The organism is Roseibium marinum, from assembly GCF_002906165.1.
Lineage (GTDB): Bacteria > Pseudomonadota > Alphaproteobacteria > Rhizobiales > Stappiaceae > Roseibium > Roseibium marinum.
In genome coordinates, this window is sequence record NZ_PPCN01000019.1 from 1 (window position 1) to 83,543 (window position 83,543).

General features: G+C 59.8%; 74 protein-coding genes and 3 pseudogenes. 36 read left to right on the forward strand and 41 right to left on the reverse strand.

Annotated elements, in window-relative coordinates; translation table 11 throughout:
- Positions 1 to 382: 382 nt before the first annotated feature.
- Together CLV41_RS25855 and CLV41_RS25860 are read right to left on the reverse strand one after the other, a co-directional pair.
- Entirely contained in the window at positions 383 to 1,495 is a 1,113-nt protein-coding gene (locus tag CLV41_RS25855; protein WP_103225389.1) for a hypothetical protein, read from the reverse strand.
- Between the two features lie 11 nt (positions 1,496 to 1,506).
- Complete coding sequence (locus tag CLV41_RS25860) at positions 1,507 to 3,096, reverse strand: hypothetical protein (protein ID WP_103225390.1); 1,590 nt, start codon at positions 3,094 to 3,096, stop codon at positions 1,507 to 1,509.
- Positions 3,097 to 3,459: 363 nt separating this feature from the next.
- On the opposite strand from CLV41_RS25860, the gene CLV41_RS25865 reads away from it, so the two are divergent.
- On the forward strand, positions 3,460 to 3,666 hold the full coding sequence (locus CLV41_RS25865) for a hypothetical protein (protein ID WP_103225391.1): 207 nt from the start codon (positions 3,460 to 3,462) through the stop codon (positions 3,664 to 3,666).
- A gap of 82 nt (positions 3,667 to 3,748) precedes the next feature.
- On the forward strand, positions 3,749 to 5,503 hold the full coding sequence (locus tag CLV41_RS25870) for a peroxidase family protein (RefSeq protein WP_170107323.1): 1,755 nt from the start codon (positions 3,749 to 3,751) through the stop codon (positions 5,501 to 5,503).
- A gap of 166 nt (positions 5,504 to 5,669) precedes the next feature.
- Here CLV41_RS25870 and CLV41_RS25875 read toward each other — a convergent pair.
- Positions 5,670 to 6,565 (reverse strand): annotated as a pseudogene (locus tag CLV41_RS25875) (IS3 family transposase); the annotation flags it as partial.
- On the opposite strand from CLV41_RS25875, the gene CLV41_RS27890 reads away from it, so the two are divergent.
- Both CLV41_RS27890 and CLV41_RS25880 read left to right on the forward strand, forming a co-directional pair.
- Positions 6,543 to 6,788 carry a hypothetical protein gene (locus CLV41_RS27890; protein ID WP_170107322.1) on the forward strand — a complete coding sequence of 82 codons (246 nt, stop codon included), beginning with the start codon at positions 6,543 to 6,545 and terminating at the stop codon, positions 6,786 to 6,788. The pseudogene CLV41_RS25875 and the gene CLV41_RS27890 overlap by 23 nt on opposite strands.
- A 278-nt stretch (positions 6,789 to 7,066) precedes the next feature.
- Positions 7,067 to 7,756 carry an N-acetylmuramoyl-L-alanine amidase gene (locus tag CLV41_RS25880; RefSeq protein WP_103225393.1) on the forward strand — a complete coding sequence of 230 codons (690 nt, stop codon included), beginning with the start codon at positions 7,067 to 7,069 and terminating at the stop codon, positions 7,754 to 7,756.
- A 231-nt stretch (positions 7,757 to 7,987) separates the two neighbouring features.
- On the opposite strand, the gene CLV41_RS25885 is transcribed toward CLV41_RS25880, so the two are convergent.
- Positions 7,988 to 8,626 (reverse strand): TIGR02594 family protein, encoded by a 639-nt coding sequence (locus CLV41_RS25885; RefSeq protein ID WP_103225394.1) that lies wholly within the window; start codon positions 8,624 to 8,626, stop codon positions 7,988 to 7,990.
- Between the two features lie 226 nt (positions 8,627 to 8,852).
- Between CLV41_RS25885 and CLV41_RS25890 the strand changes: the two genes are divergently transcribed.
- Entirely contained in the window at positions 8,853 to 10,196 is a 1,344-nt protein-coding gene (locus tag CLV41_RS25890; RefSeq protein WP_170107324.1) for a YcaO-like family protein, read from the forward strand.
- A gap of 66 nt (positions 10,197 to 10,262) precedes the next feature.
- On the forward strand, positions 10,263 to 12,311 hold the full coding sequence (locus tag CLV41_RS25895) for a BTAD domain-containing putative transcriptional regulator (protein ID WP_103225396.1): 2,049 nt from the start codon (positions 10,263 to 10,265) through the stop codon (positions 12,309 to 12,311).
- A 9-nt stretch (positions 12,312 to 12,320) separates the two neighbouring features.
- On the opposite strand, the gene CLV41_RS25900 is transcribed toward CLV41_RS25895, so the two are convergent.
- The 4 genes from CLV41_RS25900 to CLV41_RS28315 all read right to left on the reverse strand — a co-directional run bounded on the left by CLV41_RS25900 (position 12,321) and on the right by CLV41_RS28315 (position 17,800).
- Positions 12,321 to 12,722: a hypothetical protein gene (locus CLV41_RS25900; RefSeq protein ID WP_146048644.1), complete on the reverse strand. Its 402-nt coding sequence runs from the start codon at positions 12,720 to 12,722 to the stop codon at positions 12,321 to 12,323.
- Positions 12,723 to 12,846: 124 nt separating this feature from the next.
- Positions 12,847 to 14,661 (reverse strand): hypothetical protein, encoded by a 1,815-nt coding sequence (locus CLV41_RS25905; protein ID WP_103225398.1) that lies wholly within the window; start codon positions 14,659 to 14,661, stop codon positions 12,847 to 12,849.
- A gap of 1,155 nt (positions 14,662 to 15,816) precedes the next feature.
- Positions 15,817 to 17,616 carry an NAD(P)/FAD-dependent oxidoreductase gene (locus tag CLV41_RS25910; RefSeq protein WP_103225399.1) on the reverse strand — a complete coding sequence of 600 codons (1,800 nt, stop codon included), beginning with the start codon at positions 17,614 to 17,616 and terminating at the stop codon, positions 15,817 to 15,819.
- 49 nt (positions 17,617 to 17,665) lie between these two features.
- Positions 17,666 to 17,800, reverse strand: a complete 135-nt coding sequence (locus CLV41_RS28315) for a hypothetical protein (protein ID WP_268952707.1) — start codon at positions 17,798 to 17,800, stop codon at positions 17,666 to 17,668.
- 426 nt (positions 17,801 to 18,226) lie between these two features.
- Between CLV41_RS28315 and CLV41_RS25915 the strand changes: the two are divergent.
- The 4 genes and pseudogenes from CLV41_RS25915 to CLV41_RS28420 form a co-directional block, all read left to right on the forward strand.
- A pseudogene (locus tag CLV41_RS25915) lies at positions 18,227 to 18,946 on the forward strand (IS3 family transposase); the annotation flags it as partial.
- Positions 18,947 to 19,149: 203 nt separating this feature from the next.
- A complete protein-coding gene (locus tag CLV41_RS25920; protein WP_103225400.1) occupies positions 19,150 to 20,097 on the forward strand; it encodes a hypothetical protein in 948 nt (315 codons plus the stop codon).
- 13 nt (positions 20,098 to 20,110) lie between these two features.
- Entirely contained in the window at positions 20,111 to 20,692 is a 582-nt protein-coding gene (locus CLV41_RS25925) for a hypothetical protein (protein ID WP_103225401.1), read from the forward strand.
- 11 nt (positions 20,693 to 20,703) lie between these two features.
- Positions 20,704 to 21,108: a DUF6636 domain-containing protein gene (locus tag CLV41_RS28420; protein ID WP_408014295.1), complete on the forward strand. Its 405-nt coding sequence runs from the start codon at positions 20,704 to 20,706 to the stop codon at positions 21,106 to 21,108.
- A gap of 521 nt (positions 21,109 to 21,629) precedes the next feature.
- Here the strand turns inward: CLV41_RS28420 and CLV41_RS25930 are convergent.
- Genes CLV41_RS25930 through CLV41_RS25945 form a run of 4 tightly spaced genes read right to left on the reverse strand, consistent with a single transcriptional unit; the run spans position 21,630 to position 25,673 of the window.
- Positions 21,630 to 23,123, reverse strand: a complete 1,494-nt coding sequence (locus CLV41_RS25930) for a tripartite tricarboxylate transporter permease (RefSeq protein WP_103225402.1) — start codon at positions 23,121 to 23,123, stop codon at positions 21,630 to 21,632.
- A gap of 16 nt (positions 23,124 to 23,139) precedes the next feature.
- Positions 23,140 to 23,598 (reverse strand): tripartite tricarboxylate transporter TctB family protein, encoded by a 459-nt coding sequence (locus CLV41_RS25935; protein ID WP_103225403.1) that lies wholly within the window; start codon positions 23,596 to 23,598, stop codon positions 23,140 to 23,142.
- A gap of 12 nt (positions 23,599 to 23,610) precedes the next feature.
- The gene (locus tag CLV41_RS25940) at positions 23,611 to 24,699 is read right to left on the reverse strand and encodes an enolase C-terminal domain-like protein (protein WP_146048645.1); all 1,089 of its coding nucleotides are present in this window, start codon (positions 24,697 to 24,699) and stop codon (positions 23,611 to 23,613) included.
- Between the two features lie 5 nt (positions 24,700 to 24,704).
- The gene (locus tag CLV41_RS25945) at positions 24,705 to 25,673 is read right to left on the reverse strand and encodes a tripartite tricarboxylate transporter substrate binding protein (protein ID WP_170107325.1); all 969 of its coding nucleotides are present in this window, start codon (positions 25,671 to 25,673) and stop codon (positions 24,705 to 24,707) included.
- Positions 25,674 to 25,875: 202 nt separating this feature from the next.
- Between CLV41_RS25945 and CLV41_RS25950 the strand changes: the two genes are divergently transcribed.
- The 9 genes from CLV41_RS25950 (at position 25,876) to CLV41_RS25990 (ending at position 36,489) form a co-directional block, all read left to right on the forward strand.
- On the forward strand, positions 25,876 to 26,820 hold the full coding sequence (locus CLV41_RS25950; protein ID WP_103225406.1) for a hydroxymethylglutaryl-CoA lyase: 945 nt from the start codon (positions 25,876 to 25,878) through the stop codon (positions 26,818 to 26,820).
- A 1-nt stretch (position 26,821) separates the two neighbouring features.
- A complete protein-coding gene (locus CLV41_RS25955) occupies positions 26,822 to 27,559 on the forward strand; it encodes an enoyl-CoA hydratase/isomerase family protein (protein WP_103225407.1) in 738 nt (245 codons plus the stop codon).
- On the forward strand, positions 27,556 to 28,746 hold the full coding sequence (locus tag CLV41_RS25960) for a CaiB/BaiF CoA transferase family protein (protein ID WP_103225408.1): 1,191 nt from the start codon (positions 27,556 to 27,558) through the stop codon (positions 28,744 to 28,746). The genes CLV41_RS25955 and CLV41_RS25960 overlap by 4 nt, the downstream gene beginning before the upstream one ends.
- Complete coding sequence (locus CLV41_RS25965; protein WP_103225409.1) at positions 28,743 to 29,522, forward strand: enoyl-CoA hydratase/isomerase family protein; 780 nt, start codon at positions 28,743 to 28,745, stop codon at positions 29,520 to 29,522. The genes CLV41_RS25960 and CLV41_RS25965 overlap by 4 nt, the downstream gene beginning before the upstream one ends.
- On the forward strand, positions 29,519 to 31,138 hold the full coding sequence (locus CLV41_RS25970; RefSeq protein ID WP_103225410.1) for an AMP-binding protein: 1,620 nt from the start codon (positions 29,519 to 29,521) through the stop codon (positions 31,136 to 31,138). The genes CLV41_RS25965 and CLV41_RS25970 overlap by 4 nt, the downstream gene beginning before the upstream one ends.
- The gene (locus CLV41_RS25975) at positions 31,135 to 32,097 is read left to right on the forward strand and encodes an NAD(P)H-dependent flavin oxidoreductase (RefSeq protein WP_103225411.1); all 963 of its coding nucleotides are present in this window, start codon (positions 31,135 to 31,137) and stop codon (positions 32,095 to 32,097) included. Before CLV41_RS25970 ends, CLV41_RS25975 begins: the two co-directional genes overlap by 4 nt.
- A gap of 69 nt (positions 32,098 to 32,166) precedes the next feature.
- Complete coding sequence (locus CLV41_RS25980; RefSeq protein WP_170107326.1) at positions 32,167 to 33,306, forward strand: TAXI family TRAP transporter solute-binding subunit; 1,140 nt, start codon at positions 32,167 to 32,169, stop codon at positions 33,304 to 33,306.
- Between the two features lie 160 nt (positions 33,307 to 33,466).
- Positions 33,467 to 35,410 (forward strand): TRAP transporter permease, encoded by a 1,944-nt coding sequence (locus CLV41_RS25985; RefSeq protein WP_103225413.1) that lies wholly within the window; start codon positions 33,467 to 33,469, stop codon positions 35,408 to 35,410.
- Positions 35,407 to 36,489 (forward strand): mandelate racemase/muconate lactonizing enzyme family protein, encoded by a 1,083-nt coding sequence (locus CLV41_RS25990; RefSeq protein ID WP_103225414.1) that lies wholly within the window; start codon positions 35,407 to 35,409, stop codon positions 36,487 to 36,489. Before CLV41_RS25985 ends, CLV41_RS25990 begins: the two co-directional genes overlap by 4 nt.
- A gap of 2 nt (positions 36,490 to 36,491) precedes the next feature.
- On the opposite strand, the gene CLV41_RS25995 is transcribed toward CLV41_RS25990, so the two are convergent.
- Positions 36,492 to 37,037 carry a MarR family winged helix-turn-helix transcriptional regulator gene (locus tag CLV41_RS25995; protein ID WP_103225415.1) on the reverse strand — a complete coding sequence of 182 codons (546 nt, stop codon included), beginning with the start codon at positions 37,035 to 37,037 and terminating at the stop codon, positions 36,492 to 36,494.
- Positions 37,038 to 37,460: 423 nt separating this feature from the next.
- Between CLV41_RS25995 and CLV41_RS26000 the strand changes: the two genes are divergently transcribed.
- The 10 genes from CLV41_RS26000 to CLV41_RS26045 all read left to right on the forward strand — a co-directional run bounded on the left by CLV41_RS26000 (position 37,461) and on the right by CLV41_RS26045 (position 48,944).
- Positions 37,461 to 38,240: a GntR family transcriptional regulator gene (locus CLV41_RS26000; RefSeq protein WP_103225416.1), complete on the forward strand. Its 780-nt coding sequence runs from the start codon at positions 37,461 to 37,463 to the stop codon at positions 38,238 to 38,240.
- A gap of 56 nt (positions 38,241 to 38,296) precedes the next feature.
- On the forward strand, positions 38,297 to 38,983 hold the full coding sequence (locus CLV41_RS28355) for an N-acetylmannosamine-6-phosphate 2-epimerase (RefSeq protein ID WP_103225417.1): 687 nt from the start codon (positions 38,297 to 38,299) through the stop codon (positions 38,981 to 38,983).
- Positions 38,983 to 39,837, forward strand: coding sequence for an ROK family protein (locus CLV41_RS28360; RefSeq protein ID WP_328590058.1), 855 nt, complete (start codon positions 38,983 to 38,985; stop codon positions 39,835 to 39,837). Before CLV41_RS28355 ends, CLV41_RS28360 begins: the two co-directional genes overlap by 1 nt.
- Positions 39,834 to 41,135, forward strand: a complete 1,302-nt coding sequence (locus CLV41_RS26015) for an ABC transporter substrate-binding protein (protein ID WP_408014296.1) — start codon at positions 39,834 to 39,836, stop codon at positions 41,133 to 41,135. Before CLV41_RS28360 ends, CLV41_RS26015 begins: the two co-directional genes overlap by 4 nt.
- A 52-nt stretch (positions 41,136 to 41,187) precedes the next feature.
- The gene (locus tag CLV41_RS26020; RefSeq protein ID WP_103225419.1) at positions 41,188 to 42,051 is read left to right on the forward strand and encodes a carbohydrate ABC transporter permease; all 864 of its coding nucleotides are present in this window, start codon (positions 41,188 to 41,190) and stop codon (positions 42,049 to 42,051) included.
- On the forward strand, positions 42,048 to 42,875 hold the full coding sequence (locus tag CLV41_RS26025; RefSeq protein WP_103225420.1) for a carbohydrate ABC transporter permease: 828 nt from the start codon (positions 42,048 to 42,050) through the stop codon (positions 42,873 to 42,875). The genes CLV41_RS26020 and CLV41_RS26025 overlap by 4 nt, the downstream gene beginning before the upstream one ends.
- A 3-nt stretch (positions 42,876 to 42,878) precedes the next feature.
- Positions 42,879 to 43,952: an ABC transporter ATP-binding protein gene (locus CLV41_RS26030; protein ID WP_103225421.1), complete on the forward strand. Its 1,074-nt coding sequence runs from the start codon at positions 42,879 to 42,881 to the stop codon at positions 43,950 to 43,952.
- A 31-nt stretch (positions 43,953 to 43,983) separates the two neighbouring features.
- Positions 43,984 to 44,766, forward strand: a complete 783-nt coding sequence (gene nagB / locus CLV41_RS26035) for a glucosamine-6-phosphate deaminase (protein WP_103225422.1) — start codon at positions 43,984 to 43,986, stop codon at positions 44,764 to 44,766.
- A 306-nt stretch (positions 44,767 to 45,072) separates the two neighbouring features.
- Positions 45,073 to 47,838, forward strand: coding sequence for a beta-1,3-glucanase family protein (locus CLV41_RS26040; protein WP_103225423.1), 2,766 nt, complete (start codon positions 45,073 to 45,075; stop codon positions 47,836 to 47,838).
- Positions 47,839 to 48,056: 218 nt separating this feature from the next.
- Positions 48,057 to 48,944, forward strand: coding sequence for an alpha/beta hydrolase family protein (locus tag CLV41_RS26045; RefSeq protein ID WP_170107327.1), 888 nt, complete (start codon positions 48,057 to 48,059; stop codon positions 48,942 to 48,944).
- A gap of 9 nt (positions 48,945 to 48,953) precedes the next feature.
- Here CLV41_RS26045 and CLV41_RS26050 read toward each other — a convergent pair whose 3' ends face one another.
- From CLV41_RS26050 to bglB, 7 genes are all read right to left on the reverse strand, one after another.
- Complete coding sequence (locus CLV41_RS26050) at positions 48,954 to 50,051, reverse strand: ABC transporter ATP-binding protein (RefSeq protein ID WP_103225425.1); 1,098 nt, start codon at positions 50,049 to 50,051, stop codon at positions 48,954 to 48,956.
- Between the two features lie 8 nt (positions 50,052 to 50,059).
- Positions 50,060 to 51,112, reverse strand: a complete 1,053-nt coding sequence (locus CLV41_RS26055) for a carbohydrate ABC transporter permease (protein WP_103225426.1) — start codon at positions 51,110 to 51,112, stop codon at positions 50,060 to 50,062.
- Positions 51,112 to 52,131: a carbohydrate ABC transporter permease gene (locus CLV41_RS26060; RefSeq protein ID WP_408014297.1), complete on the reverse strand. Its 1,020-nt coding sequence runs from the start codon at positions 52,129 to 52,131 to the stop codon at positions 51,112 to 51,114. Before CLV41_RS26060 ends, CLV41_RS26055 begins: the two co-directional genes overlap by 1 nt.
- Positions 52,128 to 53,396 (reverse strand): ABC transporter substrate-binding protein, encoded by a 1,269-nt coding sequence (locus tag CLV41_RS26065; RefSeq protein WP_103225427.1) that lies wholly within the window; start codon positions 53,394 to 53,396, stop codon positions 52,128 to 52,130. Before CLV41_RS26065 ends, CLV41_RS26060 begins: the two co-directional genes overlap by 4 nt.
- Before the next feature lie 182 nt (positions 53,397 to 53,578).
- Entirely contained in the window at positions 53,579 to 56,086 is a 2,508-nt protein-coding gene (locus CLV41_RS26070; RefSeq protein ID WP_235867261.1) for a hypothetical protein, read from the reverse strand.
- Positions 56,083 to 56,916, reverse strand: a complete 834-nt coding sequence (gene kduI / locus CLV41_RS26075; RefSeq protein WP_103225428.1) for a 5-dehydro-4-deoxy-D-glucuronate isomerase — start codon at positions 56,914 to 56,916, stop codon at positions 56,083 to 56,085. Before kduI ends, CLV41_RS26070 begins: the two co-directional genes overlap by 4 nt.
- Positions 56,913 to 58,013, reverse strand: a complete 1,101-nt coding sequence (gene bglB, locus CLV41_RS26080) for a beta-galactosidase BglB (protein ID WP_103225429.1) — start codon at positions 58,011 to 58,013, stop codon at positions 56,913 to 56,915. Before bglB ends, kduI begins: the two co-directional genes overlap by 4 nt.
- A 101-nt stretch (positions 58,014 to 58,114) precedes the next feature.
- On the opposite strand from bglB, the gene CLV41_RS26085 reads away from it, so the two are divergent.
- Positions 58,115 to 59,179, forward strand: coding sequence for a LacI family DNA-binding transcriptional regulator (locus tag CLV41_RS26085; RefSeq protein ID WP_103225430.1), 1,065 nt, complete (start codon positions 58,115 to 58,117; stop codon positions 59,177 to 59,179).
- Between the two features lie 182 nt (positions 59,180 to 59,361).
- Here CLV41_RS26085 and CLV41_RS26090 read toward each other — a convergent pair whose 3' ends face one another.
- The 3 genes from CLV41_RS26090 to CLV41_RS27895 form a co-directional block, all read right to left on the reverse strand.
- Positions 59,362 to 61,329 carry a TRAP transporter permease gene (locus tag CLV41_RS26090; protein WP_103225431.1) on the reverse strand — a complete coding sequence of 656 codons (1,968 nt, stop codon included), beginning with the start codon at positions 61,327 to 61,329 and terminating at the stop codon, positions 59,362 to 59,364.
- Between the two features lie 107 nt (positions 61,330 to 61,436).
- The gene (locus tag CLV41_RS26095; RefSeq protein ID WP_170107328.1) at positions 61,437 to 62,642 is read right to left on the reverse strand and encodes a TAXI family TRAP transporter solute-binding subunit; all 1,206 of its coding nucleotides are present in this window, start codon (positions 62,640 to 62,642) and stop codon (positions 61,437 to 61,439) included.
- An 83-nt stretch (positions 62,643 to 62,725) separates the two neighbouring features.
- A complete protein-coding gene (locus tag CLV41_RS27895; RefSeq protein WP_208987737.1) occupies positions 62,726 to 62,884 on the reverse strand; it encodes a hypothetical protein in 159 nt (52 codons plus the stop codon).
- A 677-nt stretch (positions 62,885 to 63,561) separates the two neighbouring features.
- Between CLV41_RS27895 and CLV41_RS26100 the strand changes: the two genes are divergently transcribed.
- Positions 63,562 to 64,446: a LysR family transcriptional regulator gene (locus CLV41_RS26100; protein WP_103225433.1), complete on the forward strand. Its 885-nt coding sequence runs from the start codon at positions 63,562 to 63,564 to the stop codon at positions 64,444 to 64,446.
- 145 nt (positions 64,447 to 64,591) lie between these two features.
- Here the strand turns inward: CLV41_RS26100 and CLV41_RS26105 are convergent, their stop codons facing one another.
- From CLV41_RS26105 to CLV41_RS26115, 3 genes are read right to left on the reverse strand one after another with little or no spacing between them, the layout of a single operon-like run.
- Positions 64,592 to 65,023 carry a Rieske (2Fe-2S) protein gene (locus CLV41_RS26105; protein ID WP_103225434.1) on the reverse strand — a complete coding sequence of 144 codons (432 nt, stop codon included), beginning with the start codon at positions 65,021 to 65,023 and terminating at the stop codon, positions 64,592 to 64,594.
- Positions 65,020 to 66,117: an amidohydrolase family protein gene (locus CLV41_RS26110; RefSeq protein ID WP_103225435.1), complete on the reverse strand. Its 1,098-nt coding sequence runs from the start codon at positions 66,115 to 66,117 to the stop codon at positions 65,020 to 65,022. Before CLV41_RS26110 ends, CLV41_RS26105 begins: the two co-directional genes overlap by 4 nt.
- The gene (locus CLV41_RS26115; RefSeq protein WP_103225449.1) at positions 66,114 to 67,190 is read right to left on the reverse strand and encodes an amidohydrolase family protein; all 1,077 of its coding nucleotides are present in this window, start codon (positions 67,188 to 67,190) and stop codon (positions 66,114 to 66,116) included. The genes CLV41_RS26110 and CLV41_RS26115 overlap by 4 nt, the downstream gene beginning before the upstream one ends.
- A 409-nt stretch (positions 67,191 to 67,599) precedes the next feature.
- On the opposite strand from CLV41_RS26115, the gene CLV41_RS26120 reads away from it, so the two are divergent.
- Positions 67,600 to 68,076 carry a GFA family protein gene (locus CLV41_RS26120; protein WP_208987738.1) on the forward strand — a complete coding sequence of 159 codons (477 nt, stop codon included), beginning with the start codon at positions 67,600 to 67,602 and terminating at the stop codon, positions 68,074 to 68,076.
- A gap of 50 nt (positions 68,077 to 68,126) precedes the next feature.
- On the opposite strand, the gene CLV41_RS26125 is transcribed toward CLV41_RS26120, so the two are convergent.
- The 8 genes from CLV41_RS26125 to CLV41_RS26160 form a co-directional block, all read right to left on the reverse strand.
- Positions 68,127 to 68,930: an ABC transporter permease gene (locus tag CLV41_RS26125; RefSeq protein WP_103225436.1), complete on the reverse strand. Its 804-nt coding sequence runs from the start codon at positions 68,928 to 68,930 to the stop codon at positions 68,127 to 68,129.
- Positions 68,927 to 69,661 (reverse strand): ABC transporter ATP-binding protein, encoded by a 735-nt coding sequence (locus CLV41_RS26130; protein ID WP_103225437.1) that lies wholly within the window; start codon positions 69,659 to 69,661, stop codon positions 68,927 to 68,929. Before CLV41_RS26130 ends, CLV41_RS26125 begins: the two co-directional genes overlap by 4 nt.
- Before the next feature lie 27 nt (positions 69,662 to 69,688).
- Positions 69,689 to 70,120, reverse strand: a complete 432-nt coding sequence (locus CLV41_RS26135) for a hypothetical protein (protein ID WP_103225438.1) — start codon at positions 70,118 to 70,120, stop codon at positions 69,689 to 69,691.
- Positions 70,117 to 70,749 carry an ABC transporter ATP-binding protein gene (locus CLV41_RS26140; RefSeq protein ID WP_103225439.1) on the reverse strand — a complete coding sequence of 211 codons (633 nt, stop codon included), beginning with the start codon at positions 70,747 to 70,749 and terminating at the stop codon, positions 70,117 to 70,119. The genes CLV41_RS26135 and CLV41_RS26140 overlap by 4 nt, the downstream gene beginning before the upstream one ends.
- Complete coding sequence (locus CLV41_RS26145; protein WP_103225451.1) at positions 70,746 to 71,459, reverse strand: ABC transporter permease; 714 nt, start codon at positions 71,457 to 71,459, stop codon at positions 70,746 to 70,748. Before CLV41_RS26145 ends, CLV41_RS26140 begins: the two co-directional genes overlap by 4 nt.
- 39 nt (positions 71,460 to 71,498) lie before the next feature.
- Entirely contained in the window at positions 71,499 to 72,509 is a 1,011-nt protein-coding gene (locus tag CLV41_RS26150; RefSeq protein WP_103225452.1) for an ABC transporter substrate-binding protein, read from the reverse strand.
- Positions 72,510 to 72,580: 71 nt separating this feature from the next.
- Positions 72,581 to 73,600, reverse strand: a complete 1,020-nt coding sequence (locus CLV41_RS26155; RefSeq protein ID WP_103225440.1) for a YVTN family beta-propeller repeat protein — start codon at positions 73,598 to 73,600, stop codon at positions 72,581 to 72,583.
- 10 nt (positions 73,601 to 73,610) lie between these two features.
- The gene (locus CLV41_RS26160; protein WP_103225453.1) at positions 73,611 to 74,792 is read right to left on the reverse strand and encodes an ABC transporter substrate-binding protein; all 1,182 of its coding nucleotides are present in this window, start codon (positions 74,790 to 74,792) and stop codon (positions 73,611 to 73,613) included.
- A 137-nt stretch (positions 74,793 to 74,929) separates the two neighbouring features.
- On the opposite strand from CLV41_RS26160, the gene CLV41_RS26165 reads away from it, so the two are divergent.
- From CLV41_RS26165 to CLV41_RS26180, 4 genes are read left to right on the forward strand one after another with little or no spacing between them, the layout of a single operon-like run.
- Positions 74,930 to 75,430: a DUF3280 domain-containing protein gene (locus CLV41_RS26165; protein ID WP_103225441.1), complete on the forward strand. Its 501-nt coding sequence runs from the start codon at positions 74,930 to 74,932 to the stop codon at positions 75,428 to 75,430.
- A 7-nt stretch (positions 75,431 to 75,437) separates the two neighbouring features.
- Positions 75,438 to 75,980 carry an SRPBCC family protein gene (locus tag CLV41_RS26170; RefSeq protein ID WP_103225454.1) on the forward strand — a complete coding sequence of 181 codons (543 nt, stop codon included), beginning with the start codon at positions 75,438 to 75,440 and terminating at the stop codon, positions 75,978 to 75,980.
- On the forward strand, positions 75,949 to 76,974 hold the full coding sequence (locus CLV41_RS26175; RefSeq protein WP_103225442.1) for a hypothetical protein: 1,026 nt from the start codon (positions 75,949 to 75,951) through the stop codon (positions 76,972 to 76,974). The genes CLV41_RS26170 and CLV41_RS26175 overlap by 32 nt, the downstream gene beginning before the upstream one ends.
- Positions 76,947 to 77,792, forward strand: a complete 846-nt coding sequence (locus tag CLV41_RS26180) for a quinoprotein dehydrogenase-associated SoxYZ-like carrier (RefSeq protein ID WP_103225443.1) — start codon at positions 76,947 to 76,949, stop codon at positions 77,790 to 77,792. The genes CLV41_RS26175 and CLV41_RS26180 overlap by 28 nt, the downstream gene beginning before the upstream one ends.
- Positions 77,793 to 77,972: 180 nt before the next feature.
- Here CLV41_RS26180 and CLV41_RS26185 read toward each other — a convergent pair whose 3' ends face one another.
- From CLV41_RS26185 to CLV41_RS26215, 7 genes and pseudogenes are all read right to left on the reverse strand, one after another.
- A complete protein-coding gene (locus CLV41_RS26185; protein WP_103225455.1) occupies positions 77,973 to 78,491 on the reverse strand; it encodes a PQQ-dependent catabolism-associated CXXCW motif protein in 519 nt (172 codons plus the stop codon).
- Positions 78,492 to 78,562: 71 nt separating this feature from the next.
- Entirely contained in the window at positions 78,563 to 79,345 is a 783-nt protein-coding gene (locus CLV41_RS26190) for a substrate-binding domain-containing protein (RefSeq protein ID WP_103225456.1), read from the reverse strand.
- 133 nt (positions 79,346 to 79,478) lie between these two features.
- A complete protein-coding gene (locus CLV41_RS26195) occupies positions 79,479 to 79,967 on the reverse strand; it encodes a c-type cytochrome, methanol metabolism-related (RefSeq protein WP_235867263.1) in 489 nt (162 codons plus the stop codon).
- 185 nt (positions 79,968 to 80,152) lie between these two features.
- Entirely contained in the window at positions 80,153 to 81,952 is a 1,800-nt protein-coding gene (gene xoxF5, locus CLV41_RS26200; protein WP_103225444.1) for a lanthanide-dependent methanol dehydrogenase XoxF5, read from the reverse strand.
- 138 nt (positions 81,953 to 82,090) lie between these two features.
- Positions 82,091 to 82,480: a c-type cytochrome gene (locus tag CLV41_RS26205; protein WP_170107331.1), complete on the reverse strand. Its 390-nt coding sequence runs from the start codon at positions 82,478 to 82,480 to the stop codon at positions 82,091 to 82,093.
- A gap of 26 nt (positions 82,481 to 82,506) precedes the next feature.
- Positions 82,507 to 83,373: an S-formylglutathione hydrolase gene (fghA, locus tag CLV41_RS26210; protein ID WP_103225445.1), complete on the reverse strand. Its 867-nt coding sequence runs from the start codon at positions 83,371 to 83,373 to the stop codon at positions 82,507 to 82,509.
- A gap of 11 nt (positions 83,374 to 83,384) precedes the next feature.
- Positions 83,385 to 83,543: pseudogene (locus tag CLV41_RS26215) on the reverse strand (S-(hydroxymethyl)glutathione dehydrogenase); the annotation flags it as partial.

Genomic DNA, 83,543 nt, shown 5'->3' on the forward strand with positions numbered 1-83,543 from the left:
CGCCAGTTCCGACACCGTGCGCTCACCCTTCAAGGCCTCCAGCGCAACGCGAGCCTTGAAGCCCGCATCATGGTTCCTGCGTTTCGACATAGTCCAATCTCCTCGTTCATGGAGACCAGCAGACGTCAAATCGTAGCTTCCGTCACTGTCCGATTTTCGGGGAGGTGCTCAATATGGGAGCGATGAAGCTACTTGAGTAACGATCCCCTAATAAAGGCAGATGCCACACCACGGGCGTCGGCGCTTATGGAAAGCCTTCGGGATCTAGGTTATTCGCTGCCGACAGCACTAGCGGACGTAATCGACAATGCTATTACGGCGGGCGCATCCCCAGTTCAAATTCTCGCAAATACCATAGCCAAAGATCCATAAATTGCTGATACTAATAACTAAAGTTAATCTTGACCATGAACTGTTCCTGCCTGCTTTGTGGCAGTTCATGTTTGCGGCCGCTTACGAATTCGACGCCTAGCGATGTTGTCTGGGTTTCGTTCAGGAATAGAGCTGCAGCAGCTGAATAGTGGTTGGTGGTCTCGCCATGCAGGGCGTCCCAGAACTGCAGAGTTTCAGCCGACAGACGAAAACCATTCGGCAATGCCTTTACCTTGTCCTCGTAGACAGCGCCGAGCCGACCTCCAAGCCAAACATAGCCACTGTCTTCGATGGAACTGGAGTTAACAGCGTTGGGAAACGCAAATGCATCCAGAATACCGTTCACCTGAAAAAAGAACTTCCGATTGCTATCCTTCGGTTTGAGGTATGAATTCAGGTATGCGGTCGCGTGGACGGGTGTTACACGCAGTTCGGCGCCGATTGCATGGGTGTCGAAGTTCAGATCCGGCTGATAGTAGCCTGCCAGGTCCCAGATCGTCTGGTCGAAAATGCCTCTTGTCCATGCTTCGGCCTCGACCCCGAAACGGGCAAAACCTTCATGGTTCTGCGTTGAATTCAAGGTGCCGTCGACTTCCGCGAAGACCGCCAGGGCTGCGTCGTCGAGGACATCCTGCATTGTCCGTTGTGCTGGTGGCGTGGCCACTCTCCCAGGCTCGATCAAGACGTATCCAAGGACGCCTTTCAAAGTTCCACTGGAACCACCGTTTTCAAAATCCTCTGTATAGCTGATCGAAGCGCCACCCGACTTCTCCCTGTTTTCAGGACAATCAAGAAACGCAATATTTCTCAGGCTGTCCCGGAGGAACACCCTTTGACTCAGGTCGCACTTAACCGCGTCCGGAAAAAGGGCAGCCTTCACGTCTTCGGTCGGAATCTGGTCCGGATTCCCGCGTTCGCGCTCCAGCTTGTTGAGCGCAAAGAAAACTGAGGCCACGCGATCTTCTGTCCCATAAGGACCAAGATCGTTTCTAAGATTCACCCTTTCCTGGCGTGACAATTTCCCATCGTTATTCTCATCGTAGTCGTCCAGCTCAAATGTCTTCGCGTGTGCGTACGTTGAGACGAACGAGGCAAGCAGGAGAAGTCTTACTTGTTTCAACATGACCAGCTCTCCTATGCGACCACATTAAAACCAAGAGCATCGTAGATCCTGCCAACAGAAACTGCTGCCTGACCGAAGACCTGATCATTTCGAAAATCCTGGCTTTCTGCGATTATCCCGTCCTGTTGGAATTCATGATGGTTACGCACTGCGGCGGCGATAAACCCCCTGGCTGCTATCGGTGCCATGTAGTCCTTGAACTCATGATCTGGCTCGACACCAGTGAAGACTTCGCTTCGCGCTATCAGAGCCCGCTTCAATCGGGGCCAGATATACTGCGTGACTGACACCGTGGTGCCAGGCACGGCCCGTTCCGGGCGAACCCCGACGGCTCCCGGAGTAGCCAGTTGAAAGCCGGCTGAAAAGGGTGCATCTCGCATAGGAAATTGGGGCAGTGCTCGGCTCCGCCACCAGTCGCGCGGCGGGTCAAACGGACCCCAGGGCCCGCGCGGCGGCCACGGAAACGGACCGTGTGGTGGAACCGGCCAGGGGTGCGGCCAGGGTGTCGGACCGCCAGTCGGGCCATCTGGCCAGTCTGGCGGAAGAGACAATTCTCCACGCAGGCCGGACCTGCCACGTGCCGTCGTCGCAAATCTACCCACCTGGACTTCCGAAAGACCAAGCAAATCATCAAGCGTCGCAAGCCGAATGTTAAGACGCTCGGTCACAGAGGTCATGTTGCAGGCGATGGCATGTTCCGCCGAAGGGTTAGGATTAATCTCGCCGGCAAAATGGAGGCCGACAGCGCTTTTACCATCCGATCCGGTCCACACGCTCCCGCTATCCCCGCCACTTGAAAGTTCGAGATTGTCCGGATTACCGGGCTTTTCGGCAACGATCTTGAAACCTCTGATGTTCCTGGGCTCTTCGACTCCCGGACGGACTTCATACAGAATCCGGTAAATCCCTTCCCCGTCGACACGCCCCTTGGTGACACCAGTTGTCCGCCCTGATTTTTGGACAGTTTCCCCCAGGCGGGAATCGCGGACTTCTTCCGGCAGATGATTGATTGCAAACTGGAGTGGGAGCCATGGACGGTCCCCGGTCAACTCTGCGATTGCCGCATCGCCATCCAGACCGAGGATTGAATCTGTCAGACGGGCAACAATGTTCTCCGGGGTCGGCGAAAGGTCATTGGCACCCGGCTGCAATATCGGATCTCCCGCACGTGCGGAAGCGCCTGCCAGCACATGCCAGTTCGAGAGAATTGCCGGCTGGCTGCTTGGTTCGTGAATTACGATCGTTCCGAGCGTTCCCGTACCACTGTCCGGTCGGCCGCATGAAATTCCGCCGACAAGTGTGGGTAGCCAGGCCCGGTGCTCGGTGGCCTGGGTAGATCTTGATGCCCTGTATGGACCCTGGATGACGTCGAGAGGAACGCCGTCTATGTCGCTGGGAAAAACTTCGGTCGCCTCGAGTTCGACCACCGGTATCTTTTCTTCAACATGAATCCGGACACAAAGCTCCTTCGTCGGTTCGTCACCATTCCAGCGGTACCCAACGTCAAACCCGGTGACGTTCTTGCGACGGGAAAACTTTTTCATGGCCAGTTCCATGGCCGCATCAAGCTCTTTTCGGGAAAATTTTTTATTCTCAGACATTGTTCAAACTCCATTTTCTCAAAAAATTCATTGAGGAGAGGCGGGAAACCCCGTCTGTGAAGAACAAGTCCCAGTTGTGATGTGAATCGACCGTGATTCAGAAAATTACGGTATCTGTCGCAATCAGGCTCCCAAGCGACATTGCGATAGCTACTCTCGGAAGTTTTAGGGGGGAGCGGTCAGATAGCTGAACCAGTTCCTGCCCCAGAACTTCCCAGGTATTTTGGAATTAATACCTTGAACAATAAGGAGTTTCTGGCGCAAAGGCTTTTGTTCCACGCGTCGAACCCAATAGATTCACGAACGAATTACGCCTAAGGAAGCAGTTTCCTCCCGTAGCAACACGAAAACGGGAGATTACTTATGGCAGCAATGCAAACCGGCGCACCAACGCAAAAGGTAATTGCTTCAACTGTAGCCGCCGCCTTCACAACCGTCTTGATCGGACTCTTGGACAACTGGATTCCGAGCCTGAACGCCAGCCAATTTAGCAGTGAAGTCGTTGTTATTGTTACTTTTTTTGTCGGCTACATGATGCCCCCATCCATGTCCGACCAAGTCGCGACATAGACGCTTTCAAACTTGGTCGCGAGAGGCAGTCGATACGTCGCTCGCGACAAGTATCCCGACGGCACAATTTATGGAGATTCAAATGCTGTTTATCAAAGGACACGGCTATCAGGTGGTCGCTGATGGCGAAAACGAATGTGGAAATGCGTACTACTCTCAGGCAGCCGCCTGCGGTTTTTGCGGGAACGAAGACTATCCCAGCTGGGAGGACGCAGACTTCAGCAGTTTCGGCTACTTCTTTCCCGGAGCACCACCGGCAAACGCTGACGATACGACGACCGGCGCCTTGGCCCTGCTCGCAGATGCAATGATCGATCAAGCGCCCGCAGTTGACGACAACTCCAACATACCTGCTGTTTTCACCTATATCGGGCAATTCATTGATCACGATATCACGGCCAACACGGACCGGAACACATCCTTTTCGAACATCGATATAAAGACCATCACACCGCTAAACCGTGCAGATATCATCGCAAATATCGCCAACTTGCGAACCGGCCGTCTTGATCTCGACAGTCTGTACGGCGGCGCGGCTGTCCAGGGCGCGTTCGCAAAAAAGTTTACGATTAGCGGATTATTACGGCACCCGGTGTTCAAAGCGAAGCTTCGCATTGGCAAAGACACGACGATCCCCGGTCAGGTTCAGACACCGCCAGATGATCCGGCACGGGATTTGTTGAGGCTCGGCCGCATCTTGCAGGACGGTACTTTGTCGGAAGACGATATTCTGGCGTTGCCGAAAGACCTTCGAGAGCAGTTCACTGACGGAGACGGTAAAGTTAATCCCCGCAGAGCAGTGATTGGCGATGATCGAAACGATGAAAACCTCGCTGTCGCGCAAGTTCATCTCGCCATGGCGCGTTTCCACAACGTGGTCATCGACCATTCCAATTCCATCGGCGGCCCTGGTGGGGACACCAGCGAAGAGGCATTCGAATTCGCCCGCCAACAGGTTCGCTGGCAATATCAATGGCTGATCTTGAATGATTATCTGCCGCGTGTTTGCGATCCGGATGTCGTCGCAAACACAATTCGGGACGGCGCGCCGGTATATTCCGAATTTTTCAAGGCAAACGGCGGAGACACAAACCGCCTTCCGATGCCGCTTGAATTTTCCGTTGCCGGTTTTCGCTTTGGTCATACAATGGCTCGGGCGGATTACGACTGGAACCGCTTCTTCGGCCGGAATGGCGACATCCTTCCCCGCGCCACGTTCCAACAACTCTTTCAGTTCACTGGAAACGGCGACATGCGCGGTGCGCCGACCCTTCCGTCGAACTGGCCTGCGGACTGGTCGCGAATGGCAGACGACAATCCTCCGTTCCCCGATCGTTTCACCCGCAAAATCGACACCCGTTTGTCGCCACCCTTGCTGAACATGGCCAACGCTCCCAATGGCATCCATGCCCGCCTGAAACATCTGGCGGAACGCAATCTGCGACGCGGATTGCTTTTGAACATACCGTCAGCGCAGGCTTGCCTCGATGGTTTCCGAAACGCCGGTGTCGATTTGCCAGCGCTGTCCCGAAACGATTTGGAAGCCGGACCGGGCGGTGCTGTCCTGACTGACACCAATCTGATCGATCAGGTGCCGCTCTGGTACTATGTGCTGCGTGAAGCCGAAGTCCAGCGCGATGGCAAATCCCTCGGCAGCCTCGGCAGCCGTATTGTATCAGAGACCTTAATCGGTCTGGCCGTGTGTGATCCTGCAAGCTACTGGAACACGAAAGGAACAGGGCCCGATAACCGCTGGCATCCCCAGGACAATGTCCGCCCCAAGAATGAAGTGATCAACTCTTTCGCGAAATTGCTCAAGGCGAGCGGCGTTCTTTGATCTGCCATGTCGCCAAGTGTTGGCGCGTGCCTCCCTGCGCCAACACTTCTTCTTTTTTGTTGATGACCCGAGACCCGATTTCCCTCTACTTCTACGCGGAGTCCGTTGGTTGATTGAAGTGCTACCCAACGTGCCCTCGAGGTGGGCTAGAGTTTTCCGGATCAAATCAGGAACACAGGCTGGCTGCGTGTTCTGATTTCATCAGATCCAACGGCACCTTGTTGCCGATGGCACCATGAGGTCTGTGATCGTTGTAGTCCTTGCGCCAATCCTCCAACTTTTTGGCAGCATCCGCAAGGCTGAGGAACCAGTGTGCATTCAGGCACTCCGCCCTGAACCGCCCGTTGAAGGCCTCGATGAAGGCGTTGTCCGTCGGTTTCCCCGGGCGAGAAAAGTCCAGCGTCACGCCGCGCTGGTAGGCCCATAGATCGAGATCCCTGGAGATGAACTCGGAGCCATGATCAACCCGGATCGTCTTCGGATACCCGATCCGGAGGCAGATAGTTTCCAGGGTTCTCACCACATCCTCGCCCCGATAACTGAACCGCGGATCAAGCGCCGGCACATAGCGGGAGAACGTGTCGATCATTGTCAGAACGCGTATCTTCCGACCGGTTGCGAGCTGATCATGCACGAAGTCCATGGCCCAGACATCATTCGGTTCAACAGCTTCCTGCCGGTCTTCCCGGAGCTTTGCCTTCACCCTGCGCTTGGGATGTTTGTTCCTCAGTTTCAAGCCTAACTCATTGTAGATCCTCCGTGTTTTCTTCATGTTGATGAACCAGCCTTCCCGAAGCAACAAAACATGCACGCGTCGGTATCCGAACCGGACGTGCGTCTGGCAAATCTCCCTGATACGCTGTTCCAAAGCGGCCTGGCCGGATCGACGGGATTTGTAGCGATAGGTTGTCGGATCAAACCGGATCACCGCGCACGCACGGCGAATGCACACCGACCAGTCCGACCGCATCTCGTCGACCAGCGTTCTCTTCCGGGCAGGCCTCAGAGCTTTCGTTTGACGATGTCCTGAAGCATCTCCTTGTCGAGAGACAGGTCCGCGACGGCCGAGGAACGGGCGCTCGGTCCGAGGATCATCAATGGTAAGAGCGTCGTCCAGGATGACGACAACTGGCAATGGACCGTCTCGACGCCACATCTGCGGCGGCACCTTCGTGTCACCGAGCCTGTAGGCATCGGGTGCGCGAAGCCGAATCTCTACGGCGTCTACACGAGCGTCCTGGCCTTCCGCGACTGGATGGACAAGACCGTCAAGCCGAAGCTTTGAGCACGCAACCCCGCCACAAGGCCTGTCTTTTCTCCTCCCGCATCAACTGCAGGGGCATTTCTTCGTTTGGGGGATGAGCCGGGCGGCATCTGGCTCAACGCAAAACCGATTCACGCGGGACTCACACAGGGCGCTGTCTACTTGGGACAGATCACAAGAGGGCGTTGCATCCGGACCCGGTGGTCGTTCCGCAAGATCCGGATGACATCGCGGCTTTTGATTAAACAGGGTTGTAAGAGACCTTGGTGCATTGCCTGCAGCAAAAGGGAGTGAGGCAAATGGCAGATCCAAAGACATATCTGTTCGACCTACCCGGCGCCAAACGTCCGTCCAAGGCTACCATAAGGGAAGAATGGTACCCCGGTGTGAAGGACTATTGGGACCGGTCGACGAGCAGCCGGATTTTCGACGCGATCCTCGGGGTCAGAGCAGTGATCATCCACGCAACCGCAGGGCACAACTCGTCCGGCGCGATGTCGGTCATGCGCGACGGCAGGGCAAGCTGGCACTGGCTGGTGGCAGACGAAGACGAGGATGCTCACGGAAGCCACGTGTGGGCCTGCGCGCCCGAAGCGCGGGCCGCCTGGCATGTGCGCAATGCTGTCTCCGATCCGCGCGTCAACGGTGGCGCCAAAAGGGTCAACCACTGGAGCCTGGGCATCGAGATCGTCAATTCCCAGAAGCAGAGCCCGCTGGATCCGTTTTCGGACTGGCAGGTTGCGGAGACGGCACGGATTGTCCGCTATTGCTGGGCAAAGTATCCAAATCTTTCCCAGGTTGTCTCCCATGCCCTGCTCGACCCGTCACGGCGATCGGATCCGGGAACGCATTTCCCTTGGGACAGTTTCAAGGCCCTCGTCCTCGACGGGCCTGCGGAAAAGTCGGTCGAGGAGCTCTTTCCGGGCGTTGCAGCGCTGAGCGAGTTGCCGTCGAGCCGCGGTATTGAGCTGTGCTGCACGGTGACCTGACGCGATGGTCCCGGGCGACGGGACTGTTGCCTTTGAAACCTCGTTACCATGCGAGGAGCGTCGTTGAGGCGGGGAAGGGGAAATTATTGTACCCAAAGATAATTCGGGCTGACAACAGCCTCCCAGAAAGCAGAGACAAAAACTATTCCAGACTTTGTACTTTCCCCGCCTTGACCCCCGGCCTTGTGCCGGGGACTTTCTTTGACACAGTCCGCAGATGTGGTGGAACAGTCAGCAAATCCTCCGGACACTCAGCAGATGATAGGTCGAGCCGTCCTTGGGAAAGCCCCAGATGCCGATCGCGTTCAACTGGCTCGCACCCAGCACGCTGAGGAACGCGCCTTCGTCAGTCCAGAGAAAACCGACATGTCCCTTCCAGGCGAAATCCTTGCGCGCGAACACGGCGATATCGCCGCGCGCGGGAGACGCCGTCTCCTTGCCCCAGCGATACCAAGAACGGGCGGCCCTGTTGCCGGTTCCGGTAAGACCTGTCTTGCCGAGGCACCAGTTGACAAAGGACGAGCACCACGGAATGTCGTCCGGCGAAACGCCAGCGGCCGCCTGGTGAAATTTTTCGAGTTCGGGGTTGGCTATGCCAGGGCCCGAATAGGTCTGAATTCCTCTTTCAAGTTCTTCCACAGCCCAATCGATTGGAGTTGCCGGTCTCGCTTTCGGTGTCACGGCGGACACAGGCTCGTCGCGCGCAAAAACATTTACGGGCATGCCGGGTTCAAAGAGGTCGTATTCTTCAAGATGCGGGTTGACCGCGCTGAATTCCTGAGCGGAAAGCCCGAGGCGGCGAGCGAGTTCGAACCGGTTGATGCTTTCCGAGATGATGTGCGGTTCCGTTCTGGTAACGGCATGTGTCATTTTCAGGCCTCAGTGTTTTTCCAGGTGGTTCAACGGTGCAAAGCGGTAAATCTTATGAGCGGCCAGTTGCATGTGTTCCACGCGGAGCCGGATCCCGGTCTCATATGGGCTGTTTTGCCGGTTCAACGGAAAACCCCGTGAAGGTCATTGGCCTATGGAAGGTGTGAAGCCTGCGTGAATCGCCGATTTCAAGGGAAAAATTCGACGGGATTGAAGGGAGATGACCATGTTGAAGGACCTGCTGCAGAGATCCGCCGCACTTATGGAAGGACAACCGGACAGTGGCGATGCGGGAAGTGAAGACGCGAGACGGTTTCTGGATGCGCTCGGCTACCTGCCGGGTCCCGATAGCCGGAAGCCCGATCCCGAGGAGGACGCGAACCGGCGTGCGCTGATGGCGCTGGCCTGCCGTTGCGACGACCTGTTCACCCTGGACATGCCGCATGCCTCCGGGGCCAGTTTTTTCGGAGCCAAATTCAGTCCGGCCGCCTTTGGCATATCCGGATTCGGTTCAGCGCCGGCAAGTGCCGGCGGACGCGGTGTGTCGCTGAGGGAAGCGTTCGAGAGCTGCCTCGGAGAGGCAGCGGAATATCTGTCCTTCATCGAAAGAAAAGACGACCCGCTCACAATCCTGTCCTCTGCGCAGCCTCCTTCCGTCACGCCTGGAATACCCGAAGACTGGCTTCGAGGTGGTCTGGGCGTCGAACCCGAGGAGAGCCTGGGCCTATACGATCTTGTCGGTGTCCGCTCCCTTTATACCGGTGAGCCCGTCACGCTGCCGCTGGAGCTCGTTCTGAGGCGGCCCGCTCACAAACGGAACGGTGAACGGGCGGCGCACAGCAACGGTGTCGCGTCCGGGGTCACAACATCGGACGCAGTGAGGTCGGGACTTCTGGAACTGATTGAACGGGATGCGATGGTCCTGTGGTGGTATGGCGGCCAGACGCCCCGAACGATCACCAACGGCGCGGCTTGGGGCGAGGAATTCCTGAGCTTCATAACCTGCTGCCGTCCGGCAAGCAGCCGGAACTGCTGGTTTCTGGAATTGACCACGGACATTCAGGTTCCGGTTTTTGCCGCACTCTCCAGCCGGGTCGATGGAAGCCAGGTCGTCGCCGGCTTCGCCGCCGATCAGGACAGTCGCCGTGCGGCGAAGCGGGCCTTTTTGGAGATGTGCCAGATGGAACTTGCGCAGCAGATCTCGGCGGACAAACCATCCTACCTTCCAGACGACCGGTTGTCCGATCAGGATCGGATCTGGATCGAACGTGAAAAACAGTTGTCGCTCGACAATTTTCCGCGCCTGAAAAGAGCAGCGTCGGTCGAGACCCTATCTGCCGTGGCGCGGGGTGGTGAGGCGACCGGTCCCGTTGAAGCAGTTGCGCAGATCGGACTGGAGGCGTTCTGGGTCGACCTGACCAGGCCCGAGGTTGACATCGCTACTGTCAGGACCCTCGTGCCTGGACTGCAGGCAACGGACGCGAGCTGGGTTTCAACTCGGCTTTCGGAGGTCGCGCGCACCAACTGCATTGATCTCGACACGGAGACAGGGCCGGTCGCCCCGTTTTAATTGACTGCACCCAGAAATATAATAGTTTAATAAAATACCAACTATAACGGGTGTGGATCAGGAGTAGTGCTTAATCCAGCTATCGGCCTCAACGGCTCACATATTACTATTAATATCATTGATGGATTTTCGCTTCAGGGCGCGAAGAACACGGGCTATTCTGTCCGAAACCGGAAATCCTGCGGACTTCTTTCTTATCTGGCGCTCAACAGGAACCACCGGGAAACGCGTGAACGGCTGGTCGGACTCCTGTGGAGCGATCGGCCGGAGAAACAGGCCCGCGCCTCGCTCAGGCAAAGCCTCAAGCAGCTGCGCCAGTTCTTCGAGGAATTGCATTATGAAGGCTTCGACACCGGGCATGTGAATGTCACGCTTGATCCACATACCGTGTCAACGGATCTCAGCCGGGTCGTCGACCTGCTTGGCAGAAACGTTGTCAGCGAGCCGTTGCTGCAACTGTCCAACCTTCCGGAGCGCATTCTTTACGGCTTTGAGACGCTCGATCAATCCTTTGCCGCCTGGTTGCATGTCGTCCGGCAGAACTGGAATACGGTTATCGTGACTGAGTTGCGGCGGATCATCGGCGACGTGCATCTGCCGGGAGAAACCGTTCAAGCGGCGGCGGAAGCGTTGCTGCGCATTGACCCGACACATGAGGAAGCCCATCGCAGCACGATCCGCTTTCACGCAAACAACGGCAATACAGCGGCCGCACTCAAGCAGTACAACGAACTCTGGGACATTCTCGACCGCGACTACGACATGGAGCCCGAGCTCGAGACCCAGACCCTGATCGCCGACATCAAGGCCGGCACCTTCACCCCCGCGGCCGTGCTTTCACCGGTTGTTACGACGACAGTGCAAGGCAGTACCGCATCGGAGCCGGCGGTGGCCACGGAAGCCTGGTACCCAACCATCCGGGTGTTTCCATTCCTTGCCGGCGGGATCGACCCTCACGACGCCATGGCAGGTCTCGTGGAGGGGTTCCGGCAGGATCTCATCGCCAGCATGGTGCGCTTCAGGGACTGGATCGTTCTGGACCATGCCCAGCAGGTGCCCGACGAGACCGGCAATGACTGGACGCTGTCCGACCGGAACAAGGGCTACAGCATATCCGGAACCCATTATCAGGACGGCGACGATGTCCATCTGCTGATGACCCTGAAGAACCTGCAGACGAACCGCTATGTCTGGAGCGAGCGCCTGCGCCTGTCACACGACAACTGGTTCGCAGCGCAGCGCGAGTTCATCAAGCGGATGTCGGCCAGCATGAGCATCTATCTCACCGCGCAGCATCTGTCGCAGCAGATCGCGAGCCACGCCCTTCCCAAGGACGCCTACCGGCCCTGGCTGTCGGCCTATCGGATGATCTGGTCGTGGGACCCGCAGAAGCGGGCGGAAGCGGAGGAAATCTTCAAGGGGATTATCGAACGTTTCCCCGATTTTGCCCCGGCCTATAGCGGGCTGGCGTCTATCTGCAACACCGAGCAGGTCATCTATCCCGGTTTCTCGGCCTCGCCGGAGCGTCTCAAGACGGCCAACCATCTTTCGCGGACCGCCGTCGCCCTGGATCCCCTGGACGTGCGCAGCCATATCGCACTGGCATGGTCGAACGGCATGATCGGTCAGCACGATCAGGCGGCGAACCACCATCGACTTGTCTACGATCTCAATCCGAACAACCCGACGACCCTGTTCTCCTGTGCCTGCGGGCTGGCGATGTGCGGGGATCTAGACGCGGCGCGGGACATCGCAGGACAGGCCATGTCGCTGATTTCGTCTGTCAATCCGGTGCAATGGGCCTATCTGACATCGACCCGGTTCGTCTGCGGCGATTATCGCGGCTGTGTGAAGGCGGCCGATAGTTGCGGCGAGGCGCTGCCGATGGTGCCCGGCTTCAAGGCCGCGGCCCTGGGTCTGATCGGCGCGGAAGCCGAAGCGGTTGACGCGGGCGAGCGCTATTTTACCTTCATCCGCGACCGCTGGCAGGGCGAAGCACCCTGCACGCGGGAAAGCGCGGCCCAATGGTTTCTCCAGCACTGCCCGGTGAAAAACAACGCCACCCGCGCCAGGATGCGGGAAGGCCTCGCCAAAGCCGGCCTCCCCACCTCCTGAGACTGCCGCCTACATGCAAAGGTCGATGCAGTAGTCGGCGAGCCGGGCCTTCTGAACCTTTTTGCGCTTCGGATTGTCGATGTCTGGATCGAGCGGCCCTTTGTAGGCGAGGTCGTATTGCGACGGAAATACATATTCTTTCTTTTGCAGATCGATCGCCGTATTGGCATCGTCGAGCATTTTTTTCGTCGGCAGCGTGATGTTCATCTTGCCGTCGATGAGTTCGTGAAAAACAAGTTCGGGTTTGCCGAAATCATCGGGGACGATCGGGCCAATCCCCCTATCATTCAGGATTTCAATGAACCTGTCCCAGTTTAGCGGCCTCGTACCGGGTTTGCGCACCCACTCGTCAACTACTTCTCCGAACAGTTCGTAATTGTTGACTCTAAAAAATGGTTGTTCTGCAGACATTTTGCAATTCCTTTCCGCTTGAGTAAATGTGTTTCGATGGGGTTTGCACTCAGCGCAAAATCGATATCAGCGCAGTAAAATGTTCTATTTTATTCTATGTCGCTTGGCAGAATCGATACTGAAATCAGTGACTACGACGACGCGCAACGAATGCACCGGTTTGGGAATGGAGATACTGTCTCAATAGCAAGATTTCGGCAAAATATTTGTCGAAATCTACCAATCTCAAGTTTGAATGCTCAGCCTCCGAAACAACATCGCGCTGGAGGCGGATCTTGTCCTCAAGTTCCTTTTCCGTATTGCTCAAGGCTGCGATTTGAACAAAGTTGGCCGGATTTGCTGCAAGCAATGTGTCCAGCACGCAAGTCCGAAATTTGAGAAAGTAGTTCACCAGTGCGGTGGAGAGCCGGGAGGTGTCGCTGCCTTCTTCTTTGTTCGGTTCCCGCACATGCACAAACCTGTCGAGCGGAGGTGGCCAGGAAAAAGCTTCCATTCCTTGACCGATCGTTTCGTCGGCAGACGAATGATGACATCCGGCACAGGTAAGCGCTTGAGCGCGCTTCAGCAAATGCGTTTCGTTCATTGTTGGGACTGATCCCGTGAAAGCGATAGCACGCTGCCAAGTGGTGTAGAATTCACCTCGTCTACGCTTAAAGAGTTCATCCATCGGATCCGGTTCCGAGGAATCTTGAAAAGTGAGAAAGTCACGGTCCACTTCGATGGTCCCGAGCGCGTTCACCAGATATGTATCCTTAAACCGACCTGATGGTTGCTTGCGAAAGTCCCTGCATTGCAAAAGGTCATCAGAAACCGACTTGATGGTTGGGCTTTGCAGGTCCGATGCCAATTTTTTGAAGAGATGATCTTTGAATTTTGCACCTAAGGTATTCGGTCCGCGGTCGTTTCTGAATAGCGCCTTGAGTGGGCTGTCTTTCGTCGGAGCAGGCTGGAAACGCATCATTCCCGAAGGATCTTCGTAAACGAGCCATTCTCGAAGTTGCCAGACCAGTGTCTTGGTGCCATCCAAGAGCTCCGTTGTCCGGAAATTGCCGCGGATCTGCCCGAGCGGTGTTCCAGAATGTCCGGCGAGATGATCTGCTCGCATGGCCCGGCTGAAATTACCGGTCGCGGTCGCGTGCATTGTATCATAGAAGAACCTGTTGAGGGTCTCAGCAATCTCCGTCTTTTTCTCTTCTGCCATCGGCGCAGACTGTGCCGCTCGGAAATCTGCCCATTGCCGGGCAAGGATTTGGCACGCAGCAACACGCTCCTGTTTCGTATCCTTTATCTCGGATCCAAAAGGGAATTGCGGCCTGGTCTCAAAGATCAGGAAGAATCGTTTGACGAGCCCTTTTTTGGAATTGCGTCCGTCCGGGTGCTCCGAAACTGGCTTGTCGAAAGAATAGACGATCCGGAACTCGCCGCAATCCTTGAAGTTTTTCGGCGCAAGATCGGGCCGAAAGAACACTGCCGAAAGCCTGAGGGCGTAAGGACTGCCACCGTTGTCGGAACTCCGACTGTCGAGAAGGTCTTGCGGCTGAAGAGTGGCCAGCGGCAGACTTGCCTGCATGCCGGGAAAGTTTGTCGCGCCGAAGCTCATCAGCAGCGATTGCAGGAATTGCTCGGCGTCCGCATCCGTGACGTCCTCGACCGGCCGGTCGCCTCTGAGGATGTGTTTGAGCGTGCTCTTGAACGTGAGACCTGACTGCTTGAGGATCGCCTTGTCGACGATCACCAGTGCTGGGTCCTGCTCGGCCAGTGCCTTCCCAGTTTCTGTGACACTCCAAAGACCAAGAACAAGAGCCGCAGTCGTCACGGTGTGCGTGAAAACGTTTCTTGAAAAATACCTCATCATCCCCCCTGTGCGAAACGAGGTCATCGTCGTGAATGACGTGTGAATCATGCGTGATTCTGCATAGATCTCGCGCTGTGAGGTCATCGTTTTGCCGGGGTCGTGTGAGGGAACACAGGCAGCCACCCTTGTTCGGCCCATCGCGTCTTGGTGTTGAAACCACGGTTCACTTCGCTGACCGAGCGTCCCGACATCGCAACAGTGCAGGCTCACATGCCCAAGAAAGGGATAAATCCTGCGACGTTGAGGCTTCCCACCTTGGCAAGGGGCTCAATAAGCCAAACATCCGAAAAACAGCAGAAATCCGCCATTCATGCCAAGGTGGGAACTCGTTGTGAAAAACGTGTTTCAGTTCCCACCTTGAACTTGCGCAATGTTCAACGTCAAAGGCGAAAAAGTTGCTACCACGGATACTAGGTCGATGTGTGCAAATTTGCCCAAAACAGCAGAATTCTGCCGATTTTTTCAAGGTAGCAACTCGTTACGGAATTCTCTTTGAGTTGCTACCTTAAACTTGCGCAGTCTTTGTTTTCATTGCGCTTTTTCAAATGGCATAATTCAACATCCCGCCGATAACGGTATTTTTCGCCAAGTGAAGTTGCGCGCCCGTTTTCACCTGACCCTGCCAGGAACAGCAGAAAATCGCCAAAAACCGCTTGATCCCACTTAATCCCGGAAACGCCGTTTCTGCCAAGTGAACTTGCGCGTTACAGGTGTAAGTTGTAGCGCGCAAGTTCGTTTGGCAAATCGCGCAACTTTACTTGGCATCCATTTTTTTGCGAATGGAGCTTTTTCGTCATTTGAATTCGCCTTGTTTAATCCTCTTTCATTGGACGTTTAAATATAAAGTTTTGAGAGAGGTCGGGCCGGGGTTTTCTCCGGTAGGTTTTAGTGAAGCAACCGCTTTGCGCCCCCATCTTGGACGCTTGAATTGCGCGTAAAATTTCCCGTAAGCAGTCGTTCGTCGTGACTCGTTCGATCATCCGAGAAGGCGGGAAGCGGACTATTTTAGCATCTCGCGCGCAGGTCTGGCTCTTCCTGCGCGTGAAATCAAAGAAGCACGTGGCAATGTGCGGCCGACCTCATACTGCAATGCGATATTGCGGAATCGAATGATCAATCATTCGACGAGATACTCGATGGCACCAAAGCTCCGTCGCAACGAATGGTCGGGCACGCTGGTTCACCGAAGGCAGTGAAGGTGCGTGCCCGACCTCAAAAGACAGGCCTCAAAACGATTTGTCAGCTCAGGTGGTGGACCTCCTGCAACCCGTAGACAGGTGTCGGGATACCCTCCATCCGCGCCTTGATCTGCAGCGACAGGAACTGCGAGTAGTGGCGCGACTGGTGCAGGTTGCCACCGTGCATCCAGAGGTTCGGCACCTGCGTCGGCTTCCACATGTTGCGCTGTTCGCCTTCCCAGGGCCCCGGATCCTTGGTGGTATCTGAGCCGAGGCCCCAGCATTTGCCAAGGGTATCGGCCGTCTCCTGACCCATCAGGTCCGCCACCCAGCCGTTCATCGAGTTATAGCCGGTGGCGTAGACGATGAGATCGGCGCCGAGATGACTGCCGTCGTCAAGAGTGACCCCGGTCTCGTCGAGCGATACGACTTGGCCACGCTTGAGCTTGATCTCGCCGTCGATGATGAGCTGGCTCGCGCCCACGTCGATGTAATAGCCCGAGCCACGGCGCAGGTATTTCATGAACAGGCCGGACTTGTCATCCCCCCAGTCGAGCCAGAAGCCAGCCTTTTTCAACCCCTCGTAGAACGCAGCATCGCGTTCCTTCATCTGCGCATAGGCCGGGATCTGGAACTCGTGCAGGATCCGATAGGGCAGCGAGGCGAAAATCAGATCGGCCTTTTCTGTCGTCACACCGTTGCGGACCGCTTCCTCGGAGTAAAGTGCACCGAGGCCGATCTCCATCAACGTGTCCGACCGCACGATGTGTGTGGAAGACCGCTGCACCATGGTCACGTCCGCGTCGTGTTCCCAAAGCGCAGCGCAGATGTCATGTGCAGAGTTGTTGGAGCCGATGACGACCACCTTTTTGCCGGTCCACCTGTCCGGGCCTTCGTGTTCCGACGAATGCTGCTGTGCGCCCTTGAACCTGTCCATGCCGGGGAAGGCAGGCATCCGCTTCTTGCCGGACATGCCGGTCGCCATGACAAGTTGCTTGGGACGCAACACGACCTCTTCGCCGTCGCGATCCACCACGACAGTCCATTCCCCCGTCTTCTCGTCAAAGCTGGCGGACTTGGCAGTTGTGCGGCACCAGTAGTTCAGCTCCATCACCTTGGTGTACATTTCCAGCCAGTCACCGATCTTGTCCTTGGGGGCAAATACCGGCCAGTTCTCGGGGAACTTCATGTAAGGCAAATGGTCGTACCAGACCGGGTCGTGCAGGCAGAGCGACTTGTAGCGCTTGCGCCAACTGTCGCCGGGCCGGTCGTTGCGCTCGACGATGATTGTCGGCACGCCGAGTTGGCGCAAGCGGGCGCCGAGCGCGATGCCGCCCTGACCGCCGCCAATGATCACACAGTAAGGCTGGGTTTTATAGCCAAGCTCGGCAGCCTCGCGTTCACGTTCTTCCTTCCAGGTTTCGCGGTTCTTCCCGGCTCCGTGCCTAGCGCCGAGCGGGCGCATGAAGCCCGCCGGCTCCTCATGCCCCTTCAACTCGACCATCGTGGTCAGCAGGGTCCAGATCTTGCCGTCCTTCAGTCGCATAAGACCATGGCCCCGCGCCATTTCGGTCTCGAACTGGATCCAGGCGGTGGTGACGCCATCGTCCTCGGTGGGGATCTCGCCCTCGGCCAGTTGCCAGTTGCTGGGCTTGGTCGTGGCCAGCTGGTGCTTCAGCATGTCCTCGACCTGGTCCTTGCCCTCGACCGTCTTGACATTCCAGGTGAACGTCACAAGGTCGCGCCAATAGCAATCGTCCAGGAACATATCCCGCGCTTTGGCAATGTCATTTTGAGTCAGCGCGGCGCCGAAACCGTCCAAAAAAGCCTGTGTCCAGCCGGCAACAGTCGTATTGAGCATGTGCTCCTCCCTTTTCGTTTTTGGTGTTGGTCCTCCGGCATCACGATTATCAAGGGGAAGCGCCGGCAGGTAACGGCATCTGGTCCTGACACAGGGCAAATGTGGATGCCCCTCGCGCGGACGTTGCGCGTGCAACGGCGCGCAGCACACGGTCGATTTCGTCGACATGTTCGAGATCAAGCATCGCGTCCTCCCAACGGTTGCCCGCAGTCAGGATAGCGCGTTGACCGGATCAGCGCCATGCCCGCATAAAGGTGGTCGGCCATAACCAAAAACCGAACTGTCCCCTCCCTGCCCCATTCAAGACATTTGTAAAAGAGCTGTATTCGACCATTCTCCTCCCAATACGTCGCACGTGCATTGATCTGCAATTCGCGCTAATTGCCGGAAATCCAGACTGTTGGCAGATAGGCTTGGCAGGCACGGCCTCCAACATCGACTTGGCAAACTCGGCACAAAAACGTCTCGACAACGGTAAAGCAGTTCAGGGTTTACGGCTTTCCAGTTCACGGCCAAAGGAGGTGTCCAATAGTTTTATTCCAAGTCATCGAGCCACCCCTCGCTCTTTGCCTGTTCCACGATTTCCCATCTGTGCTGACGGAACACGGCCGCCTGGCTGAAAGAGAGCGGCAAGGTCTATGGATATCGCAAGCTTCATGACGATCTGCTCGATCAGGGGGAGACGTGCAGCCTGAACCGTGTCGCACGTCTTGCCAGTCTGGCCGGGCTCAAGGCTGAGATCGGATACAAGCGGCGGCCCGGCGGTTATGGCGGCCGACCGTCATTGGTCATCGACAACACATTGGGCCGACAGTTCGATGTGGATGCCCTCGACAGGGTCTGGGTAACAGACATCACCTACATCAGGACACTGGAAGGCTTTGCCTATCTGGCCGTCGTGATCGACCTCTTTTCTCGCCGCGTCGTCGGCTGGTCGATGCAGAGCCGTCAAACCACGGATGTCGTATTGCAGGCCCTGCTCATGGCCGTATGGCAGCGGAAACCGAAACACAAGGTTCTGGTCCACTCGGACCAGGGCTCCCGGTTCACAAGCATGGACCGGGCTTCGTTCCTCAAGGCTCACAACCTCGAACATTCCATGAGCCGGCGCGGGAACTGCCACGACAACGCTGTTGCCGAAAGCTTCTTCAACCTGTTGAAGCGCGAGCGAATACGGCGCCGGGCCTACAAGACCCACGTCGAAGCCAGGCAGGATGTGTTCGACTACATCGAGATGTTCTACAATCCAAAGCGGAAGCACGCCAGGAACGGGATGCTATCACCCGTCGGGTTCGAACGGCGGCAGAAAATGAACTCCGAAGGCGTCTAGTAAACGCGGGGCTATTCATTCCGCAAAGATAGCTTGGAACCGAACGTGTGATACAGAGCACATACAGCGCCTTCTGCCGACGGCTATGAATTTCAAAATCACCCACGCGCACTTCTAAGGGAAATTGGATTTTTTGCTTTCCGTTGTCAGAACAACCGGCAACATCGACATCATTTTTTTAAGAATGACTTCCTGGAGAGAATATGAAGATTTCAAAAGCGCTTATCCCGTTGACCTTGTTTTGCGCCAGCTTTCACATTCCCGCGAATGCGCAAATGATAGATGCCAAAAAACCGGTTTCAGGTGATCCGCTGATCGACCACCGGATCGATAACTGCGAAGGCACGAAAGGCTTCGGCTGGTTGAAGTATGACCCATCCGGAAAAGTTCAGTTAAGCGATCTATGTCTGAATGAGGAAACCGGAACGGTTGTCGCCGCCGAAACCCTGACTGATCTCGAGCTGACGGCAAAAAGTAGAAATGGCCGCAAATTCGAGGATCTCGCCTCCGGCGCGAGTGAGTATCAAAGGGATCGGATTGAAATAACCGGAGACCAGAATGCACCGGGCTGTACTCAGGACAACGTGGAAAGTTTGCAATTCTGGGTAAACAATTCCTCGGTAAAACAGGTGCAGGGTGAAAGAACGGCATGGATCCACGGGTATACCGTTCCAGCGACAAGCGCCAAACCAATGAAGCCGACAGCTAAACTCGTGTTCGGGTTACGGAACATCACTCAAACGGATACCGGTTCGAATACATTCCCGAACGGACTTATCAAGAACGGAGACGGGGACATTTATGGCGACGCGTCTTTTTCTGACACCGATGGTTCCGTTTCCCTGACTGAGGGCGGCGGATACAACTACGGAGAAGTTGGTGGCGAACTGTCCGTCATATTCCCGGGCAACGGTGAGTTCACAATGAGTGGTTCCTTTGTTGTCAAAAACCAGCGGCTGAAAGGTCACGAAGCCAATGAGATGATCCAGATCTCTGGCGACATTGTTTATTTTCGTGGACATGTTCTGGGATCCAGCGGCGAACAACTTCTCGGGTATGGCATCGTGAAGGGTAAACTTCTGGATGCCAGCGGAAGAGTTCACAGCTACCGATCAACCGCTTACGTCATCAGTTGCATGTCATTCGAGTGAATTGGAGGGTTTGGTGCTGTTTCTACGCGTGACTCTGATTGTTTCAATCTCAATACCCGTTCTCATCGGGACCGTTTTTAATGCTCGAGCGGACGCCGGGATTACCGATCTTTGGCAGCGGTATTTGAAGAACTGCGGCAGCCTCATGATCAGCAAGGAGGCCATGTTTGCGGATTTTCCGATCAAGGAAGCGGGACATGTGCTCGGTGTTTCCGAAGCCGGGACAAGGCTGGCGTATGGCTGGGCTTCCTCGGATTACAGTGAATCCGGAGCAGTGGAGGTTTCCTTTGGCCCTGATGTGATGTCTGTCAGTTGCACTGTTGGCATAAGCCCCAGCCAAGCCAATATCGATCCTGTCTCGGAGGCGGTAAAGCTGAAAGAACACATTGCGACCAATGAGCGCCTTTCTTTTGACGGCGGCCAAATGCTACATTTGTCGGATAACCCCCAAATGGTACAGAACTTTACTGGCGGCGGGGTGGCGCTGTCTTTCAATGTTTATGGCGCTTTCGAGGATCCCCAAATTATCTCTATCGTAGACATTAAAAAAACCTACGTGACGATTTTCAATATGTATGTAACCAAGATCGATTGAGGAGTTGATTTTTGAGAAACATTCTTCTGGCGCTTTGCCTGCTTATTCCAACCTCCGTCAAGGCGGACGGGTTGGGTTTCATGACACCCTCAAAAAACATCTACTGCAACGGAGGGGTTACTGGCGGCGGTCATTTGTATTGCACGATCATCAATCGCGGCGGCCCTATACCTCTTCCGAAACCGGCTTCGTGTAACGGATATTGGGGGCATGAGTTTTACATTGAAGCGTCTGGCAACGTGAAAATGATTTGCAGCCAACGACTCGAATCCGTGGACTACACGGACATCGCTCACTACGGAGTGTCCGGTGAATTCGGCAGCGTGAACTGTCGTTCAGAAAGAACCGGGTTCACATGTTCCAACGCCGACGGCCACGGGTTCTTTTTGTCCCGCCGGAAACAGCTCGTGTTTTAATGCTCGGTTTTGGGAAGGCTCTTAATATGTTGAAAGCGATTTACACCGCCTCTGTGATATTTGCATTTTCGGAGTAGTTCTCAAGTGGCGCAGACGCATGGTTTCTCATGGCAAGAGTGATCCATCAAGCTGCCCTCAATGACTTGAAAGATCAATGAGTTGGGTCGACGAGGTAGCCTGCCGAACAAGTCCTCTGGCAGAGGTCTAGGATTTCGCAAGCGATCCGATCGTTATGCACAGCGGCGTTTTTCCCAGCCCATTTTACTCCAACCGACTCCCTGTAGGCCGGGCGTCCTCAGCCTCTGGAAGTTATTCAATGAAATCAAATCGATCCGCCCTTACCCTACGGATGATCGCAGCTTATTGCGAGAACGCCTGCAGCCATTCTTTTCGTCGCAGGAAGTCGAAAGATTTCGGCCCGCAGATCATCTCCCCGCGGCCGCGCCGGCGCTGTTAATGCCTGCACGTTCCAGGACCCGCCCTCCCCGATTCAGAGCAGGTGAAGCGCCGTCACACTTGGCTCATGCCGCCTGCTTTGCTTTCGCCTTGCGGTGCGACAGCACACCCCAGACAAGCATGATCGCCGCCAGACCCAGAACAACCGCGCTGACCGGCCTTTCGACGAATGTCGCAAGGTCGCCGCGCGACAGGAGCAGCGCCCGGCGGAAGTGTTCTTCCATCATCGGCCCCAGAACAAATCCGAGGAGCAGCGGGGCCGCCGGAAAATTCAGCCAGCGCATCAGGATCCCGAGAACTCCGAACCCCGCCACCAGCCAGATGTCGAAGGTGTTGTTGTGCAGGCTCAGCGTGCCGATGGCGATGAACATCAGGATCGCCGGGTAGAGAAACCGGTTCGGTACGAGAAGCAGCCGGACCCACAGGCCGATCATCGGAATATTGAGGATGAGGAGGATCAGGTTGCCTATCCAGAAACTCATGATCAGGCCCCAGAAAAGCTCCGGCTGATCGGACAGGAGCTTCGGCCCGGGAGCGATGCCGTGAATGGTGAGAGCCCCCAGCATCAGCGCCATGGCGGCGCTGCCCGGGATGCCCAGTGTCAGCGTGGGGACGAAAGCGGTCTGATCGGCGGCGTTGTTGGCCGATTCCGGCGCGGTGATGCCCTCGATGGCGCCCTTGCCGAAGCGCTCCGGCGTGGTCGAAATGCGTTTTTCCAGCGCGTAGGCGAAGAACGATGCCACAGAAGGGCCTGTTCCGGGAAGCGCGCCGAAAAATGAACCGACCGCGCTGCCGCGCAGCATCGGCAGCAGTGAGCGGAGGACTTCCTCCCTGGACAGTTTCATCGACCACAGGGAGACGCTCTTGCGGTCGAAACGCCGGGCGGCGCCGGTCTGTGCGTTGCTCACCACTTCGGCAATGCCGAACATGCCCATCGCCAACGGAATGAGCCCGATGCCGTTCGACATTTCGAGGATGTTGAAGGTCAGCCGCTCGTCTCCGGTGTAAAGATCGATCCCCACCGTTCCGAAAACAATGCCGAGCACAACCATGGCCAGCGCCTTTGCGACAGGTCCGTCGCTCACAGCGCTGGCGGCCACCAGCCCGAGGATCATGAGCGAGAAATATTCCGCCGAGCCGAAACCGAGAGCGTAGGCAGCGATTGTCGGCGCAAAGATCATGAGCAGCAGGATGCCGACCATGCCGCCGAAAAAGGACGCGACGGAGGTCATGAAGAGAGCGGCCGCCCCCCGTCCCTGGAGCGCCATCGGATGACCGTCGAGGCAGGAGACGGCCGAGGAGGTCGTTCCGGGAATATTGACCAGGATCGCGGCCGTCGACCCACCGTAGCCGGTTCCGTACCAGATCCCGGCGAGCATGATGATCGAAGTCGCCGGGTCGAGGTGATAGGTCAGCGGCAGCAGCATGGAAATGGCTGTCAGCGGCCCTATGCCGGGGATCACGCCCACCAGCGTTCCAAGGAAGACGCCGACGAAGCAGTAGCCCAGGGTCATCGGCGTCAGGGCGGTTTCCAGCCCGAGGAGAATATTGTTCAGCATATTTGTCTCCAGCCGCCTACCAGGGCCATGCCAGCATCTTGAGGCCCAGTGAAAGACCGAGGCCGAAGATGAGCCAGGCAAGCGCGCACAGAACCACCGTCACGATGAGAAGCTCGCCGAGGGAGGGCCGTTGCGGACCGGCCAGACTCGCGAGCACCACCATGGCCGCAATTGCGGGAAAGAGGCCGAAGGACTCGCATAGGAGCGCGAAGGCGGCGACAGCCAGCAGGACAAAGATCGACGCACGCACTGGCGGCAGCGATACCCGGCCGGGCCTGATGCCGCGCAGGAAGGCAGGCAGCAGGATTGCGAGGCTGAGCCCCGCGAGGGAAAGACCCGCCAGCATCGGGTAGAGCCCGGTGCCCATCCGGCGCAGGCTGCCGAGGTCGTAGCTGAGGTAACAATGTGTCGCGAGAGCGATTCCCGCAACGAACAGCAAAGCACCGCCGATAATATCCTTGCGTGCCTCATCCATGGTTCTTTTCCTTCATGTCGCCTTTGCATCGGCTGCGAACTCGAGATGCTGCGCGGCGATGGAATCAAGAGTTTCTCTGTCGAGCCGCTCCGCAATCCGGCCCGACACCGGTTCAACGGTGCCGTCCCGGATGGCCGGGAGCGGAGCAACCTGAGCGGAAAGCCCGCGGTGAAAATCAATTTCGTGCGGGTGGGCAAGTCCTTCGGGAAGGCTCTGTGCGAAAGCGATCTGGGCGGCGGCTCCAAGGGCACTTTCCGAATAGGTTCCGTCGCAGACACGGCCGCCGTTCGCGGCGACCGCCGTGGCCACCTCCCTGGCTTCGCTCACACCGATGCGGTTCGGCTTGGCGGAGGCATGCAGCAGACCGCGATCCGCGAAAGCCCGAACCCACCTGGCCCCGTCCATCGCCTTGTCGACCAGTACAGGGACATCGAAGGAAGCGCAGGCCGCCCCGGTCACCGCGTCCGGAAGCAGCGGAACGGGGTCTTCCAGGAAACTCAGGGTCATTTCCCGCGCCAGCGCGAAAAGCGCGGGAAGATCCTCAAGCGAGTACGAGCTGTTGGCATCTCCGGACAGTTCCGTTTCCGTGCCGAGTTCGCGGCGAAGTGCCGCCAGCACGGCTGCATCCTGCGATATTCCCTGTCCAAGCTTCACCTTGAAGGCGTTGATACCGGTTTCCTCGCGAACCTTGAGGGCGGCCTCGGCTGCGGCGTCCGGTGCCATTCGGGTCAGCACGGAGGCAACGCGTATCGGGCCGCCTTTCGGCGCGGGCGCACCGAGGTCATGCCATGCGTTGTCGCAAAGTGCCTTCAAGGCCGTCATTCCGCGAATGCCCGACAGTCTGGGCATCAGCGGCTCGCCGGCCTCCAGCCCAACCAGGAGCGGCCAGGCCAGTTGCCGGAAAGCGTTGATCATCAGGTCCTGCGTAAAGCCGTTCCAGGCCGGCCGGCAGGTGATTTCGGCAGCTCCGCAGCGTCCCTCGTCATCCTGCAGCAGCAGGATCACATATGGCACGCTGGCTTCCGCCCCGCCCGCCGTCCATTCCACGGCATTGCGGAGCGGAAGCCGGAGCTTCCAGAGTTCGGCTCGCACGAGTGGCACAGGCGCTACTGCGACGTTTCCACAGCGGCATCGACCAACGCTTTCCAGTGGCCGATGTTCGCGTCGAGATAACTCTTGATGGCCGCGCCGTCCGCGAAAACCGGGGCAATGCCCAAGCCGTTGAGGGTGTCCCGGTAACGCTCGCGGGAGACGGCTTCCCTGATCGCGGCTTCCAGCGTCTGGACGATATCGTCGGGCGTATCCTTGTGAACGGTGATGACGGAAGGCGTTGCAACGGTCACCATGTCGATGCCGAGCTCCTTGACCGTTTTCACATCCGGCAGAAGATCGTCCCCCTGGTCGGAGGCGAAGGCGAGAACGCGGATCTCGTCCTCGAAGCCGAGGACATTGGAGGTCGACAGCAGGGCGAAATCGATATGCCCGCCCAGCAGGGCGGCTGTCGTCTTCGAACTCCCCTTGTAAGGCACGTCGAGCGCTTCGGTACCTGTTGCGGCGAGCAGCGAGGAACCGTTGACGAAATGGAAGCCACCCCGGCCGGTATGTCCCCAGGCGATTGCTCCCGGGTCGGCTTTCATCGCCTCAACGAGATCATCCAGCGTTTGATAGGGACTGTCGGCCTTCACCGCGATCGCGGACTGGATCAGAGCCATCTGCGCCACAAACCGAAGGTCGTTCAGCGCATCGACGGTCTGTTCCTTCATGAGGCCGCCAAGCATGAGAGTGCCCAGGGACTGATGACCAAGCGTATATCCGTCGGGCTTGCCCGTGACCAGCGCCTTGGCGGCGACATATCCCCCCGCGCCGGTCTTTTGTACCGGCACCACGGATTGCCCGAGAATATCTTCCAGTTCCACCGCAAGGGTCCGGGCAACCTGGTCGTTGCCGCCTCCGGCGGAGAAGGGGATCAGTATCTCGATGTCATGGTCGGGATAGCCCTCGGCCATGACCCCGTTCGCGGTCATGACAAGACCCATGACCCCTCCGAAAATTCCCAGAACCGACCGTCTGTTCATCTTAATCCTCCCAGATTTGACGAGTTCATAGTTATGAAGATCACTGAATTTGTTGATATTTTCAACGAATTTTTCCGGCGAGATGAGGAGAATCTCAGCGATCCTCATATAACCTATTGGAATTTATGCGGGTTTTCATACGTTATTTTTTGTTGCATAGATGTTTTAGATCGTTCATAAACACAACAAATGGGAGGAACCAGTGACGAAAGACATCGTCATATGCGAGTGCTTTGCTCGCGACGGTCTGCAGCATGAAACGCAGATACCGTCCACGGCAGACAAGTTTCGGCTTCTGGAAATGTTTGCCGACGCGGGCTTTCACAGGATCGAGGCGACCAGCTATTCGCATCCCCGCCATGTGCCGGGTTTCGCCGATGCGTCGGAATTGCTGCGGCGCTTGCCTCGCCGGCCGGGTGTCCGCTACAAGGCGACCTGCCCGAACCCCCGCGCCGTCGAGCGGGCGCTCGCGGACCTGGAAGCCGGGCACGGTGCGGAGGAGTTGAGCCTCCTGGTCTCGGCGACCGAAACCCATACACAGCGAAATCTGAAAACCGGGCGGGAAGAGCAGTGGCGCCGCGTCGAGGAAATGGCGCGGATGGCGCAGGGGCGTTTCCGCCTTGTCGGCGTCATCTCTATGGCGCTCGGCTGTCCGTTCGAGGGTGAGGTCGATCCCGGGCGCGTGGTGGCGGATGCCGCCCGATTTGCCGATCTCGGCGCGGAGCTGGTCACGATCGGAGACACAATCGGCAGCGGATCCCCCTCAACGGTCAAGGCGCTGTTCCGCAGGCTGCTCGAGGAGGTTCCCCGGATCGCGCCGGTCGCGCATTTCCATGATACGCGCGGCACGGGCATCGCCAATTGCATCGCCGCGCTCGAGGCGGGTGCGACCTATTTCGACAGTGCCATGGGCGGCGTCGGTGGTCATCCTGCACGGATCACCTATGGCTCGGGGGATACGGGCAACGTGGCGAGCGAAGACCTCGTGACCCTTTTCGAGGCCGAAGGGCTGACGCACGGCATCGACCTGGACGCGATGATGCGCGCCTCCGAAGCCTGCGAAACCGCATTGGGGCGCACGCTCCTGTCCCGCGTGGCGCGGACAGGGCTCTGGCGCGACCCCGAACTGAACAAGGAGACTATCTGACGTGACCGAAGGCAAGCTGGTCATCACCGAGGATCGCGGCGCGGTCCGCATCGTAACGATGAACCGTCCCGACAAGCTCAATGCGCTCAACACCGCACTGACACAGCAATTGCTGGATGCTCTGCTAGCTGCGGATGCAGCCGCAAGCGTGCGCGCGGTGGTGCTCGCCGGCGCCGGGCGCGGTTTCTGCGCCGGCGCGGACCTGTCGGAATTCAAGGAGCTCACGCCGTCTCAGGCAGGCGCCGTTGAAGCTCGCGCCGACCTCACCTGCCGCCTGCAGCTGGCAGCGCAGAAAATGTCCAAGCCGGTCGTTTCGGCGGTTCAGGGGGCTGCGGTCGGCGGCGGCGCGGGACTCGCGATCGGCTGTGACATGGTAGTGGCGTCCACATCCATGAAGTTCGGCTATCCGGAACTCAAGCATTCGATCGTACCGGCGCTGGTCATGACGGGTCTCGTCAGGGCACTCGGGCGCAAACAGGCCTTCGAAATGATTTCGCTCGGTCAGCTCATCGGCGCGGAAAAGGCCTTGTCGCTCGGCCTCGTCAACCGGGTCGTCGAAGGCGACCCGTTGCCCGCGGCGCTCCAGATCGCCGAGGTGTGGGCCCTGGCGGAGCCGCGCGCCATGCGGGCCGCCAAGAGCCTCATGTACCGGGTGGAGGAACTGCCCACCGAAGCCGCCATGATGGCGGGCCGCGACGTCAATGCGCTCATGCGATCCTTCCGGGAGCCCAAGGCATGAGACCTCTCGACGGCATCAGGGTCGTGGATTTTTCCCGGGTTCTCGCGGGGCCGATGGCGACGCAGATCCTGGCGGAATCCGGCGCCGAGGTCACCAAGATCGAACGCCCGGGCACGGGGGACGAAAGCCGCATCTTCGAACCTGTCTTCGAGGGCGGCATGAGCGCCTATTACTCGGCCTTCAACCGATCGAAGCGGTCGATCGTAGTGGACATGAAAACGGATGACGGCCGCCAACTGGCCTTCGATCTGGCCGCGCAGGCCGATGTGCTGGTGGAAAATTTCCTGCCCGGAGCCATGGACCGGCTGGGACTTGGCTACGAGGCCCTGGCGGAAGCCAATCCGGGCTTGATCTATGTCTCCAATACCGGCTTCGGCCAATCCGGGCCCTACAGGGACCGCAAGGGCTACGACACGATTTTCCAGGCGCTCTCCGGCGTGATCGACCTGACCGGTCACCCGGACGGTCCACCGGCCAAGGTCGGGGTCCCTTTCGCCGACCTGACCTCCGGGCTGTGGATCGTCATTGCGGCGTTGACCGGGCTGATGGGACGCGTATCTTCCGGCAAGGGCTGTCATGTCGATCTTGCCATGATGGACGTGCAGGTGAGCCTTCTGTCTCTTCCCGCGGCCAGGCATTTTGCCCTCGGCGAAATCCCGGCACGGACCGGAACCGAACATCCGGGACGGGTTCCCTCCGCCGCCTACCGGTGCAAGGGAGGGGCGTGGCTCTTCATTTCCGCATCCGACCAGCATTGGCCGGTCCTGTGCGACGTTCTCGGCCTGACGGAGATGGCGAAGGACGAAAGCCTGCGGAAAAACCTCGACCGCGTGACCCGGCGCGACGAAGTCACCGCCGCGCTTTCCTCCGCCGCGGCCTTGCGGGAGCGGGCGGAACTTGCTGAATCCCTCCGGGCGGCGGGTGTCCCCGCCGGTGAAGTCAACACCGTGCCGGAGATCCTCAACGACGAACATATCCGCGCCCGTGGCATGGTCGGCAGTTTCGACGACGCCGATCGCGGCGCCACGCCGGGACTGCGGACGCCGGCGCGTTTCTCCGGATATGAACCCCACCGTTTCGAAGCGCCCCCGAAGCTGGGCGCGGACACAAGATCCATCCTTGCCGATGAGCTTGGGCTCACCGCCGAGCAGATTTCCGCCCTCTACGAGAAAGGCATCGTGGCATGACCCAGAACGGAACCGTCCGGCTCGAGGTGAAGGGCCGCCGCGCCGATGTGGTCCTGGCCCGCCCTGACGCCAGGAACGCCCTGAACCTGCCGATGTGCGAAGATCTCGTGGAAGCGTTTGCGCTCATTGCGGCCAATTCCGAAATCGATCTGGCGGTCCTGCGCGCCGAAGGACCAGTCTTCTCGGCCGGAGCGGACATGAAGGAACGCAATGGCCGGGACGAGGCCTGGGTCATGATGCGCCGCCGCGCGGCCTTCCGTGCCTATGAAACCGTCGGCGCCTGTTCCATACCCGTGATCGCGCAGGTGCACGGGCCACTGGTCGGGTCCGGCGGGGAAATCGCGATGAGCTGTGATTTCATCATCGCCTCGACCGCCGCAACCTTCCGCTTCCCGGAACCGCAATGGGGTACCGTGGGAGCGACCCAGCGGCTGCAACGCGTGGTCGGCGTCGCACGGGCAAAGGAACTGCTCTACACGGGCCGGGTCATGGATGCCGAGGAAGCCCACCGCATCGGTCTTGTCACCAGGCTCACCGCACCGGAGGCTCTGGTGCAAACGGTCGACGAGACCGCGGACTGCATCCTGAAAGCGCCGCCGCTCGCCCAGAAGCTGACCAAGCAATGCATCGATCAGGGGTCGCGAACGGACCTTGCCTCCGGCATCGCGATCGAACTGTCGGCGATCGACCGGCTGCTCTCCGAAAGCGACTGGCGGGGCAGCCTGCAGCAGTTCAACACATCGGTCGGTACGGCAGCCAGGAAAAAGAAGGCATGAGCTTTTCCATCGATCGCCTCTGTCCGGTGACCGTGCAGGACATGCTTGCGCGCGCCGCCGCGCTCGCGCCGGATGTCGAAGCGCTCGTGGCTCCCGACGGACGCATCACCTTTTCGGCGTTGGCCGAACTGGTCGCCAAAACACGCGCGGCCCTGGCTGCGGCAGGCATCCGGAAAGGCGACCACATCGGCCTCTGTCTCGGCAACGGGATTGCCTTCGAGACGCTTTTCCTGGCTCTCGGCACACTGGGGGCAGTGACGGTGCCGGTCAACACCCGGCTCAAGGCAGACGAGATCGCCTATGCCCTTCGCCAGTCGCGCGTGACGCGTCTGTTCACGGCCGACAGGCTTCTGAACGCGGATTTCATTGCCACTCTCCGGCAGATCATGCCCGGCATAGACACTACTCTGCCATCGCCCAAGCTGCCCGATCTCACCGCGATCATCGTCCTGGGAGACAACGTTCCGGCCGGGTGCGGATCCTATGACGATTTCATGAGCGGTTCGCCCGCCGATCCCGGTCCGCAGGCGCGGCCGGACGACACTCTGCTGATCCAGTACACCTCCGGCACAACCGCCTATCCGAAAGGCGTGATGCTGAGCCACCGCAACATGCTGGGCAACGGTTTCGTCTCGGGCCAGCGCATCGGTCTGCGGACCGGAGACCGGTTTCATTCCTCGCGGCCCTTCTTTCACGTCGCCGGCACAACGCTGTCGATCATGGCCTGCCTGCAGAACATTGCCACGCTCGTCACCATGACGCGTTTCGAGCCCACCGAAGCTCTCGACCTCCTGCAGGCGGAACGCTGTTCGCATTTTTCGGGCAACGACACGATGGCCCTGATGTTGCTGAACCATCCGGAGCGCTCCCGCTACCGGCTGCATCTGCGGGGCGGCTGGATCGCCGGCTCGCAATCGGTGCTTCGCCGGATGGCCGCCGAGATAGGCGCTCGCGAAGTCGTTTCCGGCTACGGCCTTTCCGAGGCGTCTCCCAACATCGCGCAATCCTGCTGGTGGGAACCGGAGGAGGTTCGCACGTCCGGCCGGATGCGGCCCCAGCCGGGGCTGGAGGTAACCGTAAACGATCCGTCGTCCGGCGTGGTTCGAGCCCCCGGCGAGACGGGTGAAATCCGCGTCCGCGGCTGGTCGGTCATGAAGGGCTATTTCGACATGCCGGAAAAGACCGCCGAGGTACTGTCAGCCGATGGCTGGCTCGCGACGGGCGATCTCGGGCGCATGGGCCCGGATGGCCGTCTCGAGTTCGTCGGCAGGCTCAAGAACATCGTCCGGGTCGGCGGCGAAAACGTCTCGCCGGAAGAGGTCGAAGACCGTCTTCATCTCCACCCTGCCATCAAGCAGGCACAAGTGGTGGGTGTTCCGGACGAGCGGCTCGTCGAGGTCTGCGCGGCTTTCGTCGTTCTCAACGAAGGCACCTCCGCGACCCCGCAGGACGTCATCGACTGGAGTCGGGAGAAAATGGCCGGTTACAAGGTGCCCCGGCACGTCTGGATTGTGAAGGGTTTCGAGGATATCGGCATGACCGCCTCTTCCAAGATCCAGAAGACCAAGCTCGCCGAACATGCTCTTGCGCTTCTGGAACAGGAGAGCGCGGCATGAGGATCGAAACCTCCGTCACCCGTCTTTTGGGCATCGATCTGCCGATCCTTCTTGCCGGGATGTCGTGGGTCACGTCGAATGCCGCACTGCCGCTGGCGGTCAGCCGGGCGGGAGGGCTGGGCGTCATTGCCGCCGGACCGATGTATCCGGAGGCGCTTGAGGAGGCGATCGATACAGTTCGCAGGGGCACGGACCGGCCTTTCGCGGTCAACATGCCGCTTTACCGCAAGGGCGCGGAGGAAATCCTCGATCTTCTGGAGGCGAAGCGCATTCCCGTGCTGATCGCTTCGCAGGGCGGGCCGCAGAAATATCTCGACCGTTTCAAGGCCATAGGCACGACCTGCATGCATGTGGTCGCCTCCGAAGCCCATGCGGTCAAAGCGGCGCAAAAGGGTGTCGACGGTCTGATCGTCGTTGGCGGCGAGGCCGGAGGCCATCCGCCCGCGGAACTGGTTTCCACACTTGTGCTGGTGCGGGCTGTGGCGAAGGCGACGCAGGGAAAAATTCCGCTTGTTGCGTCTGGAGGCTTTGCCGACGGCAACGGGCTGGCTGCGGCCCTGTCGCTTGGCGCGGGCGCCGCGAATTTCGGGACGCGGTTCATCGCGACGCCGGAAGCCGGTGTGTCCGAGGGCTACAAACAGGCGGTGATTGATGCCGGTGTGGCCGATACGCGCACGGTGGGGCGCGGCCTCGGCATGATCCGCACGCTATCCAACGATTTCGCGGAAGAAATGGCCGCGCTCGAGCTGGCCGCCGCACCCGAGGAGCGGCGGCGGGCTGTCTTCAGCGCCTCGACGCTGAAAATGGCGGCATTCGACGGCGACCTTGCGCGCGGCAAACTCGAGGCCGGACAAAGCGCCGGCCTCGTGGGCCGTCTCATGCCGGCCGGCGAGATCGTTGCCGAGATCGCACGGGACTATGCCGTGTGCATCGGGGATTTACCGCAACCGGCGGAATAAAACGCGCCCGGGAGGCGCAAACGGTGCGGGACAACTATGCCCGCACGTAAATACTGGAGGAGTTTAGCGATGATTTGCGATGTGACGAGACGGGCGTTTCTGAAGAGCAGCGCTCTGGCGGCGGGGTCCACCCTTGTCCTGCCGGGGTCCCTGAGGGCGGAATTGCCCGGAAAGATGCAGTGGACGGCGGCCGATGTCGGGTCGTCCGGCTATATCGAGGCGACCGCGGTCGCAAACGCCCTCATCGAACAGCATGGTTCGCGTATCAGGGTGGTTCCGTCGGGCACATCGGTCGGCCGGATGATGATGCTGAAGTCCGGCCGCGTGTCGCTCGGATATCTTGCCAATGAAGCCTATTTCGCCACCGAGGCATTGTTCGACTTCTCGTCCCGCGAATGGGGGCCGCAGGACATCCGGGCCCTGCTCGGACGCGAAGCCCTGTTCGGAATCGTCACCACGGGCAAGTCGGGACTGAACACGATCGCGGACCTGAAAGGCAAGCGCGTGGCCAGGATCCAGGCGCATCCCTCCACCAACTTCAAGATCGAAGGTGTTCTTTCCTTTGCCGGATTGACCTGGGATGATGTCGAGCAGATCGAGGTTCCGGGCTATTCGCAGGGCCTGCAGGCGGTGCTGGACGGTACGGTCGATGCGGCGGGCGCCGTGGTCGGAGCTTCCATCCTGCGCGAGATCGAGGCGAGCTCGGCCGGCATCGGCTGGCTGCCCGTTCCCGCCGACGATGCGGCGGGCTGGGACAGGATCAACGAAACCGCGCCGCTGTTCGCTCCGGCGACCATGACGCAGGGCCCGGGCGCCACACCCGAGGCGCCGGTGCCTCTGGTCGGCTACCGCTACCCGATCCTGTCCGTGCTCGCGGAGACGAGCGCAGACGATGCCTACGACCTGACGAAGGCCATCGTCGAAGGCTACAGCCTCTACAAGGACGCGGCGCCGGTGATGGCGAACTACGACATCAACAAGGCCGGTCATCCGCCTTACGACGCGCCCTGCCACGACGGAGCAAGACGCTATTTCGACGAGATCGGCATCTGGACCGATGCCGACCAGGCCTGGAACGAAAAACGCCTTGCGCGCATGGCCGCCGTGCAGGAGGCATGGACGACGGCGACCGAGGCCGCTGACGAGCAGGGTCTGCCGGACAAGAAGTGGGCGAAATTCTGGGAAAGCTACCGCTCCGAACATTTGTGATCGCCCGCGCGGCCGGACTTGGTCCGGCCGCGTCAACCCGTTCGGGAGCGTTCTTCGTCCGGTGAAACGCGGACAGGATGCCCGGATATCGAGTAACCGATCAACTGTCGGGCACGCAATCGCTTCCGGTTGAACGTCCGCTGATCCAATCCGGTTCGCCATGGCCCACATCACAAAGATCGATACAGAAATCCCCCTTAAGGATGTCCGGCCCGAAACATCGCGGCTGCATCGGGCGCGGCTGGTGGTCTATCCGATCACGGCACTGGCCCTGCTGCTGGTGGCGAACCAGGTCTTTCTCCTGCGCATCGCAGGTTTTCAGCTCCCGTCGACGGGCTTCTACTATGCCCTGATCGGCATGTTCTTCGCCGTTCTCTTCCTCACCTTTCCGATGCGGCGGGCCGATGAGTTCCGGGTGCCGGTCTACGACTGGGTCTTTGCCGCTGTTTCGCTCGGCTCGGGGTTTTATTTCGCCTCGATCGCGGGGGACATCATCAACCGGGGCTGGGATTTCTCGGCGCCGCCCCTGCCGACCCTGATCGCGCTCGCGCTGTTCCTGCTTGTTCTCGAGGGCTTGCGCCGCACAGGCGGGACGGTGCTTTTCCTCATCTGCCTCGCCTTCGCGGCCTTTCCGACCTTCGCCGATCACATGCCTGGCCTCTTCTGGGGAAGCCAGTATACGCCGCGCGAGACGCTCTCGGCCTTCGTCATGGGTTCCGGTGCCATCGTCGGCGTGCCGGTTCAGGTGGTCAGCGAGCTGGTCATCGGCTACCTGCTCTTCGGCGCGGCCCTGACCGTGACCGGCGGCGGCAGGTTCTTCATGGATTTTGCCTCGGCCCTGATGGGGCGCGCGCGCGGCGGACCGGCCAAGGTCTCGATCATATCCTCCGCGCTTTTCGGCTCTCTCTCCGGCTCGGTGGTCTCCAACGTCATTTCCACCGGCGCGTTCACCATTCCCACCATGAAGCGCTGCGGCTATCCGGCCCACTACGCCGGTGCGGTCGAAGCCTGTGCATCGACCGGGGGCTCGATCATGCCGCCGGTGATGGGCGCTGCCGGATTCATCATGGCTTCGTTCCTGAACGTGCCTTACGCCACCGTGGTCTCTGCGGCGATCCTGCCGGCCATCCTTTTCTACGCGGCGCTGCTCCTGCAGGTCGATGCCTATGCGGCCCGCAACGATCTCGCCGGCCTGCCGCAGGAAGACCTGCCCCGGCTCGGCCCCACCCTTCGCAAGGGCTGGCCCCATCTCGTCGGTGTGCTCATGCTGGTCGGGCTGATCCTGTTCGCCCACATGGAGCGCAGCGCACCGTTCTTCAGTGCCGGCTTCATGCTGGCGGTCGCCATCCTGCGCAAACCGGCGGCGTTCTGGTCAACCCTCACCGAAACGCTTTTGGAGACCGGGCGCAGTTCGGGCTATCTGTTCGGGATCCTGGCGGGCATCGGCCTGATCGTCGGCTCGCTCTCGATCACCGGCGTCGGCAGCGCGGTCTCGCGCGAACTGGTGTTCGCCGCTGGCGACAATCTCTATCTTCTGCTGGTGTTCGGTGCGATCACCAGCTTCGTGCTCGGCATGGGAATGACGGCCAGCGCCTGCTACATCTTCCTGGCGATCATCCTTGGGCCGGCCCTGACGCAACAGGGGCTCGACCTGGTGGCAAGCCATCTGTTCATCCTCTACTGGGGCATGCTCTCCTACATCACGCCGCCTGTGGCGCTCGCCGCGGTAGTCGCGGCGGGCATTGCCGGCAGCGGAAATCTGCGCACAGGCCTGCAGGCGATGCGGCTGGGGTCCGTGCTCTTCATCCTCCCCTTCGCCTTCGTGCTCAATCCCGCGCTGATCCTGCGGGGCGAACCTCTGGACGTGCTGATGTCCATCGGTACGGCCGGGATATCCATCTGGCTGATTGCCTGCAGCTTCGAAGGATATCTGCACTTCGTCGGGCGCCTTGACCGGCTGCCGCGGCTGGTTCTCGGCGCAGCGGGGTTCACCCTCCTGATCCCGGAATCCCATACCGATCTCCTCGGCCTTGTCCTATTCGCTGCCGTGCTTGCCAATGCCATGATCCGCAAACGCATGCGGCCGGGCGCGGGGACGGTATGAAGATCGAGGCCTGGTCCGCGGCAGCCGTCCGTCACAGCAACCTCGACCCGCACTGGCATTACGCAGGCCGGGATGTTCCGGAACTTCCCGGCCTGCGCCTTGCCTTTCGATCCGGTCAGGTCGTGGGAGAGGGTTATGCCCCTTTCCTGCCGCATCTTGATGCAACGCCCGAGGCTCTCCAGAGTGCCGGACGATCGATTGCAGGCGCACTGCTGGGGGCGGATCTTGCCGATCTCGACGGTTGCCTGGAACGGCTCGGTCCCTTTGCCAGAACCCGCAATGCCGCACGGTCGGCGGCGGAAATGGCCATGCTCGATCTCGCCGCCCGATCGGCGGACATATCCGTGGCGCAACTGCTTGGCGGCACTCCGAGGCCCCTGGAAGTGCTGCGCATCATTCCGGTCAAGCCTCCGGACCGAATGGCCGAGATAGCCGGATCGCTCGTTGCGAAGGGATATCGCGCCCTGAAACTCAAGGCGACAGGGAAGCTTGAAGAGGACGTGGCCCGTATCGCCGCGGTGCGCGCCGCCGCAGGGCCGGACGTAACCCTGACCGTGGATGCCAACCAGGCTTATGACGCGGACGGCGCATCGCGGCTGGAGACGGCACTTCGCCCCTACGCCATCTGGTCGCTGGAGCAGCCCGTTTCCGCGCGGGACCGGTCGGCTCTTGCGCGGGTGAGAAAGACGTCGAAGGCTCGTATCGAGGCGGACGAAGGCCTGTTCGACCGTGAGGATCTGGAGACCCTGCTGGCGGCCGTCGGCGCCGATGGCATCAGCCTCAAGCTTGCACGCTCAGGCGGGTTGCTGGCGTCGCGCGATATGGCGCTGAGGGCTGCCGGACAGAATGTCTACGCGCGCCTCGGCACGGCCTTCGGAGGTCCGCTCGTTACTCTGGCGACGGCAACGCTCGCCGGCCTGTGTCCGGTGACCGGACCTGCGGAATGCGCCGAGTTCACGCATTTCGACGACCAAGAGCATGTCTGGCCCCTCATTCGCGACGGGTTTCTGATCGCGCCGGAGGGGTCCGGGTTCGGGCAGGAGCGTGTTGTTCCCTGGACCGCTCCCTGGAACGGGTGACGTCAGAGAATCTCCGTCTCGAAAATTGTCGCCGGCGGCGGCGGACGCCGTGCCTGGCGCTCCCCCTTCAGCTCTCTCAGATAGGTCAGCGATCCGACCGTTACCTTTTCCATCAGGCGCATCAGCTCACAACGCTCCTCCGTACTCAGCTCCGACAGCATCTGGCGGTTTCTCTCGCGGGAGGCGGACAGGACGTCGGCGACGAGCTTGCGGCCCTTCGGGGCAAGCCTCAGGTTCACGCTGCGCTTGTCCTCCGGATTGATTTCGCGCTCGATGTAGCCCTGCTCCTCGAGAGCCGAAACCGTCCGGCTCATCTGGCTTTTCTGGACACCGGCCCTTTTGGCCAGGGTATGCAGCGGGGTGACACCGAGAAAATCCAGTACCGCCATGGCCCTCCAGTCATGCATGTTGATGCCGAAACGCGGTTTGATATCAAGGAGGGCGATGCGCGAAGAGAGACCGGACAGCCGTTGCAGATTGTAGGAGAAAAGATATCTGATGTCGTCGTCATCACGGCCGATGCCGTCGATACTTCTGTGTGCCGCCACTTCGACCTCCCAGCAGACTGAAACAAAATCGTCAACATTGTAATCTAATTCGTTTCAGATGCAAGAAAGAGACACATAGCGAACGGCACGTCGCATTGATTTTCGTTCAAATCCGACTCGCGAGCCCTTGGGGGTGCTCTGGTCCCCGAAAACTGGCCCGTTTTTGACTGGAGTTTCCCGCATCAAGATCCCGGCTGGGAGAAGGAGCGGAAGTGATGAAGGCATCGAAGTTTTCTGAGACCAGAGCACACCCAATCCCAGTTAATCCCGGAAACCCCGTATGTGCCAGGTGTTCTTGCGCGTTGCACATGGAGAGGAAATCCCAGCTGGCGAGATCGAAACATCATACGTCCGGCGAGCATCGTCACTTGTCACGCACCGCATGAATTGGTAACTACCAGATTGCCATGATTAGGACCAGTTATGCGTGATTTCGCCGATCTTTATCTGTATCTGATCAAACATATGGAAAGCTCCAACCAGAGCGAGCCTCTGTATCGCAGGCTTTCAGCTGCCCTTTCCGACGCCTTGAAATCGGGCATTCTGTCCGCATCGGCCCATCTGCCCAGCGAGAGGAAATTGTCTGATAAACTCGATCTGAGCAGGGTGACGGTGCGCCGGGCGCTGGATGAACTTCAGGCAGACGGGTTCCTGCAAAGGCGGCAAGGCGCGAGAACGTCGGTGACACCGCGCCTGGAAAAACCACTCTCAGTCCTGACCGGATTTTCCGAAGAATTGCAGGCAAGGGGACTGGAACCCGGTCAGCGATGGATTTCGCGTAAAACCGTCAACCCGACACCGACAGAGTCAATGGCGTTGGGCCTGCCACCCACGGAACCGATCGTTCGCCTCGTCCGGGTGCGCCTGGCGGATGGCGTTCCGATCGCGGTCGAGCGCGCCGCCGTTCCAAAGATGTTTCTGCCCGATGGCAACATGGTATCCCTGTCATTATATGCGGCGCTTGCCTCGGCTGGCGCAGCGCCAGCGCGCGGAATTCAAAGAATCCGGGCGGGGATCATGACGAAACTGGACGCGGAGCTTCTGGAGGCGGAGCCCGGCACCCCTCTCCTGATTGTCGAACGGCGCTGCTTTCTCGACGACGGCCGGCCCGTGGAATTCACCGAGACCCGCTACAATGGCGAACGCTACGATTTCTCCGCCGAGCTTCTGACCCCGGGCACGGTACATACCAGTTATAATTAAATTGCTTTCTGGTATTGCACTGGTATTGACTCTTCTCATCAAAAGAGGAGATCAGCGTGTCGTCAATTCTGGAGCAGTTACGTGGCGGCCTGATCGTCTCCTGCCAGCCTGTTATCGGTGGCCCGCTCGATCGCCCCGAAATAACGGCGGCATTCGCTCTGGCCGCGCTGGACGGTGGAGCGCGCGGTTTGCGTATCGAAGGGGTCGAGAACCTCAAGGCCGTCCGCGCGGTCACCAAAGCACCGGTTATCGGATTGATCAAACAAGACCTGGCAGACAGTCCGGTTCGGATTACCCCTTTCGCCAGACAGGCAAATGCGCTCATCGAGGCAGGTGCGGACATCGTTGCCTTTGATGCGACCGACAGGGTTCGGCCTGAGCCCATTTCCAGCCTGATCGCGGCAATCAATACCGCCGGGGCGCTGGCAATGGCCGATTGCTCCAGTGTCGAGGACGGCGAACGGGCAGCGGAGCTTGGCTGCGAACTGCTCGGATCGACAATGTCCGGCTATCTCGGCGGGCCCATTCCCGATGGCCCGGATCTGGAACTCGTCGCCGCCCTTTCCAGATGCGGACGGTTCACTGTCGCGGAAGGCCGCTATCAGCGCCCCGCGGAAGCTGTTCAGGCCCAAAAAAACGGTGCCGATGCAGTCGTCGTCGGATCGGCGATTTCGCGGCCGGAACATATCACCTCCTGGTTCGCGGATGCCCTGACCGGCCATGCGAAAACAGGTGAGCGCTGATGTCTCCGACGCTGGCCATCGATATCGGCGGCACCAAGATCCTTGCCGCGCTCGTTCAGGGGGAAGAGGTGCTGGCATCTGAAACGGTGGCGACTTCGCGCTCCGGCGGACCCGATGACTGGCTCGCACAGGTCGCCGAGTTGGCCGGCGGGTGGCGCGGCAGCTATGAGCGCTGCGGTGTGACGGTCACGGGCGCGGTCCACGACGGCTTCTGGTCCGCGATGAACCCCGGGACGCTCAATATTCCGGACAGATACCCGCTGGCAAAACAGATTGCCTCGATCTTCCAGGTCCCGGCCACCCTATGCAACGATGCCCAGGCGGCTGCTTGGGGCGAATACTGTTTCGGCGCCGGAAACCGCGAAGACACTGTCTTTTTGACCATCTCGACGGGAATTGGCGGTGGTGCTGTCGTCAACGGCAAGCTGTTGCAGGGCCGGTCGGGCATTTGTGGTCATTTCGGTCTTTTGCTGTCCGACAGCGAAACGCTGCTGGAGGACACTGCATCGGGTAGCTGGATTGCAGCAGAGGCTGGCCGGCGCGGTCAATCCGGGCAGGCGCCCGAGGTTTTCGCCGCGGCGGCAAGAGGCGAAACCTGGGCGGACGAACTGATCACTGAATCGGCAAGCCACATCGCCAGATTGTGCCACAACCTGCAGCTGATTTTCGACCCTGCCGTTATCGTAATCGGCGGGGGCATGGGTTTGGCTCCTGGGTATCTCCCAAGGGTGCAAACCAAACTCAAGACACTGCCTGCCCGTGTTTCATCGACCCTTGCCCGTGCGGCGTTGGGGGCGAACGCAGGCGTCTTGGGAATTGCCGCACTCGCACCCCAAGGGAGAACAGACAAATGATGCTATCGCGCAAATTCTTGTGCTCGACCGCACTCGCAGTGCTGCTTACAGGCACAGCAAGTGCGGAAGTGACCGTACTCGGATGGCCCGGCGGGCCGGAAGAAGCAGCCCTTCGTGCTGTCACTGAAATCTACAATGCCAAGACTGATCTCGCGCAAGAGGACAAGGTCGAGCTCTTGTTCACCTCACGCGATGGCTTTTTCGACAAGCTCCAGGTGGATTTGGCGGCTGGCAGCACGGCCTTCGACGCGAACCTCATCGCGACCTACTCGATCGGGCGCTACGCACCCTTTCTGGAGCCGATCACCTTATCGGACGAGGCCGGGTCGGTCTTTGGCGACACTGTTCTCTCGACCATGCAGTTTGACGGCGCGCAATATGGCGTACCGACTGACCTTTCGCTTCATTTCCTCTACTTCCGCAAGGATCTGATCGACGCTTTGATGGCGGATGATACGGCCAAGTCGCTCTATGGAGATATCTCCGAAAAATACCTTGGCGAGCGGTTGGCGCCGAAAAACCCGGAAGAGTGGACCTGGCGGGATTTCGCCGCCAACGCGCTCTATTTCAGCCAGTCGGTCAACCCTGACAGCCCGACCCGCTACGGCACCGTCATTCAGATGAAGAACCTGCTCTTCAACATGATGGTCTTCCATTCGCTGCCGCGCAGCTATGGCGCGAACTGGATGGATGACGACGGCAACATCACGGTGGATTCCGAGGCCTATCGGACCGCGCTTGAGTTGGCGAAGATGCTTTACGATGCGGGCGCAACTCCGCCGGATTCGACATCATATGAATATGCCGAAGCAAATGCGGCCTACTCTGCCGGGCAGGTTGCGGCGATGGTTCAATGGAATGCCGCGGCCAGCGATCTGGTCGCCGCTCAACCGGAGACCGTCACACAGGCACCACCAACGGGTCCGGATGGACGGTTTACCCACATTCACGGTCTGGGTCTGGGTCTGAACGCGGCAGCCGAAAACAAGGAGGGCGCCAGGGCGTTTCTTCAATGGCTTTCCACGCAAGAGGCGGCCCTTGCCTATGCGCGCTCCGGCGGGGCACCCGGCCTGGCGACCGCCACCGCGGAAAAACTGGCGGATGAGCGACCGGACCTCGTGCAGGTGGGTGACTATGCCTCCAACTACGGTTTTGTCATGAACGGCGGCACGTCCGAAAATGCGCTTTCGGTCTATGAAGCGCAGGCCAAGGAGTTTACCGGCTACTGGGCGGGCACACAAAGCCTCGATGACGCGATGAGCAACATTTCGGCGTCCATGACCGAGCTCTTGAAATAAGAAAACCGGGCCGGCCGGCGTTCCCGGCCGGCCCGAATTGAAGGAAATCACCATGCGCCTTCTGCCAAGCCAGGAAAATGCCATTCTTGCCAGTCCGATGGTTTTGTTCCTGCTGGCGCTGCTGGGGTTTCCTGTTGTCCTGAGCATCATCTACGGATTTTCCGAAGCCAGCTTCCAGTCCCTGATGTCCCCAAAGCTCATAGGGATTGCGAATTTCCAGCTCGTTCTCCAGGATTCCGCCTTTTGGGACGCGGCCTGGTTTTCCCTGCGTTTTGGTGTCATCACCGCGCTGCTTGAATGCGTGCTCGGTCTTTTTCTCGCGGTCTACCTGGCGCCTCTCATTAGAGAAAACGGCTGGATGGTGGCCGTGCTCATCATTCCCATGATCGTCGCACCGGCAATGATCGGGCTGATGTATCGGCTTGTTCTGCATGAATTCGCAGGCCCGGTTCCCTATTATTTCTATGAATGGCTTGGATGGTCGCCGTCATTCTTGAGCACCGGGATGGTTTTTCAAACCATTGTGGTTGCCGAAACCCTGCAATGGACGCCCTTTGCCTTTCTGCTCTTTCTGACGGCGTATCAGGCGATCCCGCAAGACATCCGCGAAGCCGCTGCTGTTGACGGCACCCGTCCCTGGCGCATGTTCTGGAAGATCGAGCTTCCGCAAATGCTGCCGACGCTTTTTGTCGCGGGATTCATCCGCTTCATCGACGGATTTCGGGTGTTCGACAACATCTACACACTGGTGGGCGCCGGTCCGGGAGGGTCGACGACATCGATGTCCATCTACATCTACGAGACGTTCCTGCGGCGGGGCGAAATCGGCAAGGCCATGGCGGCCGCGATCCTGTTGTTTGTGGTGGCGTTCGCGATACTTGCCCTGGGCCAGAGCCTGATGAGGAAGAGACGATGAAACCGCACGTCATTCTCAGGTGGTTTGTCTTCGTGACCGCTGCTCTTGTCATGAACTTCCCGGTCATCGCGACATTCATAACCGCCCTGAAGGCGCCGGCCGAAATTGCCCGTAACCCGTCTCTGGTGGTGCACAATCCCACCATCGAGAATTTCGTGACCGTTCTGACGGTGAGCGACCGGTTGAATATCTATCATTATCTGTGGAACTCTCTGATAGCGGCATCAATCGGGTCGATCCTGCCGATCGTCGTTGCCTTCCCGATCGCCTGGGCGATCGTGCGCCGGGGATACGGCCGAAATATTCTGTTCCCGCTCGTTGTGAACCTGCGTGCCCTGCCGCTCGTCATTTTCGCAGTGCCGCTTTATTTGATGTTTTCCGTGGTGAACCTGCTGGACACCCGGCTTGGGCTTGGACTGGTTCTTGCCGTGGTCAATCTGCCATTGGCGCTCATGCTGCTCGTCAACGCGGTCGCGGAGATCCCCATTGAGCTTGAAGAAGCGGCACGAATGGACGGTGCCCGGCTGCCGCGTCTCATTCTTCGGATCGTATTGCCCCTGTGTCGCCCCGCCTTCATCACGACGTTCGTTTTCGGCTTCATCACCGCTTGGAACGAATTCCTCTTCGGTCTGATACTGACCACTCAGAAAGCTGTGCCGATGACTGTCGGCGCATCGTTTTTCTTCGCGACTTCAGGCGGCGGCGTCCAATGGGGTGTAGCGGCTGCCGTGATGATTGTAGCAGCGCTGCCTCCGCTGCTGCTGGGCCTGATCATGTATCGCAAAATCACTGGTTCCATGGTCTCCGGTGCAGTCAAAGGATAAAAAATGGCAAGGATCTCGCTCGGAAACGTCTGTAAATCCTTCAAGGGGCTGAAGGTTATCAAATCTGTTTCCCTGACGGTCGAAGACGGCGAATTCTGCGTTTTTGTCGGCCCGTCGGGCTGCGGGAAGTCGACGCTGCTGCGGATGATAGCCGGGCTTGAAGATGTGACTTCAGGCCAGATTCTGATAGACGATCAGGACGTCACGAAGCTAGAGCCTTTTGACCGCCAGCTTTCGATGGTTTTCCAAAGCTACGCGCTCTATCCGCATCTTACGGTGCGCCAGAACATTGCCTTTGCTCTGGAAACCGCGAAGCAGCCAAAGGAGGTCATCGAATGCAAGGTCGCGGAGGCGGCGCGAACGCTAAAGCTTGAGGACTATCTCGACCGCAGGCCATCCGCGCTTTCTGGCGGCCAACGTCAACGCGTTGCGATCGGGCGGGCAATTGTGCGCGAGCCCAGGGCCTTTCTGTTCGATGAACCCCTGTCCAATCTGGATGCCGCACTGCGCGGGGAAACACGCGTCGAAATCGCGTCTCTTCACAAGTCACTGGCCGCGACGATGATCTATGTCACACATGATCAGGTGGAAGCGATGACCCTGGCGGATCGTATCGTCGTTCTGAACAAGGGAGAAATCATGCAGGTCGGCAGCCCCCGTGAACTTTACGAACATCCCGGGAATGTGTTCGTTGCCCAGTTTCTCGGCAGCCCCAGGATGAACCTGATTGACGCGGCAAGCGACGGCGAGGCTGGCGTCATGCTTCCGGGCAACCAGCGATTGGACATCGGGCAGCGCAGTCCGGAAAATATCAGGACCGTGGGTGTTCGCCCCGAACAGATCTCCATCACGGATGACGGCGATGCCGCAATCAAGGGAACGATAAAACTCTGCGAATACCACGGGTCGGTGCTCAGCCTCATTGTGGACGCCGGGCCCATGGGCGACATATCGGTGCTGGCTCCGAGCGCTGGCGCTTTGGTTGAAGGCGCGCGGGTCAGCCTTGATCTGCCGGCCGATGCTTTGCATTTCTTCGATGAACTTGGACACCGCGTGACCCCGTCGGCGCAAGCGTAAGCGTGACCGCTTTGAAGAAAAGGGAAGTGGCATGAAGGTTCTGATTTACGACGATGCCGAACGGGCGGTTGTCAGTGCGGCCGATCAGCTTGTCGCGGTGCTTGAAACCAAGCCCGACGCGGTATTCGGGCTTGCGACCGGCGGTACGATGCTGCCGCTTTATCAGCGTTTGGTCGAACTCCACAGAGATGGCCGCGCGTCTTTCGGCAAGGCCTCTACGTTCAACCTGGATGAATATATCGGCATAGCGCCGGACCACGCCTGTTCGTATCACACCTATATGCGCGAGGTGCTGTTCAAGCATATCGACATCGATCCGTCCCGCACGCACCTGCCACGTGGCGACTGCGCGGACTGTGTGGCCGAAGCGGCTCGGTATGAGGCACTGATCGCGGCAAGCGGCGGGATCGATTTTCAGTTGGTCGGCATCGGTCAGAACGGGCATATCGGGTTCAACGAACCAACATCGAGCTTGAGTTCCCTGACCCGGATAAAAACCCTCACCGAGGATACGCGCCGCGCCAACGCGCGTTATTTTGACAACCCTGAGGATATCCCGAAATATGCGCTGACGATGGGCGTCGGTTCGATCCTGGCCACCCGTCGTTGCCTGTTGTTGGCGACCGGCGTTACCAAAGCGCGGGCCGTCGCCGCGATGGTTGAAGGCCCGATCTCCGCTGCCTGTCCCGCGAGCGCGCTGCAACTGCATCCAAAGGCGACAATCGTTCTGGACAGGGATGCAGCGGCCGAGCTTGAACTTACGGAATATTATCAGCACGTCCATCCCAAGGGGGCGGAAAGTGTCTGGAATTGATCCCGCAGGTTTCGAATACTCCGTGTTCGCCCGCAGAATTTTTTGACGGGCCATCAGCCCAATTTTTTCGGGAGTAGCTCAATAGGCGCGTTGTACCGCTTTTCAATTTGCAGCTTCTTCAGGCCCCGGGTACAGGCGGTCGGGATTTCGTTTTTCCAAATGGATAGTTCGACCTGCTAATTTTCTGATTGTTAATTCTATCGATACAATTTCTGATGCACATTCCGGTGGCAGGCGCTTCTGTCACAACCATGCGATCGGCGCGTCCGGCAGGAGAGCTCAAATGCTCAGTGCAGGGGGAATGGCATGATATCGACTGTTTTGAAACGCTTGTTTTTTGGGGGCCTTATCACTTTAGCACCCTGTCTTGCCAATGCGGATACTGCTACAGCTACGCTCACAGTCACTTCCCAATACCCTATCACCGTGACAATCGGCAGCGATGCACCCTGCAAGGTCACAGCGTCGTCCCCTTGCACCAGGACGGATCTGCCCACCGGCGGGTTGGGCCTTACGTTCGATGTCACCGAGGGAACGATCCTTCAAGGAGGTACGCTGGCATGCCTGTCAATCGAGCCGGGCATCGGAACGGTAGGCACTTCAATTTCCGTCGTAGCGGGCGCCAACAACTGCGCGTTGACCGTCAAACCGGCGTTCGATGTCACAGCGTCGGGAGCCGGACTGATCGCGCTGACGGTAGGAACCGGGGCTAATTCTCATCCATGTTATCAGCTCGGCACCAGTCTACCCCAGACCTGGGAGTGCCCATATAGTGGTGAAAGGGAAACCCTCACGCTAACGCCGGGACTTGCAAGCGGGATATTTCTCGGGAGCGGGCAAGGCGCCTGCGCCGACGCCTCTGCGGCCGGCTTTTCCGTCACCGTCACGCCAACCGGTTTCAGCTGCATCCTGTCTACGGGAAGCCAGCAACCGGATAACGGCTGGTGGATCATGGCCGGACAGAACAGCAGCTATCTCGCGCTACAGCGGAATGCCACTCATTCTGAAAGCATGCTGGGCATGTTCTTCACCCAGGATCCTTCCGGCGCAGCGGTCTGGTACATGCTGAACGCCTATTGGAACGATCAGACCGCTGCCTTCACCGGCACTGCAAGTACTTATTCCGCTGCGCCAGCCCTTCCTGCGGGTTTTGATACTATGGCAGCGCCCCGGGTGGACGAGATTGTGGCTGATGTCACCCTGTCTTTTTCGGAAAGCGGTTCTGGTAATCTTGTTTGGACATCCAGAGCGGACGGGATGTCGGAAACCCTCGCCCTGACGCGCCCCCACAACAGAGCACAAGGACAGCCGTCCCATGCACCTGCCACCGGCTGGTACGGTGCCAATGTTTCAACTTCGCCGCTGGTTCTGGGCGGCACCGGAATATTCCTTGAAATGTGGGGAACCGACAACGCTCCCGAGGCGCTGATGGGTGTTTACTGGTACGAACCGATGACCGGGAAGCCCATGTGGTGGATCTCCGATCAGGCTGGAACAACCGTGACGCCATATCCGGCAACAGGTACGCAAACCGGTTGGACGATGGCCACGCATTTCGACAGCGGTTCCAACTTCTTTGCCGGTTTCGGTGACGACAGGACGTCAAATACGTATGGTGTGTTCCACCTGCTCCCGTCACAGGTTGAGCTGGCTGGCGAGGCTGGCCCCATCGTAGCGACATTCGATCCCTATGCCGCCTGGGGTGATACGGCACATGGCTACTGGGTGTCCCTTGGCTCGGAAGATACCGGCCTGGCCGACCCCTATGTCACCTTTTTCCCCGGGAGCAATTCAGCCGGTCAACTGCGGTATGTGCCAACATCAGGAAACAATGCCAATAGCCTGATCGATTTTCCGAGCACCACTCCGGTGAAACTGTCAGACATTGCAAGCGCTGCGCTATTCGCCAGCAATCAGACGGTGGGTGGAGATCTTTATTTCTCGGAGCAACCGCTTGAGATGAAAGTAAGCAACATCTGCACGCCGATCACCGCCACGCAGTCTCAAGCGCCGTCCCCTGTCAGCATCACCGACTGCAACTATAAAACACGCTGGCAGTTCATCGAACTCGGCGGCGTGTTCGATGTTACCTACATCAATCTCTATTCGATTCCCGTTGCGATCAATCAAGGTGCAAGCCGCTATGGGGAGCCGCTTGCCGGCGCGTCGTTATCCGGCTTGTCCGAAAACCTTGCGGCCTTGGCAGGCGGCAACTCGAGTTCGGTAACCGTTAAAAGCACCGCGGGTGAAACGGTCCGCGTGATCAGTCCCGCCAACGGCAACACCTGGTCTGGATATTATCCCGGGTTTGCGGGCTACTTGAGCAGTGCTTTCAACGAACAGACTGGCACGCCGACGGTACCGATTTCAGTCAGCAACACCTATGAAAGTGCGGCTAGAAAGCCCGAGAGCACAGTCTGTTCGGCAGCTGCGTTTGACACTCAGACCTATTCGACCTCCTCGGTCACTTATCAGTCGAGTGGTGCTACGCAGGGGGCGTTGACCATCACCGGCAGCGCCCAAACGGTCCACGATTTCACGATTACAGCCTACACGCCGGTTACACCCCGGCCCACGAGTTGTTCCGGGAGCACCGGGGCAGCGGGCACCTGTTATACCTCCGGTTTGACCCCGGGTGCGTTTTCCAACGCGATCTACGAAGCCGTCGTGTATTACAGTGTCAACAATCCCGCATGCACCTCCGGCCAAATCGAAAGCAACGGGTCGAACGATGTATTCTCAGCTGTTGTTCGAGACGTTTTGGTGGGCCTTGCCAGTGGCTTCGTGGATAGCTCGGAGGCGAGCCCAGCCGGACTTCCGGCTGCCAACAGCACCTACGGCACGATGACGAGCGCGCAATGGTCAGCGGATGCGGCCAAGCTGTTTCATCAGGTGCAGTCGAGCGCCTATTACAATACATGGGCAGCGGAAATCAGAGATACATTCGGAAGTGGCGTCTATGGTTTCCAGTATTCGGACTTTTTCGCCAAAGACGGTCCGATTGGCAATCCTCAGCTCCCGCTTGTTCCGATGGTGCCCGTCGGCGTGAAGATCCTCGATTCATCCAAATAGGGCGGATGCCCGTTTCCTCTCACCCCATTCGGGGTGAGAGGCCCAGGTCAATCGCATGATCTTTCATACTAACATCGGTCCTGTCAGCCTGAGTCTGTCGAGAATTGGGGTTTTTCAGCGGTTTGGATGCCGATCGCTCGAATTCAGGAAGCAAAAGCGCCGGAAGGATGAACTCCTTTGCGGACCAAACACCCAGGCGGTAGCGAGGAACTTTTCCGATGTTGAACGCGTTACGTGATGCCTTTGAAATCGGCGCGCATCCATTGTCGTTCCGGTCGGCGCGTATGGAAGCAGCGGACGACTTCGACATCGAACATCTCGTCTTCGAAAGCCCCGCGGGGGAAGAGGTGCGCGGTGTCCTGACACGGCCGCGAGAGACCGGTCCGCATCCCGCGATCCTCTACATTCATGCTCACGGCAACCGCCATGACATCGGTATTAGAGAAATGCTTGAAGGCCGGCCGGCGCTGCAAGGTCCCCTCGGGCCGGAATTCGCGCGGCGCGGCTATGTCACGCTGATGACCGAATTGCCGGCCTTCGGTCACCGGGCCGAACCGGGAGAAAGCGCAAGGGCCAAGGCGGCCTTGTGGCGTGGCAACTCACTGGCGGGACAGATGGTTGCGGAACAGGCTTCGGCGCTCGACTGGCTCGCGAGCCGCGACGATGTCGATGCTGGCCGCGCCGGTGCGTTCGGTATTTCCATGGGAGCCACCCTCTCCTACTGGCTGGCGGGCGTCGATCCGCGCATCACCGCTGTAGCCCAGCTCTGCGCATACGCCGATCTGGAGACGCTGATCGAAACCGGTGCGCACGATCTCCATGGCATCTACATGACTGTTCCAGGTCTCCTGAAGATCGCCTCCAACGGCCGCATCGCCGGATCTGTCGCGCCGCGTCCGCAACTGATCGGCATCGGTGACCTCGATCCGCTGACGCCCCCGCGGGCGGTGGAAACTGCGCTTGACGAAACCCGTGCGCTCTACGCCGCGACCGGTGCGGCGGACAACCTTGCCGTCCATCGCGAACCGGACAGCGGCCATGTGGAAACCGCTGCCATGCGTGAGGCGGTCCTGAGCTTCTTCGAGCGTCACCTCCAGACGGTTTAGGCACGCGATTCAGGTCGCAGGCACGCGCAGGCCGTTGGCATCGAAGAGGTGCAGCTTTTCATGGTTCAGGCGAAACCGGACCGTGCGCGCTTCTTCGGCGACCGGTTGTCCGGCGAGCACGGCCAGCATCGGCTGGTCACCGGCAATCCTCGCGTGCACGACGGTTTCCGGGCCGAGTGCCTCGACCAGCGTCACATCCGCATCCAGGTGATCTTCACCGGTCGCCGTGTCATCGATGCAGGCAATGTCGTGCGGACGGATGCCGACAGTCACGCTGTCCCCCGCCGTGAGCGACGCCGTATCGACGGCCATGGTCGCCACCAGTCCACCGGGTCCTTCCAGCGTAACGCCTGTTCCCTGAACGGAGGTCACTTTCGCCGGCAGCAGGTTCATGCGCGGCGCACCGATGAAGCCCGCGACGAAGAGATTTGCCGGTTCGTTATAAAGATCGAGCGGCCGGCCGAGCTGCTCGATCCGTCCGGCGCGCATGACGACGATACGGTCGGCCAGTGTCATGGCCTCCACCTGATCGTGCGTCACATAGATCATGGTGGTCTTCAAGCGGCCATGCAGGGCGGCAAGTTCCGCGCGCGTCGAAATCCTGAGTTCCGCATCGAGGTTCGACAAGGGCTCGTCGAGCAGAAAGGCCGTCGGATTGCGCACCACGGCCCGGCCGATCGCAACACGCTGCTTCTGGCCGCCGGACAATTGTCCCGGCCGGCGGTCGAGATAGTCGGTGATCTCCAGCATGCGCGCGGCTTCACCGATGCGTTTCTCGATCTCCGCTTTGGGCATGTTCTGGTTTTCCAGCCCGAAGGCGAGGTTCTTGCGCACCGTCATATGCGGGTAAAGCGCATAGGACTGGAACACCATGGCAAGACCGCGCTCCGCCGCCGTTACCGGGGTCACGTCCGCTCCATCGATTTCGATCCTGCCGGCCGACGGCTGGTCCAGGCCGGCGATCAGGCGCAGGAGCGTGGACTTGCCGCAGCCGGACGGACCGACCAGCACCATGAATTCCCCGTCCTCAATGTTGAGATTGATGTCGTGGAGTACCTTCAACTTGCCGTAGGCACGATCGATATTCGTGAGCGTAATACGTCCCATATCCGTTCCTATTTCAAACCGCTGCCGGCAATGCCGGAGGTGATGTACCGCTGCAGGAACGTGAAGACGAGCACGACCGGGATCATGGTCACCACCGTCATAGCCAGGATGAAGTGCCACTGCACATTGAGTTCGCCCGCATAGGTGTTCAGGCCGACCTGGAGCGTGTAGTTCTCCTTGCTGGACAAAACGACCAGCGGCCAGAGGAAGTCGTTCCAGCGCCACACGACCGAGAAGATCGCCAGGACCGCGAGCGCCGGCGCGGCCAGCGGCAGGATGATCCGCCAGTAGATCTGCCACTCGCTGGCATGGTCCATGCGCGCGGCATCGAGCAGTTCGTCGGGGATCGTCAGCATGTACTGGCGCAGCAAGAACACGCCGGTCGGCGTGGCGACCGTCGGAAGGATCACTCCCCAGAGCGTGTCGAACAGACCGACGGCGCTGACGACGGAATAGAGCGGCACCAGCAGGACCGGCAGGGGAACCATCAGCGTCGCCACGATCAGCAGCATTACCGCGTCACGCCCGCGGAAGCTGTATTTCGACAGGGCGAAGGCCGCCATCGAGTTGGTAAGCAGAGTGATGATCGTCGCAACCACCGTCACGAAAACCGAGTTCCGCAGGTAAAGCGTGAAATCGTTCTTTTCCATCGGCTCGACATAGTTCCCGGTCGCGAAGTCGACCGATCGCACCGGAACGCGGTCGTTGATGTTGATCTTGTAGAGCGTGCCGGGATCCTCAGGATCCACCATCTGCGCGACGATACCGACACGGCGGACCTGGGCAAGCCTGCGCTCTTCTCCGTCCTCGGTCGTCACACGGTAGAGCTCCAGCGGCTTGTCATACCCCTCCACCACCACCGTCTGCGTGGCCATGGGCAGCAGGGTCGGCGGAAACTCCGACAGGGCTGCCGGCGTCTTGAACGAGGAAAAGACCAGCCAGAGAACCGGACCGAACATGATGACCAGGCCGCCAACCAGCCAGACCCAGGTAACAATGTCGGTCCAGTGCCAGCCACTGCCGCCCCTGCGGCGTATCAGGAATGCGAAAACGCGGCTCATCAGCGTTTGCCCTTCTCTTCGCCCTTGCGGCCCATGCGCAGCTGGACGAGCGTGAGCACCGCCAGCACGAGGCCCATCACGATGGAAGCGGCCGCGGCAAGCCCCGGATTGCGCAGAAGCGAGGCGAAACCGACCTCGTAGATATATTGCGTCAGGTAAAGCGTCGAGGTGCCCGGCCCGCCGCCGGTCAGCACGTAAGCCTCGTCGAAAATCTGCACGGCGCGGATCAGGGACAGGACGATCACCACGAGCAGGTTCGGCATCAGCAGCGGCAGCGTGATGCGCCAGAAGACCCGCGCCGGCCGCGTTCCGTCCATTTCCGCCGCTTCGTAAAGGTCCCTCGGAATGGCCTGAAGGCCGGCGAGAAGAATAAGCGTATAGAAGCCCATATGCGCCCAGATCGAAACGGCAATCGTCGCGGCAAAGGCCCAGTCGCGGTTGAGCAGCCAGTCGACCGGATCGAGCCCGCTCTCGAACAGAGCGAAATTGAGCAGACCCTGGCGCTGCAGGATCCATTTCCAGATCAGGCCGACCACGACCGGCGACAGCAGCACGGGGAAGAAGAAAACGGCGCGCCAGAAGCCGCGCGCGGGGATTCTCCCGTTGAGGATGAGGGCCGTGATCATCGACACGACGGCCATGAACGCCACCTGCAGGATCACGAATAGGACCGTGTTGTGCACGGCGGTCCAGAACAGGTCCTCGCGGCAGGTTCGCGGATTGAGGTAGTTCGAGCAGTCGAGCAGCCGCTGATACTGATCGGCGCCGACGAAGTTGCGGTCGCCGAGGAAAACCCCGCTGCCCGAGGTCATTGAATAGACGAAGTTCATCACCAGCGGCACGAGGACGAACACGCCGAAGATCGCCATGTTCGGCGCCAGGAAGAAGGCGGCCATGCCGTTGTTGCCCGTCAGCTTCTGCCAGGCCTTGAGTGGCCGGTTGAGAAGCGACGCGGCAAAGGTGACCGGTGCCGCGACTGCGGCACCGATCCGGTTGCGTGTGGCGTTTCCGCTGCTCACTGGGCTTCCGCCACCTTGTCAGCGATGTCCTGGTCGATCTTGGTCCAGGCTTCGTCGGGCGTCAGCTCGCCGGCCATGACCTGGCTGACGCGGGTGACCAGCGCGCCGTAATAGGCCGAGGCCCATTTCCAGGCCGGAAGCGCATTGGCAGCCGGCAGAACCTTGCCGGAAGCGGCGACGAATTTGTCGAGGGTCGGGCCGACATTCTTGTCATCGGTCTGCCACTGAAGTCCACCGGCCTCGCCGACGCCCTTATGCGCCGGAAGGAAGAGCGTGCGCTCGGAGAATTCCTTCACCACTTCGGCGCTGGACAGATATTCCATCACCTTGGCGACGTCTTCCGGGTTCTTGGTGTATTTGATCGCAACCAGCGCCGCGCCGCCCTTGAGGCCGGAGCAGCCCGCCGTGCCGCAGGGAGAACCGGTCGCCACCCAGTCGAACGCATCGCCGATCTTCGTCGAAAGATTCGCCACCTGCCAGGACCCGGAATAGTAATAGGGAATCTGGGCGTTGATGAACTCGTCCGCGCCCGCGCGGTAGGTGGTTCCCGCAGCGGCGACCCAGGTGTCCCTCAGCATCTTGCCGTCCGCGGTCCAGTCGACCAGCTTGGTCACGAACGCCTTGGTTCCCTCGTCGACCGGCGCGGGCAGTCCGTCCTTGCCGATATAGTTCGCCCCGTAGGAGACATTCGGGCCGGAGATGCGGTGGCCGGACCGGTCGATCACGAAGGCGCCGGCAAGTTGCTGGCTTTCCGCGACCTTGGCCGCGGCATCGACCCAGTCGTCCCAGGTCGCGTCATCGCCCGGAATCTCGATCCCGGCCTGTTCGAAAAGCGTCTTGTTGACGAAGCCGCCGGTCAGGGTGAGCTGGGTCATGAAGCCGGTGATCGCATTGGACCCGTCCGGCCGCATCCAGTCCATCGTGTCGCCGAAATTCGCGTCCCAGTAGGCCGGATCGGACAGGAGCGGGCGCATGTCGAGCCAGTTGCCGGCCAGTTCCTTGAGGTTGGTGACGCGCGCGATATCCGGGCCCTGACCGGAAGCAAGCTGGATCGGCAGTTGCTCCTGGATCACCTTGTAGGCAACGTTGTCGAGCGTCACGTTGATATCCGGATTGGCTTTCATGAACCGGTCAAGCATGTCCTGCATGACCTCTCCCTCGACACCGTCGGAATACCACATGATGCGGACATCGCCGGCGAGCGCGCTCGATGACGCGAGCAGTGTGGCAGTCAAAGCCGCCAGGATTGTTTTCGTCGATTTCATTGGACTCTCCTCCTCTTTGCGGGCCTCCCACCCGCTCGTTGAAATTCTGGATCAACAGGCATCCTCCCGGCTGCGACCGGGTATGCGGAAGTTGATCGATTTTAGCGTGTTAGAACAACTTGTCCGCCTTTAATGGAACGCGGATTGCTCCCGGCTTGAGCGGATTTCCTTGCACCTGCCCATCACGCAAAGGTTCTGGCATGCCCTCCTATGGTCCATGTGCCGGGATCGACAACGCGATCTTCTGCGGCGATCCGGCCGTCCGCGTGGAAGCGGACCGTGCCGAAATCCGGATCTTCCACGACGAGATCGCCATCGGCGGCTTCCGTCACGGTCAGATGTTTGAATGTATTACAAAAAACTTCGAGCGATCCATGCTCTTCGGCCGCAGCCAGACGGACGACCCAGGTCGATGCGCGACCGGGAGCCCGCAATTCGTTGCCGGCTGTCGGCCCGCTCGTCACTTCGGAAAGGCCCGTATCCGTTTTAAGAAGAACCAATGCACCGTCCGCAGCGGCTACCGCCATCCCGTCCGCGATTTCGAACGCATCGAACCGGCTCTTCGGGAACCAGGCATGGGTAAAATCGGGCTGTTCCCGCGCGCAAGCGAAACGTATGACGGCAAGGCCGCGATACTGCTGAACACGCGGGATCGTGCCGCATCCGCCCCAGTAGGAGGGACGGCCATATCCCGATTGCAGGACTTCTCCGGGATGATTGATCCAGATCTGGGCATCCGGGTCGTGCCCCAGGCGAATGTGGAGCACCGTTTCCTGATAACCCCACTGATCCCAGCGGTAGGCTGAGGCGCTGCCCATCGCGTAGGCCGCCGTCTTGTAGTGATAGAGTTTCGCGAAGGCGTTTTCACCCTGCGCGAAGCACCATTCCTGGGCGGTGCCGGCGGGAATGGAGACGATCCCGCCGAGCTCTTCGGGAACCTTCAGACCGTGATCGCGCAGGCAGAGCGCAAGCTGCGGCAGGGCGTGAAAGCGCGAGCCGTAATTGCCCTTGCCCCAGACGAGCCGGCACAGTGCGGAAAGTTCGAGCGAGCGGGCAGCGCGCAGCGTGTGTTCGTAGGACCGGCCCTGCGCGCCGGTCAGGACGCCATGGTGCGCCGAGCGGGCAACGATTTCCAGAAGCCGCAGGATGGCCTTGCCGGCGCGCGTGCTGATGTCCGCATCGGGCGCCAGCGCATAGAGCGCGCAAAGCCCCTTCAGGTCGATCGGGAAATAGGGGGCGGAGTTGAACTCGGCCATTTCCCATTTTTCGAAATGGTCGAGCCAGGCGCGCACCCGCGCGGCACCGGTTGCAGACTGTTCCCCGCCTCGCCGTCCGGACCGCCTGAACGTTGCATCCGGCAACAGGTCTCCGGCAAGATAGGCGGCTGTGTGGAACAGCAGCGCGTGGTTTTCGGAAAAATACCACTGCACATCGTTGCCCGGCTCGTCCATCCAGTAGCGATAGCCGAGAATGGCGTCGTCGATGCGCGCGCGCAGCGCTTCCGTCAGATCCTTGCCGTAGGTTATCCGGCACCACAGGAGCGGCACCAAGATGAAATCCGCGCAATCGTGGCAATCCTCGATCGCCGGCAGCGCTGCGGAAATCATCTCCTCGGTTTCGAGGCCGGCCCTGCCGATGGCAAGACGCGCGAGGGCCCGCACCGTATCGGCTTCGGCGTAGTCGGCAACCTCGCGGAACGCCTCGTCGATGCGCTGCGCAAGTCCGGCCGGTGCCTGTCCCTGACGGTCCGCGTGACAGATCTCGACCCCGAATACGCGCGTGACCGCATATCCCCCGGCGGACAGCGTTACATGGAAATGACGGAAATCGGCCGGCAGCTCACTGACATCGGCTACAGGAATGCGCGTATGTCCGGCAGCAAGGACATGCTCGAAGCGGACAGGTTCATCGATCGACATGAAATCGCCTTCGACGGAAACCTCAACGCGAACGTCAAGCGGCAAACCATTGCCGGTGACGAGCGCGACTTCACCGGACATATAGGCGGGCTGCTCGAACCGCATTGCGGAAAGCGCCGCTTCCATGGCATCGGCGTATTGCGCCGGGATCGTCACGGGCAGCGCCAGCGAGGCGGCCGGTCCGGACAGATAGTCGAGCTGAAAATAATAACGGGCATCGCGCTCGGCCAGATCGTCGAACCAGATGCGGATGTCGTTGGCCCCTTTGGCGAGCGGGACGGAGAACTCCTCAGCCGTTTCCAGGTTGCGGCCATAGGGCGCCACCCAGCCCGCTTCAGACCCGTTGACGAACAGGATCGCGCCGCCGCAGGTGCGCAGGCGAAAAATGGCCGTCCCGGCCTCTTCCGCCTCGATCACGGTCTCCGCCCAGGTGCCGATCACCGTCGGACGGAACCAGAAGCCGGACAAATCGACCCGTGGAGACGCGAAAGGCAGCCAGACGCGCTCGCAACGGGAGGCCGCGGCCACTTGCGGCCTTTTCTCCCGCCGCTCCCCAGCGAACCGGGTTCGGCAGGGGTATTCGTGCGGGATGAAGTTCTTGTGCTTGGTCAGGAAGAAAAACGGATCCATCTCTCCGGACATTGGCTGGTCCGGGACATCGTAACGGGCTTCGACCGTCTCGCCCAAACGCCAGTAGGTGACGGGCGCGCCGGCATCGAGCGGGCGGCGGACGGCCTCTGCCGGGTAAATTTCTGCGGCGGCGGCGCTCATTTGAGATCCTTCACGGCGACCGGATCGACATCCGTATAGGCCTGGTTTTCGCCGGTCATGCCCCAGACGAAGGCATAAGGGCCGGTGCCCGCGCCCATATGGATCGACCATGCCGGGGAAAGCACGGCGTTGCCGTCGGCGACCATCAGGTGGCGGGTGCTGTCGGGCCGGCCCATCAGATGGACGACGCGGTCCTCGTCCGCCAGGTCGAAATAGCAATAGGCTTCCATGCGCCGCTCGTGCAGGTGGGGCGGCATGGTGTTCCAGATATTGTTGGGGGCCGGATCGGTGATCCCCATCAAAAGCAGACAGGACGGCGTTACTTCCGGGTGGATGTACATGCGCAGGGTGCGCTTGTTGGAGCGCGCGTCCTCACCCAGGGTCAGCGGTTTCGATTGCGCACGGGTGATCAGCCGGGACGCAATGTCCGCTCCCGCGGGCACGGAGTTCATGTAAAAGCGTGCCGGACTGGCGGCATCGTCGCTTGCAAATACAACTTCCCTGGTGCCGCGGCCGACATAGACGACGTCCCGGTTGGCAACGGCGAATGTCTCGCCATCGACGATGACCGTCCCGGCGCCGCCCAGATTGGCGATGCCCATCTCGCGGGCGGTGAAGAAAAGTTCGGTGCCCACATCCGCGCCGCCGCCGAAGCTGAGAGTACCACCGGCAGGCACGGCGCCGCCGAGGATCATGCGGTCGACATGAGTGTAGACGAAACGGATCTCGCCCACCGCGAAAAGGTCCTCAACCAGGAATTCGCCGCGCAGACGGTCGGTGTCCATGGAAGGAATGTCGGCGGGAGATACCCCGTACAGAACTCGCATCATGCTGCCTCTGTTTTCCGGTCGAGATGGCGCAGCCCCTCGGTCAGGCACAGGATCGAAAGCGCCTGGCCATAGCCGGTCGGTTGAATGGGAATGTCGCGATAGAACTGCAGGTCCGGGCCCATGCGCGTGCCGTAGGACACGTTGCCGACCACCCCCTGCTCATCGATATTGGCGAGCACGGCCTGAAGTCCGCGGCGTCCGGCGGCCGCCCATTCGGCCGGTCCGAAACCGAGCCGCGCGGCCCGCATCAAGCCATAGGCAAAGCCCGCTGTCGCGGAAATCTCCTCGTAGGAGGTTTCGTCGTCGAGCAGGGTCCGCCAGGCGCCGGAAGCCGTCTGCAGCGGCAGCAGCGCGGCGACTTGCGTTTCCAGCACTCCTTGCAGGAACTGCCTGACAGACGGCGAGACCTCCGCGAGCTCGAAGAGACTGAGGATACCGACGGTGATCCAGGCATTGCCCCGGCCCCAGCGGGCGCGGGCGAAATTGTGGTGGCCGTCGAAGGTCCAGCCGTGGAACCAGAGGCCTGTTTCCGGATCCGACAGATAACGGGCATGAACAAGGAACTGCCGTTCCGCCTCGTCGATATAACGGCGTTCGCCGGTCGCCTGACCGAAGGCCGCGAGGAAAAGCGCGACCATGAACAGTGTGTCGTCCCAGAGCTCGTCGTCATTGATCCTGTCGGAGACATTGTGCTGGTAGCCGCCTTCCGGCGTGCGCGGCATTTCCGCCAGCACCCGCTCGGCCCAGTCACGCAGCACCTGTTCGAAGCGGGAGTCGTTCGTCTCGCGCCAGAACACGCACAGCGCCAGCATAGGCGCGGTGGTGTTGACGTTCAACGCGGGCAGACCCGCCGCGATCCGCCGGTCGTACCAGTCCTCGATCGTCGCGCGCAGCTTGTCGTCGCCGGTGCTCTTCCACAGGCTGACCAGCCCGTAGAGGCCGACACCCTGAGGCCACTCCCAGCTGTCGAAGCTGACGTAGTCGCCAGGCGTGCCGTCGAGATTGGGTTCGTCGAAACGTCCATCGTGACGCAAGCCCGTCATGCCCCTCACAAGGCACGACAGGGCAACGTTCACCCGGTCTGCGGTGAGCTGCATGCTTCCTCCCAGTTTTTTATTCTTGGCGGAAACAATTCCACAAAGTCTTTTATTGCGCAACTTGCAAATTTTTTTCATGATGTCTTCGGAAAGGGAGAGGCATGAGCGGCAAACGTCAACGACAGAACCGGAGCATCCGGCTGGAGGAAATCGCCAAGCGCTGCGGCGTCTCGGTGAGCACTGCTTCGCGGGCCCTGAACGGGACAGCGGGTGTCCGGCCCGAATTGCGCGAAGCGATTATCTCGGCCGCGCGTGAACTCAATTACGCGATCCCCCCGGCGGTAGCCGGCCGCAAGGTGATCCTGGCGGCTTCCAGCGTCGCGATGGTCGACTACGCGCGCAACCAGTTCACATATTATGTGCTGGACGGACTGAAGGAGCGCGCCGCTGCTCTGGGGATCGAGATCGTCACCCGTCCGGTATCGACACAGCAAGACGAAACAGCCCTTCTGGAAGAAGCCGGTGCCGATGAGACCGTCGTCGGTTGCCTGTTTCTCAGTCTGGATGACGCCGGCATCCTGGAACGCACGGAAGCGTTTGAAAAACCGATCGTGCTGGTGAACGGCGACGATCCGCTGATGCGGCGCTCCAGCGTGACCCCATGCAACCGCTCCGCGGGACGTCTGGCCTGCACCCACCTGCTCGGTCTCGGCCACCGCCGCATCCTGTTTCTCTCCCACCGGGGGCGCCGCACCATCGAGCGCCGTCTGGAGGGATGGCGCGACGCACTGACCGCCGCGGGCGTGGAGGACATCGACGGCATGGTGGTTGAAGTGGGCGACTGGCTGCCGGAGGAAGCCGGCAATGTCATCCGCAAGCGCCTGGAGGAAAAGGGAGCGGATTTCACGGCGATCCTGGCCGCCGGAGATGCCCTTGCGCTCGGTGCCGCCCAGACCCTGATCGATGCGGGCTACAAGGTTCCCGAGGACATTTCGGTCTGCGGCATGGACGACCTGCCGCTTGCGGCGTTTTCCGCTCCTCCGCTGACGACGATGCACATTCCGATGCGTGAAATAGGCTCGACCGCTCTGACCCTGCTTCTGGACGACATGGCCCAGGCCGGCCTGCCGCGCCGCGTCGAGCTTGCCTGCCGGCTGATAGAACGCGACTCCTGCGCTCCCCTCTCCCGCCGCCAGAACGTCACCGGCGCGGCGGATAGTATCTGAGCTGCCGTGGATTTGCCGGAGGCGCTTACTCCTGTGAAGGACGGAACATCATGAGCGCGACTACGAACAAGTTTTCACCTGAAGTTCGCGAGCACATGTGCCTGAGCTTGGAAAACGCCAGTTCAATCGGGTCGATATCCGCACGATAGGGCCGCGGATTTACCCGGATTGACCGGACGGCGTCAGGGTAGAACCGGCGGCGCGATACTTGTTCGCGACCGGGGCGCTCCCAGAAGGATTGCGCCCGCCGCAATGACCAGCCCGATCCCCGTGCTCATCCATTCGGGAAAACCGATCAGAAGTCCGGCGACGAACAAGGGGACCCTCGACCACATCGCCAGCCGGCCGCGCCAAAGCATATAGCCTTCCGAGGCGGCGGCGATGAAAATGACCGCCAACAGGTTGAAAACGGTCCAGATTACAGTGAGATACAGCGGCCCCTGAAGAATGAGCGCCGGCTCGAACAGGAAGAAAATCGGCACGAAATAGAGCACGATTCCCAGTCGGGCGGCATGCATACTGGTTTGCAGGGCATCGGAGCCACTGATCCGCGAGGCCAGAAACGCGGCGAGCGCCACCGGCGGAGTGATCGCGGCAAGCGAGGCGTAGTAGGCGATGAACATGTGGATCGCCAGGGTGTTGAGCCCGGCGATCTGTTCCAGCGCCGGGGCCAGCGTCAGCGCCAGCATCAGATAGGCGGCAACGATCATGCCCAGCATCCCGAAGATGATGCAGACCACAATGCCGATCGCCAGCACCGGGACGACATTGTCGCCGCCCATGCGCACCAGGCTGGCCGCGATCACCGGTGCCAGTCCGGTGGCCATCAGACCGCCGAGAATGAAACTCGTCGGCAGGAGAAGCCCCATCGTCTGGCTGAGAAGCTTGGAGATCTGGTAAAACAGGTCCGGGATACGGCGGATGTGCAGCCGGAGCTTGGGATGCAGCGTGGTCAGGACCAGCAGCAGCGCGGAGGCATAGAACGGGGTCAACCGCTCCCAGCGCATGATGACAAGACCCCATACCAGAAAGGCGAGCACCAACAGAAACGGCCAGCCGTCTTTGAGAACCTGGACGACCCTGGGGAGATCCTCGCGTTTTTTGCCCTCGATACCGTGGCGCAGCGCGAAGCCGTGCACGTGGCAGTACAGGCCGAAATAATAGAGAAACGCGGGAATGATGGCTCCCATGACGATGACGCCGTATTGAATTCCCGTAAAGTCGGCCATGATGAAGGCGACCGCGCCCATGACCGGCGGCATGATCATCCCGCCGGTCGACGCGCAGGCCTCAAGCGCACCGGCATAGTGTGCCGGAAATCCGGCCCGTTTCATCGCGGGGATGGTCACGGAGCCTGTGCCGACCACATTTGAAAAGATACTGCCTGACAGCGACCCGAAAAATCCGGACGCCAGCACCGACACCTTGGCCGGACCGCCGCGCGCGGTGCCCATCATCGCGAGGGCCAGATTGAGGAAGAAATCGGCCGCGCCGGTCGCGACCATGAGCGCGGCAAGAACGAGAAACCCGATCAGGGTTTCGGCCACGACACGGGTCACGACACCAAGCATGGCATCGTTGGAGAAGACATTGAAGGCGACAGTGCGGGCGAAGCTGGTCGGTGGTCCCCAGAACATGCCGGGCATATAAAAGGCATAAACCGGATAAAGCGACAGGACCACAACGATCACCAGGAAGATGTGGCCGCCCGACCGTCTCGCGCCTTCAAGAACCAGGAGGAAAAGCCCGAGGGCGATCCACAGTTGCCAGTCTTCCTTGACCGGCACCCAGGTGCCGAACACGAGTTGACGTGAGAAATAAGCCATCACGAGGCAAAGGACCAGGATAAGGATGGCAGGCGCATAGCTTGCCCATGTCACCCCCCTTTCGCCCTTCCAGGCCGGCAACAGCAGAAACACAACCGGCAGGAACGCTGCCATCAGCAGGAAGTAATAGGTGAGATCGAGCATCGGGAACAAGGAGAAGATATAGCCGACGGCCATGGCCACGCCCGCCGCGGAGGCCAGGATCACCAGGGAGCGCACCCAGAACGGCATGGACTGCCAGCGGTCCTCCGAAGGGTCGCGCATGTCTTCCGGAAGAATATCCGGACTCGGTTCCACCGCGAAAGAAGCTTTATCGGCGTTCATGCTTGCATCCTGGGCCGTTCCGGCCGGTTCGATCGGGTTTGCGATCCGCCTGTTGTCGCAGGCACCCGCGCGCGGGTGCCTGCGAAGGCGAAGAACGTACCGGAGAGTTAAAGATCGCCCACCATGTTGGCGTAGGACTTGGTGACGCCGGCATCGGCCTTCATCTTGGCCCACAGGGCCTTGAAGTCTTCGCTTTCGGGCGAAACCTTGATGCCCCGGGAATCGGCTTCCGCGAGTGTCGCTTGCCACAGCGCGACGCGGTCGGTGGCCAGCTTCACAAGGGCGTCCTGACGGGCCTGGTGGGTGTCGGTCCAGATGCCCTTTTCCTTGAGGTACCTGATCGCGCCTTCATGCAGAGGCTGCAGGGCACCGGCGTCCAGGAATGTCTTCAGGCTGTCCACGCTCATCATGTGCGCGTGCTGGTAGTCGTCCTTGAAATCATCGTAATGCTCGTCGAGCCATTTGAGGAGATGGTAGACGAACTCCGGATCTTCATCGGCACGCACATGGTTGGCCTGAAAGGCATGATCCACATAAACTCCGATAGAGCTCTTGGTCCCGGACGTGATAACTGCCGGAATGTAGCCGACCGTCTTGGCGCGGTAGCGGGCAAAGGCTTCCGGGTCGTCTTGCTTGTCGGGTAGCGGCAGCCAGGCAATCCCGCCGTGGGTGGCTTCCGCCTCGTAGCTTGTGCCGGAGATTGGGGAGGTAAAGGCGACTTCGGCGCGCCCCTCGGTCACAACCGCGGTGTTTGCGCCGTAATTGCTTGTTTCGATCTTGTTGACGTCATCTGAAGTCAGGCCGTTATAGGCGAGAAGGGCTTCAATGCCGCCTGCAAGAAAGGACGAGGACGCTGTGTAGGCGATGGTCGTGTCCTCGTTGACGTCGGAGAAGGTCTTGAGGTCGCCGTCGCCCTTGACCATGTATCCCCAGGGCGTGATCAGGTTCATGGTCGCCACACGGGTGTCGGAAGGACCGCCATACGGGGTCATGAAGCCTTCGACCGCATCCATCTGGTCGAAATATTCCGACGCCTGCATCAGCGATATATCGCCTTCGTCGGTGTTCAGCCACTCGGGGCGGGCATAGCCGTTCGGTGCCGGCTTAATGGCGACGCGAACCCCGGTCTGCGCGGTGAGTTCGGTGGTCCAGGCAACCGCCAGAGAATGGTTGCCGGATCCGACGACCGGCGTCACAACGGTGAAGTAGGCGGGCCACTTGTAATCCTCCGCCAGCGCGCCGCCCAGAGCGCCTATCGATAGGCCTAGTGTCGCAGATGCGCTCAGCACCAACCGTCTCGTTATTTTTTGCATCTTATTCCCCTCCTCCACTTCCGGGCGACGAACGTGCCACCCGCTGGTCGATGTCGCGGCTCGTCCAACCGCATTTGTGTCCATCAACCCGATATCTTGATGCCCGTCACGGTGCCGGCATCGTCATCGACCTCCACAACATCGCCTGTACCGGTCGGCGCGAACATATCTCCCTCGCGTTCGGTGGCGGCCGGCACGCGCGACACGACGGACCGCGGCGTGATTTTTGTCGTCATGCACATGAAGATAGCCGCCGCCGTCGCGGCGCCTTTTAGCCGGCAAATATGGAAGCAGGCGGACGAGGCGTCGCGCTGAGAAGTGATCCGGATCGATTCCGGCGGTCACCCGGCAATTAGGGGTAGACGCATTGAAAGCGCCCACGACATTTCGTGTTTTAACGAGCTTGCCGGCACCCATAGCCCCAACATGGCAAACGGGCAAATCCATCGCCTGTGCAACAGCCTTACCATGCGCACTGTCGCGCATAGCGGCCTCCTCCGCAGTCAGTTGCATTGCTCCTCCCGAGCTCTCAACTTCCTGCGAAAAGCCTAGCCAAGGGCTTCCATGTTGATAACAGAAGAAATTCCGTTTTCAGTTTTGTCGATTCGCGAAAACTGATTGAGGGAAAGCGTGAAGCTGACACCCGGCCGGCCCCGTAGGCAAGTCCCGGGCGAGGAAAGACTGTCAAGGTTCCTGGATATGTGAAGCCGACAACCGGGCGCGGTCTCGCACCAGGGAGCGACGGACGGAAGTGACACTGGTGACCTTTGCGGCCGGTTGACCGACGGCCGCGAGGTATCAATTGAAATGCTGGAATATTTCAACAGATTTGCACGACAGGCAGCTAATGCGCCAAACTCGGATTTCCCGTGCAAGAGCCGCGTCCGCTCGGGCAACCAAACAAAGCGAGTGATCGAATTTGACACTTCTGATCGACATCAAGGCGTTTCTGACCAGCGCCCGCGTTCACGGTTTTTCTTCCGCCGCACGGGAACTGAGAACGACGCCGTCCGTCATTTCCAAACGAGTTGGGCGTTTGGAAGAAGAGATCGGCATAAAATTGTTCCGCCGCACGACGAGGGCCCTCACTCTGACGCCTGAAGGGGAAAGTCTGCAGCCCAGATTACAGGAATTGGTCGCCCAACTCGACGACGTGCTTTTCAATCATGACCGTTCGGGCATTCGTGGCGCTTTGCGTATACGCTCCACAACAACCATGGGGACTGCGTTTGTGGGGGCGGCGGTCAACCGGTTTCAGGCCGTGCATCCGGGCATAACCATCGAACTGCTCCTGATCGACCGCCCCGTTAACCCGCTGGAGGAGGATTTCGATATCTCGTTCGGGGCGTTGCCCCAATCTTTTGGCGGGGTCATTGAAAAGCCGATGTGCCCATATCCTCGGGTTCTTGTCGCGGCCCCGGGTTATCTGGACAAACATGGACGTCCCCAAAAGCCGGCCGATATCGTCAATCACGACTGCCTGGTTTTTGTCCCCGTCGGCCATACCTGGACATTCAGCAGCCCGAGCGGCGCCATATCGGTAGACATTCATCCGCACTACACTGTGAACGACAGTCGTATATTGGTCGACGCGGCGATCAATGGCCTGGGTTTGGCTATCGTGCCGGATTTCCTGGCAAGAGAACCACTGGAAGACGGTCAGCTCGTCAAGGTTATGCCGGACTATCCGGTGATACCTATCTGGTTCAAGGCAATGGTCCCGCGCCATAAAGCGTTACGACCCGAAGTCGTCGCTTTGATCGAACATATTCAAAAAGAAAGCGAAACCGCTCCCTGGGTTTAGGGTACGGACCCATGAAATCAGGATGAAATGGCATCCGAAAAAGAAGGGCGTATTGGGCAGGCTTTGCGCCGGCCGACAGCCTGATGACGAAAAACCGGTCATTCACAGCCGCCGGTACGTATCGTGCCTCGACGAACTTGCCCGATCACCGGGCGGCGGAAACGGGCAGGTTCACGACGACATAGTTCCCGTCGACCTCCACGGGAACCGTGTCGGCGACATAAGGCCCTTTGGCCAGTTCGCCGCCGGCAATGGCCTCGGCCGAATAGGCGCGGGTCCGCGTCGATTTCGGATCGCTCCAGGATTGGCCGGTGCGAACGTCATATTCCCATCCGTGCCAGGGGCACTTGAGCATTTCCGACGTCCGGCAGGGCCGGTAATCGCCTGGGCCTTCGCTCTCCACCGTGCCGCTCAACCGGCCGGCCGACAGTTTCGCCCCGCCATGCGGGCAAACATCCATGAGGGCAAAGAACTCGTCTCCGAGGCGGATGAGGCAAAGCTCCCGGCCCGCGACTTCGATGCGGCGAATGCCCTTGTCCGGGAATTCGGCCACTTCCGCCACCACGTATCTGGTCATGCGTACCCATAGAGTTTGCTTGCATTGCCGCTGAGAACCGCTTCGCGCTGATGCGGCTCGACCGGGAAGCGGAAGATGCGATAGGCGTCATCGTAATCCCAGTGCGGATAATCGGACGAATACATGAGCCGATCCCAGCCGATCCAGTCGATGACATCGACAATGTCACGCGGCTTCTTCGGCTCCTCCATGGGCTGGGTCGACCACCAGAAATGCTCCTTCATGTATTCCGACGGCTTGCGTTTCAGGTGCGGCACCTCCTTGTGGAAGGTGTCGAAATGCTTGTCCATGCGCCAGCCAAGCGCCGGAATCCAGGAGAAGCCGCCTTCGATGATCGCGACCTTCAGTTTCGGGAAGGCTTCGAACACGCCGTCGATAACGAGGCTCGTTACCAGTGCCTCGGCGCTGGGAACGAAGGTATAGTGCTCCTGAAAATAGAAGCTCGGCCAGCCGGTGCCGGTCGAGGGCTTGCCATTGGAGAATCCGACCGGGTGCAGCCCGATGGGCAGCCCCGCCTCGGCGGCGGCGCGGTAGATCGGCCAGTATTTGCGCGAGCCGGGCGTTTCATAGGGGCGCGTCGACATGATCACCTGCACGAAGCGCTTGTCGCCGGCCAGCCGCTCGATCTCGGCGACGGCCGCTTCGGGATTGTCCTGCGCCACCACGATGCCGCCGCGCAGGCGCGGTTCGGGCTCCAGCCATTCGGCGATCTGCCACTCGTTGGATGCGTAGGACATCGCCGCGGCCAGGTCGGGATTGCGTTCTTCCATGCCACCGCGCGACAACGCGATCAGGTTGCCGATCTCGATGCCAAGCGGATCGAGATGCTGGTCGCGCAGCATCTGCAGATCCGATCCGGGCGGTCCGACCTCCGGTTTGGCATCCATGCGCATGCCGTTCGCGGTCATGCGCGGATAGGCAAGCTGGCCGACCAGCGCCTGGCGGATATGGGTGCCGAAGGTCTGCATGTGCTCGACCCAGCGCTGCTCCATATAGGGAAACAGGGTCGATGCCGATTTGTGCGCGGGATGGATGTCGCAGTCGAAGATGCGCGGCCGCGTGGTGGCGTTCGTTTCGATGAATGGCTGGTTCATGCCGGTGCCTCCAGGGTTTCGCCGGCCCGGCGCACAACGGGGTCGTCGGCAAGGCGCGGGTAGGCTCTCAGTGCGTTGCCGGCCAGAATGCCGACAAGCGCATCCTCGGAAAGCCCTTCCGGCAACGGATCGTCGCCGGTGAATTGACGGTGCGGATAGTCGCTCGAATAGAGCAGCATGTCGGTTCCGCCGATATGCTTGATGGTCTGGCGCAGCTCGTCGGGCCCGGGCGGGTCGCAGGGCTGCAGCGTCACGAACACCCGCCCCGCCAGGATTTCCGAGGGCTTGCGATCGAGCCACGGCACTTCCTGACGCACACCGCGCCAGGTCTTGTCGTTGCGCCAGATGGTCGTCGGCAACCAGGCAAAGCCGCTTTCCAGGAAGACCACCTTGAGATCGGGAAATTTCTGGAACACGCCCTCGCCGGCCAGCCCTGTCAGGATGTTCTCGAAAACCATGGACTGCATCACATAGTCCTCGAACTGGTAGGACGGCCAGCCGGAGACGCTGGGCGGAACGCGATAGAGCCCGCCGGCGTGGATCGCAAGGGCAAGGCCATGCTTCTGGCAGGCCTCGTAGATCGGCCAGTAGTGGCGATTGCCGTGATGAATCTCCTGCATGGCAAGCATGAGAACCTGCACGAACCGCTTGTCTCCGGCCAGCCGCTCGATCTCGGCGACAGACGCCGCCGGGTCGTCCCCCGAGACATAGATCGACCCGCGCAAGCGCGGTTCGTTGTCGAGCCAGGCTTTGGCGACGTGGTCATTGACCGCGCTCATCAACGCCGCGCGCATATCCGGATTATGCAACGCGACCACGCCATGCAGCATGGAAGCGATGGCAATGCCGGTCCCGAACCTGTCGAGCGCGCCACTGACATCCAGGCCTTCATAAGCGGGATTGAGCGTCAGCGGCGAGTTCGGTGGATAGGATGTCAGCCGAAACGGGCTTGAGGTGATCTCGCGTTCGATGAGCTGCTGGCGCCAATGCTCATTCAGGTAAGGCAACAGATCGCTGATCGCCACCTGCGGCAGATGAAAATCCGCATCGATACGAAACAGGTGTCCAGACATCGCGTCCATTCCTCCCGATGATCCGCCCGGTCAGCGGTTTTCTTCTTGGACGCACATCATATTTCCGGTGTCGCGAGCGAGGAACCACACAAATTACGAAAGCAGACTTCGCAATTCGCGCACTTGCGCGAAATGGCGACATCGGGATTTCATGGAGCATCGGGCGTTTTTCCGCCGGCGGTTGAAGACGTGAGACAGGGAGGCGACGGCGCATGGCACGAAACGACAGATTGAACCCGCTCCCTCGAACCGCCCACAGCGCGGTTTCGCGAGCGGGTCGTTTCGGCGTTGACATCCGGGCTGGCCTCCCCGATGTCTGTCTGCGCACCGTTGGACCGGCACATGAAGGCGCGGTGATGACGTGCCGCATGACGACTGATCCGGCTCAATCGGCGGAAGGACGGAACCGATGACCGACATCGCGCATGTAACGCTTCCCGATCTGCCGATCGAAGGCGGCTGCCAATGCGGACAACTCCGCTATCGGATCACAAAACCGCCGCTGACCTATTATGCCTGCCACTGCACGGTCTGCCAGAGACAGTCCGGCAGCGCGTTCGGCTCGTCGCTCATGCTGGAAGCCGACGGCGTCGAACTGACCGGCACGTGCGAAACCTTCGGGCCCACCGGCGGGTCCGGGCGGCCAATGGAGTGCACCTTCTGTCCATCCTGTGGCGTGAGAATCACGCACCGGAAAGTCGGCAGCGATATTCTGGTGGTCAAACCGGGCACGCTGGACCGCAGGTCCTGGCTGGTCCCGGCAGGGCATATCTTCACCGCGACCCGCCTCCCCTGGATCCGTCTTGGCGAGGAGGATGGCCTGCTCTTTGAGGACGCACCCGATCTGCCGGCGCTGAAAGAACGCTGGCGACGGATGACCGGCTGATCTCCCCGAAAGCGGTCCCGGGAATTGCTGCGGAGCAGTTTCACGAGGCGTTATCTCGAACCGGGCTGCCGGAGGCGTTGCAGGCCGCGTGACGGGTCGTAGCCGATCAGCGCACCGGCCATGAAAACGGAGAAGGATATGCCCACCCACAACAGCGCGGCCCCGTTGAATTGTCCGTAAAGCGAAAAGCGGATGAGTTCCACGGCATGGGTGAACGGATTGAACGCGCAGATGTCCCTCAGCAGGGGGGAACTCTCCGCCATCTTCCACAGCGGATAAAGCGCGCTCGACAGGAAGAACATGGGAAAAATCACGAAATTCATGACGCCCGCGAAGTTCTCCAGTTGCCGTATGGTGGACGAGATGAGCAGCCCCAGCGCCCCGAGCATGAGCCCCGACAGCACCAGCGCCGGCAGCAGAAACACATATCCCGCTGCCGGCATCTCGATCCCGAACAGGGCGGCCAGGGCGAGGAAGACATAGACCTGCACGACAGACACGGCGGTGCCCGCCAGAATTTTGCAGAACAGCAGCCAGCCGCGCGGCAGCGGGCTGGTCAGCAGAAGCCGCATGGAGCCCATCTCACGGTCATAGACCAGCGACAGCGAGGATTGCATCGCGTTGAAAAGCTGGATCATCCCGCACAGCCCTGGCACGATGTAGACCTCATAGGTGATGTAGGTCTGGTACGGGGGAATGATGGACAGGCCGAGAGCCGCCCTGAAGCCGGCCGCGAACACGACCAGCCACACCATCGGCCGCACCAGGGCGGCGAAAAACCGGCTTCGTTGATTGATGAACCGCCAGGCTTCCCGGAAGACGATGGCCCGCAGCGCTGTGAGATAGCTTTTCACCCGGCTTCCGCCTCTGCTATCTGCCCGCTGGTCAAAGCCTTGAAAGCGTCCTGAAGACTGGCGCCCGCGCACAGGTTTTCGGCACGTTCGTGCTTCAGGATGCGTCCCTTGTGCAAGACGACGACATCGTCCGCCGGCCTTATTTCATCGACGAGATGCGTCGCCCAGAAGACAAGCAGGCCGGCCTCGGTCAGGTCGTGGACATGGTCGGTGATCGCGATACGGCTCTCGATATCCAGTCCGACGGTCGGCTCATCAAGCAGCAGCACCTTCGGTTCATGGATCAGTGCCCGGGCAATCTCCATGCGGCGGCGGTGGCCGCCGTTCAATTCCCTGACTTTTTCGCGCGCGCGTTCGGACATGCTCAACCGCTCCAGGGCCGCTTCGATACGTTTCTTTGCCTGGGCTCCGGACAGGCCCTGCAAAGCCGCGAAATATTGCAGGTTCCACGCAACCGACATGTCCAGGTCCAGCGTGGGCTGCTGAAACACCACGCCCAGCGCGGCCAGCGCCTTGCGCGGCTCGCGGGCAAGGTCGTGACCCGCGATCCGGATCGAGCCTTCTCGCGTCACGAAGAGTCTCGTCAGCAGATTGAAGAGTGTGGATTTACCTGCCCCGTTGGGACCGAGCAGGGCGCAAAAACGCCCCGCGTCCAGTTCGATGGTGACATCGTCCAGCGCCTTTTTCGTACCGTAACTGTAGCTGACGTTGCGGACGGAAAATATCGTCATGCGCACGGATGTCCCAAGAGCCGCCCCTTATTGAATGGTGATCTCGACCCGCTGGTTCTCACCGGTGGAACCCGGCTGGCGCAGGAAATAGCGCCCGGGCTTGATCGCGAGAAACTCTATTTCCATCGTACCTTCGTCGTCGAACTCGACGCTTTCAAGTCCGAACGGCCGAATCTCGAGCCCGTTGACCACCACTTCGTTGATCCAGATCGCGCGGAAGAACCCCGATCCCTCAAGGCCCAGTTCGGCGCTGCCGTCCGATACGATCTCGATCTCGTACATCGTTCCGGACTTCAAAAGAAGCGGCGCGTCTGAAATCGGCTTGCCCGACGACAGGGTGAGCTCCGGCAGTTCCTCGCGATTGGACTTGTCCAGTACGCCCGCAAAACCGAATTCATGCGCCTGGACCGGCGCCGCCAGGAAAATGACGGCCAGAGATGTTCCCAGAATGCTTTTCATGATGCTTCCTCCCGTCGAAATTCCGTTATCTTGCAGTCGGGAACCACCGTTGCCGGTGAGCCCGCAAGTTCAAGTGTCCGGTCAGCAAGCTGACGGGCTTCTTCCTTCTCGTGTGTGACGAACAGCGTCGCCGGCGTCAGTTCCCTCATCAGGGTCTGCGTCAGGGCAATCATGTCCGCCGCGGTCGCCTCGTCCAGAGAGACGAATGGCTCATCGAGGATCAACAGCTCCGGATGCCCCGCGAAGGCCCTTGCAAGCGACAGGCGCCGTTGCTGACCGAGCGACAACTGCTTTGGGTACATATCCGCCTTGTCGCCAAGTCCGACCTTGGCGAGCATGTCCCGCGCCGCGGCTTCGGAGAGCTGGGGGTGAATGATCAGGAGATTGTCGATCGCCCTGCGCCAGAGCAGAAGCGTCGGCTCCTGAAATACGATCGCCATGGCCTCCGGCCGGCGGACGGTTCCCTCAAAATCGTGGTCTATTCCCGCCACGAGCCGCAGCAGAGTGGATTTGCCGATGCCGGATTTTCCAAGAACAGCAAGGCATTGGCCGCGCTGAAGCTCGAAGGAAACATCTTTCAGGACCCGTGTCTGGCCATAGTTCTTGGTCTTGATGTCGACGGAGATCATGCCAGCCTCCACGCCTGGACCCGTTTTTCCACGGGCTGCAGCAGGAGCCATTCGATTGACAGCATCAAGGCGATGAAACTCAGCGAATAGACCAGTACCATGGCCACGTCGAAAAGCTGGAAATACAGGTGGATCTGAAAGCCGATCCCGTTGGAGCGGCCGAGAAACTCGACGACGAGGACAACCTTCCAGATCACGGCGATGCCGGAGCGCGACGCGCCCGCGATGAACGGCGCCAGTTGCGGCACCACGAAATGGCGCAGATACGTGAAGGGACGCACACGGAAGACGGTCGCCATCGATTTCAGTTCCGGGTCCAGCGCCCTCGCCCCCTCGCGAATGATAGTGGCGACGCCGGGGATCTTGTTGAGGGCCACGGCCGTCACCGCCGCAATGTCGTTGAGACCGATCCACAAATAGCACAGCACGATCAGAACGAGAGCCGGCAGGTTCAGGAAAACCACCAGCCAGGGATCCAGCCACTTGTCGAGTTTGGGCCGCGTTCCCATCAGGAACCCCAGAACAATGCCCGCGGCCAGGGCAGTGAAAAAGGCCGCGATCACCCGCGCCACTGTCATTGTCAGATGGTAAACCAGTTCCCCTGACACCAGTTCCTGCCAGAATGGCTCCACCAGGGCCGCAGGAGACGGCAGGACCGTAGGGTCGCCTCCAATCGCCGCCAGCAGGAACCAGACGCACAGCAACGCCATCAAGGAGATTGCGCGGATGATCGGTGTCGCCAAGAGCTTCTACTCGAGGTCGGCGAACAGACCGGCGGGCAACTCCTTGACGCCGCCGACAAGTTTCTCACCGCCAAGACTGACCATCAGGGTGAAGAAGGTCGCCGCGCCGTCCACGTCGATGTTGCCCGGAGCGGGAATACCCGCCCTGAAATCCTGGCGAAGCGTCTCGAAGGCCGCGTCAGTCTTCGCGTTCATGTCCGGACGCAAGGGTTCCCAGGCAGCGTCGTCGCTTGCCAGCAGGTCTTTCGCGGCCCGTGAAGCGCCATAGAGCGCCTTGGCCATTTCCGGATGTTCCTGAAGATAACTCTCCTTGAGGACATAGCCCAGAAGCGGAATGTCGGGATTGAGCCCGAGCGCTATCGCGGCTGTCTCGACCGAGATCAGTTCCCGCATTCCAGCGGCCTTCATCTTTGCCAGAAAATGCCAGAAATTGATGGAGCCGGCCGTTTCACCGCTCAGGCCGGCCTTGAAGATGAGGGGCGGCGCACCGAAGACCTGTTCGGTCTCAGCGGCAAGATCAAAGCCGTATTCCTTCTGTGCGAAGGCTTGAAGAATGAGCCAGCTCTTGTCGACCGGCCCGCCTGCGATACCTATTTTCTGCCCGCGCAGATCCTCAAGGGTCGTGGCCGTGCTGTCCTTGGGCACCACCAGTCCGCCCACAGCCTTGGAATAGGGGATGAACACATAGTCCTTGCCGGCGGCGCGCTGCCTGGCGACCCAGATCCAGTCGGCGACGGCGACATCAGCCTCGCCCCCTTCCAATGCAACGCGTGTCGCACCGTTGTCGGCATAGGGCACGACGGAGAGTTCGAACCCGTTGGCGGTGTCGAAGCCGTTCCGCTTGATGGTGTCCAGTTCCCAGTTGACCGTACCTATCTTCAGCACCGCGGCGCGCAAGACCGGCAGATCCGACGCTGTTGCCTTGTCCGCCGGGGACAGCGCAAGCGCAAGGCTCGCGCACAGCAAGCCGCCAAGAACGTTGCGTCTTGGCAGGCGACCGGTGAGAAACCGGCGCATTTTCGAAAAGGCTGTTCGGTGTCCGTGCATTTGAAATCCTCCCAGTTTCATTTTATGCGCTGACTGTTGGATCAATCCGGCGCGACCACAACCCCCCAAGGCTGTTGCCCCACCTGGATCGACTTCACGGCTTCCTGTTCCGCTACATCTATCACGGTTATGTCGTTGGAGTTGCCGTTGGTTGTCAGCAGGTATTTTTCATCCGGCGTGAATTCGAGCTGCCAGACGCGCTGGCCGACGAGAATGTAACGAACCACCTCGTCTGTCGTGGCGTCGATAACCGCCACCCGGTTTGCCGGGCCAAGGGCGACAAACAGCCACTTGTTGTCCGATGTGATCCGCATCCCGACCGGCTGCAGCCACTCCGGCTGGACACCCGGAACCTCAAACCCGATCTTGTCGACAAGTTCCGGTCCGGTCTCTCCCAGCATGTTGATCACGGAAACCGTGCCGCCGATTTCCGAGCTGACGTAAAGCGTGCTGCCGTCATTGGTGAAGCGGGCGTAGCGCGGCCGCTGATCCACCAGGATATTGTGCTTGATCTTGTAGTCCTCGGTGGCGATGAAATGCGCCATGTTCGTCGTCTCGGACGTATTGACCACGAAGCGGACATCGGGACTGACGGCCATGCCTTCCGGTTCGACACCGACCGGCACCTCGGCCACGACCGTTTTCGATCGGGTATCGACGACGGTGACCAGGTTGTCATCCTCGTTCGAGACGTAAAGCGTGCTCCCGTCGGGGCTCATGACGAACAGCTCCGGATCGGGTCCGGAAGGCAAGGACCACAGGAATTCATAGGTCTTGGCATCGAACACCTTGATCGTGTCGTCGTCGGACGCACAGACATACAAATGCGCGCCGTCGGGGCTGATACCGATGCCCCGGGGCCTGTTCCCGGCGTCAAATTCGGCAATCGGTTCCCAGTTCGCGCTGTCGATCACGGTAACCGTGTTGCCTTTTTCGTTGCTCACATAGACCTTGTTGGCAAAAGCTGGACCGGCGAATAAAACGCAGATCGACAGGATTGCCGGCCACAGCCGGGAAGCCGGTTTGACTGACCGAAGGACCTTGAACAGGTGTCGCATCATGACGGTTGCCTCAATTCCTGAATGCCGCACAGGCGGACTCTGCCTCGTCGAGACCGAGACTGTCCAGCGGGGAGCGATGATGAAGATACCCGTCCTGCGGTGACACGCTGACGGTTATTTTGCTGTCGGTGAGCAGAATCGGCTGGCGCATTTGCCCGTTCCAGGACCGGAATGTGACCTTCTGGCCCTTGAATGCCGCCAGCTCGAAGGCATCGCTCAGGATGTACTCCTTCATGACTTCCGGATCCGCGCTGGATGTGCGCGTGACGGCTTCGCCGATGACCCGCAGCGCCAGCCAGGCATTGTAATCCTCGGGCAGAATGTAGCGCCCGTTCTGCTTTTCGAAGCGGCGCTGAAACTGCGTTGCGCCCCAGGCCTCATGGGCGGCATGAAAATTGACGGGTCGCAGTCCGCCGGAACCGGCAACCGGACGCGGGCTCCAGGCCTGATAAGGCAGGTAGAGGGCGAATACATCGCTTTCGTCCGCTGCGACGATGACATCGTGTTCGCGCGCCTCCTGCGTGAACACCGGGATTTGCCGCTGCACCAGGACATGGCCGCTGTCCGCCCGCCGTGAACCGCCGGTATCTTCGAACACCCGCTCTTCCACGATCTTTGCGCCGAATTTCGTCGCGGACCGCCTGTAAGCGTCAGCAAGTTTCACATCATCCGGATTGGAGCCCGAGATCAGGAGCCAGCGCGACCATTTTTTCCACATCAGAAACTGCGAAACCGCATCGGCGAGCATTGCCCGGCTTGGAGCCACATGGAGCAGATTGGCTTTGCAGTTGCCGTCCCGCAGGTCCGTTTCAGACGCGGCGACGTTGAAGACAAGGACGTCGGGACCGGCAAGATCGGCAACCTTGAGGACATCTTCTCCACGGCCATTGACCACAAGCAGCTTCACGCCCCCGCGAAGGAGAAGATCCACTTTCTCCTGAAGGTTTTCCGGTGAGGAAGTGGCCGTTTCCAGCGAGAATTCATGGCCCAGAAACGAGCCTGTCGTCTGGTTGTCTTCATTGCCCAGGCGGGCACCTGCGAAGGCGAGATCGTCCGGGATGCGGTCAAACCGCGAAACCGGTGCCAGCTCCGGATAATCGATGCGAAGCACCCCTGCCTTTATTTCCAGAGACCACGCCGCGGACAGGCCGGCAAAGAACGGGAATGCGAAAACGAGTATCAGGCCGCGCATTGTGAATGCAATCAGAACCTGCATCATAAACTCTTCCGATCTTTCCGGTTTCAGCGATTGTGCCAAAGCTGCCCGGGGAAAAAAATCGATACTTTAGGATCTATTGCGGTGCGATTCATGCGTCATAGAATAATTGCATGAGGCAATTCGTGCTGCTCGCAATTCTTTTACTGTTCAACGCAAGCGCTCTTGCGGATGCTATTCCGCGTGGCAGCAAGGTAGCCTTTCTCGGTCTCGGGTTCGTCGACCTGTCGACCGAGGGGGCCTACAACGGCGAAAGAGACGATGAAACCCGTCGTCTCGTACTCCTCGAACAGCTTGTCGAGAAGCGCTTTCGGGACGAGGGCATGGTCCTGGTCGATATTGCCCCGGTTTCTGAAAAACTCGCCAACATATCCAATCCCGGCAACTGCTACGGCTGCGATGTTCGCATGGCGAAAACCCTCGGCGCCGATTTCGCGCTCGCCGGGGCCGTCCACAAAATCTCGAATTTGGTTATCTCGATGAACCTGTTCCTCCGCGACGCGGAGACAGGCAAGGTTCTGCGTGCCAGGGCAGTCGATGTTCGAACAAACACCGACCGTTCGTGGAGCCGCGGGATGAACTACATCCTGAAAACCGCCTTCTTCAAGGAATAGACTGACAATGCGCATACTTCTTCGGGTCCTCACAATCCTGGTTCTGTCCTGGCTCGCTCTTCCGGCGGCCCTGGCACATGGCCCCACCCGCCAGAAGGTAACGCTCACGCAAGAGGTCGCCGCGCCACCTGCCGAAGTCTGGGCGCTGATCGGGAACTTTCAGGACATGAGCTGGCATCCTGCGGTGTTCGCCAGCACCGGCGAGGGCGGCAACGCCATCGATGCGACGCGGGTGCTCACGCTCGGACAGGACGGCGGTCCGACAATCTCCGAAGTGCTCTACAAATTCAGCGACGAGAAGATGAGCTATTCCTACCGGATCACGGACGTGGATGTCGCGGTGCTGCCCGTGACCAACTACTCCTCGCATGTGACGGTCAAACCGGGAAAAAACGGTGGTTCCCTGGTGGAGTGGCGCGGGGCGTTCTATCGCGGCTATCCCAACAACGATCCGCCGGACAATCTCAACGACGAAGCCGCGATCGCGGCCGTGACAGCTGTCTACAAGGCGGGTCTCGATGCCCTTCATGAACGTTTTCCGGGGAACTGAGCAGCGCATTCTCGGCGTTTCCCTCTTCTGCTTCCTCCTCAACTCCCCCGCGGGCGTCCCGGCGCTCGCGGGGTCTTTTGCATTCGTGACCAACCAGAGCAGTTCCGATCTCAGCGTTCTGGATCTTGAAGGCCGCCGCGAGATCCGCCGGATACCGGTTGCCGGGCAACCCGCCGGCATCGCGGTCAGCTCCCCGCTCAACGCCTTTTACACCGTCAGCCCCGACAGCAAGACCGTGCGCCGGTTTTCCCTTGCCACCTGCAAGGTCCTGGCGGAAACCCGATTGCCCGGCGGCCCGGTGGGCGTAGCGGTTGCTCCGCGATCCGGTCTCGTCTTCGTCTCCGACTGGTACAACGCCCGCATCTTTGTGCTCGATGCCGAAAACCTTGCAACGACCGGTGAACTGGAAACCGGTGGCGCTCCGGCCGGGCTGATTGTTGCCGGGGACGGCAGTTGGCTCGCCTCCGCGGACCGGGATTCAAATCAGGTCTCGATCTTCGATCTGCCCGCCATGACCTTGCGCGCCCGCGTTACGGTGGGCGAACGGCCCTTCGGCATCGCTGTCGATCCGCAGGGGCGTATCCACGCGGCGAATGTCGGCTCGAACTCCGTCACGATCATCGACCCGCGGTCGGCTACAGTCACCGCCACGGTGCCGGTCGGCGACCGCCCTTACGGTGTCGCATTTGCCGGTGGACACGCCTTCACGACCGACCAGTATGCGGACACCGTGAGCGTCTACCGGCTTTCCGATTTCGAGCGCGAGGGCACGCTGGAGGTCGGCGAGGCGCCCGAAGGCATCGACGCGACGCCGAACGGCAAGCTGATCGTCTCGACCAACTGGTTTTCCAACACGGTCAGCCTGATCGATCCGGAAACTGTCGAAGTCGTCGGTGAAATAGAGACCGGCGACGGTCCGCGCGCCGTTGGAAGATTTATTCATGAATTACCGGGAGGAAATGTTCCATGTCAGGAAACCCAGCGCATCGAGTGAATTGGCCGGCCTGCCTGGCCGCCGCCGTCATTGCATTCCTGCTGCCGGCGCCCGCGGCCGCGATCGAGGCCAATTGGCCGGATCTGCGCTCGGAGCTTTATGGTGGCCGGTTCCTTGCCGTCTCCGATGAGGTGATCAGCATCGATGCGCCTTACCGCACGGACAATGACGCCCGCACCGGCGTAACCGTCCGATTGGCCGCGCCGGAGGGACACGCATTCAGGGAACTTCACCTGATCCTGGACGAAAACCCGATGCCCGTCTCCGCTCAGCTGACCTTCGCCCGGCCGCTTACCGCCTTCGAGTTCGCCGCAACCATGCGCTTCAACGGTCCCACTCCCGTTCATGCGGTGGCCGTCCTTGAAAACGGCCAGCTTTTCGTCGCCGAAACCTTTGTGAAGACGTCCGGGCTGGGAGCGTGCTCCGCTCCTCCGGGCACCGATCCGGACGAAGCGCTCGCCACCCTTGGACAGATGGAGCTGGTCATCCGACCGCAAACGGATTCCGCAAGCCTCGTCAGAAATTTGCGCGCCGGCCGGCCGAACGGCCTCGCCCTGGATGTGAAGATCAGCCATCCGAGCCATTCCGGCATGCAAAGGGATCAGATCTCCCTGCTCTACATACCGATCCGTTATGTCGATACCCTGGACATCAATCTGAACGGTGAACCGTTCGCCACGATGACCGGCAGCATTTCGCTGAGCGAAAACCCGCAGGTCACCGTATCGGTTCCCAAAGGCACAAGGCGTGTCAGGGCGAAGCTGACGGATACCGACGGCACGGCTTCGGAGGTGGAACGCGAGTTGGCTGATTATTGAGCCGGCGGGTCCTCCACCAGTCAATGCGCGCGAGTCTTGGGAGAAAACTCGGTTTCGCGGGACTAGAGACAAGCATGTCGCGTTTAAGTGGATTCATGGATTTAGGAGGGCGCCCGAGGCAGCGTTTGCATTGCAAATGCGTTCGGGCGATTTCCTGAAGTCAATTTAACGCGACACGCTTTATTGCGGCTCCGGTTCGGGCTGGAGCTCCTCAACGGGGAAATCCTCGAACGTCCAGCCGTCGGTTCCTTCCGGATACCAGTAGACGGTCTCGTAGCCGTATTCCAGCGCCCGTCTGGCCGCGTTCCAGGACATCCAGCATTCATCGAGACAGAAAAACAGCACGGGGCGCGCGGTGTCGCCGCCCGTGGCCTTTTCGAGGCCGGACCTGAAATACTCCGAGGTGATTTCCGCGATCCGTCCATAGCCGACATTGGGCAGCCACAGGCTTCCCGGGATCGACAGGCGGGGCTTGTCGCGCCAGATCGTGCCCGCGGGAAGGTTTTCCGGTTTCGGGGCGCGGGGCAGCACATCGATGAAAGCGGCGTCTCCGGTCTGCCAGAGCGCATGCGCTTCCTCGCTCGAAACGACCGTGCCGCCGCTTAACGTTTCCGGGACCGGACCCCGGTAAGGCTCTTCACGGTAGTCATCCGGTTCGGGCACGCCTTGCGCGCATAGCGCCGCCGGCCATACCGTCATCGCAGCGGCGATGAAAGCGGCGCGGAGTGTCCTGCCGCTCAAAGGCCCGGCTGACACGATGGCTACCATGGTTATTTTTCCCCGTAAGGAGCCGTTCCCATATCGTTGAGAAGCGGCACACCCGCCTCCTGCAGGATATCGTTGATTTCGCCCTGGTTTCTCCGGATGAGCGAATTGAGCTTGCGTTGCCAGACCTTTTCACCTTGCCGGACGCCCATGGTGATGCGGAAAACCAGCCGCGGCGGCAATGTTTCACCGATCAGCGGTGTGACCTGAAAACTCTGGTGATCCTGCTTGACCAACGGACCTCCGATCGGTCCCCACAGGATTGCGGCGTCGATTTCACCTTCCTCGAGATCGGAAAGCATGTCGAGTGCCGGAGATTCGTGGCGTCTGTCCACCGTCAGATTATAGGGTTTCGCGGCCGCGATCAGACCGTTGCGCGCCATGTGAGACGCCGGAGGCGACCCCGCGATGATTCCGATCCTCTTGCCCTTGAGCTTGGGATCGGAAAGCGTTGTCACATCGGCCAGATCGCCGTTTTCGGGGACGATGAGCGTATAGGCGGACGTCATGTAGTGATTTGTGTTGAGGACAAGCTCATGGCCTTGCGCGTATCCCATGATCACGTCACACCGGTTTGCCCGCAAGGTGTTGCGGACAAATCCCGTCGCCATCGGATACCAGGTATATGCCACGGGAAGCTCAAGCTTCGCGGCGACCAGATCGGCCAGCCGGTTTTCATATCCGGCGCCAGCTTTGTCGGAGAGCGGCAGATTGGCGGGGTCCGCGCAAACACGCAATTCCGTATGCGACACGAGATCCGATGTCTGCGCGCCCGCCGGGATGCCCATCGCGATCGTGAGCGCCACACCAAGCGGCCACGACAGTGTTCGGGCAAGCTGTTTCCAGCGCGAGGAAAACGCACGGTTCTGTGAGGTGGCAGAATGTCTGCCCTCCTGCCGATCCGCTAAACCGCGTCGACCGTCATCCTCCAAGACACGCATTTTCTTCCTCTCGGATTACGTCCGACTTGCCTTCCTTTTTACGAGGGCGCCCACGCGCGACCGCATCGGTCCCACGGGCTTTCAAATAGACGTAAATGTCGTTGATGTAGCACATCACGTTTGGATTTGTGCCGAACGCGGGCATGACCGAATTCTCGGACGCATTGACCTTTTTCCGGCCATTCGTCACGACATCGAGAAAGTCGTAATAGTCCATGTCGAGCGCGGACTTTTTCAGCGCCGGCGCATAGGTCGACCCTTCGCCCTCGGGCCCGTGACAGACGTGGCATTCGGAATGATACCGGCGGAATCCGGAATAGGTCGGCCAGTCGATCGTGCCGTCTTCCTGAACATTGTAAGTAGGCACATCATCTTCGGTAAAGTATCGGCCGTCTTCCGAATATGCCACCGCAACCAGGGCTTTATCATAGGCTTCTTCCGCTCCGGCCTGAAGCCCTGATGAAACCATGAAGATAACTGCTGCCGACGCACCCAATAGTTTAATCTTACACATCGTCTGTCCCTTGAGAAACAACCTGTCCGCCTTGACCTCGGCTGCGGCTTCGGACCATTGATCTGGCCACACTGTATTCACCGCAGATGATAAGAACCGGCGCGACCGAAGTGCGCCGGTTCCATTCTTTTAAATACCGATCAATTCGGAAGCGCGAAGACCGTCAGTTGGCCACCCAGCGCGGTGTAGTCGCTCAGCGCTGCGTAACCACCCACGGCGCCCAGACCGTCATTGGGGTTTGTCAGCCCGGCTGCGAGACCGATACCGGCCCAACCGCCGACACCCGACAGGATGGCGATATATTGCTTGCCGTTATGGGTGTAGCTCATGACATTGCCGATGATGCCGGAGGGGGTTTTGAAGCTGTAGAGCTCCTCGCCCGTCTTCGCATCCACAGCCTTCAGGTAGCCTTCCAGCGTACCGTAGAAGACAATGTCGCCGGATGTCGCAAGAGCACCTGACCAGACCGAGAACTGCTCGGGGATCGACCAGACGATTTCACCCTTCACGTTGTCCCAGGCAATGAAGTTCCCCATGCCGCCATGGCTGTCGCCTGCCGGATACATCGCCAGGGTGGCCCCAACATAGGGCTGGCCCGCGGTGTAGCTGACGCGGAAAGGCTCATAATCCATGCAGACATGGTTGGTCGGCACGTAGAAAAGCCCGGTTTCCGGGGAGTAGGACGCAGGCTGCTGATCCTTCGAACCAAGCGCTGCAGGGCAGATGCCGGTCGAGTTCACGTCCTCGCCGTTCTGTTCGGTGGAGTATTCGGCCACCACCTGCGGACGTCCGTACTGATCCGAATTCGGATCCATGACAACCTCGGTCGCCCAGTTGACCTTGGGGTCGTATTTTTCGGCGACAAGAAGTTCACCCGTCACGCGGTCCAGCGTATAGCCGAAGCCGTTCCGGTCGAAATGGGTCAGGAGTTTACGGGTTTCGCCGTTGAAATCCTGCTCTGTCAGGATCATTTCATTGATCCCGTCATAGTCCCATTCGTCGTGCGGCGTCATCTGGTAGAACCAGCGAGCAACCCCCGTATCGGCATCGCGGGCCATGACAGTCATGGACCAGCGATTGTCGCCGGGACGCTGCGCCGGGTTCCAGGTCGATGGATTGCCGGTGCCGTAGTACACGAGATTTTCTTCTGGATCGTAGGAATACCAGCCCCATGTGGTTCCGCCACCGATCTTCCACTGATCACCTTCCCAGGTGTTCAGACCGGAATCCTTGCCGATGGGCTTGCCGAGGTGGGTCGTCTTTTCCGGATCGATCAGAATGTCGCTGTCCGGCCCCATGGAATAGGCACGCCAAGCCAGCGAACCATCCGCGATGTTGTAGGCAGTAAGCGAGCCGCGAACACCGAATTCACCGCCGGAGATACCCACGATGACCTTGTCCTTGACGGGCAGAACGGTCGCCGTATTGGTTTCGCCTTTGGTGGGATCGCCGTTGACGACGCTCCAGATTTCTTCACCCGTCTTGGCATCGAGCGCCACAAGCTTGGTATCGGCCTGGTGAAGGAAAATCTTGTTATCCGCATAGGCTACGCCGCGGTTGACCGTGTCGCAGCACATGACCGGAATAACGTCCGCATTCTGCTTCGGCTCGTATTTCCAGATGATCCTGGCTTCATTGTTGAGATCAAGCGCATAGACCGTGTTCGGGAACGGTGTGTGCACATACATGATGTCGCCGATAACGAGCGGAGAACCTTCATGCCCGCGCAAGACCCCGGTTGAAAACGTCCAGGCAACCTGCAGGTCCTTGACGTTGTCCTTGTTGATTTGGTCAAGCTTGGAAAAGCGCTGGTTTTTATAGTCGCCGGTTTGAATGACCCACTGATTTGGATCTTCTATCAATTTTTGCAGGTTTGCATCGGCAACAGCTGTTCCGGCACCCAGCAACAGCATAGCCGCAGAAATGAGTAAACGTCCCATTGTATCCTCCCTTAACGAGACAAGTTCAATTCAAGCTACTGACCGGCGTTAACCGCCCTTCCGAGTACCAGACATGTCACTCCCACCGTCTGGGTCTCAAACAGACTGTCAAATCCAGTCATTCCTCCTCGAGTTCAGCTAACTTCCTCCCTCTGTTTCGAAAGTCGCCAGATATGCGACGATATCCTGACGATCCTTTTCCTTACGAAGTCCCGCGAAGGTCATCTTCGTACCTGGCAGAAACGCCTTTGGTTTCGTAAGAAATTCATTAAGATTTTCAACGGTCCAGACCAGTTGATTTTGCTGTGAAGCCTCAAGAATGGCTTTGGAATACTTGAACTCGGCCTTCGCTGCCGCGGATTGCCCGACCACACCGTTCAGGACAGGGCCCGTTTTCGCCTTGGCATCCGCTCCCACCGCATGACAGGCCTTGCACTTCCGGAAGACTTTTTCACCCTTAAGCGGATCTCCGAGCTCGAAAGCATGAGCACCACTGAAGCCGAATGATAATACCGGCAACAAGATCAGGGGAAGAAGTATTCTGAAACTGGGCTTCACTGGGCGGCCTCCCGGCTGATGGTCAGTGTGTGATTGGCTCCGCGAAGCCTTTCGGCATGCCAGGCAATGTGATCGCCGCCAAAGGTCGAAACGAAGAAATAGGAATGGTCGTAGCGGTCCTGCATGCGCAGCACTGCCGGCTGACAGTTTTCCGTCACGACACCCGCCAGGGCATGGGGCCGCAGAAGACTGATGAATTGGTCATCGGCGCCCTGATCAATCAGGATTTCGCCATTCCAGCCACGTTCCCGCAGCAGGATGGTCGCGTCGTAATCGGCCCATTCGGCTTCATCGTCGCCGAGATAGGCCGTAAGCTGCTTGCGTCCCCAGGCCGATTGGGTCGGGTTGCTGATCGGCGCGAATGCGGACACCGATTGGTAGAGATCAGGATTGCGAAGCGCGATTATGAGCGCCCCGTGCCCGCCCATGGAATGCCCGGTAATTCCGTGACGCCCATTCAGCGGAAAGGCTCCCTCGACCAGGTCGCGCAACTCTTTGACGATGTAGTCATACATCTTGAAATGAGCGTTCCACGGTGCCTTGGTCGCGTTGACGTAAAAGCCCGCACCCTGACCGAGATCATAAGCCTCGTCGTCCGCCACATGATCGCCGCGCGGGCTTGTATCGGGAAAGATTATGGCGACGCCATGCTCCGCGGCATGTGCCTGCAGACCGGCCTTGGTCATCGCGTTTTCGTGCGTGCAGGTCAGGCCGGACAGATACCAGATACAGGGAACTTTCCCGTTACCCGCCTGCGGCGGCAGAAAAACGGCAAACGTCATCTCGCACGCACAGACCGCGGACCTATGCTTGTAAACTGTTTGAATGCCACCAAAGCACCTGTTTTCGGAAACGGTTTCCATCTCTTCCAGCTTCAATAAAGGACCACGGAACGAATTGACTCGCCGGCATGCATCAGGTCGAAGCCCTTGTTGATATCCTCCAGGGGCATCGTATGGGTGATCATCGGATCGATCTCGATCTTGCCGTCCATGTACCAGTCGACGATCCTGGGCACGTCGGTGCGGCCCCG

Coding starts and splice junctions, on each gene's coding strand:
- CLV41_RS25855 (WP_103225389.1), bottom strand. CDS start 1,495: ATGTTGAAACAAGTAAGACTTCTCCTGCTTGCCTCGTTCGTCTCAACG.
- CLV41_RS25860 (WP_103225390.1), bottom strand. CDS start 3,096: ATGTCTGAGAATAAAAAATTTTCCCGAAAAGAGCTTGATGCGGCCATG.
- CLV41_RS25865 (WP_103225391.1), top strand. CDS start 3,460: ATGGCAGCAATGCAAACCGGCGCACCAACGCAAAAGGTAATTGCTTCA.
- CLV41_RS25870 (WP_170107323.1), top strand. CDS start 3,749: ATGCTGTTTATCAAAGGACACGGCTATCAGGTGGTCGCTGATGGCGAA.
- CLV41_RS25880 (WP_103225393.1), top strand. CDS start 7,067: ATGGCAGATCCAAAGACATATCTGTTCGACCTACCCGGCGCCAAACGT.
- CLV41_RS25885 (WP_103225394.1), bottom strand. CDS start 8,626: ATGACACATGCCGTTACCAGAACGGAACCGCACATCATCTCGGAAAGC.
- CLV41_RS25890 (WP_170107324.1), top strand. CDS start 8,853: ATGTTGAAGGACCTGCTGCAGAGATCCGCCGCACTTATGGAAGGACAA.
- CLV41_RS25900 (WP_146048644.1), bottom strand. CDS start 12,722: ATGTCTGCAGAACAACCATTTTTTAGAGTCAACAATTACGAACTGTTC.
- CLV41_RS25905 (WP_103225398.1), bottom strand. CDS start 14,661: ATGACCTCACAGCGCGAGATCTATGCAGAATCACGCATGATTCACACG.
- CLV41_RS25910 (WP_103225399.1), bottom strand. CDS start 17,616: ATGCTCAATACGACTGTTGCCGGCTGGACACAGGCTTTTTTGGACGGT.
- CLV41_RS28315 (WP_268952707.1), bottom strand. CDS start 17,800: ATGCTTGATCTCGAACATGTCGACGAAATCGACCGTGTGCTGCGCGCC.
- CLV41_RS25920 (WP_103225400.1), top strand. CDS start 19,150: ATGAAGATTTCAAAAGCGCTTATCCCGTTGACCTTGTTTTGCGCCAGC.
- CLV41_RS25930 (WP_103225402.1), bottom strand. CDS start 23,123: ATGCTGAACAATATTCTCCTCGGGCTGGAAACCGCCCTGACGCCGATG.
- CLV41_RS25935 (WP_103225403.1), bottom strand. CDS start 23,598: ATGGATGAGGCACGCAAGGATATTATCGGCGGTGCTTTGCTGTTCGTT.
- CLV41_RS25945 (WP_170107325.1), bottom strand. CDS start 25,673: ATGAACAGACGGTCGGTTCTGGGAATTTTCGGAGGGGTCATGGGTCTT.
- CLV41_RS25960 (WP_103225408.1), top strand. CDS start 27,556: ATGAGACCTCTCGACGGCATCAGGGTCGTGGATTTTTCCCGGGTTCTC.
- CLV41_RS25965 (WP_103225409.1), top strand. CDS start 28,743: ATGACCCAGAACGGAACCGTCCGGCTCGAGGTGAAGGGCCGCCGCGCC.
- CLV41_RS25970 (WP_103225410.1), top strand. CDS start 29,519: ATGAGCTTTTCCATCGATCGCCTCTGTCCGGTGACCGTGCAGGACATG.
- CLV41_RS25975 (WP_103225411.1), top strand. CDS start 31,135: ATGAGGATCGAAACCTCCGTCACCCGTCTTTTGGGCATCGATCTGCCG.
- CLV41_RS25980 (WP_170107326.1), top strand. CDS start 32,167: ATGATTTGCGATGTGACGAGACGGGCGTTTCTGAAGAGCAGCGCTCTG.
- CLV41_RS25985 (WP_103225413.1), top strand. CDS start 33,467: ATGGCCCACATCACAAAGATCGATACAGAAATCCCCCTTAAGGATGTC.
- CLV41_RS25990 (WP_103225414.1), top strand. CDS start 35,407: ATGAAGATCGAGGCCTGGTCCGCGGCAGCCGTCCGTCACAGCAACCTC.
- CLV41_RS26000 (WP_103225416.1), top strand. CDS start 37,461: ATGCGTGATTTCGCCGATCTTTATCTGTATCTGATCAAACATATGGAA.
- CLV41_RS28360 (WP_328590058.1), top strand. CDS start 38,983: ATGTCTCCGACGCTGGCCATCGATATCGGCGGCACCAAGATCCTTGCC.
- CLV41_RS26015 (WP_408014296.1), top strand. CDS start 39,834: ATGATGCTATCGCGCAAATTCTTGTGCTCGACCGCACTCGCAGTGCTG.
- CLV41_RS26020 (WP_103225419.1), top strand. CDS start 41,188: ATGCGCCTTCTGCCAAGCCAGGAAAATGCCATTCTTGCCAGTCCGATG.
- CLV41_RS26025 (WP_103225420.1), top strand. CDS start 42,048: ATGAAACCGCACGTCATTCTCAGGTGGTTTGTCTTCGTGACCGCTGCT.
- CLV41_RS26030 (WP_103225421.1), top strand. CDS start 42,879: ATGGCAAGGATCTCGCTCGGAAACGTCTGTAAATCCTTCAAGGGGCTG.
- nagB (WP_103225422.1), top strand. CDS start 43,984: ATGAAGGTTCTGATTTACGACGATGCCGAACGGGCGGTTGTCAGTGCG.
- CLV41_RS26040 (WP_103225423.1), top strand. CDS start 45,073: ATGATATCGACTGTTTTGAAACGCTTGTTTTTTGGGGGCCTTATCACT.
- CLV41_RS26045 (WP_170107327.1), top strand. CDS start 48,057: ATGTTGAACGCGTTACGTGATGCCTTTGAAATCGGCGCGCATCCATTG.
- CLV41_RS26050 (WP_103225425.1), bottom strand. CDS start 50,051: ATGGGACGTATTACGCTCACGAATATCGATCGTGCCTACGGCAAGTTG.
- CLV41_RS26055 (WP_103225426.1), bottom strand. CDS start 51,112: ATGAGCCGCGTTTTCGCATTCCTGATACGCCGCAGGGGCGGCAGTGGC.
- CLV41_RS26065 (WP_103225427.1), bottom strand. CDS start 53,396: ATGAAATCGACGAAAACAATCCTGGCGGCTTTGACTGCCACACTGCTC.
- CLV41_RS26070 (WP_235867261.1), bottom strand. CDS start 56,086: ATGAGCGCCGCCGCCGCAGAAATTTACCCGGCAGAGGCCGTCCGCCGC.
- kduI (WP_103225428.1), bottom strand. CDS start 56,916: ATGATGCGAGTTCTGTACGGGGTATCTCCCGCCGACATTCCTTCCATG.
- bglB (WP_103225429.1), bottom strand. CDS start 58,013: ATGCAGCTCACCGCAGACCGGGTGAACGTTGCCCTGTCGTGCCTTGTG.
- CLV41_RS26085 (WP_103225430.1), top strand. CDS start 58,115: ATGAGCGGCAAACGTCAACGACAGAACCGGAGCATCCGGCTGGAGGAA.
- CLV41_RS26090 (WP_103225431.1), bottom strand. CDS start 61,329: ATGAACGCCGATAAAGCTTCTTTCGCGGTGGAACCGAGTCCGGATATT.
- CLV41_RS26095 (WP_170107328.1), bottom strand. CDS start 62,642: ATGCAAAAAATAACGAGACGGTTGGTGCTGAGCGCATCTGCGACACTA.
- CLV41_RS27895 (WP_208987737.1), bottom strand. CDS start 62,884: ATGTGCATGACGACAAAAATCACGCCGCGGTCCGTCGTGTCGCGCGTG.
- CLV41_RS26105 (WP_103225434.1), bottom strand. CDS start 65,023: ATGACCAGATACGTGGTGGCGGAAGTGGCCGAATTCCCGGACAAGGGC.
- CLV41_RS26110 (WP_103225435.1), bottom strand. CDS start 66,117: ATGAACCAGCCATTCATCGAAACGAACGCCACCACGCGGCCGCGCATC.
- CLV41_RS26115 (WP_103225449.1), bottom strand. CDS start 67,190: ATGTCTGGACACCTGTTTCGTATCGATGCGGATTTTCATCTGCCGCAG.
- CLV41_RS26120 (WP_208987738.1), top strand. CDS start 67,600: ATGACCGACATCGCGCATGTAACGCTTCCCGATCTGCCGATCGAAGGC.
- CLV41_RS26130 (WP_103225437.1), bottom strand. CDS start 69,661: ATGACGATATTTTCCGTCCGCAACGTCAGCTACAGTTACGGTACGAAA.
- CLV41_RS26135 (WP_103225438.1), bottom strand. CDS start 70,120: ATGAAAAGCATTCTGGGAACATCTCTGGCCGTCATTTTCCTGGCGGCG.
- CLV41_RS26140 (WP_103225439.1), bottom strand. CDS start 70,749: ATGATCTCCGTCGACATCAAGACCAAGAACTATGGCCAGACACGGGTC.
- CLV41_RS26145 (WP_103225451.1), bottom strand. CDS start 71,459: ATGGCGTTGCTGTGCGTCTGGTTCCTGCTGGCGGCGATTGGAGGCGAC.
- CLV41_RS26150 (WP_103225452.1), bottom strand. CDS start 72,509: ATGCGCCGGTTTCTCACCGGTCGCCTGCCAAGACGCAACGTTCTTGGC.
- CLV41_RS26155 (WP_103225440.1), bottom strand. CDS start 73,600: ATGATGCGACACCTGTTCAAGGTCCTTCGGTCAGTCAAACCGGCTTCC.
- CLV41_RS26160 (WP_103225453.1), bottom strand. CDS start 74,792: ATGCGCGGCCTGATACTCGTTTTCGCATTCCCGTTCTTTGCCGGCCTG.
- CLV41_RS26165 (WP_103225441.1), top strand. CDS start 74,930: ATGAGGCAATTCGTGCTGCTCGCAATTCTTTTACTGTTCAACGCAAGC.
- CLV41_RS26170 (WP_103225454.1), top strand. CDS start 75,438: ATGCGCATACTTCTTCGGGTCCTCACAATCCTGGTTCTGTCCTGGCTC.
- CLV41_RS26175 (WP_103225442.1), top strand. CDS start 75,949: ATGCCCTTCATGAACGTTTTCCGGGGAACTGAGCAGCGCATTCTCGGC.
- CLV41_RS26180 (WP_103225443.1), top strand. CDS start 76,947: ATGTCAGGAAACCCAGCGCATCGAGTGAATTGGCCGGCCTGCCTGGCC.
- CLV41_RS26185 (WP_103225455.1), bottom strand. CDS start 78,491: ATGACGGTATGGCCGGCGGCGCTATGCGCGCAAGGCGTGCCCGAACCG.
- CLV41_RS26190 (WP_103225456.1), bottom strand. CDS start 79,345: ATGGGCATCCCGGCGGGCGCGCAGACATCGGATCTCGTGTCGCATACG.
- CLV41_RS26195 (WP_235867263.1), bottom strand. CDS start 79,967: ATGGTTTCATCAGGGCTTCAGGCCGGAGCGGAAGAAGCCTATGATAAA.
- xoxF5 (WP_103225444.1), bottom strand. CDS start 81,952: ATGGGACGTTTACTCATTTCTGCGGCTATGCTGTTGCTGGGTGCCGGA.
- fghA (WP_103225445.1), bottom strand. CDS start 83,373: ATGGAAACCGTTTCCGAAAACAGGTGCTTTGGTGGCATTCAAACAGTT.